At 62.4% G+C, this 112817-nt stretch carries 101 protein-coding genes and 3 pseudogenes (1 of these 104 running past the window's edge); 47 read left to right on the forward strand and 57 right to left on the reverse strand.

Going from position 1 to position 112817, the window contains the following annotated elements:
• Nucleotides 1-191, forward strand: a pseudogene (locus PM2_RS31375) (LysE family translocator); the annotation flags it as partial.
• Between the two features lie 78 nt (nucleotides 192-269).
• Here the strand turns inward: PM2_RS31375 and PM2_RS31865 are convergent.
• On the reverse strand, nucleotides 270-458 hold the full coding sequence (locus tag PM2_RS31865; protein WP_353511475.1) for a TetR family C-terminal domain-containing protein: 189 nt from the start codon (nucleotides 456-458) through the stop codon (nucleotides 270-272).
• Here PM2_RS31865 and PM2_RS03845 point away from each other — a divergent pair.
• Nucleotides 404-586, forward strand: a pseudogene (locus tag PM2_RS03845) (alpha/beta fold hydrolase); the annotation flags it as partial. The gene PM2_RS31865 and the pseudogene PM2_RS03845 overlap by 55 nt on opposite strands.
• A gap of 24 nt (nucleotides 587-610) precedes the next feature.
• Here the strand turns inward: PM2_RS03845 and PM2_RS03850 are convergent.
• Nucleotides 611-1009, reverse strand: a complete 399-nt coding sequence (locus PM2_RS03850; protein WP_016714326.1) for a tetratricopeptide repeat protein — start codon at nucleotides 1007-1009, stop codon at nucleotides 611-613.
• A 259-nt stretch (nucleotides 1010-1268) separates the two neighbouring features.
• On the opposite strand from PM2_RS03850, the gene PM2_RS03855 reads away from it, so the two are divergent.
• Nucleotides 1269-2894, forward strand: coding sequence for a methyl-accepting chemotaxis protein (locus PM2_RS03855; RefSeq protein ID WP_028698705.1), 1626 nt, complete (start codon nucleotides 1269-1271; stop codon nucleotides 2892-2894).
• Between the two features lie 77 nt (nucleotides 2895-2971).
• On the opposite strand, the gene PM2_RS03860 is transcribed toward PM2_RS03855, so the two are convergent.
• The 3 genes and pseudogenes from PM2_RS03860 to PM2_RS29715 form a co-directional block, all read right to left on the reverse strand.
• The gene (locus PM2_RS03860) at nucleotides 2972-4198 is read right to left on the reverse strand and encodes an MFS transporter (protein ID WP_016714324.1); all 1227 of its coding nucleotides are present in this window, start codon (nucleotides 4196-4198) and stop codon (nucleotides 2972-2974) included.
• Between the two features lie 247 nt (nucleotides 4199-4445).
• Entirely contained in the window at nucleotides 4446-5321 is an 876-nt protein-coding gene (locus tag PM2_RS03865) for a universal stress protein (RefSeq protein WP_016714323.1), read from the reverse strand.
• Between the two features lie 146 nt (nucleotides 5322-5467).
• A pseudogene (locus PM2_RS29715) lies at nucleotides 5468-5614 on the reverse strand (AzlD family protein); the annotation flags it as partial.
• 144 nt (nucleotides 5615-5758) lie between these two features.
• On the opposite strand from PM2_RS29715, the gene PM2_RS03870 reads away from it, so the two are divergent.
• From PM2_RS03870 to PM2_RS03920, 11 genes are all read left to right on the forward strand, one after another.
• Nucleotides 5759-6544, forward strand: a complete 786-nt coding sequence (locus tag PM2_RS03870; protein WP_016714322.1) for a 2-keto-4-pentenoate hydratase — start codon at nucleotides 5759-5761, stop codon at nucleotides 6542-6544.
• Between the two features lie 213 nt (nucleotides 6545-6757).
• Entirely contained in the window at nucleotides 6758-6991 is a 234-nt protein-coding gene (locus PM2_RS03875) for a hypothetical protein (protein ID WP_016714321.1), read from the forward strand.
• 140 nt (nucleotides 6992-7131) lie between these two features.
• Nucleotides 7132-8163, forward strand: a complete 1032-nt coding sequence (gene pstS / locus PM2_RS03880) for a phosphate ABC transporter substrate-binding protein PstS (RefSeq protein WP_016714320.1) — start codon at nucleotides 7132-7134, stop codon at nucleotides 8161-8163.
• A 70-nt stretch (nucleotides 8164-8233) separates the two neighbouring features.
• Nucleotides 8234-9199 carry a phosphate ABC transporter permease subunit PstC gene (pstC, locus tag PM2_RS03885; RefSeq protein WP_016714319.1) on the forward strand — a complete coding sequence of 322 codons (966 nt, stop codon included), beginning with the start codon at nucleotides 8234-8236 and terminating at the stop codon, nucleotides 9197-9199.
• Nucleotides 9199-10092, forward strand: a complete 894-nt coding sequence (gene pstA, locus PM2_RS03890) for a phosphate ABC transporter permease PstA (protein WP_016714318.1) — start codon at nucleotides 9199-9201, stop codon at nucleotides 10090-10092. Before pstC ends, pstA begins: the two co-directional genes overlap by 1 nt.
• A gap of 75 nt (nucleotides 10093-10167) precedes the next feature.
• Entirely contained in the window at nucleotides 10168-10929 is a 762-nt protein-coding gene (gene pstB / locus PM2_RS03895) for a phosphate ABC transporter ATP-binding protein PstB (protein ID WP_042131386.1), read from the forward strand.
• A gap of 90 nt (nucleotides 10930-11019) precedes the next feature.
• Nucleotides 11020-11718 (forward strand): hypothetical protein, encoded by a 699-nt coding sequence (locus tag PM2_RS03900; protein WP_016714316.1) that lies wholly within the window; start codon nucleotides 11020-11022, stop codon nucleotides 11716-11718.
• Complete coding sequence (locus PM2_RS03905) at nucleotides 11718-12317, forward strand: trehalose-phosphatase (protein ID WP_016714315.1); 600 nt, start codon at nucleotides 11718-11720, stop codon at nucleotides 12315-12317. Before PM2_RS03900 ends, PM2_RS03905 begins: the two co-directional genes overlap by 1 nt.
• A 239-nt stretch (nucleotides 12318-12556) precedes the next feature.
• Entirely contained in the window at nucleotides 12557-13744 is a 1188-nt protein-coding gene (locus PM2_RS03910) for a porin (protein ID WP_016714314.1), read from the forward strand.
• 130 nt (nucleotides 13745-13874) lie between these two features.
• Nucleotides 13875-15038, forward strand: a complete 1164-nt coding sequence (nosP, locus tag PM2_RS03915) for a nitric oxide-sensing protein NosP (protein WP_016714313.1) — start codon at nucleotides 13875-13877, stop codon at nucleotides 15036-15038.
• Complete coding sequence (locus PM2_RS03920) at nucleotides 14968-16905, forward strand: PAS domain-containing hybrid sensor histidine kinase/response regulator (RefSeq protein WP_371059008.1); 1938 nt, start codon at nucleotides 14968-14970, stop codon at nucleotides 16903-16905. Before nosP ends, PM2_RS03920 begins: the two co-directional genes overlap by 71 nt.
• A gap of 45 nt (nucleotides 16906-16950) precedes the next feature.
• Here the strand turns inward: PM2_RS03920 and PM2_RS03925 are convergent, their stop codons facing one another.
• From PM2_RS03925 to PM2_RS03950, 6 genes are all read right to left on the reverse strand, one after another.
• The gene (locus tag PM2_RS03925) at nucleotides 16951-17616 is read right to left on the reverse strand and encodes a response regulator transcription factor (RefSeq protein WP_016714311.1); all 666 of its coding nucleotides are present in this window, start codon (nucleotides 17614-17616) and stop codon (nucleotides 16951-16953) included.
• Between the two features lie 54 nt (nucleotides 17617-17670).
• Complete coding sequence (locus PM2_RS03930; RefSeq protein ID WP_016714310.1) at nucleotides 17671-18219, reverse strand: PQQ-dependent catabolism-associated CXXCW motif protein; 549 nt, start codon at nucleotides 18217-18219, stop codon at nucleotides 17671-17673.
• 142 nt (nucleotides 18220-18361) lie between these two features.
• Nucleotides 18362-19153, reverse strand: a complete 792-nt coding sequence (locus PM2_RS03935) for an ABC transporter permease (protein WP_016714309.1) — start codon at nucleotides 19151-19153, stop codon at nucleotides 18362-18364.
• Nucleotides 19150-19890 carry an ABC transporter ATP-binding protein gene (locus PM2_RS03940; protein WP_016714308.1) on the reverse strand — a complete coding sequence of 247 codons (741 nt, stop codon included), beginning with the start codon at nucleotides 19888-19890 and terminating at the stop codon, nucleotides 19150-19152. The genes PM2_RS03935 and PM2_RS03940 overlap by 4 nt, the downstream gene beginning before the upstream one ends.
• Entirely contained in the window at nucleotides 19887-20873 is a 987-nt protein-coding gene (locus PM2_RS03945) for a YVTN family beta-propeller repeat protein (protein ID WP_016714307.1), read from the reverse strand. Before PM2_RS03945 ends, PM2_RS03940 begins: the two co-directional genes overlap by 4 nt.
• A gap of 30 nt (nucleotides 20874-20903) precedes the next feature.
• Complete coding sequence (locus tag PM2_RS03950) at nucleotides 20904-22082, reverse strand: ABC transporter substrate-binding protein (RefSeq protein WP_016714306.1); 1179 nt, start codon at nucleotides 22080-22082, stop codon at nucleotides 20904-20906.
• 161 nt (nucleotides 22083-22243) lie between these two features.
• Here PM2_RS03950 and PM2_RS03955 point away from each other — a divergent pair, with 161 nt between their 5' ends.
• A complete protein-coding gene (locus PM2_RS03955; protein ID WP_028698706.1) occupies nucleotides 22244-23518 on the forward strand; it encodes a HAMP domain-containing sensor histidine kinase in 1275 nt (424 codons plus the stop codon).
• On the forward strand, nucleotides 23518-24156 hold the full coding sequence (locus tag PM2_RS03960; RefSeq protein WP_016714304.1) for a response regulator transcription factor: 639 nt from the start codon (nucleotides 23518-23520) through the stop codon (nucleotides 24154-24156). Before PM2_RS03955 ends, PM2_RS03960 begins: the two co-directional genes overlap by 1 nt.
• A 94-nt stretch (nucleotides 24157-24250) precedes the next feature.
• On the opposite strand, the gene PM2_RS03965 is transcribed toward PM2_RS03960, so the two are convergent.
• Nucleotides 24251-24910, reverse strand: a complete 660-nt coding sequence (locus tag PM2_RS03965; protein ID WP_028698707.1) for a pentapeptide repeat-containing protein — start codon at nucleotides 24908-24910, stop codon at nucleotides 24251-24253.
• Nucleotides 24911-24976: 66 nt separating this feature from the next.
• A complete protein-coding gene (gene exaA / locus PM2_RS03970) occupies nucleotides 24977-26872 on the reverse strand; it encodes a quinoprotein ethanol dehydrogenase (RefSeq protein WP_016714302.1) in 1896 nt (631 codons plus the stop codon).
• 253 nt (nucleotides 26873-27125) lie between these two features.
• Between exaA and pedF the strand changes: the two genes are divergently transcribed.
• The 10 genes from pedF to PM2_RS04015 all read left to right on the forward strand — a co-directional run bounded on the left by pedF (nucleotide 27126) and on the right by PM2_RS04015 (nucleotide 38268).
• Entirely contained in the window at nucleotides 27126-27587 is a 462-nt protein-coding gene (gene pedF / locus PM2_RS03975; protein WP_016714301.1) for a cytochrome c-550 PedF, read from the forward strand.
• 5 nt (nucleotides 27588-27592) lie between these two features.
• The gene (locus PM2_RS03980; RefSeq protein WP_016714300.1) at nucleotides 27593-28468 is read left to right on the forward strand and encodes a substrate-binding periplasmic protein; all 876 of its coding nucleotides are present in this window, start codon (nucleotides 27593-27595) and stop codon (nucleotides 28466-28468) included.
• Between the two features lie 9 nt (nucleotides 28469-28477).
• Complete coding sequence (locus PM2_RS03985; protein ID WP_016714299.1) at nucleotides 28478-29239, forward strand: quinoprotein dehydrogenase-associated SoxYZ-like carrier; 762 nt, start codon at nucleotides 28478-28480, stop codon at nucleotides 29237-29239.
• Nucleotides 29240-29278: 39 nt separating this feature from the next.
• Nucleotides 29279-30220: a quinoprotein relay system zinc metallohydrolase 1 gene (locus tag PM2_RS03990; RefSeq protein ID WP_016714298.1), complete on the forward strand. Its 942-nt coding sequence runs from the start codon at nucleotides 29279-29281 to the stop codon at nucleotides 30218-30220.
• 207 nt (nucleotides 30221-30427) lie between these two features.
• Nucleotides 30428-32215 carry a PQQ-dependent alcohol dehydrogenase PedH gene (gene pedH / locus PM2_RS03995; protein ID WP_016714297.1) on the forward strand — a complete coding sequence of 596 codons (1788 nt, stop codon included), beginning with the start codon at nucleotides 30428-30430 and terminating at the stop codon, nucleotides 32213-32215.
• A gap of 133 nt (nucleotides 32216-32348) precedes the next feature.
• Entirely contained in the window at nucleotides 32349-33869 is a 1521-nt protein-coding gene (gene exaC / locus PM2_RS04000) for an acetaldehyde dehydrogenase ExaC (RefSeq protein ID WP_016714296.1), read from the forward strand.
• 229 nt (nucleotides 33870-34098) lie between these two features.
• On the forward strand, nucleotides 34099-34170 hold the full coding sequence (gene pqqA, locus PM2_RS29720; RefSeq protein ID WP_010455123.1) for a pyrroloquinoline quinone precursor peptide PqqA: 72 nt from the start codon (nucleotides 34099-34101) through the stop codon (nucleotides 34168-34170).
• 144 nt (nucleotides 34171-34314) lie between these two features.
• Nucleotides 34315-35478 (forward strand): alcohol dehydrogenase-like regulatory protein ErcA, encoded by a 1164-nt coding sequence (ercA, locus tag PM2_RS04005; RefSeq protein WP_014591380.1) that lies wholly within the window; start codon nucleotides 34315-34317, stop codon nucleotides 35476-35478.
• A complete protein-coding gene (locus PM2_RS04010; RefSeq protein ID WP_028698708.1) occupies nucleotides 35462-37126 on the forward strand; it encodes a PAS domain-containing hybrid sensor histidine kinase/response regulator in 1665 nt (554 codons plus the stop codon). Before ercA ends, PM2_RS04010 begins: the two co-directional genes overlap by 17 nt.
• A gap of 527 nt (nucleotides 37127-37653) precedes the next feature.
• Nucleotides 37654-38268 (forward strand): hypothetical protein, encoded by a 615-nt coding sequence (locus tag PM2_RS04015; RefSeq protein WP_033740182.1) that lies wholly within the window; start codon nucleotides 37654-37656, stop codon nucleotides 38266-38268.
• Nucleotides 38269-38315: 47 nt separating this feature from the next.
• Here PM2_RS04015 and PM2_RS04020 read toward each other — a convergent pair whose 3' ends face one another.
• The 5 genes from PM2_RS04020 to PM2_RS04040 all read right to left on the reverse strand — a co-directional run bounded on the left by PM2_RS04020 (nucleotide 38316) and on the right by PM2_RS04040 (nucleotide 43783).
• Entirely contained in the window at nucleotides 38316-39539 is a 1224-nt protein-coding gene (locus PM2_RS04020; RefSeq protein ID WP_016714292.1) for an OprD family porin, read from the reverse strand.
• A gap of 103 nt (nucleotides 39540-39642) precedes the next feature.
• Nucleotides 39643-41025 carry a tripartite tricarboxylate transporter permease gene (locus PM2_RS04025; protein WP_028698710.1) on the reverse strand — a complete coding sequence of 461 codons (1383 nt, stop codon included), beginning with the start codon at nucleotides 41023-41025 and terminating at the stop codon, nucleotides 39643-39645.
• Nucleotides 41025-41477 (reverse strand): hypothetical protein, encoded by a 453-nt coding sequence (locus tag PM2_RS04030; protein WP_016714290.1) that lies wholly within the window; start codon nucleotides 41475-41477, stop codon nucleotides 41025-41027. Before PM2_RS04030 ends, PM2_RS04025 begins: the two co-directional genes overlap by 1 nt.
• A 102-nt stretch (nucleotides 41478-41579) precedes the next feature.
• Nucleotides 41580-42500: a hydroxymethylglutaryl-CoA lyase gene (locus PM2_RS04035; protein ID WP_016714289.1), complete on the reverse strand. Its 921-nt coding sequence runs from the start codon at nucleotides 42498-42500 to the stop codon at nucleotides 41580-41582.
• Nucleotides 42497-43783, reverse strand: a complete 1287-nt coding sequence (locus PM2_RS04040; protein WP_016714288.1) for a hydroxymethylglutaryl-CoA reductase, degradative — start codon at nucleotides 43781-43783, stop codon at nucleotides 42497-42499. The genes PM2_RS04035 and PM2_RS04040 overlap by 4 nt, the downstream gene beginning before the upstream one ends.
• A gap of 150 nt (nucleotides 43784-43933) precedes the next feature.
• On the opposite strand from PM2_RS04040, the gene PM2_RS04045 reads away from it, so the two are divergent.
• Entirely contained in the window at nucleotides 43934-45301 is a 1368-nt protein-coding gene (locus PM2_RS04045) for an aminotransferase-like domain-containing protein (RefSeq protein WP_028698711.1), read from the forward strand.
• A gap of 156 nt (nucleotides 45302-45457) precedes the next feature.
• Here the strand turns inward: PM2_RS04045 and dsdA are convergent, their stop codons facing one another.
• The 8 genes from dsdA to PM2_RS04085 form a co-directional block, all read right to left on the reverse strand.
• Nucleotides 45458-46795, reverse strand: coding sequence for a D-serine ammonia-lyase (gene dsdA / locus PM2_RS04050; protein WP_028698712.1), 1338 nt, complete (start codon nucleotides 46793-46795; stop codon nucleotides 45458-45460).
• Nucleotides 46796-46978: 183 nt separating this feature from the next.
• Nucleotides 46979-47701 (reverse strand): proteasome-type protease, encoded by a 723-nt coding sequence (locus PM2_RS04055; RefSeq protein ID WP_020371278.1) that lies wholly within the window; start codon nucleotides 47699-47701, stop codon nucleotides 46979-46981.
• A 73-nt stretch (nucleotides 47702-47774) separates the two neighbouring features.
• On the reverse strand, nucleotides 47775-48554 hold the full coding sequence (locus PM2_RS04060; protein ID WP_028698713.1) for a transglutaminase family protein: 780 nt from the start codon (nucleotides 48552-48554) through the stop codon (nucleotides 47775-47777).
• Complete coding sequence (locus PM2_RS04065) at nucleotides 48551-49501, reverse strand: alpha-E domain-containing protein (protein ID WP_025753165.1); 951 nt, start codon at nucleotides 49499-49501, stop codon at nucleotides 48551-48553. The genes PM2_RS04060 and PM2_RS04065 overlap by 4 nt, the downstream gene beginning before the upstream one ends.
• A gap of 3 nt (nucleotides 49502-49504) precedes the next feature.
• Nucleotides 49505-50914 carry a circularly permuted type 2 ATP-grasp protein gene (locus tag PM2_RS04070; RefSeq protein ID WP_016714282.1) on the reverse strand — a complete coding sequence of 470 codons (1410 nt, stop codon included), beginning with the start codon at nucleotides 50912-50914 and terminating at the stop codon, nucleotides 49505-49507.
• A 372-nt stretch (nucleotides 50915-51286) separates the two neighbouring features.
• Entirely contained in the window at nucleotides 51287-52216 is a 930-nt protein-coding gene (locus PM2_RS04075; RefSeq protein WP_016714281.1) for a LysR family transcriptional regulator, read from the reverse strand.
• Between the two features lie 48 nt (nucleotides 52217-52264).
• Nucleotides 52265-53299: a methionine synthase gene (locus PM2_RS04080; protein ID WP_025753160.1), complete on the reverse strand. Its 1035-nt coding sequence runs from the start codon at nucleotides 53297-53299 to the stop codon at nucleotides 52265-52267.
• A gap of 27 nt (nucleotides 53300-53326) precedes the next feature.
• Nucleotides 53327-54310 (reverse strand): DUF1852 domain-containing protein, encoded by a 984-nt coding sequence (locus PM2_RS04085; protein WP_016714278.1) that lies wholly within the window; start codon nucleotides 54308-54310, stop codon nucleotides 53327-53329.
• A 492-nt stretch (nucleotides 54311-54802) separates the two neighbouring features.
• Between PM2_RS04085 and PM2_RS31120 the strand changes: the two genes are divergently transcribed.
• From PM2_RS31120 to PM2_RS04100, 4 genes are all read left to right on the forward strand, one after another.
• Nucleotides 54803-54943, forward strand: a complete 141-nt coding sequence (locus PM2_RS31120) for a hypothetical protein (RefSeq protein ID WP_016714277.1) — start codon at nucleotides 54803-54805, stop codon at nucleotides 54941-54943.
• Between the two features lie 93 nt (nucleotides 54944-55036).
• A complete protein-coding gene (locus PM2_RS04090; RefSeq protein WP_016714276.1) occupies nucleotides 55037-55537 on the forward strand; it encodes a peroxiredoxin in 501 nt (166 codons plus the stop codon).
• A gap of 381 nt (nucleotides 55538-55918) precedes the next feature.
• Nucleotides 55919-56494 (forward strand): NAD(P)H-dependent oxidoreductase, encoded by a 576-nt coding sequence (locus PM2_RS04095; RefSeq protein ID WP_016714275.1) that lies wholly within the window; start codon nucleotides 55919-55921, stop codon nucleotides 56492-56494.
• 72 nt (nucleotides 56495-56566) lie between these two features.
• Nucleotides 56567-56947 (forward strand): MerR family transcriptional regulator, encoded by a 381-nt coding sequence (locus PM2_RS04100; RefSeq protein WP_016714274.1) that lies wholly within the window; start codon nucleotides 56567-56569, stop codon nucleotides 56945-56947.
• Between the two features lie 196 nt (nucleotides 56948-57143).
• Here the strand turns inward: PM2_RS04100 and PM2_RS04105 are convergent, their stop codons facing one another.
• The 4 genes from PM2_RS04105 to PM2_RS04120 form a co-directional block, all read right to left on the reverse strand.
• Nucleotides 57144-57503, reverse strand: coding sequence for a cupin domain-containing protein (locus PM2_RS04105; protein ID WP_028698715.1), 360 nt, complete (start codon nucleotides 57501-57503; stop codon nucleotides 57144-57146).
• Nucleotides 57500-58108 (reverse strand): GNAT family N-acetyltransferase, encoded by a 609-nt coding sequence (locus tag PM2_RS04110; RefSeq protein ID WP_028698716.1) that lies wholly within the window; start codon nucleotides 58106-58108, stop codon nucleotides 57500-57502. The genes PM2_RS04105 and PM2_RS04110 overlap by 4 nt, the downstream gene beginning before the upstream one ends.
• 239 nt (nucleotides 58109-58347) lie before the next feature.
• Nucleotides 58348-59931: a rhodanese-related sulfurtransferase gene (locus PM2_RS04115; protein WP_027609021.1), complete on the reverse strand. Its 1584-nt coding sequence runs from the start codon at nucleotides 59929-59931 to the stop codon at nucleotides 58348-58350.
• Complete coding sequence (locus PM2_RS04120) at nucleotides 59928-60530, reverse strand: cysteine dioxygenase family protein (RefSeq protein WP_016714270.1); 603 nt, start codon at nucleotides 60528-60530, stop codon at nucleotides 59928-59930. The genes PM2_RS04115 and PM2_RS04120 overlap by 4 nt, the downstream gene beginning before the upstream one ends.
• Nucleotides 60531-60829: 299 nt before the next feature.
• Here PM2_RS04120 and PM2_RS04125 point away from each other — a divergent pair, with 299 nt between their 5' ends.
• Nucleotides 60830-61783, forward strand: a complete 954-nt coding sequence (locus tag PM2_RS04125; RefSeq protein WP_025753153.1) for an ABC transporter substrate-binding protein — start codon at nucleotides 60830-60832, stop codon at nucleotides 61781-61783.
• A gap of 112 nt (nucleotides 61784-61895) precedes the next feature.
• Complete coding sequence (locus PM2_RS04130; RefSeq protein WP_016714268.1) at nucleotides 61896-63215, forward strand: LLM class flavin-dependent oxidoreductase; 1320 nt, start codon at nucleotides 61896-61898, stop codon at nucleotides 63213-63215.
• Between the two features lie 30 nt (nucleotides 63216-63245).
• Here PM2_RS04130 and PM2_RS04135 read toward each other — a convergent pair whose 3' ends face one another.
• The 13 genes from PM2_RS04135 to PM2_RS04195 all read right to left on the reverse strand — a co-directional run bounded on the left by PM2_RS04135 (nucleotide 63246) and on the right by PM2_RS04195 (nucleotide 80057).
• A complete protein-coding gene (locus tag PM2_RS04135) occupies nucleotides 63246-65657 on the reverse strand; it encodes a TonB-dependent receptor plug domain-containing protein (RefSeq protein ID WP_016714267.1) in 2412 nt (803 codons plus the stop codon).
• A gap of 33 nt (nucleotides 65658-65690) precedes the next feature.
• Nucleotides 65691-66185, reverse strand: coding sequence for a RidA family protein (locus tag PM2_RS04140; RefSeq protein WP_026020330.1), 495 nt, complete (start codon nucleotides 66183-66185; stop codon nucleotides 65691-65693).
• Between the two features lie 19 nt (nucleotides 66186-66204).
• Nucleotides 66205-67767: an NAD(P)/FAD-dependent oxidoreductase gene (locus PM2_RS04145; RefSeq protein WP_016714265.1), complete on the reverse strand. Its 1563-nt coding sequence runs from the start codon at nucleotides 67765-67767 to the stop codon at nucleotides 66205-66207.
• 359 nt (nucleotides 67768-68126) lie between these two features.
• Nucleotides 68127-69221: an LLM class flavin-dependent oxidoreductase gene (locus PM2_RS04150; RefSeq protein ID WP_028698717.1), complete on the reverse strand. Its 1095-nt coding sequence runs from the start codon at nucleotides 69219-69221 to the stop codon at nucleotides 68127-68129.
• A 62-nt stretch (nucleotides 69222-69283) separates the two neighbouring features.
• Complete coding sequence (locus tag PM2_RS04155) at nucleotides 69284-70618, reverse strand: LLM class flavin-dependent oxidoreductase (protein ID WP_028698718.1); 1335 nt, start codon at nucleotides 70616-70618, stop codon at nucleotides 69284-69286.
• Nucleotides 70619-70890: 272 nt separating this feature from the next.
• A complete protein-coding gene (locus PM2_RS04160; protein ID WP_028698719.1) occupies nucleotides 70891-72510 on the reverse strand; it encodes a dipeptide ABC transporter ATP-binding protein in 1620 nt (539 codons plus the stop codon).
• The gene (locus PM2_RS04165) at nucleotides 72507-73403 is read right to left on the reverse strand and encodes an ABC transporter permease (RefSeq protein WP_028698720.1); all 897 of its coding nucleotides are present in this window, start codon (nucleotides 73401-73403) and stop codon (nucleotides 72507-72509) included. The genes PM2_RS04160 and PM2_RS04165 overlap by 4 nt, the downstream gene beginning before the upstream one ends.
• Before the next feature lies 1 nt (nucleotide 73404).
• Nucleotides 73405-74355 carry an ABC transporter permease gene (locus PM2_RS04170; protein WP_019098635.1) on the reverse strand — a complete coding sequence of 317 codons (951 nt, stop codon included), beginning with the start codon at nucleotides 74353-74355 and terminating at the stop codon, nucleotides 73405-73407.
• The gene (locus PM2_RS04175) at nucleotides 74352-75971 is read right to left on the reverse strand and encodes an ABC transporter substrate-binding protein (protein ID WP_028698721.1); all 1620 of its coding nucleotides are present in this window, start codon (nucleotides 75969-75971) and stop codon (nucleotides 74352-74354) included. Before PM2_RS04175 ends, PM2_RS04170 begins: the two co-directional genes overlap by 4 nt.
• A 93-nt stretch (nucleotides 75972-76064) precedes the next feature.
• The gene (locus PM2_RS04180) at nucleotides 76065-76862 is read right to left on the reverse strand and encodes a class II aldolase/adducin family protein (protein WP_019098633.1); all 798 of its coding nucleotides are present in this window, start codon (nucleotides 76860-76862) and stop codon (nucleotides 76065-76067) included.
• A gap of 17 nt (nucleotides 76863-76879) precedes the next feature.
• On the reverse strand, nucleotides 76880-77824 hold the full coding sequence (locus tag PM2_RS04185; protein ID WP_016714257.1) for a D-isomer specific 2-hydroxyacid dehydrogenase family protein: 945 nt from the start codon (nucleotides 77822-77824) through the stop codon (nucleotides 76880-76882).
• Nucleotides 77821-78954 carry an acyl-CoA dehydrogenase family protein gene (locus tag PM2_RS04190; RefSeq protein ID WP_027609014.1) on the reverse strand — a complete coding sequence of 378 codons (1134 nt, stop codon included), beginning with the start codon at nucleotides 78952-78954 and terminating at the stop codon, nucleotides 77821-77823. The genes PM2_RS04185 and PM2_RS04190 overlap by 4 nt, the downstream gene beginning before the upstream one ends.
• 212 nt (nucleotides 78955-79166) lie before the next feature.
• Nucleotides 79167-80057, reverse strand: coding sequence for a LysR family transcriptional regulator (locus PM2_RS04195; protein WP_019097126.1), 891 nt, complete (start codon nucleotides 80055-80057; stop codon nucleotides 79167-79169).
• Nucleotides 80058-80414: 357 nt separating this feature from the next.
• Between PM2_RS04195 and PM2_RS04200 the strand changes: the two genes are divergently transcribed.
• Both PM2_RS04200 and PM2_RS04205 read left to right on the forward strand, forming a co-directional pair.
• Entirely contained in the window at nucleotides 80415-81380 is a 966-nt protein-coding gene (locus PM2_RS04200) for an ABC transporter substrate-binding protein (RefSeq protein WP_016714254.1), read from the forward strand.
• Nucleotides 81381-81396: 16 nt separating this feature from the next.
• Nucleotides 81397-82353 carry an aliphatic sulfonate ABC transporter substrate-binding protein gene (locus tag PM2_RS04205; RefSeq protein WP_016714253.1) on the forward strand — a complete coding sequence of 319 codons (957 nt, stop codon included), beginning with the start codon at nucleotides 81397-81399 and terminating at the stop codon, nucleotides 82351-82353.
• Nucleotides 82354-82425: 72 nt separating this feature from the next.
• Here the strand turns inward: PM2_RS04205 and PM2_RS04210 are convergent, their stop codons facing one another.
• Nucleotides 82426-84903: a TonB-dependent receptor plug domain-containing protein gene (locus PM2_RS04210; RefSeq protein WP_016714252.1), complete on the reverse strand. Its 2478-nt coding sequence runs from the start codon at nucleotides 84901-84903 to the stop codon at nucleotides 82426-82428.
• Nucleotides 84904-85371: 468 nt separating this feature from the next.
• Between PM2_RS04210 and PM2_RS04215 the strand changes: the two genes are divergently transcribed.
• Entirely contained in the window at nucleotides 85372-85932 is a 561-nt protein-coding gene (locus tag PM2_RS04215; protein ID WP_019096433.1) for a hydrolase, read from the forward strand.
• A 42-nt stretch (nucleotides 85933-85974) separates the two neighbouring features.
• On the opposite strand, the gene PM2_RS04220 is transcribed toward PM2_RS04215, so the two are convergent.
• Both PM2_RS04220 and PM2_RS04225 read right to left on the reverse strand, forming a co-directional pair.
• Entirely contained in the window at nucleotides 85975-86982 is a 1008-nt protein-coding gene (locus PM2_RS04220) for a zinc-binding alcohol dehydrogenase family protein (RefSeq protein ID WP_016714250.1), read from the reverse strand.
• A gap of 135 nt (nucleotides 86983-87117) precedes the next feature.
• Entirely contained in the window at nucleotides 87118-87912 is a 795-nt protein-coding gene (locus tag PM2_RS04225) for an SDR family NAD(P)-dependent oxidoreductase (RefSeq protein ID WP_016714249.1), read from the reverse strand.
• 106 nt (nucleotides 87913-88018) lie between these two features.
• On the opposite strand from PM2_RS04225, the gene PM2_RS04230 reads away from it, so the two are divergent.
• Nucleotides 88019-88969 (forward strand): GlxA family transcriptional regulator, encoded by a 951-nt coding sequence (locus PM2_RS04230; RefSeq protein WP_019096431.1) that lies wholly within the window; start codon nucleotides 88019-88021, stop codon nucleotides 88967-88969.
• Nucleotides 88970-89085: 116 nt separating this feature from the next.
• Here the strand turns inward: PM2_RS04230 and nhaA are convergent, their stop codons facing one another.
• The 6 genes from nhaA to PM2_RS04260 all read right to left on the reverse strand — a co-directional run bounded on the left by nhaA (nucleotide 89086) and on the right by PM2_RS04260 (nucleotide 95587).
• The gene (gene nhaA, locus PM2_RS04235; protein WP_028698723.1) at nucleotides 89086-90444 is read right to left on the reverse strand and encodes a Na+/H+ antiporter NhaA; all 1359 of its coding nucleotides are present in this window, start codon (nucleotides 90442-90444) and stop codon (nucleotides 89086-89088) included.
• A gap of 293 nt (nucleotides 90445-90737) precedes the next feature.
• Nucleotides 90738-91229 carry a DUF1543 domain-containing protein gene (locus PM2_RS04240; protein ID WP_016714246.1) on the reverse strand — a complete coding sequence of 164 codons (492 nt, stop codon included), beginning with the start codon at nucleotides 91227-91229 and terminating at the stop codon, nucleotides 90738-90740.
• A 98-nt stretch (nucleotides 91230-91327) separates the two neighbouring features.
• Nucleotides 91328-92851, reverse strand: a complete 1524-nt coding sequence (gene hutH / locus PM2_RS04245) for a histidine ammonia-lyase (RefSeq protein WP_016714245.1) — start codon at nucleotides 92849-92851, stop codon at nucleotides 91328-91330.
• A gap of 12 nt (nucleotides 92852-92863) precedes the next feature.
• Complete coding sequence (locus PM2_RS04250) at nucleotides 92864-93697, reverse strand: quaternary amine ABC transporter ATP-binding protein (RefSeq protein ID WP_051564690.1); 834 nt, start codon at nucleotides 93695-93697, stop codon at nucleotides 92864-92866.
• Nucleotides 93694-94545, reverse strand: coding sequence for an ABC transporter permease (locus PM2_RS04255; RefSeq protein ID WP_016714243.1), 852 nt, complete (start codon nucleotides 94543-94545; stop codon nucleotides 93694-93696). The genes PM2_RS04250 and PM2_RS04255 overlap by 4 nt, the downstream gene beginning before the upstream one ends.
• A gap of 73 nt (nucleotides 94546-94618) precedes the next feature.
• Complete coding sequence (locus PM2_RS04260) at nucleotides 94619-95587, reverse strand: ABC transporter substrate-binding protein (protein ID WP_028698724.1); 969 nt, start codon at nucleotides 95585-95587, stop codon at nucleotides 94619-94621.
• 197 nt (nucleotides 95588-95784) lie between these two features.
• Here PM2_RS04260 and PM2_RS04265 point away from each other — a divergent pair, with 197 nt between their 5' ends.
• Nucleotides 95785-96699 (forward strand): LysR family transcriptional regulator, encoded by a 915-nt coding sequence (locus PM2_RS04265; RefSeq protein WP_019096426.1) that lies wholly within the window; start codon nucleotides 95785-95787, stop codon nucleotides 96697-96699.
• Nucleotides 96700-96745: 46 nt separating this feature from the next.
• Here the strand turns inward: PM2_RS04265 and PM2_RS04270 are convergent, their stop codons facing one another.
• The gene (locus PM2_RS04270; RefSeq protein ID WP_028698725.1) at nucleotides 96746-97645 is read right to left on the reverse strand and encodes a DMT family transporter; all 900 of its coding nucleotides are present in this window, start codon (nucleotides 97643-97645) and stop codon (nucleotides 96746-96748) included.
• A 159-nt stretch (nucleotides 97646-97804) separates the two neighbouring features.
• The gene (locus PM2_RS04275; RefSeq protein WP_028698726.1) at nucleotides 97805-98905 is read right to left on the reverse strand and encodes an SDR family oxidoreductase; all 1101 of its coding nucleotides are present in this window, start codon (nucleotides 98903-98905) and stop codon (nucleotides 97805-97807) included.
• Between the two features lie 73 nt (nucleotides 98906-98978).
• Between PM2_RS04275 and PM2_RS04280 the strand changes: the two genes are divergently transcribed.
• From PM2_RS04280 to PM2_RS04300, 5 genes are all read left to right on the forward strand, one after another.
• Nucleotides 98979-99365 carry a MerR family transcriptional regulator gene (locus PM2_RS04280; protein WP_028698727.1) on the forward strand — a complete coding sequence of 129 codons (387 nt, stop codon included), beginning with the start codon at nucleotides 98979-98981 and terminating at the stop codon, nucleotides 99363-99365.
• Nucleotides 99366-99457: 92 nt separating this feature from the next.
• A complete protein-coding gene (locus PM2_RS04285) occupies nucleotides 99458-99982 on the forward strand; it encodes an RNA polymerase sigma factor (RefSeq protein WP_028698728.1) in 525 nt (174 codons plus the stop codon).
• The gene (locus PM2_RS04290; protein WP_028698729.1) at nucleotides 99979-100815 is read left to right on the forward strand and encodes a FecR family protein; all 837 of its coding nucleotides are present in this window, start codon (nucleotides 99979-99981) and stop codon (nucleotides 100813-100815) included. Before PM2_RS04285 ends, PM2_RS04290 begins: the two co-directional genes overlap by 4 nt.
• A gap of 78 nt (nucleotides 100816-100893) precedes the next feature.
• The gene (locus tag PM2_RS04295) at nucleotides 100894-103332 is read left to right on the forward strand and encodes a TonB-dependent receptor (protein ID WP_028698730.1); all 2439 of its coding nucleotides are present in this window, start codon (nucleotides 100894-100896) and stop codon (nucleotides 103330-103332) included.
• 211 nt (nucleotides 103333-103543) lie between these two features.
• Entirely contained in the window at nucleotides 103544-104059 is a 516-nt protein-coding gene (locus PM2_RS04300; protein ID WP_016714234.1) for an MgtC/SapB family protein, read from the forward strand.
• A gap of 39 nt (nucleotides 104060-104098) precedes the next feature.
• Here PM2_RS04300 and PM2_RS04305 read toward each other — a convergent pair whose 3' ends face one another.
• The 3 genes from PM2_RS04305 to PM2_RS04315 form a co-directional block, all read right to left on the reverse strand.
• On the reverse strand, nucleotides 104099-108208 hold the full coding sequence (locus PM2_RS04305) for a CheR family methyltransferase (protein WP_028698731.1): 4110 nt from the start codon (nucleotides 108206-108208) through the stop codon (nucleotides 104099-104101).
• 121 nt (nucleotides 108209-108329) lie between these two features.
• Nucleotides 108330-109427 (reverse strand): mechanosensitive ion channel family protein, encoded by a 1098-nt coding sequence (locus tag PM2_RS04310; protein WP_028698732.1) that lies wholly within the window; start codon nucleotides 109425-109427, stop codon nucleotides 108330-108332.
• Nucleotides 109428-109499: 72 nt separating this feature from the next.
• Complete coding sequence (locus PM2_RS04315) at nucleotides 109500-110000, reverse strand: DUF4142 domain-containing protein (protein ID WP_016714231.1); 501 nt, start codon at nucleotides 109998-110000, stop codon at nucleotides 109500-109502.
• Nucleotides 110001-110212: 212 nt separating this feature from the next.
• Between PM2_RS04315 and PM2_RS04320 the strand changes: the two genes are divergently transcribed.
• The 4 genes in view from PM2_RS04320 to PM2_RS04335 are tightly spaced (at most 14 nt apart) and all read left to right on the forward strand, a layout consistent with a single transcriptional unit that may run on beyond the window.
• Entirely contained in the window at nucleotides 110213-110398 is a 186-nt protein-coding gene (locus PM2_RS04320) for a hypothetical protein (protein ID WP_016714230.1), read from the forward strand.
• Nucleotides 110399-110412: 14 nt separating this feature from the next.
• Nucleotides 110413-111738, forward strand: a complete 1326-nt coding sequence (locus PM2_RS04325; protein WP_033740192.1) for an iron-containing redox enzyme family protein — start codon at nucleotides 110413-110415, stop codon at nucleotides 111736-111738.
• Nucleotides 111738-112691: a methyltransferase gene (locus PM2_RS04330; RefSeq protein WP_028698734.1), complete on the forward strand. Its 954-nt coding sequence runs from the start codon at nucleotides 111738-111740 to the stop codon at nucleotides 112689-112691. Before PM2_RS04325 ends, PM2_RS04330 begins: the two co-directional genes overlap by 1 nt.
• A 7-nt stretch (nucleotides 112692-112698) precedes the next feature.
• Nucleotides 112699-112817: the 5' portion of a carboxylate-amine ligase gene (locus tag PM2_RS04335; RefSeq protein ID WP_016714227.1), read on the forward strand. It continues 988 nt past the right edge of the window; 119 of the gene's 1107 nt are visible here — the first part of the coding sequence; the start codon lies at nucleotides 112699-112701; its stop codon lies off the right edge, out of view.

The raw sequence follows: 112817 nt of genomic DNA on the forward strand, positions 1-112817 counted from the left end.
GAGCCGTGTTCCCAATGGATGTGTGGTTTGCTGTACTCACAGCCTTTGGTTTTGCCTTGATGGGTATTTGCGCCACTGTGTTATCTCGCTACCTGTACCAGCGGCCACGGCTGGTAAATGGGCTAAACGTGGGCGCAGGCCTCACCTTCGTCGCATCTGGTGTTTCGATTGCGGCTTTGAGCCAGAGATAGTGGGTGGGGGAAAGCGGCGGGGCCTTGGATGAGCCCCGCGTTGTCCAGGCAATGAGCTTTCGCCACAATGCGCTCCGATCAAGTGCTAACCAGCAACCCACGTAGCAGCAACTTGAGCGCGTCAGTCGCACTCCTGAAACGTGCAGATGCTTGATCCCCGTCGGCGATCCAGAAGCTGGCTTCAGACAATCTGCCATAGATCAGCAATGCCAACCGTGTATGCCTATGATCCCCTGTATGGCATACCCGCGACCCGTGTTGATGCAACCTTCGCTGATGCCTATGCCGGCACGCGGGGCATCAGTTTCAAGCGGATCGACGGCAGCTTCCACTTCGTCATGCTGGATCAACCCCAGGCGTTCGCCGAGGCAGTGGTCGATTTCCTCGGTCGCTGAGTTTTGCTAGCGCTTGGCCGATCATCAATGCGCAGCCGTCGGCAGCATGCCTGAGCGTTGGGCGTTGTGTGCGGCTTCAATCAACTGCAGGTTGCGATTGCGCAGCGCGTGGTTGGCCCCGACACGCAGGTTGGAACGCAGCGCCAGCGTCTCTGCCTGTTCAAACTGCCCTTGCTGCAGGCGCAGAACGCCAAGGTAGTGCAAGGTTGCCGGGTTGTTCGGCTGGATGTGCAGCGCGCGCTCAAGCGTTGCCGCAGCCTGGTCCAGTTGGCCGTCGGCATACTGCTGCGAAGCCGTTTCGATCAGCACGGTCGATGCCGTATTGCTGCGTGCAGGCGCAGAGCGCTCGCCGGCCAGCGCGTGAGTTGTTGCCCCTACGCTCAACAACAAAAGCAAGGCTGGCAGGGCAGGTGTGCTGGGCATTGGCAGTGAACTCGACAGGTCTTTGGCAAGCCGCTCGCGGGTAAGGGGCGAGGGGTCGCTATAGACCGCGAACCCGGGATGAAGTTCAAGCGTGGGCGGCGCACTGCCGCCGCTCCCGCCCCTGGGCTGGGCAACATCTGTTCGGTTACCGCCCATAACCGCTTCCAGGCACCTCAAGCCTGCGCCGGCACCTCCGATAGCAGCACACCCACCGTCGAATCATCGACCAGAAGTGGTGCCAACCAGGAGTACTGCCCGCATGCTTGCCAACCTGAAGATACGTACCGGAATGTTCTGGGTATTGTCGCTGTTCAGCCTGACCTTGCTGTTTTCTACCGTGAGCGCCTGGTGGGCAGCTGTGGGCAGTGACCAGCAGATCACCGAACTGGACCAGACCGCACACCAGTCGGACCGGTTGAACAATGCGTTGCTCATGGCGATTCGTTCCAGTGCCAATGTGTCCTCGGGTTTCATCGAGCAGTTGGGTGGCCATGACGAGAGCGCAGGCAAGCGCATGGCGCTGTCGGTCGAGCTGAACGACAAGAGCCAGAAGCTGGTCGACGAATTTGTCGAAAGCGCGCGCGAGACCGCCCTTCGCACACTGGCTATCGAGCTGCAGGCTACCTTTGCCGAGTACGCCAAGGCAGTGGCGGGGCAGCGGGAAGCGACCCGCCAGCGTTCGCTGGAGCAGTACTTCAAGGTCAACAGCGACGCCGGCAATGCCATGGGCCGGTTGCAGGCGTTGCGTCAGCAACTGGTTAGCGCACTGAGTGAGCGGAGCCAGCAGATCATGCTTGAGTCCGACCGGCGCCTGGCCCGCGCGCAATGGTTGAGCCTGGGCCTGCTGGGTGTGACCTTGCTGTTGGCAGCGCTGTGCTGGGCCTTCATTGCCCAGCGGGTACTGCACCCGTTGCGTGAAGCCGGTCGGCATTTCCAGCGCATTGCCGGTGGCGACCTGAGCGTGCCGGTGCAAGGCCAGGGCACTAACGAGATCGGCCAGCTGTTCCATGAGCTGCAACGCATGCAGCAGAGCCAGCGCGATACCCTTGGGCAAATCGACCACTGCGCCCGGCAGCTGGACGCTGCTGCCACGGCTTTGAACGCAGTCACCGAGGAAAGCGCCAACAACCTGCGCCAGCAGGGGCAGGAGCTGGAGCAGGCCGCTACCGCCGTGACCGAAATGACCACGGCTGTGGAGGAGGTTGCACGTAATGCCATCACCACTTCGCAGACCACCAGTGAGTCCAACCAGCTGGCCGCACAAAGCCGTCGTCAGGTCAGCGACAACATCGACGGCACCGAGGCCATGACCCGCGAGATCCAGACCAGCAGTGCGCACCTTGAGCAGTTGGTCGGGCAGGTACGGGATATCGGCAAGGTGCTGGAGGTGATCCGCTCGGTGTCGGAGCAAACCAACCTGCTGGCGCTCAATGCCGCCATCGAGGCCGCCCGCGCAGGTGAGGCCGGCCGTGGCTTCGCGGTGGTGGCGGATGAAGTGCGCACATTGGCCTACCGCACACAACAGTCGACCCAGGAAATCGAGCAGATGATCGGCCGCGTGCAGGCCGGTACCGAGGCCGCGGTGGCTTCGATGCAAGCCAGTACCAACCGTGCCCAGTCGACGCTGGACGTGACCCTGGCCTCAGGGCAGGTGCTGGAGGGCATCTACAGTGCGATCGGTGAAATCAACGAGCGCAACCTGGTCATTGCCAGTGCGGCCGAAGAGCAGGCCCAAGTGGCGCGGGAGGTGGACCGTAACTTGCTGAACATTCGTGAGCTGTCGAACCACTCGGCGGCGGGCGCACAGCAAACCAGCGAAGCGAGCAAGGCGCTGTCGGGGTTGGTCGGGCAGATGACAGCGCTGGCGGGCAGGTTCAGGTTGTGACGTTCAGTGCAGGGTGCGCCTGTATGCAGACGCGGGCTTGCCTACAAGGGGCTGCACAGCAGCCCCGGCAATACAACTCAGCCTGGCTGCGCCACCAGGCTGTTGCTGACGTTGCGGCCCAGCACCAACACCGTGACAAAGCCGCAGCCTACCAGCGCCGTGGCCAGGCTCAGCAGCACCGCTGTGCCCATATGGTCGACCACCTGGCCGCCGAAGAACGAGCCCACGGCAATGATCACCTGGAACATGGCCACGAACAGCGGCATGCCACGCTCGACATCCTTGGGGGCTACGACAAACATCCAGATGTTGGCGCAGGCCGGGAACGCACCGAAGGCGAAGCCCCACAGTGCGATCAGCATCGCGGCGCCGGTCATGCCGGTGGCGAAGTGCGGGAACAGGGCAGTGCTGACGGCAATCATCAACGCGACCAGCATCAGGGTATGCCGCACGCTGCGGTTGGCTGCAAAGCCGGCGAAGATGTTACCCATGAAGCCGGCCACACCATACAGCAGCAACAAGGAGCCGATCGTAGGCCCGTCGAACCCGGCATTTTGCTTGAAGAACGGTGCGACATAGGTGTACGCGGCAAAGTGCGCCAGGCCAATCAGCAACACGGCGATCAAGCCGACCCGTGCTTGCGGGTTGATGAACAGCGCCGGCAGGTCGCTGATGCGAATGGCCTTTTCCGGCATCAGCCGCGGCAGCAGGAACACTTGGGCCAGCAGCACAGGCACACCCACCAGTGCGGTCACCAGGAAGGTCATGCGCCAGCCCATCAGGCCACTGAGCCAGGTGCCCACGGGTACACCCACGACGGTTGCCAGGGTTACGCCAGCCATGATGATGGAGTTGGCCTTGGCCACGCCCATGCCATCAGGTGCCAGTCGGCCGCTGAGGGCAATGGCGGTCGCCCAGAAACCACCAATGCTCACACCCAGCAGCACGCGGCCGACCAACAACAGGTTGAAGTCGCCGGCATAGGCCACGATCGCGTTGGCGATGATCATGATCAGTGTCAGGCCGATCAGCAGGTAGCGTCGGTCCAGCGCACCCACGCCGACGGAAATCAGGGGGGCGGCCAATGCGGCCATGATGCCGGGCAGGGTCACCATCAGGCCGGCAAGGCCGGCACTGATGCCCAGGTCGCTGGCCACATCGTTGAGCACCCCCACCGGGAGGAACTCACTGGTGACCAGGGCGAAGGCACCCACGGCGACCGAGAGGATTGCCAGCCATTGCTGCAGGACACTCTGTTGACTATGTTCGGGAAGGCCGCGAGGGGCCTGGCGGTTGCTTGGCATGGGTTTGGTTCCATGAGGGATATCGCCTGTAGCAGGCGCAGGAGCGGGGGGATTTGCAGGGGATTATAGGGACGGCCTTGTCAGGACGACAGGCAGGCCGCTTGATAGTAAACATCAGCGCAATCGATGAAACACCGTGAGCAGAGCGCTTGCAATGGCAGTGTCACTGTAGGCAGTTGTTGCGGAACCTGGGAATGCTGCGGGTAGGGCAGCATTCGGAAAAAGGCTGCCCGCCTGGTCCGGTGTGTTATGGCGACACCAGCACATCACACTGCGATTCGTTCAGTACATGCTTGGTGACGCTACCCACCAACAGCTCCTCCAGCGCGCTAGTACCCTGCTTGCCGACCACGATCAGGTCGCATTCCAGCTCCTGTTCCTGTTCGGCAATGCGCCAGCCAGGGTCGCCATGCACCACGATCTGCCGTGCATCGGGCATGCCGGCTGCCTGGCTCAGGGCGGCGAGCTGTGTCACAGCATCCTTGCGGATCACATTGCGGTAATGGGTGAGGGTGTCGTGGTCGATATGAGCGAAGCGCACGCTGCTTTCGAACGGTGCTTCGTACACATGTAACAGAATGATCTCGGCCTGTGGGGCAATACGCCTGGCCAACTCGATGGCGCGCAGCGATACGGGGGAAAAGTCGACGGGAACCAGCACGGTGCGGTAGGCATCACGAGGGGCAGGCTTGACCACCAGCAAAGGGCAGGGCATGCGGTTGAGCATTTTCTGCACGGTCGAGCCCAGCAGCAGGCGCCGGGCCACGCTTTGGCCCCTGGCGCCGCACACCAGCAGGCTGCTGTGCTTGTCCTGTACCACCCGGGTGATTTCCGTGGTCACCGAGCCGCTGGCAACCTGCACACCTGCAGAGATGTCGTAGCGCTGGAACAGCATGGCGGCCAGCGCATGGATTTTTTCTCCGGCGCTATCCAGTACGCGCTTCAACAGGTCGTCGTCAGGCACTACCAACTGCTTCAGGCGCTCGAAGGGCGCCGGGTTGGCAACGTAGAGCAGGTCAAGCGAGGCCTGTTGCGCCTTGCTCAGGTAGGCGGCGCGCTCCGCAGCGTTGCGGGCATAGGGGGACAGGTCGGTGGCAACCAGTATGTGTTTCAGCGGGTTCATGTGGGGCTCCTTGTCCAAGGTCGCGCACAAGGGTCAAGGGTGAACCTTGAGCACTGTGCGCCTGGCGGTGCTTGAGTCATTCCGTGCTTGCGACCATCGTCGCGCGAACCCGGCGTGAGGGCTTGATGTGTGTCAATGGAATGGAGAAGCCCCAGCGCAATGAGGTCGGCCGGGTGCCCGGAAACGAACTTCGGTGCGATCACGGCAATCAGCACGCAGCCAGGTGCAGCGTTCAGCACTTGGGTCAGTTGTGGCCCCAGGGTGCGGTTACGCAGCATTAGAAAACCCAGTGCCGATGGAGAAGATCAAGCTGACCACCGAGCTGCCGGTGTAGCCGAACAGTTTGTGATGCCAGGTATCACGACAATATATTTATCCTTATCAACTTCAGGCCCTAGCATCTGTCGTCCGCCATCACCCATCCTCATGAGGTCTTGATGAACAGTCCGCTCTTCGTACACCAACGTACCGCAGCCTTGCTTCTGCAGCACTGGCACAGCGGTGACCTGCTGACGGAGCTGCCCGCCAGCCTCAGGCCCGAGACGCTGACGCAAGGCTACGACAGCCAGGACCAGTTGTTTGCTGCCGCCGCTGGCCCGCGCGCCGGGTGGAAGCTGGGTGTCGGCAGCCCCGCGGGCATGCGTGCAGCCAATTTGTCCCGGCCCCTGATTGGCCAGCTGGAAGCCAAGCGCTGCCACGCAAGCGGTGCTCACATCGCACTGCCTGCTGTAACGCCCGTCACTGTCGAATGCGAGGTCGCCTTCGTGCTTGACCGTGATATCCCCCCGCAAGCCGGGCGGGTACCGGTCAGTGAAGATATCCGCGCCACCTGCGTCACGTTCGAAGTGGTGCGTTCGCGTTTCGTTGACCGCAAGGCTGTAGGCTGGCCGAGCTTTGTCGCGGACAACGTCGGGTTTGAAGCACTGGTGGTCAGCGACAGCCTGGGCGCAGGTATCGACATACCACTGTTGGCCGAACTGGCGCAGACCACCGAGGTTTACGTGGACGGCGAATGTCGGGCGCGGGGTTTGTCTGGCGATGCGGCAACCGATCCGCTGGTATCGCTGGCTCACCTTTATGCCCACGCCGCCGAGCGTGGGCAGACCTTGAAGGCGGGTGATGTGGTGACCACCGGGGCGATGTGCCAACCGTTCGACCTGAATGGAACCGGGCATCAGGTCAGTGCCAGGTTCCTTGGCCAGACGTTGTCGTTCACCCTGTAACGGCCGACCACTGTTCGAATGCCGCCTGCATCCGCTGCCGTTTCAAGCGAGCTGACCGGGGCCGACAGACCTTGCGAGCGCTCGATCAGTGGCGGTTCGTTGAATGAGGGTATTCAGCCTTTACCGTGCCTGATGAGCGCCCGCGCAATTTTGCATGAGTCAGCTTGATGCTTTCCTTTAGCAGTACTAATACTAAAGAACTGCCGAAGAGGGATGATCATGCAGACGCGCTTCGTTGTGGTTCCTGCCGTGCCGCTCCAGAAAGAAATCTACCCACGCCGCCTCGGCTTTCCTGCCGTGTTGGGGGAGGGCTACGACCTTTATGACACGCAAGACAAGATGCGCCTGAGCCTCAACTTCCCGACCCGGGCTGCGGCGGAGTTCGAGTGCCTATGCCGTAACCGCTGCCCAGAAACAGATGAGGGGGGTATTGCCGGCCTTGGTTGATGCCGGTGAGCCGCGCATGGCATCAATCTGCCGTGATGGCGCAACCAGAAAGCTCTAACGTGCGGCCTGCCATTCAATAGTCACAAAGCTGTAACACAGCTGATGCAAAGTGTGCCGGCCATCACACGGAGCACATTTTGATGAAACGCCTGATGAAGTCTGCTGCACTCGCTGTTGCCGTTTCCCTCTGCGCCACTTCGGCAGCCTTTGCTTCCGAAAACGTTCGCCTGACCGGTTCCGGTGCCAGCTTCCCTGCACCCATCTACCTGACCTGGTTCAAGGACTTCAGCAAGAACACCGCTGGCGTCACCGTTGATTACCAGTCCAAGGGGAGCGGGGCGGGTGTACAGGACTTCCTGAACAAGACCGTCGACTTCGCCGCCAGCGACTCGGCCATGAGCGAAGCAGACATTGCCAAGGTTGGCGAAGGCGTGCAGTTGCTGCCAATGACCGCCGGTGAAATCGTGCTGGCTTACAACCTGCCGGGCAACCCTAAAGGCCTGAAGCTGCCGCGCGATGTGTACTCCAACATCTTCCTCGGCAAGATCACCCAGTGGAACGACCCGCAAATCGCTGCGGCCAACCCTGAGCTGAAGCTGCCTGCCACCCCGATCACCGTGGTGGTACGTGCCGACTCCAGCGGTACCACCGCCGTCTTCACCAAGCACCTGTCGGCCATCAACGCTGACTTCAAGCAAGGGCTGGGTGAAGGCAACACCGTTAACTGGCCGGCCACTGACAAGTTCATCAAATCGCCGAAAAACGATGGCGTAACCGCCACCGTCCGCCAGACCCCAGGCGCCATCGGCTACATCGAGTACGGTTTTGCCAAGCTGGCCAAGGTCGACTTCGCCGTGCTGCAGAACAAGGCTGGCCAATACGTCGTGCCGAACGCCGAGAGCGGTGCCGAAGCACTGGCTGCGGTGAACATGCCGGAAAACCTGGTGGCCTGGCTGCCAGACCCGACCGGTGCCAAGTCCTACCCGATCACCTCCTACACCTGGATGATCTTCCGCAAGGACAACGGCAACCCGGCCAAGGCCAAAGCCATGCGTGAAATGGTCGAGTACAGCCTGACCAAAGGCCAGACCATCGCCGATTCGATGGGTTACATCCCGCTGCCACCGTCGGTTGTCGACCAGGTGCGCAAAGCGTCGGCCAACATCCAGTAATACCCAGGCGCTCCCGGTATGGCAGTGAAGCCGTGCCGGGCGTGTTTGTCCCTTGTCCCGGAATTTGCCCATGAACACACCCTTTGCCATACCGGATAACCCCGACTCCGCGTGCCAGCCACCGTCAGCGAAAGACTTCCTGGTTGATCGCACCTTCCGTGCGCTTGCACGCATTGGTGTGGTGCTGGTACTGGCGCTGGTCGTCGCGCTGGTCTACGAAGTGGGCCGCAAGGCACTGCCAGGCATTGAAAAACACGGTTTTGACGTGCTGTTCGGCAGCGTCTGGGATGTTAATCAAGGCAAGTACGGTATTCTGCCAGCGATCTGGGGCACGCTTTACAGCGCCTTCATCGCACTGTTGATCGCCGGTTTCTTCGGCGTCAGCATGGCCATTTTCCTCACCCAGGATTTCCTGCCGGCACGGCTGGCTGCCGTGTTCCGCACCATTGTCGAGTTGCTCGCCGCCATCCCCAGCGTGGTTTATGGCCTGTGGGGCATCTACGTCGTTATCCCGGCCATCCGCCCGTTGACCACCTGGTTGAACAGCGAGCTGGGCTGGATCCCGTTTTTCGGCACTTCCTTGAGTGGGCCTGGCCTGCTGCCTGCGGCGCTGGTGTTGGCCATCATGATCCTGCCGACCATTGCCGCCGTTTCCCAGGATGCGCTTACCAGCGTGCCGATGAAAACCAAGCAGGCGGCCTACGGCATGGGGACTACCCACTGGGAAGCCATCCTCAAGGTGATGGTGCCATCCGCCGCCACCGGCATTTTCGGTTCGCTGGTGCTGGGCCTGGGCCGTGCCCTGGGTGAAACCATGGCGCTGGCCATGCTGGTCGGCAACGCCAACACCATTTCCGTGTCCCTGTTCGCCCCGGCCAACACCCTGGCGGCGCTGTTGGCGCTGAACTTCCCGGAAGCCGGCCCGAACGAGGTCGAAGTACTGATGTACGCCGCACTGGTGCTGATGTTCATCACCCTGCTGGTGAACGTGCTCGGCTCGATGATCATGCTCTACGCCCAGCGGGGTAACAAATAATGACTGACCTCAGCACCCCAACAACTGCTTTGCCCAGCCTGCAGCGCAAGCTGGAAGGCCGTGCCCTGCGCAGCCTGATACTGACCACGCTGGCCTGGGTTGCGGCGCTGGTGGCCAGCGTACCGCTGATTTCCGTGCTTTACATGCTGGTTACCCGCGGCGGTGCACGCCTTAACCTGGAAGTGTTCACCGAGCTGCCGCCCACCGGCTTCGAGATGGGCGGTGGCTTCGGCAACGCCATGGCCGGTACCTTCGTCATGGTCGGTATCGCCGCAGCCATCGCGGTGCCGGTTGGCATCCTGGCAGCGGTATTCCTGGCCGAGCTCGGGCCGGACAGCAAGCTGGCCAACGCCGCGCGCTTTGCCGCCAAAATGCTCACCGGCCTGCCGTCGATCCTGGCCGGTGTATTCGCCTACGCCCTGGTGGTGATGACCACCGGTACCTATTCGGCGCCGGCAGGTGGCGTGGCACTGGCGGTACTGATGCTGCCGATCGTGGTGCTGACCGCCGAAGAGTCGATGAAGATGGTGCCCAAGATCATGAAAGATGCGGCCTACGGCATGGGTTGCACCCGTGCACAGGTGATCTGGAAGATCGTCTTGCCCACCGGCCTGCCTGCCATCCTGACCGGCGTCATGCTGGCCGTGGCCCGCGCCGCTGGCGAAACCGCGCCACTGCTGTTCACCGCGCTGTTCAGCAACTACTGGATTTATCACGACGGCAGCCTGGCGGTCATGAACCCCACGGCCTCGCTGGCCGTACTGATTTACAACTTCTCCGGCATGCCGTTCGACAACCAGCTGGAGCTCGCCTGGGCGGCCTCGCTGGTACTGGTGATGATCGTGCTGGTAATCAACATTCTTAGCCGTGTTTTCGGCAAGCCCAAGTATTGAGAAAGGGAGCATCCAAACTTGAACGTATCCACTGCGCAAAAGGCCGCTCCCGTGGTCAACGAAACCCCCATCGTCATGGACTGCAAGCTGGACAAGATCTTCTACGGCAACTTCATGGCCGTACGCGACAGCCATGTGCCGATCCGCAAGAACGAGATCACCGGCTTCATTGGGCCATCCGGCTGCGGCAAGAGTACCGTGCTGCGTAGCCTCAACCGCATGAACGACCTGGTAAAGGGCTTCCGCTTCGAAGGGCATGTGCACTTCCTGGGCCAGGATGTCTACGGCAAGGGCGTCGACCCGGTAGTCGTGCGCCGCTACATCGGCATGGTGTTCCAGCAGCCCAACCCGTTCTCGATGAGCATTTTTGACAACGTCGCGTTCGGCCTGCGCCTGAACCGCTACAAGGGCGACCTGGGTGACCGCGTGAAGCACGCCCTGCAAGGCGCCGCCCTGTGGGACGAAGTAAAGGACAAGCTCAAGGTCAGCGGCCTGTCCCTGTCCGGCGGCCAGCAGCAGCGCCTGTGCATCGCGCGCGCCATCGCCACCGAACCGGAGGTGCTGCTGCTGGACGAGCCGTGCTCGGCACTCGACCCGATCGCTACCCGCCGCGTGGAAGAGCTGATGGTCGAACTGAAGAAGGACTACACCATCGCGCTGGTAACCCACAACATGCAGCAGGCGATTCGTGTCGCCGACACCACCGCGTTCTTCTCGGTCGATATCTCCCAGGGTACCCGTACCGGTTACCTGGTCGAGATGGGCCCGACCACGCAGATTTTCCAGAACCCGCGTGAACAACTGACTGCCGACTACATCAGCGGCAAGTTCAGCTGATCACTTTTCAAGGTGGCCGGGCGTTGCAGCCAGGAAGGGTGCAACGCCCGGCCGCGTTACCTTCCGTTAAAGTGTTACCCGGGATTTCCAATGCCAGCGATGCGTCGTCTTGATCTGTCAGCGGTAGAGCGCGCACTGCGCGAGGTGCAAGGCCGCTTTGCCGAACTCAGCCAGCATTTCACCGAACCGAGGGACCCGTTCACCGACGAGGTGCTGCTGAATGTGCTTGAAGGCTATGCCCTGATTGACGACTATGTCGCTCGCGGTATCGACCTGTTCGACCTGCAACAGCTGAACCTGATGCTGGAAATCAATGCCACCGTGCTGTGCGGCAGCGACCCGGCCCGCCGCCTGGAGTTCGCCCCCCACCTGGCTGCAACCGAGGCGCACTTTTTCAACAACGTCGAAGGTGGCATCAAGGATTTGTACAACTGGTACTGCGCGTACCGCAGCGATTCGGTCTGGAAGCGGGCTGCCGGTGTGTATGTACGTATCCTCAGCAAGCCGCAGCTGTTCATCGAAGGCAACAACCGCACGGGCTCGCTCATTGTCAGCTATTTGCTGATGCGTGCCGGGCTGCCGCCATTCGTGCTGTCGCTGGATAACGCCGAGGGTTACTTCAACCCGTCCTCGGTCATTCGCAACTCCGCCAAACACGGTGTCAAGGCTTTGTACGAACTACCCAAAATCAAGAAAAAGTACGCCGCTTTCCTTGAAGCGAAGGCGCCTGAGCTCGGCAAATTCTTCCTGAGCGGTACGTCCGTGCATGCCTGCGAGAGGAGCCGCTGATGCTTCGTTCGTCCATGCTCCAGCGCGGGCGCCAAGCCATCGAGCGCAAGCTCAAACGTGGCCAGGTACGCATTTCCTTCGATATCGACGACACGCTCGCCTGCCTGCCTGAGCACGCTGACGCCGAGGACAGCAAGCTGCCGGGCTTCGTGCACCGCTGGTTGGGCGAACCCCTGCGCAGTGGCACGCGTTCGCTGATCCGCGACCTGCGCCGCCAGGGTTGCAGCATCTGGATCTATACCTCCTCGGGGCGCACCCCGGCCTACATTCGCCGCTGGCTGATGCTGTATGGCATCCATGTCGATGGCGTGGTCAACAGCGACCGGCACCAACACATCCTGGCCCAGAAAGGCCTGGAGAATTCCCCCTCGAAGTTACCCTCGGCGTTCGATATCGACCTGCATGTCGATGACTCCGAAGGTGTGCGGCTGGAAGGTGTCGACCATGGTTTTCGTGTGGTGGTGGTGTGCCCGAAGGATGAGCACTGGGCCCAGAAGGTGAAGGACGCGGTCGTCGATGTGCAGGCACGGCTGGCCTGGCAGCAACCGCACCGCTACCAAATGCCACTGCGCCAGCGTTCGCAGGCGCTTGCTTCCTGAGCACACGTTAATGGGGCCGCAAAGCGGCCCCAGTTCGTTCAGCCGTACTGATACCAGCCGGTTATTCTTGCGTACACCGTAAGTCTTGCATCCCGGTCCCATCAGGTTGCGCTTCCAAATCATCACGCCTCACGAGCCGATCTAAAGCATCCACCACCCCGCCCCAAAGCAGCGTATCTGGCAATTTGCCCTGTTCTGATAATCGCCTCCGACATCCAGTCCCCTGTTTGGAGCGCGCCATGTACAACAACAATAAGCACCTGCCGCCTCGTTTCCTCGCCGCCGCCATCGCCAGCTTTTCTGCCCTGGGCCTGAGTGGCGTCGCCGAAGCCGAGATCATGCTGTACGACAAAGACCAGACCACCTTTTCCACCGACGGCTACATCAATGCCTTCTACGTCAATAGCAAGGTCGACCGCGAAGGCGAGCAGTTCGATCGCCGCCAGTCGCGGGTGAAAATGGGCTTCTTGCCCAACTACCTGGGCTTCAACATGGGCAAGCAGGTGGATGACCTGAAGCTCGGCGCACGTGCCTCGTTCTGGGTCACCATCAACGACAGTGAAACCAACGGCACCGACACCGCCATCGACGTGCGCCAGTTCTACGGCACCGTGGCCAATCCCGAATGGGGCGAGGTGCTGATCGGCAAGGACTTCGGGCTGTTCGCCCGTTCCAACATCCTGCTCGACGAACTGCTGGCCGGCTACGGCCAGGTCAGTGACACCTTGGGGCTGGTGGACGGCGGCGGGGTGTCGTTCGGCAACATCGGCAGTGGCTACCCGTACCCGTTCCCCACCTCGCAGATCACCTACCGCACCCCGGTAATGGACGGCCTGCGCGTGGCGGTAGGCATCATGGACCCGGTGGACACCAACGACAGCAGCCCGACCGGCAAGGCCTACCAGGAAAACCCGCGTACCGAGAGCGAGATTACCTACCAGTTCGACCTGGGCGGGGCGCAGATCTACAGCTGGGTCAACGGCAGTTACCAGACCTCCGACAACACCGACTCGACGGTGGAGACGATCACGTCCAAAGGTGTTGGCTATGGCGTGCAGGCGAAGATGGGCGGGCTGTCGCTGACCGGCTCGGGGTTCCAGGCCAAGGGTATCAACCCGTTCTTTACCAACAATGCCGGCGAACCGGTCTTGCGTAACGTCGACAGTGACGGCTACCTGTTGCAGGGTTCGTACAAAGTCGGCAAGAACCGCATTGCCTTGTCGTATGGCAAGACCAAGGACGACGGCAACGGTGCGGTGGGCAGCGGGGCGGACTACGAGACCCGTGGCGTGGCACTGTTCCATGACGTCAACGACAACCTGAAGCTGGTGGCCGAGTACAACCAGTTTTCCATCGATGGGCATGACACCAGTGCGCAGAACGAAGACACCGATACCTTTGCAGTGGGTGCGGTGTTGACCTGGTAGGCACCCGGGGCCGCAAAGCGGCCCCAACATTTACGCCCATGGAACCGCCCACCCGCTACCCAAGTAGCATTCGTCCCCCGCAAACACCTTCGTACACTGACCCCTCAGCCACCCCGCGCCGGAGACCCCAATGCAGCAGGCTCAAAACGACGGTGTGGTCAGCGCCATGTCCCAGGCCACCGACGCCCGGTTGGCCGCCCAGGACCTGGCGCGGCAATTGCTGCACCCGCACCTGGGTTTCGTGCTGTTCTTCTGTTCCGCCGAATACGACTTGCAGGCCTTGGGCGAGGCCCTGGAGCAAGGTTTCGGCGGCATCCGCCTGGTCGGCTGCACCAGCGCCGGCGAAATCACGCCGCAGGGCTACGGCCGTAATTGCGTCACAGCCGTAGGCTTTGATCACCGGCACTTTTCTATCGCCACTGCGCTGATCGATGAAATGGAGCGCTTCAGCCTGATCGACGCCCAGCAGATGGTCGAGCGCCTGGTCGGCACCTGCCGCAGCAATACGTTAGCCCCCATCAAGGGCCACAGCTTTGCCCTGACCTTGCTCGACGGCCTGTCCAGCCGCGAGGAAATGGTGCTTGCCGCGCTCAGCGCGGCGTTAGGTGACATTCCGCACTTCGGGGGCTCTGCCGGTGACGACAACTACCTGACACGCACCCATGTGTACTACGGCGGCGCCTTTCACAACGGGGCGGCTGTGGTGGTGCTGGTCAACACCTGGCTCGATTTTGAAGTGTTCACCACGCACCACATTTTGCCGCGTCAGGAAAAACTGGTCGTAACCGGCGCTGATAGCGCCCAGCGCCGGGTCTTTGAACTGAATGCCGAGCCCGCAGCCGAAGAATACGCCCGCCACATCGGCGTACCAGTGGCTGCGCTCGACCATCGGGTGTTCGCCGCCCACCCGCTGGCTGTACGTATGCACGACCAGTACTACGTGCGAGCGATCCAGCAGGTGCACCAGGACCTGAGCCTGAGTTTTTACTGTGCAGTGGAAAACGGCATCGTGCTTACGGCCATGACCCCGGGCCCGCTGTTGCCTAACCTGCACCAGCTGTTCGACGGCCTGCGCCAGCGCCTCGGGCCGCTGTTGCTGACCATTGGTTGTGATTGCTTCCTGCGGCGGCTGGAACTGGAGGCCCGGCATGGCCTGGAACCGGTCGGCGCGTTTCTGCGTGAGCAGCGGGTGATCGGCTTCAACACCTACGGAGAACAGTTCAATGGCATGCACATCAACCAGACCTTCACCGGGGTCGCCATTGCCCGCAACCGGCCTCCTGTCGGGCGCTGAGCTGCAGGCCGAGGTCACCCGGCTGCAGCACGAAAACCACAAGCTGCAGCGGATCAACGGTGCGTTGATCGAACGCATCGAGTCTGGAGTAACGCGGGGCAACGACCCCTATGCGGCGTTCCAGCACTCGGTGGTGCTGGCCGAGCAGGTGCGTGAACGCACCGATGCCCTGAACCAGGCCATGGCCGAGCTCAAGGCCGTCAACCGCCTGCTCAGCGAGGCCCGACAGCGGGCCGAGACCGCCCATCAGCACCAGATTCGCCTGATTACCGATAATGTTCCGGCGCTGATCGCTTACCTGAACGCCGATCTGGTCTACGAGTTCACCAACAAGGTGTATGAAGAATGGTATTGCTGGCCCCACGGCGTAATGCTTGGCCAGAGCCTGCGCGAGGCCCACAGCGAACAGCATTACCAGCGCCTGGAAGCCTATGTGGCGCGGGCGTTGGCGGGGGAGAGCGTCACCTTCGAATTTGCCGAAACCAATATCAATGGCCAGGAACGCTACATGCTGCGCTCCTACGTGCCGAACCGCCTGGCCAGCGGCGAGGTGGTGGGCATCTTCGTGTTGATCCGCGACATTACCGAGCGGCGCAACACTGCCCAGGCGCTGCACCAGGCCTATCAGCACCTGGAGCAGCGGGTGCGCGAACGCACCGCCGAACTGACCAGCCTCAACGACCAGTTGCTGCGTGAAATCGAAGAGCGAAGCCAAGCCGAGGCTCGCCTGCGCGAGGCCAAGCGCGAGGCCGAACAGGCCAACTTGTCGAAAACCAAGTTCCTCGCAGCGGTCAGCCACGACCTGCTGCAACCGCTGAACGCGGCGCGGCTGTTCACCAGCGCATTGCTGGAGCGCCGCGACCCGCAAGACAGTGCCCACCTGGTACGTAACGTCAGCAACTCGCTGGAAGATGTGGAGAACCTGCTCGGCACCCTGGTGGACATTTCCAAGCTCGATGCCGGGGTGATCAAAGCCGATGTCGCCCCGTTTGCCCTGCGCGAACTGATGGACAACCTTGCTGCCGAATACGCACAGGTGGCGCGCAGTGAAGGCCTTGAACTGCATTTCGTGGGCTGTTCGGCGGTGGTGCGCAGTGACATCCAGCTGCTGGCGCGGATCCTGCGTAACCTGCTCAGCAATGCCATTCGCTACACCCGCAGCGGGCGTGTGGTGCTGGGCTGCCGGCGCCTGCGTGGCGGCCTGCGGATCGAAGTGTGGGACAGTGGCATCGGCATTGCCGAAGAGCACCTGGACGACATGTTCCAGGAGTTCAAGCGCGGTGATGTGCAGCGTCCGGACCAGGACCGCGGGTTAGGCCTGGGCCTGGCGATTGTAGAAAAGATCGCCGGCATCCTTGGGCATCGGATACGGGTACGTTCATGGCTTGGCAAAGGCTCGGTGTTCGCCGTCGAAGTGCCACTGAGCACCACTGCGCCCAAAACCCAGCCGAGCCAGGTGGTCAGCGAGCCAATGCTCGAACGCCTGCGCGGGGCGCGGGTGTGGGTGCTGGATAACGACGCGGCGATTTGCGCCGGCATGCGCACCTTGCTGGAGGGGTGGGGCTGCCGGGTGGTCACGGCGCTGTCGGAGGAAGACCTGGCACGCCAGGTGGACAACTACCATGCCGAAGCCGACCTGCTGATAGCCGATTACCATCTGGACAACGACTGCAACGGTGTCGACGCCGTGGCGCGGATCAATGCCCGGCGTACCCAGCCGTTACCGGCGCTGATGATTACCGCGAACTACAGCAACGACCTCAAGCAGCAGATTCGCGAGCTGGGCCACACCCTGATGCACAAGCCGGTGCGGCCGATGAAGCTCAAGACGGCGATGAGTCACCTGCTGGCCGGCAGCATGACATAGCCGCTGGCCTCTTCGCGGGCTCGCCCGCGAAGAGGCCAGAACAGGCTAACGCCGCAGGTAGTCGGCAAAATCGATATCCCCGGCACTGAGAATGGCCTGCACCCGGTTATGCACATTGAGCTTGCGCAAGATCGCCGAAACATGCGCCTTCACCGTGGTTTCGGCGATGTCCAGCGTATAGGCAATCTGCTTGTTCGACTCACCCTTGGTCATGCGCTCCAGTACCAGCAGCTGCTTGCGGGTCAGGGCCTGGAGCATTTCCGGCGGGAAGCTCGGCGCCTCGTTGTGGCGCCGGCTGGTGTTGCTTTTCTGGGCGCGGATGATGTCGGGCGGCAGGTAGACATTGCCGTTGAGGATCTGCTCGATCGCTTCGATCATCTGCGAACGGGGCGAAGACTTGGTAATGAAACCCACGGCACCGTAGGTGATGGCCTGCAGCACGATCTGCTTTTCCTGCTCGGCCGAAACGATCACCACCGGGGTGGTCGGCGCCTCGTTGCGCAGGGTAATCAGCCCGTTAAGGCCATGCATGCCGGGCATGTTCAGGTCGAGCAGGATCAGGTCGAGGTCGTCGTGCGCCTGGGTCAGGGCCAGGGCGCTGTCCAGGTCGGCGGTTTCCATGACCTCGCTGCCCTGGAAGCCATCGCTGATGACGTTGTGGATGGCTTCGCGAAACAGCGGGTGATCGTCGGCAATCAAAATTTTGTACATGGCCTTTTCACCTTGTTTTTATTGGAGGGGGCGGGGCACGCATTTACAGGCAGTTCAGGGAAAGGGTACAGGTTGCGCTGGCTGCAGCGGCAGGTTGGCCTGCTGCCAGGCGTCCAGGCCGTCGCGGTACCAGTACAGGTTGTTGTAGCCCAGGGCTTTAGCGCGTTTTACCGCGTTCCAGCTTAACCAGCAATCGGAGCGGCAATAAAAAACCAGGGGGTGCTCCGGGTGCCCGGCAGTGGCTTTTTGCAGGTTGCGCACGAAGTAGTCCTGCCAGGCCGGGCTCAGCTCGCCGTCGCCGGTGTTGGCCAGCCAAAGGCTACCCGGGAGGTTGGCGTGCGGTTCGTCTTCGATGAATTGGCCTTGCAGCCATTGGCGGCGATAGACGTCGATCAGTACTGGCCTGGGGCTTTGTGCCAGCAGGTTTTGCAGCGTGGCGGTGTCGATGACTTGGCCGCCCTCGACCTGTTGCGGGGTCGGGCTGCGGTAGAGGGTGGCGCGGTAGCCTTCGGCGGAAAACAGCGGGGTGGTGTCGGCCTGGGCGATACCCAGTGACAGACACAGCGAAAGGGCAGCCAGCAAAGGGCGCGGGGCACGTGGCATGGTTTTATCCTTTTTGTTATAGGCCCATTACATGCCAGTGGTGGTGTGTTGTGAATGCGACGATCAGACAGCAAAGGCAGTACTAAAGTAGTAGGCACTGCTCAGGAAGATGGGGCCATAAAGCAGCCCCAGGCAGGAGGCTTCAGCGCGGCTTGCGCAGCGCGGCATGCTGAGGGTTGAAAGTGAGTATCGCCAGCAGGGTGAACAGCACGGTCAAGCCAAGGCATACAGCCAGTGCCAGCAGGTTCAACCGCTCATACAGGGCGAACCGCACCAGCTCCACGGCATGGGTGAACGGGTTCACCGCACACAGCCAGTACAGCCACTGGCTGGCCTCGCGCATTTTCCACAGCGGGTACAAGGCCGACGACAGGAAAAACAGCGGGAAAATCACGAAGTTCATCACCCCGGCAAAGTTCTCCAGCTGGCGGATCGCGTTCGACAGCAGCAGCCCCAGGGCACTGAGCATCAACGCTACCAGCAGCATTGCCGGCAGCGCCAGCAGCAGGCCCGCCGCTGGCGGCTGTACGCCGTACAGCCAGGCGATGGCGAGGAAGGCATACACCTGCAGCAGGGAAATCAACGCGGTCGCCAACAGCTTGCTGCCCAGCAGGAACGGCCGTGGCAACGGGCTGGTCAGCAGCACGCGCATGCTGCCCATCTCCCGGTCATACACCATCGACAGCGAGCCCTGCATGCCATTGAACAGCAAGATCATGCAGGCCAGGCCCGGGATGATGTACACCTCATAGGGAATGTAGGTGTCGTAGGGCTCGATGATGGCAATGCCCAGGGCCGCACGAAACCCGGCGGCGAACACCAGCAACCACAGCAGCGGACGCACCAGCGCACTGAGCAGGCGCGTGCGCTGCATCACGAAGCGTAGCCATTCGCGCAGCATGATGCCGTTGAAACATTGCCAGTAAGCGTTCATTGGGCATTGGCTCCTGAGGGCGCGCTGGTCAGCCGGGCAAAGGCATTGTCGAGGTCGCCACCGTGCTCCAGGCTCAGGGCGTCGGCGGTACCGCGTGCTACCAGGCGGCCTTGATGCAGAATCAGCAGGTCATCGCTGGGCTGGACCTCGTCCAGCAGGTGGGTGGTCCACAGCACGCTGAGCTGCTGCTCGCGGCACAGCCGCCGCACGTGCTGGTTGAGGGCCAGGCGGCTGGCCGGGTCGAGGCCGACACTGGCTTCGTCAAGCAGTAGCAGGCGTGGTTCGTGCAGCAGGGCGCGTGCAATCTCCACCCGGCGCCGATGGCCGATATTCAGCGCACGAACACGCTCATGCCGACGTTCGCCCAGGCCTTGACGGGCCAGTTCGGCGTCGACCCGTTGGCTGCCCTGGCGCCGCGACAGGCCATGCAGCGCCGCGTGGTAGCGCAGGTTCTGTTCAACGGTCAGGTCCAGGTCGAGGGTGCTTTGCTGAAACACCACGCCCATCTGGCGCAAAGCCGGGCGTGCGGCGTTGCGCAGCGAGCAGCCGCCTACGCGGATGTCGCCGTGCTGCAGGTCGTACAGGCGTGTAAGCAGGGCGATAAGTGTCGATTTGCCGGCCCCGTTGGGGCCCAGCAATGCGGCGAATCGCCCTGGCGCCAGGCTGAACCCGACCTGTTTGAGTGCCGCGCGCTGGCCGTAGGCAAAGCTTACGTCGCTGACGTCGAGGGCGTTCATGGTGTGACCACCACACCCCAGGGGTAGCGCCCGACCTTCACCGACTTGAGCACTTTGAGGTTTTTCGCATCGATGACCGAAACATCGCCGCTGACGCCGTTGGTGGCCAGCAACTGGCTCTGGTCCGGGGTGAACGCCAGCTGCCAGACACGCCGCCCGACCAGCAGGTAGTCGAGCACCTCGTAGGTGTTGGCATCGATCACCGCCACATGGTTGGCCGGGCCCAGGGCGACGAAGGCGTACTTGCCATCGGCGCTGAGCTTGATGCCCACCGGCTGGACCTTGTCCGGGTGTACGCCCTTGATCTGGAAGTTAAGGGTTTTGAGTACCTGGCGCGTGGCCACGTCGAGAATGGTCACCGTGCCGCCGATTTCCGCCGATGCCCACAGCCGCGAGCCGTCCTTGTTGAACTCGACGAAGCGTGGCCGCTGATCGACCAGGGTGCTGTCGGCCAGGGTCTGGGTGCTGGTGTCGATCCAGTGCAGCATGTTGGTGGTTTCGCTGGTGTTGACTGCCCATTTGCCGTCAGGGCTGACCGCCATGCCTTCGGGTTCGATGCCAACGTCGATCTGCCCCAGCACCTTGTCGGTGACGGTGTCGATCACTGTCACCAGCGCGTCGTCCTCGTTGGACACGTACAGCCAGCGGTCGTTGGGGTGCAAGGCGAACTGCTCGGGGTCCTTGCCGGAGGGCAGCTCCTTGATGATCGTGCGGGTGGCCACGTCCATCACCTGCACCCGGTCCGAATCGCTGGCGCAGATGTACAGCAGTTTGTTGTCGTGGGACAGCAGCAGGCCGCGCGGGCGCTGGCCGACCGGCAAGGTGTCGGTGACTTCAAGCGTTTGCATGTCGATCAGGCTGAGGCTGTTGTCTTTCTCGTTGGAGACCCAGGCAGTGGCAGCCATGGTGTGCCCGCTGGCCAGTGCCAAGGCGGCCGATAGCAGGCTGGGGCAAAGCAGGGCCCTGTGAAAGAGGCGGCGCATGGCGAATTCCTTATTGTTGTGGTGATCGGGTCAGGGGTAGCTGCAGGTCACTTCGGGCCTGTCGTAGCCCAGGCTGTCCATTTCGTTGAAGGGGTGCAGGAAACCTTCCTGCGGTGAGGTGCTGACCAGGGCGCGCGGCTGTACCAGCGGTATTGGCTGGCGCAGTTCGCCGTTCCACGGGCGGTAGCTGAGCTTGCGGCCCTTGAACCCGTCCAGCGGCCACTGTTCGCTGAGCAGCAGTTGCTGCAACGCACGTGCTTCGGTCTGGCGCAGTTTGCTGACTGCACTGGCGACGCTGCGCACGGCCATCCAGGCGGCGAAATCGCGGTCGTTCATCCAGCGCCCGGCCTGGGCTTCGAAGCGTTTTTGCAGCTGCGCGGCGCCGAAGGTTTCCACGGTCTTGTGCCAGCCGGTGGGGGTCAGCCCCTGGGTGCCTGCCACCGGGCGCGGGTACCAGGTCTGGTAGGGCAGGTACTCGCCGAAGTCGCCGCGTTCGTCCGCCACAAGCACCACGTCGTATTCGGCGGTTTGCGTGAACAGCGGCATGTCGGCCTGGGCGCTGCGGCGCTGGTCGTTGTCGAAGGTCCAGGCTTTTTCTGCAACCAGCTGCATACCAAAGCGCTTCATCGCCCTGCGCAGGGCGGCGGCGTACGCCTGGTCGTCTTCGGTCTGGCCGACCACCAACAGTGCCCGCTGCCATTTGCGCAATACCATGAACTGCACCAGGGCGTCGGCCAGCATGGCCCGGCTCGGCAGGCTGTGCAGCACATTGCCCAGGCACTGGCTGCTGCGCAAGCTGTCGTCGGGGCTGCCGGCGTTGAACAGCAGGCTGTCGGGCAGGGCGGCAGACAAGGCGCGCAGGCTGGCGGCCGGGGCATTCACCACGAACAGCCGCAGGCCTTGGTCGTGCTGGGCCTTGGCCGCCTGCAGCAAGGCTTCGGGGCTGTCTGCCGTGGCCTTGGCCAGCTGGAATTGCTGCTTCAGGAAGCGCCCCGTGCTGTTGCTGTCGACAATCGCCAGCTCCGCGCCTTGCAGCCCGGCATCGGCAGGCTCGGGGATGATGTTGGACAACAAAGGGCCTGGGTCGGGGCGATAGCTCAGGTAGCCGATGCGTACCTGCAAGGGTTCTTCGGCGGGTACCAGCGGTGCGCACAGCGCTGCGGCCAGGGCCAGCAGGCAGGTCAGGGCAAGAGGGGCAGGCTGGCGCATAACTTACTCCACGGCAGATGGCGCCAGCATAGGAAGCCCACCGGGAGGGGGAAATATGCAGAAAGTAGCGCCCGGCCGGTACCAAGGTAGTAATTCGGCGTAGGTGCTGCGGCTTTACGATGGGAAACACGATGGGCTACAACGCCCAAGGAGAATCGCCTGTGCGCCCTGTCAACCTGTCGGCCCTGTGGCGGATCAACCTCTGGGTCAAGTGCTGCTTCGCACTGGTGACGCTGGCCTGTGCCGGCGTGCTGTTGCACCAGGCGGTGGCTGATGTCGAGCGTGAGTTGCAGTCTGCCGAAGCCGTGGTGGCTTACCTCGGCGACACCGCCGAACGTGACCCGGCAAGCCTGCAACCACGGCTGACCCAAAGCCTGCGCCATGTGCGGGTACACTGGCTGGCGGCGGGGGAAGCACCGCAGCTACCGCCGCAGAGCGGCCTGGATGCCTGGCTGGGCCGCCAGCTGTTGGGTGAGCGGCACAGTAGCAGCAGGCTGCTGGACCTGAATGGCGGGGCCCGGGTGCTGATCGCTGTAGATGCGCGGGATGAGATCGACGAAGTCTGGGATGCCTTGCAGCAACTGCTCGGCTTGTTCGGCCTGGCGTTGCTATTGAGCCTGTTGACCATCCGCTGGGCGGTACGGCGGGGCATGGGTTTGCTGGATGAGCTGCTGCAAGCCTTGCGTCAGGTCTCGGGCGGGCAGTTGACGGCCCGCCTGCGCGAGGCCGGCCTGCCGGAGGCCCGTCAGCTGGCGGAACACTTCAACCGCATGGCCGCCACCCTGGAGCAGACTCAGGCCGACAATACGCAACTGACGCAGGCCCTGCTGGCGGTGCAGGAGCAGGAACGCACCCACCTGGCGCAGACGCTGCACGACGACCTTGGCCAATACCTGGCAGGTATCCGTGCCCAGGTGTGCCTGTTGCGCATGGTGGCCGACCAGCCGACCGTGGTGGAGCAGACGGCGCAAGCCCTGGCACTCAATTGCGAGCGCCTGCAACAGGGGTTTCGTGCGTTGGTGCGCGACCTGTATCCGGTGGCGTTGCAGCACATGCCGCTGGCCGAAGCCTTCGACCTGCTGGTCAACCAGTGGCAGGCCAGCCAGGGCATCGATTGCCGCCTGCGGGTTGGCGAACACCTGCCAACGCTGCCCGGGGCGAGCCGCACGCACCTGTACCGGTTGCTGCAAGAGGCGCTGACCAATGTCGCCCGGCATGCCGGTGCCAGCCAGGTACGGGTACGCCTGCAACGCAGTACCAAGGGTCTGCGCCTGCTGATTCGCGACAATGGCTGCGGAGCCCGTCAGCCGCAACGGCCCGGCGTAGGCTTGCATTCGATGGCCGAACGCGCCCGTAGCCTGGGGGGCGAACTGCGCATTTTCAGCCGCCCCGGGGTTGGCTGGGCACTGGCTCTGAACATTCCCTTGGAGGTGTGATGAATATTGTATTGGTCGATGACCATGCCGTGGTCCGCCAGGGCTATGCCAGCCTGCTGCGGGCGGTGTTGCCCACGATGGAAGTACGAGAGGCTGCCAGTGGCGAAGAGGCCTTGGCCCGGGTTCAGGAGCAAGTGCCTAATCTGGTGATCATGGATTTTGGCCTGCCTGGCATTAGCGGCCTTGAAACCACCCGCCGCCTGCGCCAGCGCCTGCCCCAGTTGCGGGTGCTGTTTTTCAGCATGCATGATGAGCTGCCGCTGGTGCGCCAGGCGCTTGAAGCCGGGGCCTTGGGTTACCTGACCAAAAACTCGGCGCCCGAGGTGTTGATCGAGGCGGTGCAGCGGGTGTTGGCCGGGCATGCCTACATCGAGCAGCCTTTGGCTACCCAGTTGGCTTGCACTTCACCACAAAACGCCAATGACCCGCGTTTGCAGCGCATGACCCAGCGTGAGTTGGAGATTTTCACGATGTTGGCCAAAGGCACTCCGGCGCGGGTGATTGCCGAGCAGTTGTGTATCAGCGCCAAGACCGTGTCCAATCATTTGACCTTGCTCAAGAGCAAGTTGCAGGTCAGCTCGCATGCCGAGCTGGTGCATCTGGGGATTGACCTGGGGGTGGTGCGGGTGGCGGGGTGATTCGACGTGCGGGATGCGGCGCCTGTGAGATCGAGCGCCGCCCGCGCGGCGCTGGATCTCACAGGCGCTGAAGATGCCACGGCGAACCCTTCGCTCATTTATCCCAGGTCTCAGGGCACCCCTTGCACCCCTCCATGTTGGCCTCCTGAAAATTCCCGTAATGCTGCCGCGCCCCGCGCAAATCGGCGCGTTCCAGGTTGCTCTGGCCAAATTTGGCTTCTTGCAGATTAGCGTCCCCCAGGTTGGCCTGTTGCAGGTCCGTCTTGCTCAGCCAGGCCATTTCCAGGTCTGCGGCCTGCAGGTTGGCCTGATGCATCTTTGCCCCTGACAGTCGGGCGAACTGCAAGTAGGCCGCGCCGAGGTCGGCTTTCTTGAACTGCGCGCCTTGGGCGAACATGCCCCAGCCCTGGATGGCGACCAACTTGCTATTGCTCAGGTCAGCCAGGCGCAGGTTGCTTTGCTGCAGGCTGGCGCGGGTCAGGTTGGCGCCTTGCAGGCGGGCCTTTTCCAGATTGGCCAGGTCCAGCCGGGCATGGCGCAGGTCGGCCTCACGCAAGTCGGCGCCGGCCAGGTTCATCTTGCGCAGGTCCTGGTTGGCCAGGTTGGCGCCGCGAAGGTTGGCCCCCGGGCACTGGCTGGCTTCGGCAATCACGCAACCGTTGACGGTCAGGGGGGCATCGTTGCCATCGTCGTCGGCACTAACCGCCATGGCGGGTGACAGTACCAACAGCAAGGCAAATGGCAGGTAGTTCATGGTGAAAGGCTCCTGGCGGAAGATGAGCAAAAGCGGGGAGGGGGTTGGCCCGCTCCCCGCTGGCGATCAACGCTGCGCGGTCTTGTTGTCCCAGCTCGGGATCTTGAACACCCAGAACGAACCACCCTGGGCCACCGGCTTGGTCAGCTCAGCCATATCTCCGCCCCACAACGGCACGGCGCCGCCGTAGCCCACGGTCACGCCGATGTACTGTTCGCCGTCCTGCTCCCAGGTGATGGGCGGCGAAACGATGCCGCTGCCGGTCTGGAACTTCCACAGCTCTTTGCCCGTCTTGGCGTCAAAGGCCTTGAAGAAGCCGTCACCGGTGCCGGTGAACACCAGGTTGCCCTTGGTGGCCAGTACGCCGGCCCATAGCGGCAGGTGCTCCTTGTGTTCCCACACCAGCTTGCCGGTGGTCGGGTCCATCGCCCGCAGGGTGCCGACATGGTCGTCGTACATGCGCTTGATGCGGAAGCCCATGCCCAGGTACGCCGAGCCTTTCTTGTAGTTCACTTCCTCAGTCCAGTACTCCTCCTTCCACTGGTTGCCGGGGATGTAGAACAGGCCGGTGTCCTGGCTGTAGGCCATGGGGTTCCAGTTCTTGCCACCGAGGAACGGCGGTGACACTTCCACCGGTTTTCCCTTGGTTTCACCCGGCAGCGGCTTGGCCGGGCGCTGGCCAGGGTTTTCTACCGGGCGACCGGTTTTCAGGTCGATGTGGCTGGCCCAGGTGATGTTGTCCACGAACGGGAAGGCATTCTGCAGCTTGCCGTTGTTGCGGTCGACCACGTAGAAGAAGCCGTTGCGGTCGGCGTGGGCGGTGGCCTTGACCACCTTGCCGTCCTTGTCCTTGTAGTCGAACAGCACCAGCTCGTTGTTGCCAGAGAAGTCCCAGGCATCGTTCGGCGTGTGCTGGTAGAACCACTTCACCTCGCCGGTGCTCGGGTCGACGCCGACCTGGCCCGAGGTATAGAGGCTGTCGTAGTCGTGGGGGTTGCCATCCTTGGAGGTGCGTGCCCAAGTGTTCCAGGGGCCGGGGTTACCAGCGCCGACGATGATGGTGTTGGTCTCGGCATCGAAGCTTGCACTTTGCCAAGGGGCGCCGCCGCCGTGGCTCCAGGCTTCGACCTTGCCGGTTTCGGTGGTTGGGTCATCTGGCCAGGACGGCGCCTTGACATCGCCGGTCGGGGTACTGTCCTTGCCGTTCAGGCGGCCTATATGGCCTTCGACGAAGGGCCGCATCCACACTTCTTCACCCGTTTCCGGGTCGCGGGCGAACAGCTGGCCAACCACGCCGAACTCATCGCCGGAGCTGCCATGGATCAGCAGCACCTTGCCGCTGGTCTTGTCCTTGATCAGCACCGGGGCGCCGGTCATGGTGTAGCCGGCGCTGTGGTCGCCGAACTTCTTGTTCCACACCACCTTGCCGGTGTGCTTGTCCAGGGCGATGACCCGCGCGTCCAGGGTGCCGAAGTAGATCTTGTCGCCGTAGATCGCCGCCCCGCGGTTGACCACGTCGCAGCACGGGCGAATGTTGTCGGGCAGGCGGTGGTTGTAGGTCCACAGGCGTTTGCCGGTCTTGGCATCCAGGGCGAATACCCGCGAGTAAGAGCCGGTGACGTAGACCACGCCGTCACTGACGATGGCCTGGGATTCCTGGCCGCGCTGCTTCTCGTCACCGAAGGAATAGGACCAGGCCGGGGTGAGCTTGAATACGTTCTTGTCGTTGACCTGGGCCAACGGGCTCCAGCGTTGGGCGTTGGTGCCCATGCCGTATTGCAGCACGTCCTTGGTGGTCAGGTGGTCGTTGGCGATGTCTTCCCAGGTCACGTTCTTGCCGGCAGGCGCTGCCGGGGCGGTGGCCGCGAGGGCCGCGTTGCTCAGGGCCAGGCTACCGGCCAGCAGCAGAGCCCGTACGCTGAGGGCCAGAGGGGAAAGGGCGGGTAGCGATCTTATTGTCATGGTTGCAGTTCCCTGTGGAGTTTTGGCCTGCACAGGGTGCGGCGAGGCAGCCGTGGCCGGATACGGAAAATATCCCGCCCTTGCCGGGAATAGTTCCCGAGCGGCACCTCAATTAGCCCTTCACCACAAGCCCTACTACCAAGGGAGTAAGGCCCGGCCACCAAAGCAGCATTCGGCCGCCTGCGGGCTGTTTTTAAGATGGCGGCACGGCCTCTGTGGTTGAGGCTTTGCGTGCAATGGTGAGGGCATAACAATGACAACAAAACGCAATGTGTTGCTGGCTACGGGGCTGCTGGCTGCGGCTGTGCTGAGCGGTACGGCCTGGGCTCATGGCAACGTGGTGCCCCAGGCGGTAGAGACCAAGGGCCTGACCCCGATCAAGGACGCTGGCGTAAGCCTGGATGGCGACGGCTGGGCGGCGGTCAACCCGTACCGTACTTCGCCGGAGCACGACAAGGCCGTGGAAATCGGTGCCTCTGCCTACAACCAGAACTGCGCCGCCTGCCATGGCCTTGAAGCCAAATCCGGGGGGATTGCGCCCGACCTGCGCATGCTCGATGCGGGTGAGGCGGGCGATGAGTGGTTCGTCGAGCGGGTACGCCATGGCGCGGTTCGCGACGGCCGCGTGTATATGCCGAAAATGGCCGACTACCTGAGCCAGGAAGCCTTGTGGGCGGTACGTACCTATCTGGACAGTGTGCACGTCGAGGAGTGACGGCTATGCGTCTGTGGGCGGTGCTGTTGAGTGGCCTACTGCTGTGTTGCGCAGCGGCCCAGGCGCAGGTGCGCAACTATGACGCGATCATCGCTGCCGGCGAGTTGAAGGTGGCGGTGTACAAGGATTTTGCCCCCTACAGTTTCGAGGACCACGGCAAGCCCCGCGGTGTCGATGTGGAGCTGGCGCAGGCTCTGGCCACGGCCATGGGGGTGCGCCTGCATCTTATCTGGGCGCCGCCCGGGGAAAAGCTCGACGATGACCTGCGCGACTATATCTGGCGCGGCAGCCCGCTGCGCCACCAGCAGTTGGCCGACCTGATGATGCGGGTGCCTTATGACCACGACTATGCGCAGAAACGCAACGAGGTGGGCGAGCTGGAAAACGGCCAGGTGGTGATGTTCGGCCCGTATCAGGCAGAGCGCTGGCAAGTCGCGTACGACCGCCGTCGACTGGCCTCGGTGGCCAGTGTGGCAGTGTTCCAGCAGCACCCCATCGGGGTCGAAGTGGACAGCGTGCCGTCGTTCTACCTGACGTCGGTATTCAACGGCATGCTCAGTGCCAAAACCCATCATTACCCCGGTGTGCAACAGGCGTTCGCCGCGATGCAGGCCGGGCAGGTGGACGCGGTGATGGCCATGCGCGGCGAGGTTGACTGGCAACTGCACCAGGCTGCCGACGCGCAACTGGCCCTGGCGGAAAACGCCTACCCCAACCTGGGCAAGCAGGCCTGGGAGATTGGCATGGCGGTGCATGAAAGCAACCGCCAGTTGGCCTATGCCGTGGAAGAAGGCCTCGAAGCGATGATCCGTGATGGCCGGCTCAAGGCCATATATGCCGCTTACGGCCTGCGTTACGAGGTCCCGGAGATGTATCAATAGGAGCAGGCCATGAACTGGCGAGCGACTTTTTTGCTGGCCTGTTGGATGCCTTGTGCAGCCCTGGCGGCCACGCAAGGTACCCAGACAGACCCGGTACCCTCGGTAATGTGGGACTTCTACCACAAGCAGCTACTGGGCCAGGCCGCATTCGTCTTCGACGACCGGGTCAAGCTGCTGGCGCCGCCGTTTGCCGAGGACGCGCGCCAGGTGCCGCTGGAGATCGATGCCCGGGCGTTTTCTGGCGATGTGGTACGTATCATCGCCTGGGCGGAGCTGAACCCCTTGCCGCGTATTGTCGATTTCCAGCCCGGCGAGCGCGTGCTGCCCTGGTTGTCGATCCGCATCCGCATCGAACAGGCCACACCACTGCGCGCTGCGGTGCAGACGCGCGACGGCCTGTGGCATGTCGGCTCGACCCTGATCGATGCGGCGGGTGGTGGCTGCACCGCACCCAGTGTGGTGCGCACGCAACCTGGCTGGGAGGAGCACCTCGGCGAAGTGCTGGGCGGGCGCTACCCGCGTGGCGACAGCAGCCGCTTGCGCCTGCAGGTGGCTCACCCGATGGACAATGGCCTGGTTAGCGGCATTCCCGAATTCTTCCTCAACCAGGCTGAGTTGCAAGATGCGAACGGCCAGCGCCTGGCCCACCTCGAGCTGTACCCGGCCGTTAGCGAAAACCCCAACCTCGGGTTCGACATCCAGGGCCCCGGGCCGACCCGGCTGGTGCTGCAGGACAACAGTGGCAACCAGTTCGAGGCGGCGGTGCCCTGACCCTGTTGCCCGACTTCACCTGTGAACAGAGGCGCCTGTATGCGTTGGATACCCTTGTTGCTGCTGTGCCTGGGCCTGCCGACCTGGGCTGACCTTGACTATCGGCTTTCACCTCGGCAAATAGCCGCAGATACCTGGCTGCTGGAAGGCAGCACCGACAATTTCGCCAGGAGCAACGGCGGCAATATCGTCAATACCGCGTTCATCGTCACCGACAGCGGTGTGGTGGTGATCGACAGCGGCCCCTCGAAACGCTACGGCGAAGCGCTGCGTCAGGCCATCGCCGCCACCACCGACAAGCCGGTGCTGGAGGTGCTGCTGACCCATCATCACCCCGATCATGTGCTGGGCAACCAGGCCTTCACCGATGTGCCTATCGGGGCCTTGGCGGGTACCGGTGATTTGTTGCGCCAGCAGGGCGATGCCATGGCCGAGAACATGTACCGCCTGGTCGGCGACTGGATGCGCGGCACCGAAGTCGTGCTGCCAACCCGTGTACTGGAGGCGGGTATCCACGAGGTCGGCGGGCACCGGTTGCGTTTGCTGGCCCTGGGCGGGCATACCGGTGCCGACCTGGCGATTCTGGATGAAAAGACCGGCGTGCTATTCGCCGGCGACCTGGTGTTCTACGAACGTGCCCTGACCACGCCCAACAGCCCGGGGCTGGAGGTGTGGCTGAAGGACCTGGACACCCTGCAAGCGCTGCCCTGGAAGCAGCTGGTAGCCGGGCATGGTCCGGTTGCCAGCGATGCCCGGCCCTTTGTGCAGATGCGCGACTACCTGGGCTGGCTGGATGGGTTGATGCGTGACGGCGCGGCGCGTGGCGATGACATGGCCGAGATGATTCGCAGCCCGATACCCGAGCGGTTTGCCGGTATCAGCCTGACGCGGTACGAGTTGATTCGTAGCGTCAGCCACCTGTATCCGCGTTATGAGCGTCAACAGCTGCGGCGCGTCGATCGGGACAGCGGGGATTTTTAGGGCTTGCCACGACATTTTTTGCGCGTGTGAGATCGAGCGCCGCCCGCGCGGCGCTCGATGCGCGCGTCCACACAAATCCCAAGCCTATACCAAGGAACTAGAAATCTCCGCACTGCGGGCAATTGTTGGCAACCGGGTCGGGACCAAGAATTCCCGGCACACCGGGAAATTTTCCCGGATACAACAAAAAAACCAAAGGTAGCCGTCATGACCCGATCCCCGCGTCGCCCCTTGTTCGCCGTGAGCCTGGTGTTCAGCGCCATGCTGCTTGCTGGCGTGGCCCACGCCGCTGTCAGCAACGAAGAAATCCTTCAGGACCCGAAGAACCCGCAGCAGATCGTGACCAATGGCCTAGGCGTGCAGGGCCAGCGCTACAGCCCGCTGGACCTGCTGAACGCCAACAACGTCAAGGAACTGCGGCCAGTCTGGGCGTTTTCCTTTGGTGGTGAGAAGCAGCGCGGCCAGCAGGCCCAGCCGCTGATCAAGGACGGGGTGATGTACCTGACCGGCTCCTACTCGCGGGTGTTCGCCGTGGACGCCCGCACTGGCAAGAAACTGTGGCAATACGATGCGCGCCTGCCGGATGACATTCGCCCGTGCTGCGACGTGATCAACCGGGGCGTGGCACTGTACGGCGACCTGGTGTTCTTCGGCACGCTGGACGCCAAGCTGGTGGCCTTGAACAAGGACACCGGCAAGGTGGTGTGGAGCAAGAAGGTGGCCGACCACAAGGAAGGCTATTCCATCAGTGCCGCGCCCATGATCGTCAACGGCAAGTTGATCACTGGCGTGGCCGGTGGCGAGTTTGGCGTTGTGGGCAAGATCCAGGCCTACAACCCGGAGAACGGCGAGCTGCTGTGGATGCGCCCTACCGTGGAAGGGCACATGGGCTACGTGTACAAAGACGGCAAGGCCATCGAAAACGGTATCTCCGGCGGCGAGGCGGGCAAGACCTGGCCAGGCGACCTGTGGAAGACCGGCGGCGCTGCGCCCTGGCTGGGCGGTTACTACGACCCGGAAACCAACCTCATCCTGTTCGGCACCGGCAACCCGGCGCCATGGAACTCGCACCTACGCCCTGGCGACAACCTGTATTCCTCGTCGCGCCTGGCGCTGAACCCGGACGACGGCACCATCAAGTGGCACTTCCAGAGCACGCCGCATGACGGCTGGGACTTCGACGGCGTCAACGAGCTGATCTCGTTCAACTACAAGGACGGCGGCAAAGAGATCAAGGCCGCCGCCACCGCCGACCGCAACGGCTTCTTCTACGTGCTGGACCGCACCAACGGCAAATTCATCCGTGGCTTCCCCTTCGTCGACAAGATCACCTGGGCCACCGGCCTGGACAAGGACGGGCGTCCTATCTACAACGAAGCCAGCCGCCCAGGCGCACCGGGTAGCGAGGCCAAGGGCAGCTCGGTGTTCGTCGCGCCGGCCTTCCTCGGTGCCAAGAACTGGATGCCGATGGCCTACAACAAGGACACCGGGTTGTTCTACGTGCCGTCCAACGAGTGGGGCATGGACATCTGGAACGAAGGCATTGCCTACAAGAAGGGCGCGGCGTTCCTCGGTGCTGGCTTCACCATCAAGCCGCTCAATGAAGACTACATCGGCGTGCTGCGTGCCATCGACCCGATCAGCGGCAAGGAGGTGTGGCGCCACAAGAACTACGCGCCGCTGTGGGGCGGGGTGCTGACCACCAAGGGCAACCTGGTGTTTACCGGTACGCCAGAAGGCTTCCTGCAGGCCTTCAACGCCAAGACCGGTGACAAGGTCTGGGAATTCCAGACCGGCTCCGGCGTGCTCGGCTCGCCCGTGACCTGGGAAATGGACGGCGAGCAATATGTGTCAGTGGTTTCCGGGTGGGGCGGCGCCGTACCGCTGTGGGGCGGCGAAGTGGCCAAGCGGGTCAAGGACTTCAACCAGGGCGGCATGCTCTGGACCTTCAAGCTGCCCAAGCAGTTGCAGCAAACCGCCAGCGCCAAGCCGTAACGCTGCGGCCCTGCCGCCTACTACCAAATGAGGAGAGCCCCGCTGCCAACGATGCATTCGCCTGGCACGCGGGGCTTTTTACCATCGCTGCATCGCCTGTCGCTGGACAGGCATCGACCCACAGAGGCTCAGCATGATCTACGCACAACCCGGAACTCCAGGCGCCGTCGTGTCCTTCAAGCCACGCTATGGCAACTTCATCAATGGCGCGTTCGTGCCGCCATTGGCTGGCCAGTACTTCACCAACAGCTCGCCGGTCAATGGCCAGCCGATCGCCGAATTCCCGCGTTCCACCGCCCAGGACATCGATCGGGCGCTGGACGCTGCGCATGCCGCCGCCGAAGCCTGGGGCAAGACCTCGGTGCAGGACCGCGCTCTGGTGCTGCTGAAGATTGCCGACCGTATCGAGCAGAACCTGGAGGTGCTGGCCGTTACCGAAAGCTGGGACAACGGCAAGGCCGTGCGCGAAACGCTCAATGCCGACGTGCCGCTGGCGGCCGACCACTTCCGCTATTTCGCCGGCTGCATTCGTGCCCAGGAAGGCGGCGCAGCCGAGATCAACGAAGGCACCGTGGCCTATCACTTTCACGAGCCGCTGGGTGTGGTCGGGCAGATCATCCCGTGGAACTTCCCGCTGCTGATGGCGGCCTGGAAGCTCGCCCCGGCCCTGGCTGCCGGCAACTGTGTAGTGCTGAAGCCGGCTGAACAGACGCCGCTTTCGATCACCATTTTTGCCGAGCTGATTGCCGACCTGCTGCCCGCCGGCGTGCTGAACATCGTCCAGGGCTTTGGCCGTGAGGCTGGCGAGGCGTTGGCCACCAGCAAGCGCATTGCCAAGATTGCCTTCACCGGCTCTACCCCGGTGGGCTCGCACATCATGAAATGCGCCGCCGAGAACATCATCCCGTCTACTGTCGAACTGGGCGGCAAGTCGCCGAACATCTTCTTCGAAGACATCATGCAGGCGGAGCCCGCGTTCATCGAAAAGGCCGCCGAAGGCCTGGTACTGGCGTTCTTCAACCAGGGCGAAGTGTGCACCTGCCCGTCGCGGGCGCTGATCCAGGAGTCGATCTACGAGCCGTTCATGGCCGAGGTGATGAAGAAAATTGCCAAGATCACCCGGGGCAACCCGCTGGACACCGAGACCATGGTGGGCGCCCAGGCCTCGGAACAGCAATACGACAAGATCCTCTCTTATCTGGATATCGCCCGGGAAGAGGGTGCCCAGTTGCTCACCGGTGGTGCTGCCGAGCGGCTGCAAGGCGACCTGGCCACGGGTTACTACATCCAGCCGACCCTGCTCAGGGGCACCAATGCGATGCGCGTGTTCCAGGAGGAAATCTTCGGGCCGGTGGTGGGCGTGACCACCTTCAAGGACGAAGCCGAAGCGCTGGCGATTGCCAACGACACTGAGTTTGGCCTGGGTGCCGGCCTGTGGACCCGCGATATCAACCGTGCTTATCGCATGGGCCGTGGGATCAAGGCTGGCCGCGTGTGGACCAACTGCTATCACCTGTACCCGGCGCATGCGGCGTTTGGCGGGTACAAGAAGTCGGGGGTGGGGCGTGAGACCCACAAGATGATGCTTGACCACTATCAGCAGACCAAGAACTTGCTGGTGAGCTACGACATCAATCCGTTGGGCTTCTTCTAAACCGCATCGCGTTCTTCACGGGTAAACCCGCTCCCACAGGGATTGCACAATTTTCAAGACTTGTGCGGTACCTGGGGGAGCGGGTTTACCCGCGAATAGGCCGGCACAGGTATCTTCTCCCTCCTACCAACGCACCCTGCAACTTCCTTCCAAAGTAGCATTCGGCTCAGTCCGTCCCCGTGCATTAATGCCTCTACCGGAATCCCCCGGCATAAGAAGAGGATTGCCCATGTGGAATAAACCCGCCTTTACCGACCTGCGCATCGGCTTTGAAGTGACGATGTATTTCGCCAATCGCTGATGTGCCGCCCGGCCATCGCCACGGTGGCCGGTTCCCCCTGATTACCTGTGGTGGAGCCAGTGCCACGCTTTGGTCTGGTTGCTTTCGCTGCGGGATGCTTTACGCTGGCAGTTACCTTCCAGAACAATAAGAACAGGCTTCACGATGAGCCAGAGTTTCAGCCCGCTTCGCAAGTTTGTATCGCCTGAAATCATCTTCGGTGCCGGTTGCCGGCATAACGTTGCCAATTACGCCAAAACCTTCGGCGCCCGCAAGGTGCTGGTGGTCAGCGACCCCGGCGTGATTGCCGCCGGCTGGGTGGCGGATGTGGAAGCCAGCCTGCAGGCGCAGGGCATCGACTACTGCCTGTACACGGCTGTATCGCCCAACCCACGGGTGGAAGAGGTGATGCTCGGCGCCGAGATCTACCGGCAAAACCACTGCGACGTGATCGTCGCCGTGGGTGGCGGCAGCCCGATGGATTGCGGCAAGGCCATCGGCATCGTGGTTGCCCATGGGCGCAGCATCCTCGAATTCGAAGGCGTGGACATGATCCGCGTGCCAAGCCCGCCGCTGATCCTGATCCCCACCACCGCCGGCACCTCGGCGGACGTGTCGCAGTTCGTGATCATTTCCAACCAGCAGGAACGCATGAAGTTCTCCATCGTCAGCAAGGCGGTGGTGCCGGATGTGTCGCTGATCGACCCGCAAACCACCCTGAGCATGGACCCGTTCCTGTCGGCCTGTACCGGTATCGATGCGCTGGTGCATGCCATCGAGGCCTTCGTGTCCACCGGCCATGGCCCGCTGACCGACCCCCACGCGCTGGAAGCCATGCGCCTGATCAATGGCAACCTGGTGGAGATGATCGCCAACCCCACCGATATCGCCCTGCGCGAGAAGATCATGCTGGGCAGCATGCAGGCGGGGCTTGCGTTCTCCAACGCGATCCTGGGTGCAGTGCACGCGATGTCGCACAGCCTTGGCGGGTTTCTGGACCTGCCCCATGGCTTGTGCAACGCGGTGCTGGTGGAGCACGTGGTGGCGTTCAACTACAGCTCGGCGCCGGAGCGCTTCAAGGTGATTGCCGAGGTGTTCGGCATTGATTGCCGTGGCCTCAACCACCGGCAGATTTGCGGGCGCCTGGTGGAACACCTGATCGCCCTGAAGCACGCCATCGGCTTCCATGAAACCCTGGGCCTGCACGGCGTGCGCACGTCCGATATTCCGTTCCTGTCGCAGCATGCGATGGATGATCCGTGCATTCTCACCAACCCCCGTGCGTCGAGCCAGCGTGATGTCGAGGTGGTCTATGGCGAGGCCCTCTGACGAGCAGCAGCGGGCGTTGGCCGGGTTGCTGGGTCTCGGCGACCACTCCGCGCGCAAAAGCCACTATCCGGAGCTTTCTGCCCGCCTGGACGAACTGGAGGCCGAACGCAACCGCTATAAATGGCTGTTCGAAAACGCCGTGCACGGCATTTTCCAGGCCAGCCTGCAAGACGGCATGCGTGCCGCCAACCCGGCGTTGGCGCGCATGCTTGGCTACGACGATCCGCAAGCGGTGCTGTTTTCCCTGACTGACCTGGCCACTCACCTGTTTGACGGCGGCGCCGAAGAACTGCAGGCGATTACCGCGATCCTCGCCCGTGACCGCAGCCTGCACGGCTACGAAACCCGTCTGCGCCGCAAGGATGGCAGCCATCTGGATGTGCTGATGAACCTGCTGCTAAAGCCCGGGCAGGAAGGGCTGGTGGAAGGTTTTGTCGCCGACATCACCGAACGCAAGCAGGCCCAGCAGCGTTTGCAACAGCTCAACGACGAACTGGAGCAACGGGTTGCTGCGCGTACCGATGAATTGCTGGAGGCCCGGGATGCCGCGCAAGCCGCCAATCGCAGCAAGGACAAATACCTCGCCGCCGCCAGCCATGACTTGCTGCAACCGCTGAACGCCGCCCGCCTGCTGATCTCCACCTTGCGCGAGCGGCCATTGCCAGAGGCGGAGCATGTGCTGGTGGAGCGTACGCACCAGGCCCTGGAAGGTGCCGAAGACCTGCTGACCGACCTGCTGGATATTTCCCGGCTCGACCAGGCAGCGGTCAAACCCGACGTGGCCGTGTACCGTCTCGACGAAGTTTTCGCGCCGCTGGTCTCGGAGTTCTGCACAGTGGCTGACGCGGCAGGCCTGAAGCTGCACGCGCGCATCGCTGACCATGCCATTAGCACCGACCTGCGGTTGCTGACGCGCATTTTGCGCAACTTCCTCAGCAACGCCTGCCGCTACACCGACGAAGGCCGGATTCTGCTTGGGGCCAGGCGCCGTGGCGAGCATCTGCGGCTTGAGGTGTGGGACACCGGCCGGGGCATTGCGGCGGATCGGCTGGATGCCATTTTCCTCGAATTCAACCAATTGGACGTCGGCCGCGCTGCGGATCGCAAAGGGGTGGGGCTGGGGCTGGCTATCGTTGAACGGATTGCCAAGATTCTGGGTTACCGGATCGAGGTGCGTTCATGGCCGGGGCGCGGCTCGATGTTCAGTATCGAGGTACCGATTGGCAAAGAAGTGCCACTGGCCGTTCACCAGGCTGTGCCGCTGCCAAGTGCCGGAAACCCGCTGCCGGGCCGTCGCTTGCTGGTGCTGGACAACGAAGTGAGCATCCTCGAGAGCATGGGCGCGTTGCTGGGGCAGTGGGGCTGTGAAGTGGTCACTGCAACCGATCAGGAGGCAGCTTTGCTGGCGTTGAAGGGGCGGGCTCCGGAATTGATCCTGGCCGATTACCACCTCGACCATGGTGTGGTGGGCTGCGAGGTGGTCAAGCACTTGCGTGAGCATTTTGCGGTTGCGATACCGGCGGTGATCATTACCGCAGACCGCAGCGACCAGTGCCGTCGGGGCTTGCAGAAATTGGGTGCACCGCTGCTGAACAAACCGGTCAAGCCCGGGAAGCTGCGGGCGGTTTTGAGCCAGTTGTTGGCGTAATTCATCATCGCCCGTTAACGACGCGCAGCGAACTAGAGCAATCAGGGCTCGCCATGAAGTTTGGATCCAGTTGTGAGTAAAAACTTCCTCTTCGGTCAACATTGTAGAATGTTAGTCTACTAACTAACGTGACTTTAAATACCGCTGGTCGGTAGTTGTGTTCAGGCAGTGAACGTTTTTGCTGTTGACGGCTCCTATTTGCCAGCAGGTGTATTTCTCATGAACTGCACCTCGCGCCCCTCTCAGGAAGTCATACACCAACCTCATGCGCATCACGGGATGCACATGGGGATTTTTATTACCTCTGATCATGGAGTAACGCCTATGCCCGACCGAGGCTTAACGGTTGAGCTGCTGTGTATCTAAGTATCAATCCGCTGTTTCAATTAACGATATGAATTGGGTCTTGCCGTTGCGGCCACGCTGTTCGCACGCCTGTAGCAAGGCCATCTAGCGCTAATGCATTACGTGGAGAAGACGTCGTGGAGATTAATACAATTATTAGCCTGTTCGGGCAGAAAGAATCCATGGAGCTGGTGCGGTTGTCGGTTATTTATGTTCACTTGCTGGCCTGCTGTATCGCCATCGGGCTGGTGTTTGCCAGTGATGCCGAGATGGTCAGGGACTTGCTCAAAGGTCATAAACAGGCCGGGCATGACGGTCAACATATGGCGCGTTTGCAAACGTCTGTGGCCAATGCCTTGATATTCTTGTGGCTCACAGGCGCTGCTGTTATTGGTATTGATTATCTTGAGAAGGGCATGAGCTATTTTGCCAATCCCAAACTTCATGCCAAGATTATTATTGTCCTGTTGTTGACGTTCAATGGCATGTTGTTGCATCGCTATGTATTGCCGGCCTTGCTCAAGGCAGGTTCTTTGCTCGACCTGAATATCGGCGTGCGCATGTTCGCGTTGTTTTCCGGCGCACTGTCGGGCGTCTCCTGGTTGTATGCGGCGATGTTGGGTGTCGGTCGGCCGCTGGCGTGGAAATATTCGCTGACCGAGTTGCTGTTGGCCTACCCGGTCATGATCCTGCTGGGCTTTGCCTTGATGGCCGCCCTCACCCAGTGGGCGCGAAAACGCAGCCAGGCCAAAGAGACGCAAGCGCCTGTGTGGCCGCTGGCGGGTATACCTTGCTGATCGTCTGAGCAACGCCGCGAACCGCAAGCCCGGTTCGCGGCGTTTTGCTACAAGATCGATAGCGGATAACTCACGATTACCCGGTGTTCATCGAACTCATTGCTGCTGAAGTCCCGGCGCAAGGTAGAGCTTCGCCATCTGACTGTCAGGTCTCGCAAACTGCCGCTCTGGACGGTGTAGGCCAGCTCGGTCTCCCGACCCCACTCCTTTCCATCGCGCACACTACCGACTTGCACGTTGTCACCGCTGATGTAACGCGTCATGAACTGCAATCCTGGCAGCCCGTCGACCGCGAAGTTATGGTCGTAGCGCAACTGCCAGGAGCGCTCATGGGCGTTGTCATAGCTGGAGTTGTAGCTGTCGTTGGCCAGGCTGGTGCCGGCAGTGCCGTTGACCCGCATCCAGCCGGTATCGCCGCTGACCCGTTGCAGCCCCACGTAGAAAGTATGGCCGCCGGTACGGGCCGAGAGCAGCAGCGACGTGGTGCGGTTATCCATTTCGCCTGCCAGTGAGCGGCCACTGTCGTTGCCCACGAAGTACCCGAGGTTGGCACCCAGGGTCCAGTTGCCCACGGCCTGGCTGTGGATCAGGTTGTAGTACTGCTGGCGGTAGATGTCTTGCAGGTCCGACTGCCAGATGGCGAGCTGGGTGGCCTTGTCGTTGAACAGGTACTCGGCGCCGAGGATGTCCAGGCGGTCCGCCGTGGCGGCAGGCCGACCAGACATGAACAGGTCTTCCATGCTGGCGTCGTTGCGTGGGCTGTTGCCGCGAAAACGTGCGCCGTAAAGGGTGAGGTTGTCGATCTCGCGTGAGGTGAGCTGGGCGCCCTGGAAGGTCTGCGGCAGCGAGCGGCCGTCGTCCGAGCGCAGCACCGGCAGCATCGGCGACCACTCGCCAACCTTCAACTCGGTGGCCGAAACACGCGCCTTGAGCGCCACGCCCAGGCGGCCGAAGTCATCCGCCGGGTGGCCGTCATCGTGCACCGGCAGCAACTGGGTGCCGGCAGTGCCGCGCCCGCCGTCGAGCTTGACCGAGTACAGCCCCAGTACATCCACACCGAAGCCGACCACGCCCTGGGTAAAGCCCGAACGGGCGTCGAGGATAAAGCTCTGCGTCCATTCTTCGGCCTTGCCTTGCGGATAGGCCGGGTCGACGAAATTGCGGTTGATGTAGAAGTTGCGCAAGGTCAGGCCGACCTTGGCGTCGTCGCTGAAGCCTTCGGCCTGGGCGCTGGCGGCGCCAAGCAACAGGCAAGCGCAAGCCGCCGTCATGCGGCAAGGGGGGCAAAGGATATTCATTGTTGTTGTTCCTTTCTTGCAGGCGAGTGAAGCCACGCAACCGCAGGGGTTGCGTGGCAGAGTGAGGAGGGTCAGTTCAAGCGAACAGGGCGACGATGGCCGGCACGCTGAGCACGGCGGTGTAGTAGCCCATGAATTGCACGCCGATGTTGAAGCCGATGAAGCGGTACAGGAAACCGCCCAGCAGGCCTACCGTGAGGATGACCAGCAGGCCCAGCAGGCCGCCTTCCCACAGGCCGATTACCAGGATCAGGCCGACGAAGGTGGCGATCACCGCCTCGTGGCTGATGCGCCGGGACACGAACGAAGCAGCACGGTGGGCGAAGTTCATCGAGAAGGGGTAGGCGATCAGGATGGCGATCACGACCGCCAGCATGCCGTAGGCAAGAAACTCGCTGGCACTTAGCAGGTTGTGCAGGTTGTTCACCTGGCCGCTGGCACTGTCGACGGTGAAGCGTGGCGGGGCGTTGAACAGCGGAGCGGCCGGCCCGGCAGCTACCGGGCTGAGCGGCAGGCCAAAGGCGATCAGCGGGATCAGCGCCTCGGCAATGTAGGTGGACTCGGTAACACCGTTGCGCACGCTGATGACCGAGGTCAGGCGGTGATAGGCGTGTTTGATGCGTGAACCTACCACTTCACCGAGAATCACCGTCATGGCCACCGGGCTGAACACGAAGGTGGCACTGGACACCGTGGCGGTGGCCAAGGTCCAGCCGGCCTGGCGGCGGTCCAGCACCTTCAGCGGGTTGGGGAACCAGCCGCCCCAGCCCTTGACGTCGGGTGACAGCGCAAAGGTGCGCGGTTCGCTGCGTTTCATCCGCGCCCGCTCTGCCGGGGCGAGCATGGCGAACAGGGCGGCGATCAGTGGGCCGATGGCAATGCCCAAGAAGTAGCTGACGCTGAGCTTGACGCCGTGCTGGCCGGTCAGGGTCTGCAAGGCGATGATCACCAGCACGAAGGGCAGCAGCGCCAGCACCGAGGCCCAGCGGCCAGCCGAGAAATAGGCAATGGTGGTGGCGGCGGCGAGGAACACCCAGGGCGCTGCCCGTTTGATCGCATCACCAAAAGGTGCCAGCAGCACGGCGAACAGCACTGCCAGCGGCACTGCCACCAGGGCAGCGATGACCGCACCGGAGATCATCTTGCGCAGGGCGATATGCGGTACGCCCAGGTTGCGCAGGAAGTTGGCTTCGCGCATCAGGGGTGTGGCCATGGTGTCGCCGGGGATGCCGAGCAACGCCGTGGGGACGGCGTGGGTCATGTGCTTGGCCACCGCACCGGCGAGGAAGAAGGTGAACACCCCGGCAGCGGGCACGCCCAACAGCACGACCAGCAAGGTCAGGGGGGCGAGGGTGGTGGTTTCGTCGCTGCCGGAGATCAGGCCGATGGCGGCAAACACCACGGCGCCAATCACGCCCATCAGCACGGCTATCAGAACCTGGTCGAACAGGGCGTCCATCAGGCGGTACCTCGCTTCAGGGTTGCGGTGCTTGTGCAGGCCACGGCTGCGCTTGCGGGTTCGGCTTCATCGAACAGGCGCTCCAGGCCCAGCTCACGCAACTCGTTGCGCACCTCCTGCGGCAGGTCACCGAGCTGGCCGATGCCGCCGTATTCGCTGCGCAGCTCTTCGATTACTTGCTGGCGCCAGGCCGGGTCGGCTACATGCTCGACCACATGGCGCTTGGGCTTGAACAGGCAGGCGCTGACCCCGCCACCCAGCAGCGAGCCGAGAATGCCCAGCAGCATGGCGTAGGCCCGAGCCATCTGGCTGGACTCGACCCAGCCGGTCAACAGGTGCTCGGCCAGGAAAAAGGTACCCAGGCTGCAAGCGGCGCCGATGGCGATGGCGGCGAGCAGGTGGCGACTGTCCACGGTGTCGCCCCACACTTCATAGAGGTTGTCGTCAGCCATGGTCCACCTCCGGGGGGAGGGGGTGCAGGCGGCATTCAAAGGTCATTGGCATTCTCCTGCCCTTGCGGGCTTGTTGTTTTTGTTCGGGAGCCAGAGGCGCTATCAGTGTTCGCGGGCGCTCCTTGCTGCCAGGGCAAGGCCGGCACGGGAGCGGTTGGCGGTGCCCAGCTGCGCGCTGATGCGCACACCAACCTGTGCCACCGCCTCCAGGTCGACACCGGTGCTGTAGCCCAGGCCGTGCAGCAGGTACAACAGATCTTCCGTGGCCACGTTACCGCTGGCACCCGGCGAGTAGGGGCAGCCGCCGAGGCCCGCGACCGAGCTGTCGAAGGTGCGTACACCCTGCGCGAGTGCGGCATGCACATTGGCGATGGCCATGCCCCAGGTATCGTGGAAGTGGCCGGCCAGTGCCGCGACCGGCAGTTGCCGTGCGCAGAGCTCGAACAATTGAGCCGTTTCATCCGGGCGGCCGGCGCCAATGGTGTCACCCAGGCTGATTTCGTAGCAGCCCAGTTCGTACAGGCGGCGTGCGACCTTGGCCACAGCCTCCGGCGCAACGGCCCCACTGAACGGGCAACCGAGCACGCAGGATACATAACCGCGCACCCGGATAGAGGCTTCGTTGGCGGCGCGCAACACCGGGGTGAAGCGCTCGAAGCTTTCATCGATGGAGCAATTGATGTTGTTGCGCGAAAACGCCTCGGAGGCGGCGGCGAACACCGCTACCTCGCGGCAGCCAGCCCGTTGCGCGGCCTCGAAGCCTTGCCGGTTGGGCACCAGGGCCGTGTAACTGACCCCGTCGTTGCTGGGCAACTGGCGCAACACCTCGTCGCTGCCGGCCATCTGCGGCACCCAGCGCGGCGACACGAAGGCGCCGGCTTCGATATGCCGCAGGCCGGTGCCAGCCAGTTCGCCGATCAAGCCCACACGGGCGGCCACCGACAGCGGCTGGCGTTCGTTCTGCAGGCCGTCACGGGGGCCGACTTCAAAGACCTTTACCGCTTGCATCGGGACCACGCTCATTGGCCGCGCTTTTGTTTCAGCAGTGCTACGGCGCGGTCGGCGCGCACGTCGTGGTATTCCACCAACTGCCGGGCAACCCAGTCCACCTCATCGCCTCGGGCGCCCGCCACCACGGCAATATTGCGCGCATGCAGGGCCATGTGGCCGCGCTGGATGCCTTCGGTGGCCAGGGCGCGCATGGCCCCGAGGTTTTGCGCCAGGCCTACGGCCACGGCAATCTCAGCGAGCGCCTGGGCTGTTTTCACGCCGAGGATGCGCAGCGACAGTTGCGCCAGCGGATGGGTTTTGGTGGCGCCGCCGACCAGGCCTACGGGCATCGGCATTTCCAGGGTGCCGACCAAATGGCCGTTGTTGTCCTTTTCCCAGGTGGTCAGCGAGCCGTAGTGACCACTGCGGCAGGCATACGCATGGGCGCCGGCTTCCACTGCACGCCAGTCGTTGCCAGTGGCGACGATCAGTGGGTCGATGCCATTCATGATGCCCTTGTTGTGGGTGGCCGCGCGGTAAGGGTCGACCGCAGCGAAGGCGTAGGCGTCGAGGATGCCTTCGATCACTGCCTCGCCACTGAATTCGGCCGTTTCCAGTTGCTGCGGAGTAATCCGCACCTGGGCCCTGGCCAGGCGCAGGTCGGCCAGGTTGGACAGAATGCGCAGGCGTACCTGGCCCCCGGTGATGGCTTCCATCAGCGGCGCAACGGCCTCGGCCATGGTATTGACGGTGTTGGCGCCCATGGCATCGCGTACATCGACGATCAGGTGCGCCACCAGCATCGGGCCACGCGGGGTATCGGCGAAGGTGTGCACTTCGATGTCGCGGCAGCCGCCGCCGAGGCTGTTGAGCAACTGGTCCTTGCGGTTGGCCAGTTCAATGATTTCGTCTTTGCGGCGCAGCAGGCTCAGGCGTGCATTGAGCGGGTCCTGTATGCCGACGATCTGTACCTGGGCATGCATCAGCGGGGCGCTGCTGGAGGTGGTGAAGCCGCCGTTGGCACGGGCCAGCTTGGCCATGTACGAAGCAGCGGCGACGATCGAGGGCTCTTCCACCACCAGCGGCACCAGCACATCACGGCCATTGATCTGGAAGTTGCTGGCCACGGCATAGGGCAGCTCGAAGGTGCCGATGACGTTTTCGATCATGCCGTTGGCGATGTCCATCGGCAGGGCACCGGCGTTGGCCAGCAGGCTGACATCGTCGTGGCTCAGGCCGAGCAACTGGCCGATGTGGTCCAGGCGCGCGGCAGGGGACAGGTTACGGAAAGCGGGCAGGCGGGAATCGAGGCTCATGAGGGTACCGTTGGCGTCATTGTTGTTGGGCGGCGGCTTGAGCGCGTCGCCGGCGTGGTGCTAAATGTGCAGCCACTGTGCCCTTGATTGAAGGTACAGTTTTGCCCAACAGTACCCAGACTGTACCCATGACAGCACAGGAGCCAGCCGATGCCTCGTGTCACCCTTGCCCAGCAAGTCGCCGATGCGGTCGAGCAGCAGATCCGCACAGGCGTGCTGAAGGTTGGCGACCGCCTGCCGTCGTTACGCGAGTACATGCGTTTGCACGGACACTCGAAAAATACGGTGATCACCGCGTACGAGATTCTCGCCTCTCAAGGGTTGGTGGAGGCGCGCCACGGGCAGGGGTTTTTTGTCGGTGCGCAGGTGCAGGCCGCCGAGCTGGATGAAACACCGCCGTACACCCGGGCCATGGACACCATCTGGATGATGCGGCAGCAGTTCGTTCGCGAACCCGGGCTGGCGCCGTTGGGTGAAGGTTTTGCGCCGGTGGCCTGGCTGCAGGACATGCGCCTCGACAAATTCACCCGGCAAGCGATGCGCAGTGGTGCAGGGAACCTGTTTCGTTATGGCAATCGCCTGGGCAACCCCGGCCTGCGCCAGAGCCTGGTGCGCAAGCTGGCCAGCTACGCCATCAGTGCCACCCCCCGGCAAATCGTGACCACCCACGGCGCCAACCATGCACTGGACCTGATCATTCGCCGCTTCGTGGTACCGGGCGATGCGGTGCTGGTGGAAAACCCGGGTTACTACCCGCTGTTCGGCAAGCTGCAACTGCACGGCGCACGGCTGCTGAGCGTGCCGCGCCTGGCGGACGGCCCGGACATGGATGCGCTGGAAGCCATGCTGCGCGTCGAACGGCCCCGGCTGTTCTTCATCCAGTCGGTGTGCCACAACCCTACCGGCTCGGATATCTCCCCGGCCAAGGCCCATCGCTTGCTGCAACTGGCCGAGCGGCACGACTTGCTGCTGGTCGAAGACGACGCACTGGCAGACTTCAAGCCCAGCTCGGCGCTCAAGGTGGCGGCGCTCGACCAACTGAGGCGTTCGCTGTACATCGGCAGTTTCTCGAAATCAGTGTCGGCGGCCTTGCGGGTGGGTTACATCGCAGGGAGCAAGGAGGTCATCGACGAGTTGGCCGACCTGCAGATGATGTTGCACACCAGTTGTTCGGAACTGTGCGAACGCACGGCGGATGTGATCCTCAGCGAAGGGCATTTCCTACGGCACCTGATGCGCCTTCAGGACCGGGTGCGGGAAGCCACCGCCGGTGGGCTGCGGGTGCTGGACGAACTAGGTGCCGAGGTGTTCTGTCGGCCGGAACAAAGCCTGTACCTGTGGGCGCGTTTTCCGGGGATCGAAGACACCGCGTTGCTGACCCGCGAAGTGCAGGGCAGGGGGGTAATGCTGGCACCGGGGGCGATCTTCCAGACCAACCAGAAGGCCGTGACGCCCTGGACCCGGTTGAATGTGGCCTATTTGCAGGAACCGGTGTTTGCGCAGTGCATTCGCGGTTGAGCAAGTGATGTGTCGCCTGTACCGGCCTTTTCGCGGGTAAACCCGCTCCCACAAGGATCGCACCGTTTTCGAAACCTGCGCTGTACCTGTGGGAGCGGGTTTACCCGCGAAAAGGCCAGTACAGGCAACCCATTCAGGGGCTTTGATAAGCGCAGCCTACAGGCTGCGGCCTTTCGCCAGATAAGCCTCAAACTCGGTTTCTGGAACCATGCTGCCGCCCGTACCCCACACAAGGTGAGTGGCATTTTGCAGATGCGTTGGGGTAAAGCCCTGGCGAGCCAGATACTCGTCTGCCTGTAACACCCGTGCCATGCCAGGTACGCCAGCAAGCGCAGAAGGCTCCAGCTTGACCCTGTCCTGCTCGTGGGCGATGACCATCAAGCGGTACAGTTCTTCGTCGGTCACGGTGTAGTAACCATCAATCAGCCGTTGCATGGCTTTGCCGACAAACCCGGATGGGCGCCCGACCGCCAGGCCGTCGGCGGCGGTGATATTGTCGATGCCGAAGTCCTGCACACGGGTTTCATCGTGCAAGCCGGTGTACACCCCCAGCAGCATGCACGGGGAGTGGGTGGGTTCGGCAAAGATGCAATGCACCGCATCGCCGAACACCAGCTTCAGCCCGAATGCGACACCGCCGGGGCCGCCCCCTACGCCGCACGGCAGGTACACGAACAATGGATGATCAGCGTTCACCTGGATGCCGGCCTCGTCGAACTGCCGTGCCAGCCGTTCGGCTGCTACGGCATAGCCGAGGAACAGCTGCGGGGAGTTTTCATCGTCGACAAAATAACAGCTGGGGTCTGAAGCTGCCTGCTGGCGACCTTGCTCGACTGCCACGCTGTAATCGCAGGCGTGCTCTACCACCGTTACGCCGTTGGCGCGCAGCTTGTCCTTCTTCCATTGCCTGGCGTCAGACGACATGTGCACGCTCACCTGGAAGCCCAGCTTGGCACTCATGATGCCAATCGACAGGCCCAGGTTGCCGGTCGAGCCCACGGCGATCTTGTACTGGCTGAAGAATGCGCGGGCCTCATCGTTGGCCAGTCTGGTGTAGTCATCCGACGGGGTGATCAAACCGGCCGCCAAGGCCAGGTCTTCGGCGTGCTTGAGCACTTCATGAATGCCGCCCCGGGCCTTGATGGATCCGGAGATAGGCAAGTCGCTGTCAGCCTTGAGCCACAGGCTGCCCACGTTTTGCAGTGAGCCTTCCTCGATAAGCCGTTGGCGAAGCTGCGGCAGCGGGGTGATGTGCGACTCGATCACCCCGCCGGCAGCTGCCGTTTCAGGGAACACAGTGGCCAGGTAGGGTGCGAAACGCTGCAATCGCGCGCTTGTCGCTTGCACGTCGTCAGCCGTCAGACCTACGTCGTGCAGGGCTTCGGCAGCCTTGGCGATACCAGGGTTGAACCAGCTGGTTTCTTTCAGGGCAACCAGGTCGGCGATGATCGGGTGGCTTTTTTGCCAGGCTTCCAGGGTTTTTCCGTGAATCATGGTTTCACCAGTAGCGCAGTATTCGCCCAATTAGAGCTCAGTGGCCGGTGAGACTCAAACGATGACTCCTCACAGCATGCACAAGATCATCGCAGCCTTCAGGTTATGCGCAGTACTTGTGGGAGCGGGCTTGCCCGCGAAGAGGCCTGCACAGGCAGCAGATGTTTCGAGCCGTGTGTTCATTCAGCCATAAGGCGGTGCAGGCAGCTCCGCCAACAACCGCTTCAACCCATCACTCCACTGCCTGCGAATCTGCTGATAATAGGCATCCTCGTTGGTGATGCGCTTGCGCGTCATGCTTTCGAGGCTGCCTTTGCGATACACCAGCAAGTCCAGCGGCATGCCCACCGACAGGTTGCTGCGGATGGTGGAATCGAACGAAATCAGGCCGCAACGCAACGCTTCATCCAGTGGCGTCTGGTATTGCAGGTTGCGGTCGAGAATAGGCCGCCCGTACTTGCTTTCGCCCAGTTGCAGGAACGGGGTGTCTGGCGTGGCCTGGAAGAAATTGCCCTGCGCGTAGACGTTGTAGATGGCCATGGGGGCGCCGGCTATCTGGCCGCCGACAATGAATGAACTGCTCAGGTCGATGTCGCCAGTAAGCTTGCTGCGGTCACGGTTGACCACTTCGCGCAGGGTGTCGGCGACCAGCACCGTTGCATCGTAAAGCGTGGCAACGTTCAGCAGGTGAGGGCCGCTGCCCTGGCTGCGTTGCTGCAGCAGGTTCACCACCGACTGCGAGGTTGCCAGGTTGCCGGCGGTCTGCAGCACGATCAGCCGCTCGCCCGGCACGCTGAACACGAACAACTTGGCAAAGGTGGAGATCTGGTCAATGCCGGCGTTGGTGCGTGAATCGCTGATGAAGACAAGCCCGTCCTCAAGGTGCATGGCAACACAATAAGTCATGCGGTTTCCCTTGTATTGGGTATGGAGTGGTCTTGCCGCACCTGCGCGGCAAGACCGGCCTGCAGCAAACGTGTCACTGGCGGTGTACGTGAACGCTGGCCTGCATCGATTCGATACCGCCGCCGCGGCGCACGCCCCGGACCGGGCAGGCATCGAGGTAGTCCAGGCCAACCGCCAGCTTCAGGTGACGGTCTGGCAGCGTCAGGCGGTTGGTGATGTCGAAGCTGTACCAGGCGTCGTCGATCCAGGCTTCTGCCCAGGCGTGGCTGGCCAGGTGCTGCTCGTCCTCGGTGCACAGGTAGCCCGAAACGTAGCGTGCCGGCACCCCCAAGCTGCGGGCGCAGGCCAGGAAGGCGTGGGTGTGGTCCTGGCACACCCCGGCGCCGCCGTTGAATGCTTCGATCGCGGTGGTACCCACCGAAGTGGCCCCGGGGCTGTAGGGCATGTGCTCGGCCAAGCCTTGCATCAGCCCCGTCAGTGCCGCCCGGTCGCGGTGCTGGCCACATTGCCGGGTGGCGAACGCCTTGAGTGTGTCATCGGCCTGGGTCAGGCGGCTGACACGCAGGAATGGCAGGGGAGACTGGCTTTCGGCCTCCTGCTCGCAGTCCGGGTCGATCTCTACCTGCCCGCTGGCAGTCAGCGCCAGGTGGCCGTGGGGTTTGTCCAGGGTCAGCACATGCAGGATGTTGCCGTACGGGTCGATCTGGCTCTTGACCTTGCAGGGCAGGCCCAGTTGCCATTCATTGATACGCTGGCGTGCGCTGCTGCGCGGCGTCAGGCGCAGGAACTGGATGCTGTTGCTGACATCGCTGGCATAGCTGTAGGTGGTGTCGTGGCGAATGGACAGTTTCATACAACCTCCAGGTAGGAGTGATGGACCGCCTGGCCCAGTTGGTTGACGCGGCCGATGAAGTCGCTCAGCCAGGGGTGTAACCCTGCATCGAGGATTTCATCGATGGCGGTGTAGCGCAGGCGCGCGTTGAGTTCGGCGGCCATGCGCTGGGCGGCGCGCCCGCTACTGCCCGGCAGACCGGCCAGGATCAGGTCCAGTTCCTCGATGCAGGCATGCAGCGAGCGTGGAACATCCACCCGCAACAGCAGCAGCTCGGACACCGGCCGCGCGCTGGGGGCGGCGCGATAGATCTCGTTGAAGGCTTCATACGAGGTCAGCGCACGCAGCAAGGCGCTCCACTGGTAATAACCACGGGCGGAATCGTCGCTCACCTCTTCGGAGGTTTCGCCGAACATTTCATAGCGCGCATCGAGCAGGCGCAGGGTGTTGTCCGCCCGCTCCAGGAAGGTGCCCAGGCGAATGAAGCTGTAGGCATCGTTACGCATGATGGTGCCGGAGGTGGCGCCACGGAACAGGTGCGAGCGCTCCTTGACCCAGTCGCAGAACTGGCTGATGCCATAGCGGCCAAGGCCATTGCTGGCGATATTGCGCATCTCGATCCAGGTGGCGTTGATGTTTTCCCACATGTCGGCGGTGATGCGGCCACGCACCGCATGGGCATTGGTGCGGGCGGCCTGCAGGCAGCAATAGATGCTGCTGGGGTTGGTCGCGTCGAGGGCGAAGAAGTGCAGCATGCGCTCGGTGTCGAGCTCGGTGTGCCGGCGGATGTAGTCGTCCAGCGTGCCGGATGCTAGCAGCGACATCGCCAGCTCGGCATGGCCATCGCTGCGCCCGGCCTGGGGCATCAACGACAGCGAATAGCTGACCTCAAGCATGCGCGCGAGGTTTTCTGCACGCTCCAGGTAGCGTGACATCCAGTACAGGTCGGAAGCGGTTCGCGAAAGCATGGTTCAGTCCTCCACCACCCAGGTGTCCTTGGTACCGCCGCCCTGCGACGAGTTGACCACCAGCGAGCCCTCCTTCAGCGCCACGCGGGTCAGGCCGCCGGGCACCAGGCGGGTTTCACTGCCCGAAAGCACAAACGGGCGCAGGTCGATGTGGCGTGGTGCGATGCCGCTGTCGACAAAGGTCGGGCAGGTGGACAGGCACAAGGTGGGTTGGGCGATATAGGCGTGCGGGCGGGCTTTGATGCGCGCGCGGAAGTCTTCGATCTGGGCACGGGTCGATGCCGGCCCAACCAGCATGCCATAGCCGCCGGAGCCCTGGGTTTCCTTGACCACCAGTTCGGGCAGGTGGGCCAGGACGTGGGACAGGTCCGCAGGCTTGCGGCACTGCCAGGTGGGCACGTTGTTCAGGATCGGCTCTTCGCCCAGGTAGTAGCGGATCATGTCGTCGACATAGGGGTAGATCGACTTGTCGTCGGCCACGCCGGTGCCGACGGCGTTGGCCAGTACCACATTGCCGGCGCGGTACACCGAGATCAGCCCCGGCACACCGAGCATCGAGTCCGGGTTGAACGACAGCGGGTCGAGGTAGTCGTCGTCCAGGCGGCGGTAGATCACATCGACCTGCTGCGGGCCGGCGGTGGTGCGCATGTAGACATGCTCGTCACGCACGAACAGGTCTGCGCCTTCCACAAGCTCGATGCCCATTTCCCGGGCCAGGAACGCATGCTCGAAATAGGCGCTGTTGAAGCGGCCGGGGGTGAGCAGCACGGCCGTGGGGTTGTCCAGCGGGCTGGCGCTCTTAAGTGTGTCCAGCAGCAGGTTGGGGTAGTGGTCGATGGGGGCGATACGCTGGGCGGCAAACAGCTCAGGGAACAGGCGCATCATCATCTTGCGGTCTTCGAGCATGTAGCTGACGCCGCTGGGGGTGCGCAGGTTGTCTTCCAGCACGAAGTAGCTGCCATCGCCATCGCGCACCAGGTCGACACCGGCGATGTGGGCATACAGCCCTCGGTGCAGGTCCAGGCCCTGCATGGCGATCTGGTAGCCCTCGTTGGCCAGCACCTGCTCGGGCGGGATGATACCGGCCTTGAGGATGCGCTGGTCGTGGTAGATGTCCTGCAGGAACAGGTTAAGCGCCTGCACACGCTGTATGCAGCCACGCTCGACCGTGCGCCACTCGCTGGCGCGGATGCTGCGCGGGATGATATCGAAGGGGATCAGGCGTTCGGTGTCCTGGCTGTCGCCGTACAGGGTGAAGGTGATGCCGGCACGGTGGAACAACAGGTCCGCTTCACGTCGGCGCTGCTCCAGCAGCTCCAGCGGTGTGTTCGCCAGCCAGCGGGCGAACTCCTGGTAATGCGGGCGGCAACTGCCGTTCGCTTCGTACATTTCATTGAAAAAAGCCCGGGACATACCCACTCCTTGCCGCCGTTGCCGGCAGCTTCATTGCGGTTCATCTGCGTTTTTCAGGGTGCTGCCTTGCTGGGGTCGGTGGGTGCCGTGTCTCGCGTGAGCCTCGGTTGCGATTGATCACCTGTGCGGTGACCACAACAAGCATTGCAATGAAGGTGCCGAAAACGCAGTGCAGCGGGGATGTTTAGGGGGAAGCGCCGCGAAACACGGGATTTGGGCGGGTAGTCCGTGGCAGTACGGGACGGTGTTTGCTCTAGCTACGAGTGAGCAACGCCGGGCCGACAGCCAGGCGTGCATCAAAAAAGGGCGCTTTGAACCCCGTTACCGATTTTGACCCGAACTGGGGCGTGGTCCGCCAAGGCCGCGCAGTTGTCAGCGTACGGGCCCTGACGCCACGCTGACACCTGCCAGCGTGGTGAAGGAGATGTCCTTGGCGGTGAGCAGAAAATCACTCACGTATGGCACTTCCAGCATGTCACTGCGCAGTGCAGCGTAGAGCCTGGCCTGCAAGCCATGTTCGCCAAGGCGCTTGGCGGTTACATAGCCACGCGAGCTGTACTCATGCACTGCCCAGTTGGGCAGGCTGCAGACGCCGCGCCCGGACGCCACCAGCTGCATCATCATCACGGTCAGTTCCGAGGTGCGTACCTGTGCCGGCTCGATGTCGGCCGGGTCGAGAAAGCGGGTGAAAATATCCAGACGAGTGCGTTCGATCGGGTAGGTGATCAGCGTCTGGTGGGCGATATCGGAAGGTTCCAGGTAAGGCTTGTCGCGCAGGGCGTGGTGGTTGTCGATGGCCAGCAGTGCCTCATAAGCGAATAACGGCACATAGCTGATGCCCGGCAGTGTTACCGGGTCGGAAGTGACTACCAGGTCCAGGTCGCCGCGCTCCAGGGCTGGCAGTGGTGCGAAGGAAAAACCGGAGGCGAGGTCCAGTTCCACCTCTGGCCAGGCGCTGCGAAATTCATCCACGCAAGGCATCAGCCACTGGTAGCAGCTGTGGCATTCGATGGCGATGTGCAGCCGCCCGGCCGAGCCCCCGGCCAGCTTGCCAAGGTCCCGTTCGGTACTGCGGATTTGCGGCAACACCTGGTCGGCCAGCTGCAACAGTTTCAGCCCCGCACTGGTGAAGCGCACCGGCCTGGATTTGCGCACGAACAGCGGCATGCCGATACGCTCTTCCATGTCGCGGAACTGGTGCGACAGGGCTGATTGGGTCAGGTGCAGGCGCTCGGCGGCCTCGTGCAGGCTGTCGGTTTCACGCAGTGCGTGGAGGGTTCGCAGGTGGCGTAAATCGATCATGGGTAAAATACGGGTCAGCTCAATATGGGGCTTTTGTCTGCACAGGCTTCAGCGTGCGTTGACGAGTTCCTGGCGCACGATTGCTGCGCCTGCACTCAACGCCTTGAGCTTGCCGCTGGCTACCTGACGAGGCAGCGGTGCCATACCGCAATTGGTACACGGGTAGAGTTTGTCGGCATCGACGAACTGCAATGCCTTGCGCAGGGTGTCGGCAACCTGCTCCGGTGTTTCAATGGCATGGCTGGCCACATCAATGGCGCCGACCATGACTTTCTTGCCGCGAATCAGCTCGATCAGGTCCATTGGAACATGCGAGTTATGGCATTCCAGCGAGATGATATCGATGCCGGACTGTTGCAGTTTGGGGAAGGCTTGCTCATAGTGCCGCCATTCCGAACCCAGTGTCTTTTTCCAGTCAGTATTGGCTTTGATGCCATAGCCATAGCAGATATGGACGGCTGTTTCGCACTTGAGGCCTTCAATGGCCCTTTCCAGGGTGGCCACGCCCCAGTCATTCACTTCGTCGAAGAAGACATTGAATGCCGGTTCGTCGAACTGAATGATGTCAACACCGGCCGCTTCCAGTTCCCGGGCTTCCTGATTGAGAATCCTGGCGAATTCCCAGGCCAGTTTCTCGCGGCTTTTATAGTGGGTGTCGTACAAGGTATCGATCATGGTCATGGGGCCAGGCAGCGCCCACTTTATCGGCTGCGTGGTGTGTTGGCGCAAGAACTTGGCATCTTCGACAAATACGGGTTTCTGTCGAGCGACAGCACCCACCACGGTTGGCACGCTCGCGTCGTAGCGATCGCGGATTCTAACGGTTTCCCGCTGTTCGAAATCAACACCACTCAGGTGCTCGATAAAGGTGGTGACGAAGTGCTGACGTGTTTGTTCGCCATCACTGACAATGTCGATACCGGCGTGTTGTTGTTCTTGCAAGGCCAGGCGCAGGGCATCCTGTTTGCCTTCGATAAGCTGCGCGTCTTGTAACTTCCACGGTGACCAGAGTGTTTCAGGTTGGGCAAGCCAGGACGGTTTAGGCAGGCTGCCGGCAGTGGACGTGGGGAGTAGCGTGTTCATGAGCGATGACCTTGTACTTTGAATGATTCAACGGGTGTATTGAGCGGACCATTGCTCAAGCGTGGCCTGGTAGGGTTTGACAAAGTTCGCCTCGGCAAATTTCCCCTGTTCGATCGCCAGCCGGCTGCGTTCATCCCGATCGTAGACAATACGCGTGAGCGAGTAGTCCTGGTGCTTCAGGCTGGGCTGGTAGGCCTTGCCGGCTGCAGAGTTGGCATTGTAGATTTCGGGGCGGTAGATCTTCTGGAAGGTATCCATGGTGCTGATGGTGCTGATCAGCTCAAGGTTGGTGTAATCCGCGAGCAAGTCACCGGCAAAATAGAATGCCAACGGGGCAACACTGTCCGGTGGCATGAAATAGCGAACCTTCAAACCCATTTTTTTGAAGTATTCGTCCGTCAGCGAGTATTCATCCTGCTGGTATTCAGCGCCCAGTACAGGGTGCTGGTTTTCGGTGCGGTAGTAGGTTTTGCTGCTCGACACACTCAGGCAGATAACCGGCGGTTTTTTGAAGTGCTGCTGGTAGGTTGGCGAATTTACGAAACACTTGAACAGGTTGCCGTGAAGCGTGCCAAAGTGCTCGGGCGTGCTGAAGGTTGCCCGATGCTTGTTGTGCTCCAGCAACAGGACACTGAAGTCGTAGTCGCGAACGTACGAGGAAAGGTTATTGCCTACCATGCCCTCGATGCGGGTATTGGTCGTGCGGTCGACAATATGGGTTTTCAGTATTTCTATCAACGGCAGGGTAGTGCCGTGCTGTTCGGCTTCCATGTTCATTTCCACCGAGATGATTTCCAGCTCGACGTGGTAGCGGTCATTGTCGGGATTATCCCAATGCGCCAGGGCGTTGAAGCGGTTGTTTATCATCGTCAAGGTGTTGCGCAGGTTTTCCTGGCGGTTCGCCCCCCGCGCCAAATTGGCGAAATTGGTGGTAAGGCGGGTGTTATCGGCAGGGTGATAATGTTCGTCGAAGGCAATGCGTTTGAGGCTGAATGTAGGTGCTGTATTCATGGTGCGCGGTGTCCTGATGTTTGAGGTCGAGCACTTCCAGTGCTGTCCAGTTGCACCTTCTGGGGCCTTCGCTCAACAAACTTTATGCTGATGCATGATCAGGACGTAGTTTAAGCAGGGCGTCTACATGAAAGGTATTGAAGATAATTCACAGGTTTTTTAGCGTTGCTCATGATGGGTGTCATGGCCAGTAGCAGGCGTGTGCCTGATGGACGCGCCGAGCGAGCCCTTGGATGACAGCCTGTTCAGTTGATGAACGCTCCTCGGGCCATGCCTGGTTCTCAAGCGCGCTGAAGGTATTTCTGGACTTGGCACGAAAATCTCATGTCAATCCAAAGCCATACTATTCTTTTGCCTTTGCAACCACCCTTCATGGAAGAACAATAAAAGGGGGCTTACATGAGTTGTCTGATCTGCGCAGGGCAGGCTGAAACTGTCGAATGCGCCCACGGATGGGAAGCGCGGTGTTGTTCCCGATGTGGATGTTACCGAATGTCCCAAACGCTCATCCTGACCATGATGGAGGAGGGGCAGATTTTCGATACTGCGCGAATGCGCGAATGGCTGACGGCTCGGCGCGTTCAGGACGCTGTGCCTTCGATCGACCATCATCAGGCGATACTGGCCCGCTGACAGGGTAATCAATCCGGTACGGCAACCCCGGACATTTCGACCAGACTGCGGCATCATGATTTGCTCAATCATCACCTGATGCCGGAGACAACGATGATCAAGACTGGCGATGAACTGCCCGACGTTACCCTTTACGAATACAACAACGATGCTGGCGTCTGCGCGATCGGCCCGAATGCCTTTTCTGTTCGCGACCGGTGCAAGCAGAAAAAAGTGGTTATTTTCGGCTTGCCTGGCGCGTTCACGCCCACATGCTCCGAACGCCACGTTCCGGGTTACGTAGCGCAGGCGCAAGCGTTGTTCGCGGCTGGCATTGACGAAATTTTCTGTGTTTCGGTAAACGATGCCTTTGTCATGAATGCCTGGGGTAACAGCCTGCAGGTGGGCGATGCGGTGAAGATGATCGGCGATGGCAATGGCGAGTTCAGCGACGCACTGGGCTTGATCCAGGACCTGTCGGCCCGCGGGCTGGGACGTCGTTCGCTGCGTTATGCCATGGTGGTCGACGACTTGATCGTCCAGCACGTAGCGGTGGAAGCGCCTGGCAAGTTCGAGGTCAGCGACGCGGGGAGCGTTTTGGCTGCGCTGCGCTAGGTTTACCCGCCCCCAAATCTGACACCCTTGATGAAGCATCCGATGATGACCGCCTTGGGCGGGCCATAGGACGTTGCGCGCGTAAATCCTGACGTAACCCTAAGCCCCGCCACTAATGGGGCGGGGCTTTTTCAGGCTCCGGTCATGATCACCCGTGACAAGGAGCGTGAGCATGTACCCAATGCCACTACGTTCTACCGTCGATGTGGTTATCAGCGGGAGGCTGAAGGAATCTACACCTCGCCTTCAGGGCTTGAGCTGGCCTGCACACCCATGCACAAGCGATTGACTGGATACGCATGGCAGGGATAAAGCCTGAGCAGTTGACTCTCCCGTTAGGGGCAGACTTTACCCTGCACGCTTTCTGTTCAGGATGAAGTGATGATGAGCAAACGAGTACTCGTGGTGCTGGGGCACCCGTCAGGCGAGAGTTTCTGCGCAGCGCTGACCGAGAGTTATGTCGAGGCGGCCAGAACCTCCGGCCATGATGTAAGGGTGTTACGGCTTGATACCTTGAGCTTCGACCCGGTGCTGCGCAGCGGCTACCGGCAAGCGCAGCCATTGGAGCCCGACCTGCTCAGGGCTCAGGCCGACATCACCTGGGCCGAGCACCTAGCCTTTATCTACCCCATTTGGTGGGGCGGTATCCCTGCATTGATGAAAGGCTTTTTCGACCGCGTGTTCTTGCCCGGTTTCGCGTTCCGGTATAGGGCAGGCAAGGCTTTCCCCGAGCAACTGCTCAAGGGCCGTACGGCGCATTTGCTGGTGACGATGGATACACCGCCGTGGTACTACCGTTGGGTGTATCGCATGCCTGGCCTTCACCAAGTCCGCAAGACCACGTTACAGTTTTGCGGTATCAGACCGCTGCGTACCCTGATGTTCGGTCCGCTGCTCGGCTCCAGCGCGCGGCGGCGCGAAACCTGGCTCCAACAGGCACGAAGCATCGCCGGCTGACCTGCGCCTATGAGGTTCCCGAACCGCTGGCGCCGTGCAATGATGCGCCGCCCACTTATGAAAAGGACGTTCATGTACATCGGCAAAGCCGCCCAACTGTCGGGCACCACGGTCAAGACCATCCGCCACTATGAAGCGATTGGCCTGTTGCCGCCGCCCGAGCGCCAGGGGCAGTACCGCGTTTACAACCAGCAGAGTGTCGAGCTGCTTACGTTCATCAAATGCGCGCAGCAGTTGGGTTTCAAACTGAAGGAACTGCAGGCGATTCTGCCGAGGCATCAGGGTGCTGATTTGCCGTGGGAGTTGGCGGGCAAGGCCATTGCCGACAAGAAACGCGAAGTGCTGGGGCAAATCACTGGGCTACAACAGATATACGCAGGGCTCCAGGCGTTTGAAGCACGCCTTGAAGGTACCAGGTATCAGTGCGGGCTTGACCCGCAAGTACGGGCGTAACCCGTGCCAGGCAACCCTATTTCCTGGACTGGCAGCATCAGCGTGAAAGGTGCGGCTCGCAAGTGACCGCTCCCAACCCAAGCGGACACTGAGAGTTAGAGGGCTGTTGTGGCCTGCCGAAAAACATTCGAGCGCCGCCAGCAGGCAAGCATGCAAACTGTCCTTACGCTGCGCTCGATGAAACGTGACCCTGTGCTCAGTTCGCGGGCAAGAGGATCACGAAGTTCTTTTTCATGTCTTCCAGCACGGTCCATTTGCCCTTGGCGCCCGGTTCGATAATGAACGTGTCGCCAGCGGCCAATGTGGTGGGGGCGCAACCCTCGAGCTCGATGACACAGCGTCCACTCAGGACATGGCAGAACTCCCAAACTTTGTAGTCGATGCGCCACGCTCCGGTACTGGCTTCCCACTCTCCGGAAATACGACCTTGCTGTTCATCGTGATAGTACTTGGACGTCAGCGTATGAGGGGCGCCCTCCACGACCTCTTCAAAAAAGGGAAGGTCGCGCACCGGTTGAATGTCCAGTTCGCGGAACACGGTCAGTTTCTTGTTCATGGTTTTTTCTCGAGCACGTTGTGGTTGGGGCGATACATCAAATAGGCTTCACCGGTTACGCCCAGCATCGGGTGCGGAACGATCTGGCAGGTTTTAACAATTTGAAAACCGTGACGTTCATAGAAACGGCGTGCACCGTGGTTTTCTGCATAATCGATCAGGCATAGCCCATCCAGGCCAGCGTCCTCAGCGCGCTGCTGGGCGTGGCGAAGAAACTGGACGCCCAGCCCCTGGCTGCGCCAGGCCTCATCCAGGGCCAGGCTGGATATGTACAAGGTGTCGGGTATTTCCATGTCGGAATACGGCGCGAGGACCGGGTCTGTCTCGACCTGCCTGTCAGAGGTCTCGCGCAAGGCATAGCTGTGCATCATGCCGATGACGTGCCCTTCGTAAGTGGCCATCAGGCAGTTTTTGTAGGAAAAGTCGCCCTGTTCCCTGGCATAGCGAGACGCACCGACACTCAGCAATGCTTCTCCAGGTGCGGCAAGCTTGCTCCAGATGTAATCGGCCATGCCTTCCGATGTCAGTTGAAAGAAGCGCGCAATATCGTGCGCGTCCGAGGCTTGAGCGGGTCTGAAGTCGATAGGCACGTACGGTGCTCCCATGGGATCGGGTGGTTAGTTTTCAAGGATTACGCCTTAGACAGGGAGGCAGGGTAGGCGGGTTGAGCGGTTCCCATCATGCTCTGGGCGAACACCGTCCGTACCGCGTGCGACTACCGACCGGAAACTACCGGTCAGTAGCGATGAAGTCGCAGCGCGCCACGAGGTTGGTGACGGCGTAGCCGCCCTGCGTAAAGGTGTGCAGGGCGGCACCGGTTTGCCGTGAACCCCTGCGTTCAGGTTCAGAGCACCTTGAACCCATGGGTGCCATCGCGCTCGAGTTGCGCGATCAGACCAAACTCCCAGTCCAGATACCCCTGCATCGCCTCGCGAGGATTGTCCGTACCCTCGTAGGGGCGCCGGTAGCGGTCGCTGCGTGGTACGGCAAGCTGCGTTTCGCCGGTTTCCAGCGGTTTCCCGGCAGCGATCCAGCGCGTGGTGCCGCCTTCGAGCAGGTAAACGGGAGTGCGGGTGAGGGCCTGCAGGTCACGCGCGGCGAAGCGTGCCAGCAGGCTGCTGCCGCACGTCAGTACGTAGCGACTGGCCTGTGGCACCCGTTCCAGGGTTTCGGCCAGTTGCGCGCGAATCGCCCAGTGCGCACCGGGGATATGTCGCTTGACGTAGTTGGCGCTGGTGGTGAAATCCAGCACCACGGTGCCGTCTTCCTGCAGCCAGCCTTGCAACTGTTCGACACCGATCTCATTGGCCTTGGGTAGCTCCGGCAGCGGCGCCTGCCAATCGCCGACGGCGCTGAAATCTGCCGCCGACAGCCCGTCCAGCACCGCCACCTGCCAGCCCATCTGCGCCAGCCACGACGCGCTCATGTTGGCGCGCACGCCATCGTCGTCCACCAGCACGATGCGCGCGCCGCGCACGCTGGCGACGTGGTCGGTTTCCTGCACCAGCTGCCCGCCGGGCACGCTGCGGCTGCCGGGCAGATGGCCTGCAACGTATTCTTCGGGCGTGCGCACATCGAACAGGTAAGTGGTACGGCTGGCGTCGGCCTGCCAGGCATCAAGCCCGGCGCGCTCCAGGCGCAGCACGCCGGCGCGGTCGGCCACAGCACGAGCCTGGCGGGCGGCGTTGGCACGGGTGCCGGCGCTCACCTGGGCGAAGGTCTTGTCCTGGCCGTGAGCCAACTGCTGCCCGGCCAAGGTCCAGCCGATGGTGCCGTTGCGCAGGGCGGCCACCGGGTTGGGGATGCCGGCGTTGACCAGCGACTGGGTGCCGATGATGCTGCGGGTGCGGCCGGCGCAGTTGACGATCACCTGGGTGGCCGGGTTCGGCGCCAGCTCGGCCACCCGCAGCACCAATTCGGCGCCGGGCACGCTGATGCCACCGGGAATGCTCATGGTCTGGTATTCGTCGAAGCGCCGGGCGTCGAGCACCACCACGTCTGCCTTGTCATCGAGCAGCGCCTGCACCTGCTCGGCGGCCAGCGAGGGGGTGTGGCGCACGCTCTCGACCAACTCGCCGAAGGCTTTGCTGGGGACGTTGACGTCACGGAACAGCTCACCGCCTGCCGCGCGCCAGCCGGCCAGGCCGCCGTCGAGCACGGCCACGTCGCTGTAGCCTAGCGCGAGCAGGCGTTGCGCCGCCACGCCGGCCAGGCCTTCGCCATCGTCGTAGACGGTGATGGCGGTGTCACGTCGCGGCACACGGGCGAAGATTTCCAGCTCCAGTTTCGACAGCGCCAAGTTGGCGGCGAACAGCGGGTGCTCCTGGGCGAACGGGTCCTCTTCGCGCACATCGATCAGGGCCAGTTCCTCGCGGGCCAGCAGGGCGCGGCGGATGTCTTGGTAACGGCGGGTGGTGACTGTGCTCATGGGGCAGGGTTCTCTTTGGACAGGTCCCAGATGTTGGGCAGGCGGGTATTGGAATAGCCGGAAATGAACGCTTTTTCGCTGCCGTCCTCGGCGTAGACCGCGCGCTTGACCGCGCCGATGTTGCCGCCGTAGACGTGGATGCTGATCGACACCTGATCACTGAAGGCATTGCTGACCTGGTGAATGTCACCAATGCGCGGCGACACGGCCTCCACCTGACCTGGCGCCAGGCGCACCGGTGCGCCGCTGGGCTGCAGTGCGCCCTGGGCGTCGCGGGTGAAGTTTTGGGAGTATTCGGCGCCGCGCAGCATCCCGATCAGCCCCCACACCCGGTGATCGTGGATGGGTGTGCGCTGCCCTGGCCCCCAGACGAAGCTCACCACCGAAAAGCGTTGGCGCGAGTCGCAGTGCAACAGGTACTGCTGGTAGCGCTGCGGGTCGGGCTGGGCGAGGTCGTCTGGTAGCCAGTCGTCCTGCGCCACCAGGCTGGCCAGAAGGCCCCGGCCGCGATCGAGAAGGGTGGCTTCGTCGGGCTGCTGTTCGAGCAACTCGGCCAGGCTGTCGATGAAGTGGCGCAGGCGCTCCGGGTTATGGCTCATGGTTCAGGCTCGATGTTCAGGTTTCATATCACCCTAGCAAAGCCTGTTTCTATTCTCAAAATGCAAAATAATCATAAGATAATATGCAAATAATGCATTTACAGCAGAGCGTTTCTGCTTTCAAATCGCATTACGCCGAAGGCATGAGGTTATGCCCAAAGCGCATTTCACAGCGGCTTGATTGATCTATAGATTATAAAAATCGATCGAGTAAGACTTAAAAGATATAAAACCGTTGCCACGAGACCGCACCTGCGGATCGGCCCTGACATGCCCCAAGCGGGCATCTGGAGACCCCCGTGCGTTACTTCAAGCAACTGGCCGTCACTGTGCTGGCCACCACCTTCAGCCTTGCCGCCGCCGCCCAGACCTTGGTCGTAGGCGACCAGAGTTACAACGCCCGCGCGGTGATGGAAGCGGCCGGCGTACTCGACAACCTGCCTTATGAGCTGGAGTGGAAGCAGTTCACCGCAGGCTCCCCCGTGGCCGAGGCGCTCAACGTCGGCAGCCTTGACATTGGCCTTCTGGGCGATGCACCGCCCTTGTTTTTGGGCGCCTTGGGCGCGCCGATCAAGGTGATCGCGGTCAGCCGCCAGAACCTCGAAGGGGTGGCGATTCTGGCGCGCAAGGATTCGTCGATACACAGCCTGCAAGACCTGCGTGGCAAGCGCGCGGCGATCTGGAAGGGTTCGTGGAGCCAGCAACTGTTGTTCAGTGCCTTGGACAAGGCCGGCGTACCGCGTGATGCATTGGAGCTGCGTTACCTCAGCGCGCTGGACGCTTCCCACGCCCTGGATGGCGGCTCGGTGGACGTGATCGCCACCTGGGAGCCCTACGTTACCCAGCAAGAACGCCAGGGCGCCCGCGTACTGGCCACTGCCGAAGGCGTGATACCGGCGCAGAGTTTCGTGGTGGCCAACGCCAAAGCGGTGGACGCCAAGCGCACGCAGATCGCCGACTTTCTGCAACGGCTGAAAAAAGCCCGCGACTGGACCCTGAGCGACCCGGCCCACACCGAGGCCTACGCCGACGCCTGGGCCAAGCGCACCCGCGCCGACCGCGACATCGCCCGCGCCTGGTTCGCCCGTGCGCGCACTGACCTTGCGCCGCTGAACCCGCAGGTGATCGTCGACGCGCAGAAAACCGTGGACTTCTTCGCCGGGCTCGGGCTGATCCAGACGTATCCGGCCAGCAGCTTGTTCGATACCTCGTTTGGTGCGGCTATCGAGCAGCCGGCTGTCAGCCAGCACTGAAGCTCTGCGCTGGCTTCTTCGCGGGCAAGCCCGCTCCCATAGGCAAGCGCAGATCCCTGTGGGAGCGGGCTTGCCCGCGAAGGCCTCCCCTTGATTGCAAAGGACTCCCCCCATGACCCAACGCAAAATCAAACTCGGCGCCCTGACCATGGGCTGCGGCGGCCCCGGCCGGCACAACCTGTGGCTGGACCCCGAACTGCCGGCGGACGCCAGCGTCAACATCGACTGGTACATCGACATCGCCCGCCAGGCCGAGGCTGCGCTGTTCGACCTGATGTTCATCGTCGACAGCCAGTTCATCACCCCTGGCTCCCCCTCGCACTACCTCAACCGCCTGGAGCCGCTGACCCTGCTGTCGGCCCTGGCCGTGAGCACCCGCCATATCGGCCTGGTCGGCACCCTCACCACCTCCTACAACGCCCCGTACAACGTCGCCCGCCGGCTCGCTTCGCTGGACCTGATCAGCAAGGGCCGCGCCGGCTGGAACGTGGTCACCAGTGGTGATGCCGGCACCGCCGGCAACTACGGGCTGGACGAACACTACGACTACGACACCCGCTACGCCCGGGCTCAGGAGCATGTGCAAGTGGTACAGGGGCTATGGCACTCCTACGAGGACGACGCCTTCCCCCGTGACCGCGCTAGCGGCCGCTTTCTCGACCCCGCCAAGCTGCATGGGCTGAACCACAAGGGCGAGCACTTTTCGGTGGTGGGGCCGCTGAACATCCAGCGCTCGCCCCAGGGCCAGCCTGTGATCTTCCAGGCCGGCGACTCCGAGCAGGGTCGCGACCTGGGTGCGGCCACCGCCGATGTGGTGTTCACGCATGCCGCCAGCATCGAGCAGGGCCAGGCGTTCTACCGTGACGTCAAGGGCCGCGCGGCACGCCTGGGGCGTGATCCGGAGCAGTTGCTTGTGCTGCCGGGCGCGGAGATCTACGTGGGGGATACTGACGAGCACGCCCGTGAGATCGAACGGCACTATCACCAGGCCGATCACAGCTTCGAGCTGGCGCTCAAGGAGTTCGGGCGCAATTTCGGCTGGCACGACTTCAGCCAGTACGAGCTTGACGCCCCATTCCCGCAAGAGAGCCTGGAGTATGCCCGCAGCAGCTTCTTCACCAATGCCAAGCGCATCGCCGACCAGGCGCGGGACAAAGGCTTTAGCCTGCGCCAGGCGGTGGAATTCGGTCGCCAGTTGCGTCCCGGCGCGTTCGTAGGTTCCGCGCAGACGGTAGCGGCGAAGATGGCCGAATGGTTCGAGGCGCGGGCTTTGGATGGGTTCAACATTTATATAGGGCATCCGGGGCAGTTCCGTCGCTTTACCGAGGAGGTGGTGCCGCTGTTGCAGGAGCGTGGGGTGTATCGCACGGCGTATGAAGGCAGCACCTTGCGCGAGAGCCTGGGGCTGTCGATTCCGCGTTTTAGCCGGTAGATCGCCGGGGCTGCAACGCAGCCCCCCTTTTCAGAAGTTGTATGTCACCCGCCCAAAGTAATACCCCCCGGTAAACCCATACGGCGAGTACACCCCATACCCCTTGACCATGGTCTTGCTGCTCGGTGCCTGGCGCTCGGGGTACACATCGAACAGGTTACGTGCGCCCACCGCCAGCTCCAGGTCCTTGGTCAGCTGGTAGCCCACGTCCAGGTCGGTGATCCAGCGCGCTTTGTACTCGCGGTCCAGCGAGCGATCATTGGCGGCGTTGACCTCGCGCCACGAGCCATAGCGCGTCAGCCCCAGGTTGACCCGGTAGCGGTCCAGCCGCCAGTTGCCGCCCAGGATCAGCTTGGTGTGCGGCTGCACCTTGGTGAGCAGGTTGCGGGCCTGGCGGTCCATCAGCGTGTAGGGGGCGCCGAGAATGTTCACGCTTTGCTTGTAATCGAGGATCTCGGTGTCGTTCCAGTTGAACGCTGCGGTCCACTTCACGGTGCCGGCGCTGCCTAGATCCTGGTCGTAGCTGCCCACCAGGTCCAGGCCCTTGGTGCGGGTGTCGGCGCCGTTGGTGAAGTACTGCCCGCCGGAGGTCGAGTCGATGCCGTTGTCCAGCAATGCCTGAGTGACTTCCGGGCCGAGCAGGGTGCCGGTGAGGGTGATGCGGTCGCGCACGTTGACCAGGTAGGCATCGGCGGTGAAGGCCAGGCGGTCGCTGGGTTGCCAGGTCAGGCCGAGGCTGTAGTTGGTGGATTTTTCAGGTTTGAGCGCTTCGGCTCCTAACGCCTTGGCCGCCGCCGAGTCCACCGGCAGTACGCCGTAGTTGATCGACTGATACACGCCATTGACCACACCATAGGTGGTGGAGCGCGCGCTGAACAGGCTGTTGGCCAGTGATGGTGCACGGAAGCCGTTGCTCACCGTAGCCCGCAGTGCCAGTTCCGGGGTGAACTCGTAGCGGGTGGTGAGCTTGCCGCTGCGGGTGGCGCCGATGCCACGGTCGTAGTGCTCGTAGCGCACCGCTGCGCCCCAGTACCACTGCGGCAACGGGTTGAAGCCCACATCCAGGAAGCCGGCGTAGCTGTTGCGGCTCGCGCTGGTAGCCTCGGCCGGTGAGATGCCGTTGGTCACCTGGGCGCCGGAGGCGGCGCAGTTGCCTGGGGTGGGGCAGTAACCGCCGTCGGCCCAACTGGCCCAGTCGCCGGCTTGCACCTGATACGTGTCGCGGCGCTGTTCAAGGCCCCACGAGAAGTCCAGCGGCTTGCTCAGCCCCACCTCGAAGCTGCGGTGCAGGTCGAGGTTGCTGGTCAGTTGCGAGCTGACCCAGGTGCCGGACTCGAAGTGGTTGGGCGTCGCCTCGCCCAGCGAAGGGTTTTGGTTATTCCAGGTGCCTTGGGCGGCTTCGTTGCGCCCGTAGGTGCTCGACAGGTCCCAGTCCCATTCGCCGGCCAGGCCCTTGGCACCGAACGCTGCCTGGTAGTCGTGCTCTTCGATGTACCAGGTGGGCGTGTAGCCGGACGGGCGCCCATTGGGCCCGGTGGTGATGGTGTTGGCGATGGTCGGCAGACGGAAATTCTGGCCCTGCTCGGCCTTGCGGTACGACCAGGTGCTGAACGAATACAGGGTCAGGTCGTCTTGCAGGGGCAGTTCGGCGTTGTAGCCCAGGGTCAGCAGGTTGATCTTCGGCGTGCCGTAGCCGCCGTAGGTGACCTTGCCGGCGCGGTCCAGCGCTTCGGCCTGGCTGTAGCCGTTGGCACTGGCCTTGTTGTCGTCGTTCTGGCTGCGCGCATCCATCGCCAGCTGCAGGATGCCGTCACGGCCGATCTCGAAACCCTTGTTCAGGCTTTGCTGCACGGTCTGCTTCTTGCCGTCGTAGCCCTGGCCGGCAGTCGTCACAGCGGTACCGCTGGTATCGGCCTTGAGGATCACGTTGATCACCCCGGCGATGGCGTCCGAGCCATACTGCGCGGCGGCGCCGTCGCGCAGCACCTCCACATGGTCGATGGCGCTGATGGGGATCAGGTCCAGGTCGCTGGGCGCAGCACCGGCGTTGATGCCGCTGATGTTCAGGGTGGCGCTGGTGTGGCGGCGCTTGCCGTTGACCAGCACCAGCACCTGGGCGGCATTGAGCCCGCGCAGGTTTGGCGCGCGGGCCATGCCGCTGGCGTCCCAGCCGGTCTTTTCCGGCAGGGTGAGCGAGGGCACGCTGGCGCTCAGGGCTTCCATCAGGCCGGGCTTGCCGGTCTCCTGCAATTGCTTGGCGCTGATCACGTCGATCGGCACGGGGCTTGTGGTGACGGTGCGCTTCTCGGCGCCACGGTTGCCGGTGACGATCACCGTGCCCAGGGCCTGGGCACTGGGTTCATCGGCCAGTGTCGGGGTAGTTTGCAGCCCCGCGGCGAGGGCCATGGGGAGTAACGAGGCAGAGGTAAAGACTTGCTTCATGCACGCAGTTCCTTGTTGGGCGGGGTGGCGCGCTCAGGGCGCCTTGGCCGCGATCGCGTCGATTTCCACCAGCGCGCCCGGCAACGGCAGGGCCACCACCTGCAAGGCGGTGCGGGTCGGGGTGCGGGGTTGATCGGCGGTGGCGAAGAACTCGGTGTAGGCCGCTTGCAGTCCGGCGAAATCGAGGTTGCCGCCATTGGCCGGATCGCCCACCAGGAACACCCGCAACTGGACGATGTCGCCCAGGTCCAGGCCTTGGCTCTGCAAGGCTGCGCGCAGTTTCTTCAGCACCGACCGGGCCTGTGTTTCGGTATTACCCAAGGCCGCGACGCTGCCCTTGGGCGCCTTGGGGTCTGCTACATCTGGCAGGGTGCCGCTGATGAAGGTCAGCTGACTGCCGGCCGGCACCGTGACCAGTTGCGAGATGGGGAAGTTCGAGCCAGGTGGCGCGACGCGCTTGATGCCGTCGGCGTGGGCGTTGAGGGTCAGGGACATGAGCACTCCGGCAAGTAGAAGAAGACGAGGCATGGGTAGAATTCCTGCAGGGTCAGGCGGCAGCGCCGCGGGTGGTCTGGCTGGCGTGTCGGGCGATCAGGCTGACCACGCGGCGGGCGGATTCGGCGGCGCTGTTCTGCCAGATGCCCACCCCGCCATGGGCCAGGGCGTCACTGGCCAGCCAGGTGCGGCCCTGGGGCTGGTTGAGCCGGTCGTAGCCGGGCTGGGCGACTTCGTCGTGGACGATCCACGGCGCCTCGCTGAAGGGGATCTTCGACCAGTTCACCACCACCGGCCGGCCGAGTTTCTGGCTGTGACCGGGGTGCAGCGATTCCACCGCCTGGCGCGACGAGGCAATCTGCGCGGCCAATGGCTTGGCGGCGAACTGCTGGGCCACGCCACCGGTGTTGTAGGTGGCCACCAGCACGCCTTGGGCGCTGTTGAGACGATCACTGGGGTACCACAGGGTGCGCGCCTCGTGGTTGATGTAGCTGAGGCCGCCGTAGATCTGAAAATCCGTTTCCCAGAACCGCGGCGACTGCCAGGCCACCTTGTTGGCCTTGTCGCCTTCGGCGCTGGCGATGGCTTGCTTGAACGGCGCGTCGAAGTTGTTCGGCAACTTGGCCAGCAGCGGCAAGGGCAGGGTGACGATGGCGTAGTCGGCCTGTTCGACGTGCTGCTGGCCGCTCTTGCGATCACGCCACACTACCTTGGCGCCGGTGTCGCCGGTTTCGACCCCGAGCACCTCGGCGCCCAGGCGTACGCTGTCCTGGACCTGGCGGTAGAAGGCCTTGGGGATCTGGTCCATGCCGCCCACTGGCTGGAACATGGTCGAGGAAAACTCGGGGATTTCGTCGAACACCAGCGGCAGTAGCAGGTTGCTGTCCAGCAACTGATCGAGCGGCACGGGTTGGCGCTGGATCGGCGTCTGGTCGCCGGCGCCAGCGAAGCGGGTGTAGCCGGCGCGCACCGAGCCGCGGTACTGCTGTTGGCTGTCGAGGTCACCGTAGACCTTGAGGAAGTCCAGCAGCGCCTTGCGCTGGCCACTGCTGAGTTCGGCATCCAGGCTGTTGCGGCTGACGCTGCGCGCCAGCAGTTCGCTGAAATGCCCACGGGTGTCGTTGACCGCCTGGCGCAGCAGCAGCGGTGGACGGGCAAGGTCGGGTTGGGCCAGGGCGTTGCGGCTGCTGTTGACCAGCACCTGCAACTCTACGCCCAGTTCGCGGCAGTAACCCAGGATGGTCAGGTGATGGCTGGGCAGGCGCGCGGCGCCGGCGTTGAAGAACTGGCCCTGGTCGAACTCCACGCGCTGCGTGGTGCCGTCGTTGTGTTCGATACGGTCGCCCTGGCGCAGGGTCCAGACCCGGCCGCCGACCCGCTCGCGGGCCTCCAGCACGGTCACATTGAAGCCTGCCTTGCGCAGCTCGTAGGCCGACACCAGTCCGGAAATACCGGCGCCGACAATCAGCACGCGCTTGCCGTTGCCACCGTTGGCGGCCAGTTGCAGGGGTTCGAAGGTGGCGGCCAGGGCGTTCTGCCCCAGCGCGCCCAGTGCCGCCGAATAGCCGCCGATGGCGGCGAGGCGGGCGATCAGATCTCTACGGGACAATCCCATGTCGCGGTCTCCGAGAAGTTGGGTTCGGATGTGCGCAACAGGGCAGGCGGACGCAGGCGAGGCCCGACGACGGTTGGCACGAATCCATTTGCCTCCGCCAGGTCGGGGTCGGTTTACAGAACTTAATGATCTTTGCGTGGGTTGGGAAAGGCTTTTTTGTTCTAAGTTAATTATGTAATTTCATGATTATGTTTGTTTTACTAAATGCGTGATTTGTATTTTGTGATGTATTGTTCATTCATTTGGCGGCAACATGAAAAGGCCCCTTCGCGGGGCAAACCCGCTCCCACGATGCACAACGGTCGTGCTTTCGTGGAAGCGGGTTTGCCCCGCGAAGGGGCCGTTGCCGTTATGAAGATCTAAGCCGTACGCGCGCTACGCTCACCTTCCCGCAGCGCAACCAGCGCCTTGATCCGCGGAATCAACGCCTGCCCATACTCCACCGCATCGCGCAACTGATCGAACCCCCGGAACAAGAAGGTACTCACCCCCAGCTCGTAATACGCGTGCGCAGCCTCGGCCACCTGGTCCGGCGTGCCCACCAGCGAGGTGGAGTTGCCCGCACCGCCGCCGAGCGCGGCGATCTCGGTCCACAGCCGGGTGTCGTGCACCTTGCCGGCCAGCTGCACCAGCCGTTCGGAACCCACGTTGCTCTTGCCGAAGTTCTTCTCGCGGCGGTTGCCCTGGCGGATGCCGATACGCTGCTTGGCGTCGGCCAGAATGCGCTCGGCGCGGGCCCAGGCTTCGTCCTCGGTGGCGCCGAGGATCGGGCGCAGCGACAGGCTGAAGCGGATGTGCTTCTCGCGCCCGTAGCGGGCGGCGGCCTTGCGGACCTTGGCAATCCGCTCGCGCACCTGCTCCAGCGGCTCGCCCCACATCATGCACACGTCGGCGTGCTTGGCGGCGACCTCCACGGCGGCGTCGGAGGCGCCGGAGAAGTAGATCGGCAGCTTGCCCACCGGTTTGACCAGGGTCAGGTTGTCTTCCACCCGGTAATGTTCACCCTGGTGGTCGAAGGGTTCGGTGCGGGTCCAGGTGTTGCGCAGCACCTCCAGGTACTCGTCGGTGCGTGCGTAGCGGGCGTCCTTGTCGAGAAAGTCGCCATCGCGCTGCAGGTCGCCGCTGTCGCCGCCGGTGATGACGTTGATCGAGGCGCGGCCACGGCTGAGCTGGTCGAGGGTGGCGAACTGGCGGGCGGCGAAGGTCGGTGCCTGGAAGCCTGGGCGGTGGGCCACCAGCAGGCCGATGCGCTCGGTCAGCGCGGCCACGTAGCTGGCCAGGATCATCGAGTCCGGCGCGCTGGTGTTGACTGCCAGCAGCGCCTTGTCGAAACCGCCGTATTCCTGGGCCTGGGAGAACGCCTTGATGAATTCCAGGTCTACCAGCGGGCCGCGCGGGGCCTGGGATTCGCTGCCTTCCTGGGGGCCGATGAGGCCGACGAATTCGAGAGTCATGGAGCAAAATTCCTTTTCTGGGGGTATGGGCGGGCTGGGGCCGCAAAGCAGCCCTGGCGGTCTCAAGCCACTGCGCTTTGTTCGCGGCGCAAGGTATTGCGGTTGGCCGGCACATCCAGCCCGAAGTTGGCGCGCAGGGTGTCGCCTGCGTACTCGCCGCGTACCAGCCCGCGCGCCTGCAACAGCGGTACCACCAGCTCGGTGAAGTACTGCAGGCCATCGGGCAGCAGCTGGTTGATGATGAAACCGTCGGCGGCGCCGTGCTCGAACCAGTCCTGCAGGGCGTTGGCCACTTGCTCGGGGGTACCGACGAAGTCGCGGCGCGGGCGCGAGAAGCGCAGGGCCAGTTCGCGCAGGGTCAGTTGCTCGTCCTGGGCCAACTGCTTGAGCTGGTCGGCGGTGCCTTTGTGGCTGTTGTCGCCCAGGGTGCCCAGGTCGGGGAAGGGCGCGTCCAGCGCGTGCTGGCTGAAGTCGTAGTCGTTGAACGGGCGGCCCAGGGCGACGATGGCATCCTCGATGCTCACCAGCTCCACGGCCTGCTGGTAGCGGTGTTGCACTTCCTCCTCGTCACGCCCGACGATGGGGCGGATGCCCGGCAGGATAAACAGCTGCTCAGGGTCGCGGCCATGCTTGGCAGCGCGCTGCTTGAGGTCCTGGTAGTAGGCGCGGGCGTCACTGAACGACTCGGGGCTGACGAAGATCGCATCGGCGTTCTGGGCGGCGAAGTTACGTCCGTCCTCGGACACTCCGGCCTGGAAGATCAGCGGCTGGCCCTGGGGCGAGCGCTGGATGTTCAGCGGGCCTTTGACCTTGAAGAACTCGCCCTGGTGGCCGAGGGTGTGCAGTTTGTCCGGGGCGAAAAACTCGCCGGTGTGTTTGTTGCGGGTGAAGGCATCATCCTCCCACGAATCCCACAGGCCCTTGACCACCTCGACGTGCTCGCGGGCGATGCGGTAGCGCACGGCATGCGGCGGGTGCTCGGCCTTACCGAAGTTGTCGGCAGTGCCTGATAACCACGAGGTGACAACGTTCCAGCCGGCGCGCCCGCCGCTGATCTGGTCCAGCGAGGCGAACTGGCGTGCGACCTGGAACGGCTCGGTGTAGCTGACCGTGACCGTGGCCACCAGACCGATGTGCGAGGTGACTGCGGCCAGGGCCGAAAGAATGGTCAACGGCTCGAAGCGGTTGAGGTAGTGGGGGCTGGAGCGGGCGTGGATGTGCAGGCTGTCGGCGATGAAGGCGAAGTCGAATTTGGCGGCCTCGGCCAGCTGCGCCTGCTGCTTGTAGAAGCCGAAGTTGACACTGGCATCGGCCAGCGCCTCGGGGTGTCGCCATTCGCCCCAGCCGTGGCCGACACCGTGGATCATCGCGCCGAGTTTGATTTGTCGCTTGCTCATAGGGAGTCCTTCTGCAATCAGGTGATGGAGGCCTCCGCCGGGTGTGGGGTCGGACTGGTAAAGGGGACGTTAGCGTGGAGGGGAGGGGGTTGTGAAAGGCTTTGTGGTTCTAAGCTAATTATGCATAAGTATTATTTGAGTAATTAAACAATATGCATTGTTTTTTGTTTCCGCCTGATCCTGTCGCAGGCTTCGCCAGCTCCCATAGTGTCCGGTGTGAACCTTGTGGGAGCTTGCGACAGGGCCGTCAGGGCAAATCAGGGGATCCGCCTTTACACCGCCACCGGCAACACACTGCGCGAATGCCCCGGGATCGCCGCAATCAACTCCCGGGTATAGGCACTGGCCGACCGGCTGAACACCTCCAGCGCCGGCCCTTGCTCCACCACCTGCCCGCGCCGCAGCACCAGCACCTGATCGGCCATGCTGGCCACCACCGCCAGATCATGGGACACCAGCACATAGGCGATCCCCAGCTCGCGCTGCAACTCATCGAGCAGCGCGAGGATCTGCGCCTGCACCGACACATCCAGCGCGCTCACCGGCTCGTCCAGCAGCAACACGTGCGGCTCCAGCGCCAGGGCCCGGGCGATCGCCACCCGTTGGCGTTGGCCACCGGACAACTCCCGCGGCAGGCGGTCGAGAAAGTGCACTGGCAACTGCACCCGGGCGATCAATTCACGCGCCTTGCGCTCCAGGGCCTGGCCCTTGAGCACACCAAACGCCACCAGCGGCTCGACGATGCTGTCGAACACCGTGAAGCGCGGATCGAGCGCGGCGAAGGGGTTTTGCTGCACCAGCTGGATACGCCGGCGCAGTGGCCTGAACTGGCGCCAGCTGTAGTGGGTAACGTCCTGGCCTGCAAACTCAACACGGCCCTGGCTGGGCGTCTCCAGCCCCAGGGCGATGCGCAGCGCGGTGCTCTTGCCCGAGCCCGATTCACCGACGATGGCCAGGGTTTGGCCTGCTTTGACCTCCAGGCTCAGGTCGTGCAGGGCAGTGAAGTTGGCGTCCTTGCCCGGCAGCGCAAAGCGCTTGCCGACATTGCTCAGACGCAGCAGCGGCGTTTCTCCCAGGGCCGTGTTCGGCCGCTGGCGCGGCACGAAGGCGGGCGCAGCGGCGAGCAGGTCGCGGGTGTAGGGCTGTGGCGTGCCCCACAGCACCTGACGCGGCGAGGCGTGCTCCACCAACTCGCCGTGCTTCATCACCAGCAGGCGGTCGGCGCGGTCGCAGGCCATACCCAGGTCGTGGGTGATGATCAGCAGCGAGATGCCGCGCTCGGCCACTAGCCGTTGCAGGTGGTCGAGAATGCGCCGTTGCACGGTCACATCCAGCGCGCTGGTGGGCTCGTCTGCGATGATCAGGCGCGGATCGCCGGCCAGGGCGATGGCGATCAGCACCCGCTGGCGCATGCCGCCGGACAGCTCGTGGGGGTATTGGCGGGCGCGCAGGGCCGGGTCGTCCAGGCCCACTTGGATCAGCAGCTCCAGCACATCGGTGTCCAGCCCCGGATAACGCCGGCCGCGGGCCAGCAGCAGGGCTTCGGCGATCTGCCGGCCAATGCGCAGGGTGGGGTTGAGGCTGACCATCGGGTCCTGTGGTACCAGGCCGACGGTACGCCCGCGCAACTGGCGGCGGGCCGGCTCGCTGGCCGTGGCCACATCGACCCCGGCGACCAGCAACTGGCCCTGGTCGATCCGTGCGTTGCCCGGCAGCAGGCCCAGCAGGGCGTTGGCCAGGGTCGACTTGCCCGAGCCAGACTCGCCGACGATGGCCAGGGTTTCGCCCTGGTTCAGGCTGAACGACAGTTGGCGTACGGCTTCGGTACGCTGCCCGGCGAAGTGGTAGCTGACACTGAGGTCGCGGACCTCGATCAACGCAGGCTGGCTCATCGGGCATGCTCCTCGACGCTGCGCGCCAGGTGGTTGAGGCTGAACACCACGGCTACCACGAATAATCCCGGCAACAGGGACACCCACGGGGCGGTGATGAGGAAGTGGCGGCCATTGGCGATCAGTGTGCCCCATTCGGCCGCCGGTGGCGCAGCGCCAAAGCCGAGAAAGCTCAGGCCCGCGGTGGCGAGGATGGCCGCGCCGAAGTCCAGGGTGGCGAGCACCGCCACTGGCCCCCAGGCATTGGGCAGCACATGGCGCAGGAGCGTGCGCGCCCAGCTGGCGCCGCCCAAACGCGCGGCCTCGACATAGGGCAGGGTCTTGATGCGCAGCACCTCGGCGCGGGTGGTGCGGGCAAAGCCGGGGATGATGCCGACGCCCACGGCAATCGCTACCGGCACCGTGCCAAAGCCGATGGCGGTGACGATCGCCAGGGCCAGCAACAGACCGGGCAGGGCCAGCAGCACGTCGATCAGGCGCATCAACGCGGCGTCCACGCGCCCGCCGGCAAAGCCGGCCAGCACGCCCAGGCCCAGGCCGCCGGCCAGGGCGATGGCCACCGCCAGCAGCGCGGCCTGCACGCTCAAGCGCGCGCCGTAGACCACCCGGGTGTACAGGTCGCGGCCCAGCTCGTCGGTGCCGAACCAGTGCACAAGGTTCGGCGCGCTGAGTTTGTCGGCGGGGGAGGTGGCGTAGGGGGCGAAGCTGGTCAGCAGTTGTGGAGCCAGCGCGCTCAGCAGAGCGAACAGCACTACCAGCAAGGCCAGGCTGAAACCGGGGCGGCGCAGCAGCGGGGCCACGGCCTCGTGCAGGCGTTGCCAGCGCGTGCGGCGTTGCCATTGCTGTGCAGCCGTTGAGGGGACTGGATGATAGAGGCGAGTATCGGAAGTCATATCAGCTCACCTTGGCGGTATGGGTGATGCGTGGGTCGAGGTACGGGTACAGCAGATCGACAATCAGGTTCACCACCACGAAGGCCGCCGCCGACACCGCGACGATGGCCAGCACCACCGGAATGTCCTGGCGTAGCACGGCTTCCTGGGCCAGGCGGCCGACGCCGTTGCGCGAGAAGATGGTCTCCACCAGCACCGCACCGGACACCGTGTTGCCCACCTGCAGGCCAACCAGCGTGAGCAGAGGCAGCGCCGCGTTGCGCAAACCATGCCGGGCCTGCACCTGCGCCCGGCTCAGGCCCTTGGCGAAGGCGGTGGCGATGTACGGCTCCTGCCACACGCCTTGGAAGCCTCGTTGCAGCACCTGGGCGTACACCGCAGCGCTGGGAATGGCCAGTGTCACGGCTGGCAGCACCAGGCTGGCAAAGCCCTGGCTGCCGGTGGCCGGGAACCAGCCCAGACCAAAGGCGAACACCTGGATCAGCAGCAGCCCCATCCAGAACACCGGCACCGAAAAGCCCAGCGACGGCAGGCGGGTCAGCGCGGTCTTGAGCGGGCGCCATTGCAGGTAGGCGGTCAGGTAGGCAAGGCCCACGCCACCCAGCAACGACAGCACGATCGCCAGGCCGGCCAGCGACAGGGTCTGCGGCAGGCGCTCGGCCAGCAGCGCGGTGACCGGCCGGCCCAGCGAAAGTGACTGGCCCAGGTCGCCGTGCACGGCGCGCCAGAGCAGGTCGAAATACTGCTCGAACAGACCCTTGTCCAACCCGTAGTAGGCGCGGGCCTTGGCCAGGTCTTCGGGCGACAGGCCGTCGGCTTCCATGCCGGAGGCGCTGAGCATGATTGCCAGGGTGTCGCCCGGCAGCAGGTAGAGGATGAAATAGCTGATGGTGTAGGCACCCCACAGCACCAGCAGCGCCTGGCCGATGCGGCCGATCAGGTAGCGCTTCATGGCTGGCCGACCTGGATGTCACTGAGGAAGGCGAAGCCTTCGGCGGTCCAGCGGAAGTCCTTGACCCGTGGCGCGGTGGCCGCCTGCCAGACCCGTTCGTACAGCGGGAAGGCTGCCGCCTCGTCCACCAGCAGGTCCTGCAACTGGCCGTAGGCGGCGGCACGCTGCGGGTCGGCGGTGGCGGTGATGCCGCTGTCGAACAGCGCCTGGACCTTGGGCAGGGTGTGCGGCTCGTAGCTGTTGGTGGCCAGCGTTGCGCTGTTGGCGGCGCGCGGGTCGAGGATGGTCTGCAGGATGATCGGGTCGGCGCGGGTCATGTAGGTGGACGTCAGGTCGTAGTTGCCGGAAGTGTTGCCGGCCACCCACTCGGCGCGGGTCAGCACATTGAGCTTGAGGTCGATGCCTACTTTGCGCAGTTGGTCCTGCACCAGCACATCGCCTGCGCTTTCGGCGGGGGTGAGGTTGTAGCGCAGGGTCAGGCGCTGGCCGTTCTTCTGCCGGTAGCCGTCCTCGCCCTTGTGCCAGCCGGCGGCTTCGAGCAGTTGCTCGGCGCCCTTGGGGTCGTAGGCCAGCTTGTCGGCCTGGGCCTTGAAGTACGGCGTGGTCACGTCGTACACCCCGCTGACCACCGGGAACTCGGCGTTGTACACGGTGTGCGCGTAGCTGGTGCGGTCGATGGCTTTCTGCAGGGCAAGACGCACCTGGCGGTCGCCCAGCAGGCGGTTGTTGCGGGTATTGGGGTAGAGGTTGAGCGCAGGCCCCGGCAGCGACCGGCTCTGGATGGTCGCGCCCTTGGACTGGAACAGCTTGAGGTCGACCTCCGAGAACGGGTTGCGCGGCCACAGGATGTCGGCTTTGCCTTGCAGGAACAGGCCGTTGCGCACGCTTTCTTCGGGAATGTAGCTGACCTCGACGGTGTCCAGGTGGGCAGCGCCCTGGTTGCGCACGTTGGCCGAAGCCCAGGCGTAGTCCGCGCGTTTGACCAGCTTGGCGCCGACTTCCGGCGTGTAGTGTTCGAGCACGAACGGGCCGGTGCCGATGATCTTGCCCAGCGAGCGCTCCTGGGCGGTCAGCTTGTACGAGGCCGGGGCGAGGATCGCCAGGTTGGTGGTCGAGGTGGCTTGCAGGAAGCCTGCATTGGGCTTGGACAGCACCAGGCGCACGGTGAAGTCGTCAATCACTTCGGCGTGATCGTAACCGGCCAGGTAGGTGGCGCCGAAGGTGGCGGGGAGTTGCGTGGCGAAGGCCTTGTTGCTGTCGAAGGCTGTCTTCACGGCGTGTGCGTCGAAGCGCTCGCCGTTGCTGAACGTGACGTCCTGGCGCAGGTGGAAGGTGTAGCTCAGTGCATCGCTGCCGATCTCCCAGCTTTTGGCCAGCCACGGGATGATGCGTCCGGTGTCCGGGTCCTGGTCGGTGAGCGACTCGGCGACGTTGCGCAGCAGCACGCGGTGTTCCAGCCAGTAGACCTGGAACGGGTCGACGCTGACCAGGGTGGTGTTGTCGCCCCAGAAGGCGATGTTGAGGGTCTTGCTGGCGGCGGTGTTGTCGGCGGGGGAGCAGCCGGACAAGACCAGGGCCAGGGAACTGATGGCGAAAAGGCGGTGCAGTGAGGGCATGGGGTGATCCTTGATCAAGATGGAGTTCGCCAGTACCGGCCCTTTCGCGGGCTTGCCCGCGAAAGGGCCGGTACTGGCAGCAGATGCCTTCAGTCAGTCCTGATAGTCCCGCCCCTCCCGATCCAGCTGGCGAATCAGCGCATCCCAATGCCGCTGGATCCCCTCACCCTGGCCGTCGGAAAACCGCTTGGACTGCTCATGCACCTTGGCAATCGCCGCCGGCGCCGCATGCAGCAGCTGATCATTGCCCCCAGCCTGGGCCGCCACCTGGATATTGCACGCCCGCTCCAGCCCGTGCAGCTCGCGGAAGGCATGCTCCACGCTGACACCGCCCGTGAGCAGCCCGTGGTTGCGCAGAATCAGGATGTTGCTCGCGCCCAGGTTGGCCACCAACCGCTCTTGCTCGTCCAGGTCCAGCGCCACGCCTTCGTAGTCGTGGTACACCACGCGGCTGTAGTAGGCCAGGGCGTGCTGGGAGATCGGCAGCAGGCCATCGCGCTGGGCCGACACCGCCGCGCCGTCGCGGGTGTGGGTGTGCAGTACCGCCTTGAGGTCGGGGCGGGCACGGTGGATGGCGCTGTGGATCACGTAGCCGGCCTGGTTGATGCCCAGCCCCAGCGGGTCGTCGATGATCGTGCCGTCGACATCCACCTTGACCAGGTTGGAGGCGGTGATTTCATCGAACAGCAAGCCGAAGGCGTTGATCAGAAAATGCTCCTCCGGCCCCGGTACGCGGGCCGAGAAGTGCGTGTAGATATGGTCAGTCCAGCGAAACAGCGCGGCCAGGCGGTAGGCGGCGGCCAGCTTGACGCGTACTTCCCATTCCTCGGCGCTGACCCGTTGGCGAACGCTCTGGGCGGTATTGCTGGTGACGGCAGACAGTGAAGTCATGGTGTGTTCTCCGGTGGTCAGTAGCCGCGCGCGGTATCGACCAGGTTGGCCAGGGGCGCCTGCTCGCGGTAGCGGTGGAAGTTGGCGATGAAGGCGTCGAGGAAGGCCGGGTAACCGTCCTCGGAAATAGCCGAGGTGTGGGGTGACAGGAACACCCGTGGGTGGTGGTACAGCGCATGGCCCGCCGGCAGCGGCTCGGGCTCGGTGACATCGAGACTGGCGCGGGCGATCAGGCCGCTGTCCAGCGCGTCGAGCAGCGCCTCCTGATCGAGCAAGCCGCCCCGGGCGATGTTGATCAGGTGCAACCCGGGGCGGGCATGGGCCAGCACCTGGCGGTCGATCAGCCCGCGGGTGGCGGGGGTCAGCGGGGCGGCCAGCACCAGGTGGTCGCTGCCAGCGAACAGCTCACGCAGATCGGCGGCACGCTCCACGCCGGGAATCTCGGCGATGGGTTGGCCGGGGCGGCTCAGGGCCAGCACTCGCAGGCCGAGGGCCTGCGCCTTGCGCGCCAGGCTCTGGCCGATGCTGCCAAAGCCGAGAATGCCCAGGGTGCGGCCACGTACCGGGGCCAGTGGGGTCAGGCGCCAGTCGGCGTCCTTGACCCACAGCTCCGGCAGTTGCTTGGCGGCGGCGAACACCAGGGCCAGGGCGAACTCGGCCACGTGCTCGGCGTTGGCGCCCTTGCCGCTGGTGACCGGCGGGCCCTGGAACACCCAGTCGGGGTAGAAGTCGATGCCTGAGGACACCAGTTGTACCCACTTCAGGTTCCACGGCCAGCCCGGCGGCGGGGTGTCGACCCGCTGTCCGCGGATGTTCACCGGGCGCAGAATGAAAACATCGGCGGGTACATCGACGTGTAACTGGCCGAAGGGGATATCGATTACCTCATGGTCCACCAGTCGCTCGCGCAAGACTTGGTTGGCCTGGGTGTCCAACTGGCTGGCGATGATCGAACGGCTCATGCTGCGACCTCCGTCAGCGCGTTGCGGCCGACCTGGCCGAACACCACATCGTCCTGGGGCGTGTGAATGCGGCTGCACAGCACGTCGCGGTAATGCCGCTCCAGTGGGTTGCGCCGCGACAGCCCTGGGTTGCCGGCGGCCTCGATGGCCAGCTCGACGGCCTGGATGGCGTTGGCGCTGACCAGGTGCTTGATCTGCCCGGCATGACTTGGGGCGATGTGCCCGGCAGCGGCCGAATCGAGCAGGCTCTGATTGGCGAACAGCAGGGTGTCGATACGCCCGAGCACGTCCTGGAAGCGCGGTAGGCTGGCCAGTGGCGCGCCGAGGTTGGACGGCGTGCGCTCGTTGAGAAAGCGCGCCAGCCAGTCCCGCGCGGCGCGGGCCACGCCGTCGTACACCGCCGGCAGCAGCACGGCCATCCACAGCAGCCCCTCGCCATCAAGTTCGGCGCGCGGTGCGCTGGCGGGACTGACACTGACGGCGTGGTCGAGGGGGATCAGGACGTCGTCGAAACGCACTTCGTGGCTGCACGTGGCGCGCATGCCCAGGTGGTCCCAGTCGTCGATGATGCGGATGCCGGGGGTATCGCGGTGGACCAGAAAACCACCGACCAGCGGGTCGCTGTCATCGCTGCGGCCCCACACCAGGTACCAGCTCAGGCCATGGCTGCCGGTGGAGTAGATCTTGCGCCCGCTCAGGCGCCAGCCTTCGGCGGTGCGCCTTGCCACGGTGGCCGGCAGCCCGCCACGGGCCGGGGTACCCAGCTCGGGCTCGACACGCAGGGCATTGATCAGGGCTCCGTGGCGCACGGCGTCGTCGGCCACGCGCTGGCGCAGGTGGGCGGGCCAGCGGGTGTCGTCTTGCAGGCGAAAGTGTTGCAGGTACTGCATCACCAGGATCAGCGCGGTGGCCGGGTCACCCTTGCCGACCGCGCCGATCACCCGGCGCGCGGTGGCCAGGTCCGCGCCGCCGCCGCCGAGGGCGCGGGGCACGGTGAGGCCCAGCAGGCCGTGGCGCTGGAGCAGGTCGAAGTTGTCTTTGGGAAACTGCGCGCTGCGATCGTAGCGCTCGGCGTTGGCCGCTAGGGCCTCGGTGAGTTCGGCCAGGGCGCTGTCGGAAGGGTGACTCATGGGGGTTCATCCCTGAATGACGGTGTGTGACTAAGACCGTATTCGTATGAATGAGCTCTGTAAAAGTCTTTTTTGTTCTATGCTAATTATCAGTTTATGGAATTTATATTTTTACTAATTATGCGTAATTTGCATTTAGAGGGGCGTGGCGGGCTTCCCCGCGATGGCGATGTCAGCGTTGTACCGCTATCGCGGGGCAAGGCGTCACGCTTTCACCCTAACAACCGATGTCCCGCCACCTCACCAAACAGCTCCACCGGCTCCTGCAAGTTCCCCAGATAGCGCGGATGGAACAGCCACAGATCCACCTGCGGCTTGAAGTCGCTCACATTCAGGACCTCCAGGGCATCGCGGTGCCGGCTGGCCATCAGCAAGGGCTCGGGCACCAACCCCAGGCCTTGTCCGTTGGCCACCAGCCCCAGTTGCAGCTCGGTGCCGAAGGTCTCCAGGTTGATCGACAGGCTCAGTCCCTGTTCGCTCAGCGCTCGCTGCAAGCCTGCGCGGAAACCGCAGCCATCGGGGTTGAGCACCCAGCCACGGGTGTAGCAGTCGCGCAACTTGTAGTTGCGTTTGCCGGCGCTGCCCTTGGCAGCCACCACCTTGAGCGGCATGCGCGCGATAGACTGGCTGGCGATGCCCTCGGGGAAGATCTTGCCCGGCGGGAACAGCGCGGCAGCGGCGTCCAGCTCGCCGTTTTCCATGCGCGCGATCAGGCTGCTGCCCCAGCCGCTGCTGACCTGGGTGCGCAGTTGCGGGTAGGCCTCGCGGATCTGCGCCAGAGCGTCGAGCAGCACCACATCGCCCAGGGTTTGCGGCACGCCCAGGCGCAGGGTGCCGGAGGGGGCGCCGTCGTTGGCCACCAACTCGCGCAGTGAATCGATCTCGCGCAGGATCGCCTTGCACTGCTCGTACACCCGCAGGCCCATGGGGGTTGGCTTGAGCGGCTTGGTGTTGCGGTCGAGCAGGGTCGCGCCGAGGTCTTCCTCGAAGTTCTGCACCCGGCGGGTGATGGCCGGTTGGGTGAGTTGCAGGGCCTCGGCGGCGAGGTTGGTCGATTGGCAACGAATGACCGCCACGAAGGCGTCCATGTCATCGATTTTCATGTTCGGTGCTCACGCAAGAGAACGGAAAAAATAAGGTATTAGCATAATCCTGGTTCTATGTAATGCCATATATTCTTGCAGGAGAGCACCCAGCCCCGCTGGGCTGAGCTATCGCGCAGAGAACTGATTTCGCCATCGCGCCGCGTACCCTTGGGGAGCGGTTTTAGCCGCGAAGCAGACAACGCGGTGTATGGCACCGGCTACGCCGGTGTTCGCGGCTAAAGCCGCTTCTGCAGGTTTTCTGTAAATTTGCATATTAGGTTATTCCTAAAATCACTTTTTGTAATTAAGCACTTCTCGCTACAGTCGCAGCTCCCGGGCCGCAAGACGCCGCCCGCCACGACACCGAGGAGCGCCATGTCCATTCGTTCGAAGTTGCTGACCCTTGCCGCCGCTGCGCTGCTGGCCAGCCAGGCTGCCGCCAGCGAGCGCCTGACCCTGCGTATCGGCGACCAGAAAGGCAATATGCGCGCCCAACTGGAGGCCGCCGACGCCCTGCGCGATTTGCCCTATGACATTCACTGGGCTGAGTTTCCCGCCGCCGCACCGCTGGCCGAGGCGCTCAATGCCGGCGCCATCGACGCCGGCATCATCGGCGATGCGCCGCTGTTGTTCGTGCTGGCCTCGGGGGCGCCGGTCAAGGCCATCGCGGTGGACAAATCCGACCCCTATGGCACCGCGCTGCTGGTGCGCCCGGACGCTCAACTGCACAGCGCCGCCGACCTCAAGGGCAAGCGCATCGCCACCGGTCGCGGTTCGATCGGGCATCACCTGGCGCTCAAGGCGCTGGATCAGGTCGGCTTGAGCGAAAAGGACGTGGAGTTTCGCTTTCTTGGCCCGGTGGACGCCAAGATCGCCCTGGCCAACGGTTCGGTGGACGCCTGGTCGACCTGGGAGCCCTACACCGCGCTGGCCGAACTGAGCGGGCAGGGCAGGGTACTGGTGAACGGCCGCGGCCTATCCAGCGGCAACAGCTTCCTCGCCGCCACCGACAAGGCCCTGGACGAACCTGCCCGACGCGCTGCGCTGCAGGACTACCTCAACCGTCTGGCCGGCGCCCAGGTGTGGGCCAACCAGCACCTGGACACCTACGCCAAGAACCTGGCCGCGATCATCGGCTTCCCCGAGGACGCCGCGCGCCTGCAATTCGAGCGACGCCAGTTGCGCTGGCAGGTGATTGACCCACGCACCGTGGCCGAACAACAGGAAACCGCCGACTTCTACCAGGCCCACGGCCTGATGAACCAACGCCTTGATGTGGCGCCGACCTTCGCCACCGGCTTTACCGTGCCGACCAACGCCAAGCTGGCCGCACAACCCTGACCCGGAGACCCGCCCCATGACCTTCAAACCCCTGCGCCGTGTGGCCCTGGTGCTGCTGGCCAGCGCCTTGCTGCCGAGCTTTGCCAGTGCCGAGCAGACCCTGCGCATCGGCTACCAGAAATCCTCGACCCTGCTGACCCTGCTCAAGGCCCGCGGCACCCTCGAACAACGCCTGCAAGCCGAGGGCATCCGCATTAGCTGGCACGAATTCCCCAGCGGCCTGCCGCTGCTGGAGGCACTGAACCTGGGTAATGTCGACCTGTCGGCGGACGTCGCAGATACCGTGCCGGTGTTCACCCAGGCCGCCGGCGCCAAGCTTACCTACTTTGCCCGGGAAACCCCTTCACCCACGGCCCAGGCGATCCTGGTGCCGGCAGACTCACCGCTCAAGACCCTGGCCGGCCTCAAGGGCAAGCGCGTTGCGGTGACCAAGGCCGCAGGCAGCCACTACCTGCTGATCCAGGCCCTGGCCAAGGCCGGGCTGACCTTCAAGGACATCACCCCGGCCTACCTGATTCCCGCCGACGGCCGAGCCGCCTTCGAGAACCACAAGGTCGATGCCTGGGTGACCTGGGACCCGTACGTGGCCAGTGCCCAGCGCCAGCAGAACGCGCGTATCCTGGCCGATGGCAGCGAGCTGGCCAGCTACCAGCGGTACTACCTGGCCGGGAGCGACTATGCCAAGACCCATCCCGAGGTGCTGCAGCAGGTGTACCTGGCTCTGCGCGAGGCAGGTGCCTGGACCAAGGCCAATCCGGCGGAGGCTGCGCGTATTCTCGGCCCATTGTGGGGCAACCTGGACAGCGCCACGGTGCAGCAGGCCAACGCGCGGCGCAGTTATGACGTGCAGCCGGTAAAGCTGGACAACCTGGCTGAGCAGCAGCGTATCGCCGATGCGTTCTATCGCGAGGGGCTGCTGCCAAAGGCGGTGGATGCCAGCTCGGTGAGCCTTTATGAGCCGGCACAGGACTAGCCATTGTTCTTAGGTCAAGCGTCACCGAACTGAAGACTGTGCGTGGAATTGTTGGGCAGCCTGCGCCTGTGGTCAGAAGTCGTAGGCGATTTTGCTGTACCAGAATCCGCCGCCAGGATGGAAAGGGGGGGATCCGTAGTTGTACTTGTAGGCAGCCTGGGTAATGCCGTTGTTGTCGGGGCGCACGTTGAACAGGTTGGTGCCGCCGATGCTGAGCGTCAGGCTGTCGAAAAACACGTAGGACAGGTCGAGGTCGGTGATCCACTTGGCGCCAAATGAACGGTCATTGGCCGCATTCTGTTGCCAGGTCTCGACCTTGCCGTAGCGGGTGGTTTGCAGGTTGGCGGCGAAGTTTCCAAGTGTCCAGTTCGCGCCCAGTATCCATTTGCTGCGCGGGGTGGCCGCCACCAGCAAACCCTCTGCGGCGTGACCAACGACACTGATGCCCGCATTCTGCAGTGCGGCCGGCGTACCGCGGCTGCCTTCGACGGTCGTCTTGTTGTAGTTGAAGGCCGCGCTCCAGCGCACATCGCCCCAGGCGCCGAACTGGCTGCTGTGATCGGCTACCAGGTCGATGCCACGCGTACGGGTATCGAAGGCGTTGGTGTAGTAACTGACCCAGGTATTGCGTGCCACGCCGACGGATTCGAGGATGTCGCCGATCGCGCCGTTGCCGTTGCTGCGGTCATACAGGTTTTCACTGAGCAGGATGCGGTCGTCGATGTCGATCACATAGGCGTCGGCGGTGAAGCTGGTACGCGCAGCTGGCTGCCAGGTGATACCAAGCCCTGCGTTACGCGATTTCTCTGGTTTCAGATCCGCTGCGCCCAAGGCTTGAGCTACCTGGCTGTCCGGCGTTGCGGTGTAACGCAGGGCGGGTACTGCGTTGCCATTGGCATCAGCCGCCGTACGGTTGTCCGTTACGGTGTAGCCGAGCTGGGTCAGAGAGGGCGCTCGGAAGCCGGAACCCAGGGTACCGCGGACGGCAACCTGGTCAGTAAGCGCGTAGCGGGAGTTCAGCTTGAAGCTGTAGGTGTTTTCCTTGATGTCATCATAATGTTCGGCGCGCCCGGCGAGGCCGATGTACCAACGTTGGGTGAGATCGAAGCCAAGATCCAGGTAGGCTGCAAAGTTGTTGCGTTTCAGATCGGCCTCGTCTTGCGGGCGGATGGCCAGCACGCCTTGGGCGCCCGTTGAAGGTTGGGAACCATTGGCGACATACAGCTGACTGCCCACCGGGAAGGTGTAGGGGCCGACGCTGTAGGCGCGTGGGTCATTCCCGGCAAATGTCCTGAAGCGCTCCCAGCGGTGCTCCAGTCCAACGGACACTTGGGTGGGGACGGACACACCGAAAAGCCCATCGAAGTGGCGCGTGATATCCAGGTTGTTGACCCACTGTTCGAACTGCAAGGTCGCCAGGTCATCCCACTTGGTCGGGGACTGGGGGCCATAGGTCGGGTTGGCAGTCAGGTCGCTGGCATGCTCGATCTTGTTCCGGCCATAGCTGGTGGACAGGTCCCAGTCCCACTCGGCCGCGTTGCCTTTACCCCCGAACAGGATCTGATAGTCGGTGTCCTTGAGGTTGTTCAAGGGGTAGTAGCCATCCGGAAACAGCTCCGGGATCGATGCCCCGCCGTTGGCCGCGCGCAACTGGTTGTTCGCTTCGGTCTTGCGCTCGCCATAGGTGGCATAGGAGTAGAGCTTGAGGTCGTCGGCCAATGGCAGCTCGGCATTGTAGGCCAGATTGAATGCTTTCAGATCCGGGTCGCCGTTCTTGGTGCTCACATGATCCCAGGCGGCTTGGCGATCATCCTCGAAAAACGCACGGACGCTGTCCGGTGACTTCCCAACCCACGTAGCGGTACCGCGTTTGCGGGCATCTGCAGACAGGTGCAGGAAGCCCCCGTCACCCAGCTCGAAACCATGATCGGCAGCGCTCTTGATGGTTTCACCCTGGCCCGAGAACAATTGACCGTAGCTGGCCTCGGCATGACCACCAGAAGCACTGCTCTTGAGGATGATATTGATGACCCCGGCTACTGCGTCCGAGCCGTATTGGGCTGCAGCGCTGTCCTTGAGCACCTCGATATGGTCGACGGCACTGATCGGGATCATGTCGATGTCGACAGCGTTGGCGCCACTGGTATCGATGCTGCCATTGGCGGGGGCAGCGCCGTTATGCCGACGTTTGCCGTTGACCAGTACCAGCGTGTAGGCCGGCCCAAGGCCGCGATTGCTGAGCGGGCGTACTTGCGAGTTGACCCCGGCGATGTTGGTGCCGAAGTTGAACGATGGCAGCAATTTCGATATGGCTTCCGACAGTTCCGCCCGACCGGTCTTGAGCAGTTGCTCGCTGTTGATGATGTCGATGGGCGCTGGGCTGTCGGCGACCGTACGTTGTTGCCCACGCAGGCCAGTGGAAATTACCGAGACGGTGTCGAGCCGAGTCTCCTCCTGCTCGGCTGCCTGCACTGAGAGTTGCGGCAGCGCCAGGCATGCGACGAGTGCTGTCAGCCCTGATCGCAGTGGAAAGGGCGGGCGTTGGTTCATGTTGAGCTTTCCTTGTGTTGGCAAGCGGCAATCAGGGGCCGCGTTTTGTTAAGCCAGCACTGGCCCTTGGTGCGGGTACAGGATGCTTAGTCCCGATACAGTGGGACGTGTTGTATGGTGGGTGGGTTGGCCTGAGCGTGGGGGTGTTGGCATGCAGCGTTGGTCCCTCATCACGGGTGTAGGGGGGCAGATCGCTGCGCCGCTCGCTTTAGCGCCCCAGCGTGATGAGGTGGCCGTGTAAGACCGTATTCTTATATTTTTCCTCTGTAAAAGGCTTTTTCGTTATAAGCTAATTATTACTACTACTGATTTATCGTTGTTTGAAATATGCAAAATTAGAATTTTAAACTTCTGGATGGCTAGCCTTCCTTGACCCGCACGATTCAGGGCTGCATCGATATGAATGTAACCCGGCTACGTTGACGGCGCATGGATGGGGACAGACAACAACAAATGGAAAGGTGCGTTATGAGTGGTGTTCTGATTGATGCAAGCCAGGCGACGTTGCTGGTTGTCGATGTGCAGGAAAAGCTGATAGGTGCCATGCATGAGGCCGAGCGCCTCACCGCACGGGTCGAGTGGCTGGTGGCTGCCTGCGCGCGGCTGGCCTTGCCGGTGGTGTTTTCCGAGCAGTATCCCAAGGGCCTCGGCCCGACCCTGGCACGGCTGAGGGAAGCCTGCGCTTCGGCGCCGGTGGTGGAGAAGCTGCATTTTTCGTGCGTACCCGCCGAATGCCTGCCGCAGGCGATGATGCAGCGTGAGCAGGTCATTCTCTGTGGCATCGAATGCCATGTGTGCGTGCTGCAGACCGCACTCGACCTGCTGGCCAGCGGCAAGCAGGTGTTCGTGGTCGCCGACGCCACGTCGAGCCGCACAGCGGAAAACCACCTCGCGGCGCTCCAGCGCATGGCGGCGGCTGGCGTTCAGGTCGTCACCCGCGAAATGGTCGTGTTCGAACTACTGCGCAGTGCAAGCCACGAACAGTTCCGTGAAATCAGCAAAGCCTTCCTGGCGGGCGAGCAGCCTTAGCTGACCCATGCAGGGTAGCCTGGGTAGTTGTGCTGGCGGCAATCAGAAGCCTTCCAGCACAATCTTGCCGCGCGCTTTTCCACTTTCGATCATGGCGTGGGCGCGCTTGAGGTGCTCGGCGTTGATCGTACCGTAGTGCTCGCCGAGGGTGGTTTTGAGCACACCACTGTCGACCAGTTGCGCAACGCGATCGAGCAGTTGGTGCTGCTTGATCATGTCTTCGGTCTTGTACAAAGAACGCGTGAACATGAGTTCCCAGTGCAGCGACAGTGACTTGCGCTTGAGCGGCATGACATCCAGCTGCGCCGGGTCGTCGATCAACGCAAGCTTGCCTTGTGGGCGAAGCACTTCTACCAGTTGCGGCAGGTAGGTGTCGGTGTGGGTAAGGCTGATCACGTAATCGACCGGGCCCAGCTTGAGCGCCTCCAGCTGAAGCGGGAGCGACTCGGTGTGATCGATCACATGATGGGCGCCCAGTGCCTTTACCCACGCCTGGGTTTCGGGCCTTGACGCTGTGCCGATGACGGTCAGCCGAGTGAGTTTGCTGGCAAGCTGGACCAGGATGGAGCCAACCCCGCCACCGGCACCGACCACCAGAAGGCGCTGGCCTTCGCCACCGTTTTCTTCAACGCCCAGGCGGTCGAACAGCAGCTCCCAGGCGGTAATGGAAGTGAGGGGCAGGGCGGCGGCACTGGCATTGTCCAGGCTGCGAGGCTTGTGCCCGACGATGCGTTCATCCACCACATGCAGCTCGCTGTAGCTACCCGGGCGGTCAATGGCGCCGGCGTAGAAAACTTCATCGCCCGGACGGAACAATGTGACCTCAGGCCCGACCTCGCGGACAACGCCGACAGCGTCCCAGCCCAGCACCTGCGGCTGGTCACCGCCGCGGCTTGCACGGATTTTAGTATCAACCGGGTTGACGGCAATGGCCCTGACTTCGACAAGCAGGTCCCGGGCACCGGGTTTGGGGGTGGGCAGTTCCGCGTCGTACAGCGATTGTGGGGCGTGGATCGGCAAACCGGGTTGGGTGTAAACGACGGCCTTCATTGGCGCTACCTCCAGGGTGGTCGAAAAGTGCATTCAGGCTATTCGATTCGATTTGCTCAAAAAACAGCCTGAATGCAGTAAGACTTTCTCGTTTTCAATGAAAATGAACGGTGCGGCTTGGTTTCATCTTGATCACTAGGCCCTGTAGCGGGGCGCGAGCTGGTTGCTGGACAGTTGGCCGAACAAGGCCTGGCGGCTGGCTTCGTAATGCTCGAACGCTTGCAGGTCGTGTACCGAAGGCAGGGAGATCAGCACACCCTTGTCGAAGTCCTGCAGGGCGCCGTCCACCAGGTCCTCGGCCGACATCACGATGGCAGGGTCGAGGTTTTCGAGCGGCAACCCACCTGTCTGCCAGAGGTCAGTCGCCGTGGCCCCGGGCAGGACAGCCTGGACCTGGACGCCTTTGCCGGCCAGTTCCTTGTCAAGCGCCTGGGTGAACGCGGTGACATAGGCCTTGCTGCCGCCGTAGACGCCGTTAAGCAGTTCCGGTGCCAGGCTGACGATGGACGAAATGTTGATGACCGCGCCTTGTTTGCGCGCCACGAAGCCAGGCACAGCCGCGTAGGTGAGGCGGGTGAGGGCGGTCACGTTGAGGCTGATCATTTCGGCCATGCGCTCGACGTCACTTTCCAGCAGGCCGGTATGGGTACCGATACCCGCGTTGTTCACCAGCAGGCTGATGCTGGCGTCTTCGCGCAGTTTGCGTTCGACCTTGGCGAGGTCGGCTGCGTTGGCCAGGTCGGCTGGGAACACTTCCACGTTCTGGCGGGTTTCGCTGGTTAGCCGGGCGGCCAGTGCGTTAAGGCGTTCGCGGTTGCGTGCTACCAGCACCAGGTCATAGCCACGTCGGGCCAGATGGTCTGCGTAGATCGAGCCGATGCCGGTGGAGGCGCCGGTGATGAGCGCGGTGCCTTTGAATTGCTGCGTCATGGTGATGCTCCTGTGTTTGGGTGTGGAGCCATCATGCAAAATGTATTTTGTGACTTAAATGACGTATATGATACGTTTTCAGGACATCGCAAAGAGGGCTTCAATCATGCACCGGGTTGGCTACCTGATACCCGAAGGCTTCCAGGTCATGTCCCTGGCAACACAAACCGTATTCGAATTCGCCAATATCGTGGCGGGCGAAGCGGTTTACAGGATCGAGAATTTTTCCATCGGGGGTGGCACGGTGCGTTCTTCCCTGGGGATGCATATCGACACGTTGCCATTGAGCGCACCGGGCCTGGCCGACACCTGGATGGTCGCCGGTACGCTGACCCCGCTCACGCCCCCCAGTGAAGAGGTACTCGCCAGCGTGCGTGGATTCGTCGACGGTGCGCGCCGCACCGCAGGCCTTTGTACCGGCTGCTTCATGCTGGCGCAGGCCGGTGTGCTGGATGGCCGGCGCGCCACCACCCACTGGGCTTATGCAAACAAGCTGCGCGAGTTGCACCCGAAGATCGACGTCGAGGAAGACCGGATTTTCATTGTCGATGGGCCGGTATGGACGTCCGCCGGCATGACCGCCGCCCTGGACATGGCGCTGGGCATGGTCGAAAAAGACCTGGGCACCGAGCTGGCAAGGTCGGTGGCGCACAAGATGGTCATGCACCAACGCCGCTCTGGTGGGCAATCCCAGCATTCCGAACTGTTATCGCTTTCGCCCAAGTCGGACCGTATCCAGAGCGCGCTGGATTACGCCCGCAAACACCTCAGCCGCCCGCTAAGTGTGGAGGAACTTGCCGATGTGGTGCACCTGAGCCCGAGGCAATTCACCCGTGTATTCACCGCTGAGACCGGTGAGTCACCCGCCAAGGCCGTTGAGCGCCTGCGGCTGGAGGCAGCCCGTTTGATGATAGAGCAGAGCCGGCATAGCCTGGATGTTGTAGCCAGGGAGACCGGGTTCAGGGACCGCCGGCACCTGCGAGAAGTGTTCATGCGTGGGTTTGGTGTGCCTCCACAGGCTGTGCGCAGGGATGCCAGGAGGTTAGTGTCCATTTGATAGTGGGCGCTAGGGTGGCGGGGTGTTAACACCCTGATGCCGCAAGATAAAAATAGGTGCGTGCCTCACTTGCGGGCCGCCAGGACTCGGCGCACCCGCAGGAGGTGACTGGCAGGCTAACCGGCGTTCAAAGGCTTGGCGTTAGCGGCCTTTCTCATGCTTATGGCCCCCCACAACAGCCCGACTGTTGCTGCAATGAGCGAGCCGGTAAGGATGCCGAGCTTGGCTGCACCCAGTGAACCTGGGTCAACAAAGGCGAGGTTGGCGATAAAGATCGACATGGTGAAACCGATGCCTGCCAGCAAGCCGATCAAGGTAATGCCACGCCAGGTGACACCCTTGGGCAGTGCACACCAACCCAGGCGAACCATCAGCCAGCTGATACCGACGATGCCCAGGGGTTTGCCCAGGACAAGTGCCAGGGTGACAGCGAGCATGACGTGGTATGGCCCTTCGGAGGACAGGTCGACCCCAGACAGCCCGACCCCGGCATTGGCCAGCGCGAACAGGGGCATTATCACGAAGGCGACCCAGGGGTGCAGTGCACTCTGTACCCGCACCACAGGCGGTACCAGGTCACGCTGGGCAAGCCGCAGGCGTTTCAGCGGGTCGATCAGGCTGCTGCTGTCCTGCTCTGGCGCTTTTGCACTGCCGAGCAAATCGTTGGAGAACTGCTTGACGGCGTCCACAGGGCGCTCACCCATGGGGGCTGAGCGCACGGGTGTCATGAGCCCAAGCACCACACCCGCCAGTGTGGGGTGGGCGCCGGTCATCAGCACGCCGAGCCAGGTAATGGCGCCCGGAATAACGTACGCATAGGCCGAACCAACGCCGATCTTCTGCAACCCGACAACCAGCAGGATGCCAATGATGGCAACGCCAAAGCCTGTATAGTCCAGGCCGCCGGAATAGAAAATGGCAATGATCAGCACCGCGATGATGTCGTCGATGATCGCAAGTGCCAGCAAGAAGATACGCACGTTGGACGGGATCGATTTACCGAGCAAGGCGAGCACGCCAACCGCGAAGGCGATGTCGGTGGCCGTGGGGACAGCCCAGCCGTTCTGTTCTTGCGGGGCATGCGCGAACGCTAGGTAAATCAGGGCGGGTACAACCACGCCGCCAACGGCTGCCGCCATGGGCAAGGTGGCCTGGCGCAGGCTCGCCAGCGCGCCTTCGTGAATTTCTCGACGGATCTCCATGCCGACCACCAGGAAGAAGATGGTCATGAGGCCGTCATTGATCCAGAAGTGCAGGGATTGCGAGAAGACCATCGACCCCACACCGAACGTTAGCGATGTGTGCCAGAGCGTATCGTAGCTATCCGCGAGGGAAGAGTTTGCCCAGGCGAGTGCAGCCAGGGCGGCTATGAGCAGTACGACACCACTCACGGCCTCGACATGCAGGAAGCGTTCAAGCGTGGCGAACGCGCGACGGGCCAGTTGTTGGGCAAGGGGAATTCGAATTTTTTGCATAGGCACAAGCAACCTCGCAAGGCGGCCCGACCTGCGCTGTTCTTTAACCTGCGTCGCTGCCTCATGCAGCTAGCACCCAGGGGAAAGTCTATCATTCAAAACGCGGTTTTGCGGTGATAGATTGTGACGCTCCTTTTCCGCAGCTCAGGAGCAAGTGGCGTGCGTTGTGGAAGACGGCGGAAGAACAACTGTCACTCAGCCCCGCGCTAACTGAAGCAGAAGCAAAGGTTAACGCTTGCCAGGGTTGTCAGGCCAAAAAGAGCGGGGCTGGCATCGACCTCGGCCCACGCCCTTCAGAGCAGAATGTAGTCGCTGAACTGTCGGACACCCGCATGCTCGCCCTTGACCAGATGCACATAGCGGCCTGCCACCAAGTCGACCGGCAGGCAATCGTCGACATCCAGCACAGCGTCGATATGCGGCTTGAGCCAATCTTCTGCCATGCGTTGCTTGCCCAGGCGCTTGGCCTCGGCCTTGTCGACAGCCGCCACCAGCAGGTACCGGTGAGCTTCGCCGAATACCTGCCGTTCATAACCGCCCAGGTTCAGGAAAAACAAGCGCATGGCGCCGGGGCCGGGGGCTACTTGGCTCAGTTCGACACGGTAGCCATCGACCCCGCCGACTTCCAGCCAGGAGTCGATGTGCAGGCCTTGTGCGCTGCCGAACCAGGCTTCGCGCAATTGGGGATGGAGCTGTTCCAGGGTGTCGGCCTGGGCGAAGACCACATCGTGAACTTCGATACGGGCTCGAGGGTGGCGACCGCCGAGCATGACGATGTAGAGCATGAGTAATCCTTTGGGGCAGCATCAAGCGCTGTAGTGTGAACACCCTAGCGCTGTTCGCCAAGCGCACAATCCGTCGGCACGGCGCCGTTCAGCACGCGTCATAGCAGCCAAGGAAAGGCAGCGCCTGGCAGGCCGGGATCCTTCAGGATCGATGCACTGCTGGCAATGTCCGGCGCCAGCCAACGGTCCTGGGCATAGGCCGGCACCCGTTCGCGCAACAACCGCCAGGCTACGTGGGTCCCTGCGCCAAAGCGCTGCTCCTTGAGGAACTCGAATGCCTGGGCCGCCAACAGGTATTCGATGGCAAGGATCTGTGTACAGTTTTCCAGGGCGCGGTGCAGCTTCAAGCCGGCGTTGGTGCCCATGCTCAGGTGATCCTCCTGCAGACCAGAGGTGACGTAGTTGTCGACGACTGCCGGTTGTGCGAGCTGACGGTTTTCTGCACACAGTGAAGCAGCCACGTACTGGACAATCATCATGCCCGAGTTCACACCCGGTTGGCTGACCAGGAAAGCCGGCAAGCCGCTGACCAACGGGTTGATCAGGCGATCGAGTCGGCGCTCGGCAATCGCCCCGATTTCGGCCACCGCGATGGCCAGCAAGTCGGCCGCCATGGCCACCGACTGGCCGTGCGGATTCGCCTGGGACACCACCCGATACGACTCGGGTGTACCGAGCAACATGGGGTTGTCGGTCGTGGAGTTGAGTTCGGTTTCGATCTGCCGCGCAGCGTGATCCAGCTGATCGCGCGCGGCGCCATGAACCTGCGGAATCGAGCGAATGCTCAAGGCGTCCTGGGTGCGAATGCCATGGCTATTGGCAATGATTTCGCTGCCGTCGAGCAGGCGACGCAAGTTACTGCCCACGCGCTGCATGCCGGGGTGCGGTTTCATCGCGATAATTTCGGGGTCGAAGGCGTCGAGTTGACCCCGCAGGGCCTCGAAGCTCATGGCGCCGATAACGTCCGCCCATTGGCTCAGGCGCGTGGCGTCGTCCAAAGACAGGCAGCTCAGGCCCGTCATGCAAGGGGTACCGTTGACCAGGCACAGGCCATCCTTGGCGCCCAGTTTGACCGGCGCCAGGCCGACCTCGGCCAAGGCTTGCCGGGCCGGCACGATCTGGCCGCGATAACTGACCTGGCCGACGCCCAGCAAGCTGATGCTGATATGTGCCATGTGGGTCAGATACCCCACAGACCCCTGTTTCGGAACCTGCGGGGTGATGTGCTGGTTAAGCAAGGTCAGCAGCGCCTCGACCACCTTGCGCTGAAGGCCGGAACGGCCCTGGCAGAAATTGATGATCGCTGCGCACATGATCGCGCGGGTCTGTTCGTCTGACAGCGCTGTGCCCACGCCACAGGCATGGCTGAGCAAGGTGTTGTGCGACAGCTGGCTGAGTTGTTCGTCCTGCAACGAGACATTGCACAAGGCGCCAAGCCCGGTGTTGACGCCATAGGCGCGTTCACCGCTGGACACGATGCGCCGGACAATCGCCTGGGCGTTGTCGATCCGCGCCCAGGCCGATGGAGCCAGCTCAAGCTTCGCCCCGTGTCGGGCCACTGCCACCACGTCCTGCCAGCGAACTGGCGCGTCGGCGATGATGATCTTTTCGGCAAGTGACATACACGCGGTTCCTTAAAGCGAAGCTACACGGCGCTGCACGAAACGGTCTACGTATTCGTCCGCAGGCTGGTAGAGGATTTCTTTCGGCGTGCCGACCTGGATCAGGCGACCGTCCTTGAGAATGGCAATCCGGTTGCCGATACGCACCGCCTCGTCCAGGTCGTGCGTGATGAAGACGATGGTCTTGTGCAGGGTCTTTTGCAGTTCCAGCAACTGGTCTTGCATCTCGGCGCGAATGAGCGGGTCAAGGGCACTGAAGGCTTCGTCCATCAGGATGATGTCGGTGTCGGCGGCCAACGCACGGGCCAGGCCGACGCGCTGACGCATGCCGCCTGATAACTGGTGCGGGTACGATTTTTCGTAACCCTTCAGGCCCACGGTGTTGATCCAGTGCAGGGCACGCTCGGTGCACAAGGGCTTGCTCTCGCCACGGACTTTCAGCCCGTAAGCGACGTTGTCCAGCACAGTGCGGTGCGGCAACAGGCCGAAGCTCTGGAACACCATGCTGATCTTGTGCCGGCGGAATTCGCGCAGGGCTTGCAGGTCGTATTGCAGAATGTCTTCGCCATCGACCAGGATCTCACCGCTGGTCGGGTCGATCAGACGGTTGAAGTGACGCACCAGGGTTGACTTGCCCGAGCCCGACAGCCCCATGATCACGAAGATTTCACCGCTGCCGATGGACAACGACAGATCGTTGACCCCGACCACGCAGCCGGTTTCGGCCAGGACCTGATCTTTGGTTTTTTTCTGGCGGATCAGTTGCAGGGCATCTTCGGCGCGGGCACCGAATACCTTGAAGACATTTTTGACTTCGATCTTGTTCATAGTCTGCTTGGCGCTCATTTGCCCACCCCATGCCGTGGCCGGCCATAGGCCTGGGTAATGCGGTCGATCACAACCGCCAGAATCACAATGGCCAGGCCCGCTTCAAGGCCGCGGCCCACGTTCAGGGTCTGGATGCCGACCAGGACGTCTTCACCCAGGCCACGGGCACCGATCATCGACGCGATGACCACCATCGACAGGGCCATCATGGTGGTCTGGTTGATACCGGCCATGATGCTCGGCAACGCCAGTGGCAGCTGCACGCCGAACAGTTGTTGCATGCGATTGGCACCGAATGCATTGATCGCCTCCATGACCTCGCCATCCACCTGGCGAATGCCCAGGTCGGTCAGGCGAATCAGCGGCGGGGCGGCATAGATGACGGTGGCAAAGATCGCCGGCACCTTGCCCAGGCCGAACAGCATCAATACCGGAATCAGGTACACGAAGCTGGGCATGGTTTGCATGATGTCGAGCAGCGGCATCAACACCGCCCGCAGGCGATCGTTGCGCGCCGACAGGATACCCAGCGGAATGCCGACCAGGACCGATATCAGCGTTGCCACCAGCATCAGCGCCAGGGTCTGCATCAGCTTGTCCCAGAGCCCGACCGCACCGACCAGAAAGAGCAAGCCGACGATCACGGCAGTGGGCACGACCTTGCGGGTGGCGTGCCAGGCAATACCGGCGACGATGGCCAGCATCAGCCACCAGGGTGTTGCGCGCAGCAGGCCTTCGAGGTTGACGATGGCCCACAACAAGGTGTCGGAGATGTGCCGGAACACGTCACCGTAGTTGGTTACAAGCGCATCGACCCAGCCATTGACCCAGTCGGCAATGGAAAACGTGAAGTTTTTGGGAAACATGGAATTCTCTCGAGCAAGTGTATGAAGCGGACTGTCGTGTCTTACCCGGCAGGCGCCGGAGGAGCCCACACGCTCAGAGTGCCGCGTCTACCTTTTTGGCAGCGTCTTCGCTGACCCAGCTGTGCCAGACTTCGGGGTGTTCCTTGAGGAACAACCTGGCCAGTTCCGGCGACTCGATACGTTCCTTGGTCATGCGCCCCAGGTTCTGGTTAAGCAGATCGACCGGCAAATTGACCTTTTCCAGCACCGCCACCAGTTCAGGCGCCTGCTCGTGGAAGGCCTTCGATACACCCACCTTGATGGTCAGGGCTTTAGTCACGCCCGGCTTTTCGTCCAGCTTGACCAGGTTCAGCTGGCCCATCAGCGGCGTCGGCGACCAGTAGTAGAACAGGATGGGCTCGCCACGCTTGTAGCTCGACAGTACGGCAGCATCCAGTGCCGGGCCGGTGCCAGGGCGGAAGTTGGTATAGGTGCTTTCCAGGCCGTAGCTTTTCAGCATCTCGCTGTTGTCCAGCTCGCAGGTCCAGCCGGCCGGGCAATTGTAGAAGCGTCCCTTGTCCGGCTCTTCGGGGTCCTTGAATACCTGGGCGTATTGCCCCAGGTCGGCGATGTTCTTGAGGTTCGGTGCCTTGGCTTCAAGTTTGCGCTTGGCATCGCCCTCAATCACATAACGCGGCACATACCAGCCTTCGACCGCGCCAACGACCGGCGAACCGATGCCAACCACCTTGCCGGCAGCCGCAGCCTTGTTCCACACCTCGCTGCGCCCCACCCACTCTTCGGCAAATACCTGAATATCGTTGCTGCTCAGTGCGTTTTCCATGGAGATAGAGTTACCTGGCAGGCTATCGGTATCGCAGCCATAACCATGCTTCAGCACGAACTGCATCACGTCAGTGAGCAGCATCCCGCTTTCCCAGTTCAAACCGGCGAACTTCACCGGTTTGCCAGACTCGCACCAACCCGCTGCCTGGCTGGTGACAGCCGCTGCCAGCAGCCCGAAAGATAGTGTCGTGGTCAACAGAGCCTTTGTAATTTTCATTGTGACGCTCCCAAACAAGAATGGAGTGCGGCAGTTGAGGGCATCCGGCCCAAAGAGGGTCGCCAAACTGGCTGATAAGCCTTGTAATCGGCGTTGGCGTGGCACTTCTGATCGGTGGCCACTGCGTAGGAGAAATATTTCACAACCTCAAAAAAGGATAAAATAATATGTGCTGATGTATCACAACGGAAAAAACTATGAAGTTCACACTGCGTCAGCTTCGCTATGCGCTAGCAGCTGCCAAGCACGGTAACCTGACGACCGCTGCCATGGAGCTTCATGTTTCACAGCCTTCCATCTCGGCGGCCATCACCGAACTGGAAGAGGTGTTGGGCCAATCCATTTTCGTTCGCCAACGTGGCCTCGGCATATCGCTGACCCCATTCGGTCGTACCGTCATGGTCCAGGCTCGTCGCGTTCTGGCAGAGGCTCGGACCTTTGCCGAGATCAATGCCAATGCAGGGGAGTGCGTCGGCGAACTGGTGGTCGGATGTTTTGAAGACCTGGCGCCCTATTGCCTGCCACAAATTGTGCGGCGGATGCAGGAGTCCTGCCCAAGGGTCACTGTCGATATGCGCGAAGGCAGCTTCGATTATGTTGGCAAGCGGCTGGGCGAAGGGGCGATAGAGTTGGCAATCACCTACGATCTGGGTTTGCCGCCGAATACGCAATGCACCCAGTTGTGTGAACTGACTGCTCAGGTACTGCTGTCGGCCGATCACCCGTTGGCCAAGGAGTCGCGTGTCAGTCTCAAGGCGTTATCCGAACATACGCTGGTCGTTACCGATCAGGTCCACAGTTGGCAGCATGTGTTGGACCTGTTCAGCTTTTACGATCTTTCACCCGCCGTTGTGCACCGTGTGCGCACGTTCGAGTTGCAGCGTAGCCTCGTCGCCAATGGGTTTGGCGTGGCGCTGATTTATACCCGGCCGTTTGGTGACCGCAGTTATGATGGCCAAGCGCTGGTCTGCAGGCCGACTGAGGAGAAATTGCCAACGCATAGCATTGTGCTGGCGCATGATCAGCGCTATCCGCTGACGCCTTCGGCCGAGGCGTTCAAGGAGCTGGCGGTGGCATGGTTTGCGGAACGACCGTCGTTTGCATCCGAGTGAACAGCGGGTGGGGCGAGTGAATTGCAGTCATCGGGAGGCACGCGTTTCATGCTTTGGACGGCTGTGGCGCTTTCTTGCCCAGTCGGATCAGCTCGTTGGAGAAGCACAGGCCGAAGAGAATCAGCCCGGCCCCCAGGTACAACGTGTCCCGCAGTACTTCATTGAGCACCACGAACGCCAGCAGTGTGGCAAACAGCGGTTCGGTCAGCTCCAGTGCCTGGACTTGCGAGGGTTTCAGGTACTCGATGGCCTTGGTGGTACAGAAGAAGCCGAGGATGGTCGGCAACGCGGCCAGCGCCAGCAGTGCCATGACTGCCACCAGCGACAGCTCTCCCACGATGAACCCATCGCTCGCAGCTGGCATCAGCAGGTAGAGGCTGCCGAAAAACAAGAGTTGCCGAGTAAAATGCAGCCCCCCGGAAACGCCCATACGCTTCATGGCAACCGAAAATGCGCCATAACCGCAGCCTCCGATCGCAGCGAGCACTGCACCTTGCAGCGTGAAGCCTTGTTCCAGGTCGGCGCCAAAAATCACGGCAATGCCGGCGATGGTCAAACCGGCGCCCACCGTCGCGTTGGCGGTGATCGGGTCCTTGAGGATTAGTCGTCCCAGTAATATCGAAGAAATGGAGGCGCTCGCCATCAGGATCACCACGACGCCTGCCGCAGCGTAATGGCCATACGCCGAGGTTTCAAAGTGGAACAACACAAAAATGCCTAGAAAAGCGCAAACGGCGGCATGTATCCACTTGGCCGTATGCAGGGGCCGCTTGAGAAACAGTAGTAATGCTGACAGCAACAGGCAGCCGAGGACTGTTTTTATCAGGGCGATGGTGCTGGCGGTGAATCCACTGTTCATCAACACTTTGCTGAGTACGCCGATCGTTGCATTCAGTGCCGCAGCGCACAGTGCAAAGAGTACGCCTTTGCCGAAATGAGATTGCATTTGTACATTCCTTGTTATTGGCTTCATGCCTTCGTCCGGTCGACACGCTTTAATTAACCAGGCGGTCAAAAATTAATCAGTCGGTTTATGCGCAATAATATAACATCGAAGTTGCTGGAGTGTCCGGCAGAATTACGCGTTCTTTCAGCCCCCCGTTTGTTATCTTCCAGCAAGTTTTTCAGAACTGTGAGCCTGACGATTGGGCATGTAGCCCTGGACGTAGCGCACGGTCTTTTCCAACGTTCGCGCCATGTCGGGATGTGCCAACTGATACTTGAGTTCAAGTTGTTGACTGTCACTCATGTCGAAGCGCTGCGTCTGGACAAAGTTCAGTGACTCGGCGCTGATCGATAATCGGGTGGCCAGTCCGGGAATCGTCAATAGCCACTTCAGCAATCCTATAGGTACATGGCGGCGGGGAGCTTTTATATTCAGCGTTTGTGCCAATTGTTCGAGCATACCCTGCAGGTTCGGCGTGTGCTCATACAGCGCCAGCACCTGCCGGTTGGCCATTGACGGGTCGAACGCCACGCAGGTCATCATCTTTACCAGGTAATCGACGCTGACCAATGGCAACCAGTGCCTGGCGGAACCAGGAACAGCCTTGAACCGGCCCAGTGCCAGATTTCGAATGAGATCTACCAGAGGTTGTCCTTCAGGGATGTGCCCACTCTCGCTGTGACCACACACCGTAGCGGGATGAACGATCGCATAATCTGCGCCTACCTCCTGCATGTAACGGATGACGGCGAAATGGGACTCCAGCTTGCTGCCTTCGTAGCCACCCACACGGCCGTAGACTGCAGGCCAATGGGTGTTTTCAGAGTGCTCGTTATCAACCCCTATACTTGCAAGATGGCTAAGGTTCTGCAGCATATAACCGCCCACCATCAGCAAGCGCATGCGCTGGCTCGCCGCGAGCCTGGCGACGTTCAGCGCCCCTTGTACATTGACTGCGCGGGCCTGCTCCATTGTCAGGCCCCAGGTAAACTGTGCTGCGAGGTGGAAGACCATAGCCGCCGAAGATACGCATTGCCTGTCTGCTTCGCTGAGTCCAAGCCCATCCCTGCTGATATCTCCCCCGACTGCATGGATATACGCAGGGTTACCTCCCAGTTGCCCTACTTGCTCTTTGAGGCGTCCGATATTTTCAGGGTTGCGCATGAGCACCCAGGTCTTATGCCCTGTCGCGGTAAGATGGGCCAGCAGATGTTGACCCACAAACCCACTGCCGCCGGTGACGAAGCATTCCACGCTCATATCTTAATCCTTGTCTGGATGATCGGCGCAGGCTAAGGTGTAGAGCGTACTCTACAGTCAAGGAGTTTTTACTGTGAAGGTTGGAGAGTTGGAGCGCCGGAGTGGAGTGGGCCGCCATACATTGCGCTATTACGAGCAACTCGGGCTTATCGTGGCCCATCGTCAGGCCAACAACTACCGCAGCTACAGCGACCAGACCGTTGTTGATCTGGCCTTTATTCAAAGTGCCCAGAGCGGCGGTTTTTCGCTCGCCGAGATCGGTGAAATCCTTGCGGCCAAGCGGGGCAATACGCTCGATTGTGCGCAAGGCGCGATGTTGGTAGCCAGCAAGATGGCCGACATTCAAGCGAAGATCACCACGCTGCAAGCCGCCTATGCCCTTCTGGGCGCGGAGCGCGCAAAGCTTGAAGCCAGTGCCGTTGCCAACGGGCTGACCATTGCTCACCTTCCTGCGATTTAGCATACCGCAACGCTGCAGCTGGTTTATTCGCAATTATTTCTCATTTACACTTGTGTCTTGTTTCGGAGCCTACCTCTTATCCAGGATGCATCGTGCCGTTCGATCCCGCCAAACCGACGCTGCTGTCTACCTTGGTACGTCACTATGACGATCTGGTGGACCACATTCGCCGACGCTTCGGCGACAGAAGCATGGCGCGTGATGTTGTGCATGACGTGTGCGTGCAGTTGCTTGAGCGCGGTGAGAAAGAAGACGTTCGAACCCCATTGGCCTTGCTACGAAAAATCTCCCACGACACCGCCATGAGTCGCTATCGTAGCGATCGCCGCCGAGGCGCCTGGGTAGAGGCAATCTCCGAGCTGCCTGAGGTGGCCTGCCCGGCAGCCACCCCGATGACCAGGTATGACAGCGAGCGCGAGTTTCAATTGCTCGTCGACGCGATCACAGACCTCCCACCTCGCTGCCAAGCTGTTTTCGTCATGCACAAGATTCACCAAATCCCCCAGGCAGAAGTAGCCACTCGCCTCGGTATTTCAATCAAAACTGTGGAAAAGCACCTGCGCCTGGGGCTGGCGGCATGCAGGCAACGGCTTGGGCGCGATGAGGTGCACCCATGACGAAGCAACCCGAACAGGTGCCACTGGACGAGGCTCTTGGGCGACATCGTGAAGAGCTCAAGCAGCTGTTCCCCATGCCGCCGTCCAGGCCTGCGCCCTCGAAGGCAGCAAAGTCGGCAGGTATCACGCTGGCGGTTGCGATCGCCTGTGCAGGCTTGGCCTGGCTGAACCCTGCCTACAAGAGCGAGCGTTTCGCTACCGCCATTGGTGAGCGGCGTGCTGTGCTGCTGAACGATGGAAGCGAGCTGCTGCTCGACAGTGCCACGCATGTCGATATCAGCTGGCGTCTGCTCAGCCGCGACGTCGACCTGCGCGCAGGGCAAGCGCTCTTCGATGTATCCTCGGCCGTGTATCGCCCCTTTGTAGTGTCCGCTGGTCTGGCGAAGGTCGAGGTGCTCGGTACGCTGTTCAATGTCCGCCGCCTGGATAACGACGCGGTGCGTGTGACCCTGGCCCGTGGACGCGTGGACGTCACCGTGGCAGCTGCAGCACAAGAGTCTGTCACCCTCAGGCCAGGGCAACAGGTCGACTCGATTGGCGGGCAACTGATGCCGGTTGCGAAGGTCGACGCCTTGAAGGCGATGGCCTGGAAAGATGATCGCATCGTGTTCGAACAGACGCCGCTGGATGAAGCGGTGTCGTTGCTGCGTCACTATCGCAAGGCATCCATTGAGCTGAGCGACCCAAGCTTGGCTGCACTCAAGGTGACAGGGGTCTTCGAAGCGCACAATGTCGACCTGCTGCTGGATCTGCTCCCGAGCATCCTGCCCGTTGCCGTGTTGAAAACAGAGGATGGCAGCGTCCGGATTCAACGTAAATCGGCACGAAAATAATTCTCAAGCGCAGGTAGGGTTTCTCGATTCCCATGGCGGCTATTGAAAAAAGCCCAACCAGAAAAAGGAACTCGAGACGTGCATTTTCCCCTCCGCAGTCCCCAACTACGCCTGTCATTGCTCGCCAGCAGCCTGCTCATCGCAATGTCGGCCCAGGGCCGGGAAAAGGTGAACGTGGATCTCCCCGCCGCGCCGCTGGGGGAGGCCATCAACGCCCTTGCGCAGCAGTCTTCGGTACAGGTCATCTTTGCCAGCGATCTCGGTGCAGGCCGAAACGCGCCTGCGGTGAAAGGGCGGTTCACACCTGAGGAAGCACTTCAAACGCTGCTCAAGGACAGTGGCTTGCAGGTACAGGCCAAGGATGAGCGTACGTTCGTTATCGTCGCGCAGGGTGCCCCTGCATCCAGCCCCGTGACCCAGAGCGTGCCTGTGGAAATGGCGCAGATGGAAATCACCGCCTCGCGCACCAGCAGCAGCCTGGTTTCCGCAACGCGGCAATCCACCGTGCTTGAGCATGAACAACTGCAGGAGCTGCGCCAGGGTTCAGAGAGCTTGGCCACGGTACTGGCCAAGGCGATTCCGGGCATGTCCGACTCCAGCCGCACCATCACCGAGTATGGCCAGACCCTGCGCGGGCGCAGCATGTTGGTCATGGTCGACGGGGTGCCGCTCAATACCAACCGCGACTCTTCGCGCAACCTGGCCAACATCGACCCCGCGCTGATCGAACGGGTCGAAGTCATCCGTGGCAGCAGCGCCATCTACGGCAGCGGCGCCACGGGGGGCGTCATCTCCATCACTACACGGCCTGCCGGTGGTGAAAACCGTGCTGAAACCAGCCTGAGCGCCACCTCGCCACTTACCCGCCTGGGCAGCGATGGCCTTGGGGGGCAGTTCCAGCAGTATTTCGCGGGCTCTCAGGGAGCGGTGGACTACGCGTTCGACTTCGGCACCCGCCACATCGGTGCCTCGTACGATGCGCATGGCGACCGGATCGCCCCGGAGCCCAGTCAAGGTGACCTGTTCGATTCGAACATCTACAACATCGGCGGCAAGCTGGGGCTGCACATCGACGAGAACCAGCGAATCCAGCTTGCAGTCAGCCACTACGATGCACGCCAGGACAGCGACTACGCTACAGATCCAAGCGTCGCGAAACTCCCAGCAGGCTCTGTGCCGGCCAATGCGATCAAGGGCCTGGATCTTGACGAACAGAACCGCATTCGCAACACGTTGGTGAACCTGGAGTACGAGAATCTCGACATTCTCGGCAGCCGGCTTTCTGCCCAGATGTACTACCGGGACTACTTCACCCGCTTCACGCCGTTCGACGCCCGGGCCGTTGCTACTCGCGGCGGCAACGTGGACCAGATCATGCAGAACAGCGAAGTGTTCGGCAGCCGGCTGACCTTGCGCACGCCACTTGGCGACAGCGGCAGTACCGAGCTGGTGTGGGGTGGCGACTATAACCAAGAGCGCAGCGACATGCCGCTCGATGTCTTCGACCCTGCGGTTTATGACGCCAGTGGCGGCCTGGTCTTCGACAAGAGCGGCAAGCTCACCTACATGCCCCCGCTGAGGACGCGAAGCGCCGGTGCGTTCGCCCAGCTACAGCATCGTTTTGATGAGCATTGGTCTGTCGACGGCGGCCTGCGCTACGAATACTCCACTGCCGAATTCGATGACTTCGTTCCCTTGTCCGAATCCACGGCTGCCTCCCCGGTGGCGGTGAAGGGGGGCGAAGTTCATTACGATGCGCTGCTGTCGAACCTGGGCATCGTCTACTCACCGGTACTCGGCCAGGAGATCTACGCCTCTTTCAGCCAAGGCTTCCAATTGCCCGACGTGGGCATTCAATTGCGCAATGCGCGCCGTGGTTTCGACATCGGCGCATCGAACCTGGAACCGGTCAAAACCAACAACTATGAGCTTGGCTGGCGAGGAGAGCTGAGCAGCAACACCCTCGGCACCTTGGCGCTGTTCTACACCACCTCCAAACTGGGGGATGTGCAGAGTTTCAACAATGGCCTGATTCTGACCCGCACCAAGGAGCGCATCTACGGAGCTGAAGCCAGTGCAGATTGGCTATCGGACGATGCGGTGTGGGGCGCAGGGGGGAGTGCGACCTGGATGCGCGGACGAGAAAAACCGGACGGCAAAGGCTGGCAAGACATGACCGGCTATCGCGTTCCACCCCTGAAACTGACCGCCTACGTCCAGTACAAGCCGACACTGGAGTGGAGCAACCGCTTGCAAGCTACGTTCTTCGACGCCAAGGACTATAGGCTCGATGGCGTGGACAGCTTTGGTCGGCATCAAGTGAGTAGCTATACAACAGTGGACCTGGTCAGCCAGTACCAGATATCCGCTGACGACAAGGTAAGCGTCGGCATCCAGAACCTGTTCAATCGCGACTACTACCCGCTCTACAGTCAATTGCTGCGCAATAACAACAACACCAGCCACTTGCCAGCACCCGGCACTGTGTTGACTGCCAGTTATACGCACAATTGGTAAGGTGGTGAACATCACCGGGCCGGTATCGAGCCCGGTGGTCGTTTACAGGGCGAGACGCTTGGTGGAACGTGATGCAGTAACCTTGCAGTGCTCGCAGTCATACGCTTTAACCGGCCTCGGAAAACGCTACCATGCCCATCGAGATCGAACGAACGCGAGCCTGTGAAGAGCGCTGCACCGGCAGAGAATCTCATCACGGCGGAACCTGTCCATGGATATGATCTGGCAAACAATCCAGGCCGAATTTGCCGACATCGGCGACGAACGCGAGATCGTGCGGATTCTGGTGCGGCTGGTGATGGCTGCCGTACTGGGCGCTGTTCTGGGTTTCGAGCGCGAGCACAAGGGCAAGTCTGCCGGGGTGCGCACGCACATGCTGGTTTCGTTGGGCGCGGCGCTGTTCGTGCTGGCACCGAGCATGGCAGGTGCCGATGCGCAGGCGCTCAGCCGGGTGATTCAGGGCATCGTTGCCGGTATCGGCTTTCTGGGGGCGGGCACCATTCTCAAAGGCAATGGCCATGACACCAGTCATGTCAAAGGCCTGACGACAGCTGCGGGGCTATGGATGACGGCGGCCATCGGTACGGCAGCGGGGATGGGGCGCGAAGCCACGGCGCTGGTCAGCACGGTGCTGGCGCTATTGGTGCTGGGCACGATGCCCTTGCTGGTGGACAAGGTCGAAGGGCAGAACGAAGAAAAACAGAAGGAGGAGGGCAGGAAGCACTGAGGGGCGTGGGTCGCCCCCGCAAAGCCTGCCTGCCCTTGTTCAGACTGACGCTGAGCCGTTCAGGCGCTCGATTGCGTCGATCAGGTCGTCATAACCCACTGGCTTGTTCAGGTGGCGGTCGAACCCGGACTGGCGAGACTTGTATTGGTCAGCGCTTGCACCATAGCCTGTCAACGCGATGGCAGGGATGTAACGCAGATGCTCCAGGCCGCGCAGCGCCTGGATCAGTGCATGGCCGTCCATGCCAGGCATGCCGATGTCGGAAATGATCACATCGTAACGCGCGTCCGCCGCCGATTGCAGCGCCAGTTTCGGGTCGCTGTAGGCATCGACGTCGGCATCCTCCATCAACAGCAATTGTTCCATCACTTCCAGCACATCGAGCGAATCATCCACCAACAGGATGCGAACGCCTTTCAGGCGACCTTCTGGTGGCAGCACGTCGCCCTGATCCTGGGGTTGCTGGGTATACACGCGCAAAGGCAGGGTGATGATGAACGTACAACCCTGGCCTATTCCAGGAGACTCTACGCTGACCGCTCCGCCATGGGCCTCTACCAATTGACGGACCAGGGAAAGGCCAATGCCCAGCCCCTCACGCCCATGGCCGGTTGATGCCGCCTGGTTGAATAGCTCAAAAATATCTTCCAGCGAGTTTTCGGCGAGGCCTATGCCCTGATCGATGACTTCAAGGCGTGCCTGCTCATCCTGCCGAGTCAGTTTCAACAGAATTTCGCCATCGGCAGGGCTGAACTTCAGAGCGTTGTTCAACAGGTTCCAGATGATCTGCTCGACACGTGTGCTGTCGGCCTCCACATAGACCGGTTCGCCATCGGCCGGGAGCGCCAGCCGAACATTGCGGCCGCGTTGCTCGTTGCAGGCTACAGAACAGATACCTTGTAGCACGGCACACAAATCGACAGGCTGTGTCTTCAGTTTGAGCTTGCCCGTGCGGATGCGCGCTACATCGAGCAAGTCATCGATGATCCGCGCCTGGCTGGTGACCGCTTCGCGAATGACGTTGACCGCTTTGCTCGCCATGTCGGTACTTGTGACCGACGGTATACGTCGCAAGATATCCGCATTGAGCTGAATCAGGTTCAATGGGTGCTTGAGCTCGTGGGACATCACCGCGAAGAACTCATCCTTCATGTGGCTTGAACTCTGCGACTCGGCCAGGCGCTTGCTTTGTTCGTCCTGCAGGCGCTTGTGGCCGGTCAGGTCACGGGCGATCTTGACGTAACCGCGCAAGCTGCTGCCCTTGAGGCGCGAGACTTCGCCACTGCAGTAGAAGCGGCTGCCGTCCTTGCGCACATGCCAGCGTTCGTCCTGGCCACGGCCATGCAGACGGGCGGCGCGCAGCTCACGCGCCGGCTCGCCATTTTCGCGGTCCTGCTCGGTGAAGATCAGGGAATAGTGCTGGCCAATGACTTCGTCCTTGGCGTAGCCGAAGATCAGCGCAGCGCCGGTGTTCCAGTCGATAATCAGGCCTTGTTCGTCAAGCAGGATGATGGCGAAGTCATGGGTACTTTCGGCAACCAGACGCATGCGCTCTTCACCCTGGCGCAAACGTTCTTCGGCGGCGCGACTCTTGGTGATGTCGATAAAGGTCAGTACGCTGCCATCGACATTCTGCTCGCTGGCCCGATATGGCAGCAGGCGCGCCAGGTACCAATGCTGGTCCTGCCCGATCACTTCACGCTCGATCGTGGTTTCGCGCTCGATCACCGCACGCGCATCGTCCGCCAGGCCTGGGTACTCCAGGCGGTGGGTGATGTCCAGTAGCGAGCGGCCGGTGTCGACCGGCAGCATGCTGAAAATATCGGTGGCCCTGGGGGTGAACCAGCGAATGTGCAGGTTGCGGTCGACGAACACGGTGGCGATCTGGGTGGAGGCGATCAGGTTGCTCAGGTAGTCGTTGACCTTGTCGGTTTCATCGACCTTGGTCTTGAGCTCGTAGTTGACCGTCAGCAATTCTTCGTTAATTGATTGCAGCTCTTCCTTGCTGGTTTCCAGCTCTTCGCTGGCCAGGCGCAACTCCTCGTTGATCGCCTGCATTTCTTCGTTGGAGGCGGTCAGCTCCTGGCTGGAGATTTCCGACTGTTCGATGGTTTCCTGCAACTGTTGGCGGGTGCGCTGAAGCTCGCGCTCCAGCGTGTTCAACACCATGCCGTCGGTTTGCTGGATGACCGGCTGGCTGTGTTGTTCGGCTTCGCGGACATGTAAAACCACCAGCAGGCATTCACTGCCGCTGGGTTCATCCTGGTGCGGCTGGACCTCGACCTGTACCTCGACGCGATGATCGTCGACGGTGATGATCGCCGCGCCAGAGGTCACCGGCTGGCCCGTGTTCTGTGCCTGCAGCAGGCTACTGCGCAGGACAGGGCGCAGTGGTGCCAGCACCAGGTTCAGCAAGCTGGGGCTGAGTTCGCCCCCGGCATGGCGCAGGAAGCGCCCGACACCGTCGCTCATGTGCAGGATGTTGCCATCAAGGTCGACGATCAGGCTGGGCGGCGTATGCCTGGCCAATGCACGGTGGTGAACTTCGGCGTAGGACAATTTGCGCATGGGCTTGGGCTTGGCGCGCGCCGCCAGTGTGTCGGGCGTCAGCAGGCGCCCCGGGCGTCGCGCCGGCTCCACCTCGCGTGCACGGAAAATACGATGGCGCTTGTCCACGGCAATGAACAGGTCGGCCGCCACGTCTGCCGACTCCGAGCTGCCCAGGAACAGGTAGCCGCCCTTTCGCAAGGCGAAGTGGAACAGACGCAGGATTTCCCGTTGCACCTCCCGGTCCAGATAAATGAGCAGGTTGCGACATACCACCAGGTCCAACTGGGAGAACGGTGGATCGGACAAGAGGTTGTGCCGGGCAAACAGCACCTTTTCGCGGATGTCCTTGCGTACCCGGTAATGCTGGTCCTCCTTGATGAAAAACTGACGCAGCCTGGCCGTGGGTACATCGGTGGCGATGGCATCGGGATAAACGCCTAGCCGGCCGAGATTGATCGCACGTTCGTCGAGGTCGGTGGCGAACACCTGTACCTTGGCACTGCGCTGCCCCATCGCCAGCTGTTCGGTCGCAATCATCGCCAGGCTGTAGGCTTCCTCTCCCGAAGAGCAGCCTGCCGACCAGATGCGCACTTCGCGTTGCAGGACTTCGCTGTCGTCATTGGCCAGGCCCGGCATCACCTGTTGTTGCAGGGCTTCGAAGGCGTCCCGGTCACGGAAGAAGTTGGTCACGCCGATCAGCATGTCAGCCAACAGGGCGCGACATTCCTCCGGATGACCCTCCAGGTAATCGCGATAGCTGGCCAGGTCGGTCTGCGCAGTGATATGCAAGCGCCGCTCAAGCCGGCGCAGGACCGTTGCCCGCTTGTAGTGCTGGAAGTCATGGCCGGTGCTGGCATGCAGGCGGGTGAGGATGTCGTCGAGCAGCGGGTCGCTCTGCGCCGGGTCGCCTGAGCGCTCGCCAAGGGGAGGCGGCAGGCTGTCGTCTTCGATCGCCGGCAGTTTGACCTTGCGCGCCGTGCGCCACAGTTCCAGAAGCTTGCCGGGAATCTCGGCCACCGGCAGGATCAGGTCGACCATGCCGGTAGCGATGGCTGCCTTGGGCATGTCGGAGTATTGGGCGTCATCGGGCGATTGCACCAAGGTCACGCCACCCTGCTCCTTGATGCGCGACAGGCCCACGGCGCCATCGCTGCCGCAGCCTGAAAGAATCACGCAGAACGCATGGTCCTTGTGTACGTCCGCCAGGTCCCGGAAGAACAGATCGATGGCGACATGGTCGCCACGGCTACGCCTGGCCGGGCTGACCCGCAGGTAACCATCGTTGGTGGAAAGGCGGTTGGCCGGCGAAATCACATAGACGTGGTCACGCTCGATCGGTACCGGCTCGCTCACCTGGTACACCGGCATGCGCGTGACGCGCTGGATCAGGCGATCGGCCTGGCTCTGGTGGTCCGGCGACAAATGCAGTACCACGACGAACGCCATGCCACTATGCTCCGGGGCGTGCTGGAAAAACGTCTGGACCGCCTCCAGCCCGCCGGCCGATGCGCCGATGCCCACCACTGGGAAATCCAGGTGGCTGGGGCTCAGCGCAGGGTTGTGCGGCGACGCGAGGGTAGTCTTGCTGGACGATTTCATGGGCACGAGCCTTGTGCGAACCGGGAATGAGCAGTGGCAGCGATTATAGGCCCGACACCGATCAATCGACGAGCGGGTTCAAGGTTAGGACTGGCTACGCTGGCCAAAGTGCCGCTGTCGGTCAAAGGGCCTGGGGCTGCTCGCGGTGTTGCGGCAGTGCGGTGACCTTGATGGCACGGACCGGCACGGCAAACTTGGCACCGATTCTGTTGAAGCGCTCGAGCAGGTGGAAATTGATTGCCTGCTGGATATCCATATAGAGGTTGTAGCCCGGGTCCTTCACGATATAGACGCATTCGAACTCCAGGGCCTCTTTGCCAAAACCCCGCAGGTGGGCGCGGTCGAAACGCACCTGCTGCTGGGCCTTGATCGCTTCCTCGACGATGGCGGGCGCCTGTTTTACCGCCTCGGTGGGCGTGTCGTAGGACAAGCCGAACTCGAATACGATGCGGCGCTCCTGCAAGCGCTTGTAGTTCTGGATGGTGCTGCTGATCATGCTGGCATTGGCCATGACGATCTGCTCGCCACCCAGGCTGCGGATGCGCGTGGTCTTCAGCCCCACATGCTCCACCGTACCGGCCAGCGGCCCGATGACGATGAAGTCACCGACCTCGAACGGCTTGTCGACGGCGATCGACAACGAGGCGAACAGGTCACCCAGGATGTTCTGCACAGCCAGGGCGACGGCAATCCCGCCCACACCCAGGCTGGCCACGAAGGCGGTGATATTGACGCCCAGATTGGACAGCATGGCCAGCAACACCACCGACCACAGCAGCACCCGTGCGCCCCAGGCCGAAAGCGTGGCCAGCGCACTGCCTTGGTAAAGGCCGTCGGCGCTGTGCCGGCTGAAGTAGCGGGTCAGGCCCAGCGCGATGGCGCGATTGACCCAGAGGCCGATCTGCAGGGCAGCGACCACGAACCACAAGCTACTGACCCGGCCCAACCAGCGCTCGGGCAGGTCCAGCATGCTCAAACCCACCAGCAGCGAAGCAAGCAGCAGCAGGCTGTTGCTGGTGCCGGCCAATACCTTGGCCAGCACCTGGCTCATTGCCCCGTCATGTTCGGACCAGCGCTGCACCCGGCGCATCAACAGGCCGATGACAGCTCTGGCAACCACGAACGTCAGCACGGCAACGCACAGCGCTACCAGCAAGTTGAGAATGGAAATGCCAAAGAATGTGGTGTCGGTGAACAGTTCAATGATTCGATCATCCATGGGGAGCCCACCTCCAGATGGCTCATGGCAGGGCCGCAGGGCGGCCCCTGGGATTGCGCGGTGACGTGTGGGTTACTTGCCGTGGGTGGCTTGCAGCGCCTTGGCCTGTTCCAGATGGTGTTGCAGCGTTGGCAGCTTGTCGCTGGCGAAGGCCTTGAGCTCCGGCTTGTCGGAGGAGGCGGCCTCTTTCTTGAACAGTTCCACGGCCTTCTCGTGCGCGTCGACCTGGTTATTGACGTATGACCGGTCGAACGACTCGTCGCGCCATTCGAGGATCATCTTCTTGACCTTGTCGGTCAGCGCCGCTTCGTCGGGCACGCTGATGTCCAGCTTGCGGGCGATATCACCGAGTTCCTGGTTGGCTTTGGTATGGTCTGTGACCATTTGCTGGGCGAATTGCTTGATGTCTGCGCTCTGGCTCTTTTCCTGCGCCAGGTTGGCGGTGACCACTTCGGCGATACCGGCTTCAGTGGCCGCATCGACGAAATCGTCCGAAGACGCTGCCTGTACCTGCAGCGAAGCCAGGCCCATCAACAGGGTAACTCCGGCGATTTTCAAGAATGGTGTGCTCATGTCTCACTCCTTCGTTCTGTTGGCGCGACCTCAATGTCGCACTCGGTTGAACCGCAGGAGTGGGTGAAGGTTTAGTTTTTCTGAAAAACAGGGCTGCCGTGGCGCAATCTGCGTTTCGGGGCACCGCTCATCCGCTATGTCGTAATCAGAACGAATTCAGGGGGACAGGTGGGACTCGTTGGTTTAGGTCTTCACAAAAACGAGTAGCCATCATGAAAAACAACCTGTTCGCCATGTTGCTGTTGACTGCCAGTTTCTCGCTGCTCGGAGGTTGCTTCGACCGCGATAGTGATCATCCAGCGAAGGATGCCGACCCAAGCAAACCGTCACTTCAGATGCAGCAACCCAGTGACCCTGTAACTAACCCTCCAGCTGACACCAAACCGCAGAATCAATGAGTGAGGTACAGGGCATGGTGGCGACGACAAAGGCAGGTATAAGGCCTCACAATGCCAACTTAGGGCTGGAGCATCGCTATCGAGCGCTACTTGAGGGCCCGGAGCCCACCACCGAGGCCTGGCTGGAGGAGCAACTGCGTCTGGCCCGTGCGCTTTCCGACGACCTGCCAGATGATCCTGGGCTAATCCCGCAATGGGCCGATAACCATGCGGGCCGTGTCGCCAGCGAGCATGCGGCCTATCTGGAACAACGGCGTCAGGGCGGCCCCCGTCGTTTTTTTGCCAATCGTGCCCATGCCTTGTGGTTTTTGCAGCAAGTCGCGCCGACCAAAGCGGTCGACGGCGCATGGCTACACGGAGCCCTATGGCATTGGCAGGACCCGCGCTTCCATGGGCTGATCCGCACCTTCCTCGAAGAACTCGGCGACGGCGACCCACGCTGCAATCACGTGCTGATCTACCAGCGCTTGCTCAGCCGTCTGGGTTGCTCACAGGAGCGGCCGCTTGACCCCGCTCGTTACCTGCAGGGCGCGCTGCAACTGGCCTTGGGGCAGCACTGCCAGCGATTCTTGCCGGAAGTGGTCGGTTACAACCTGGGTTACGAGCAACCGCCCTTGCACCTGCTGATCACCACCCACGAGCTGGCCGAGCTAGGTATCGACGCCCATTACTTCCAGTTGCACGTGACCATCGACAATGCCGCCAGCGGCCACGCGAGGCGTGCCGTGGAGTGCTTCACCGAGCTGGCACGGGATCAGGGGCCGGCGTTCTATGAACGCGTGAGACACGGCTACCGGCTTAATGACCTGGGTATAGACACGCCCTCGTTGATCGCCTCGTTCGACCTGCATGCGGAGTTGCTAAGTACATTGGAACGCAAGCGCATCTACGGGCAGTGCATGCATTCAGACCGCTGTCGCCTGCAAGGACGCACCATCAACCAGTGGCTTGCTGAGCCCGGCGCGATGCCCGGGTTTCTTGAAGCATTACAGGCTCAAGGCTGGATCAAGCGTGACAGCGATCCTGGGCAAAGCCGCTTCTGGTCGCTGATCGAGGGCCCGACCGCAGCCATGTTCGGTGTGTTCGATGCCTATGAAAAGCAACTCTGGCATGACTGGATCGCCGGCTCCTGGCAAGGCACCGGAATCCGTCGGGTGCCGCCAGGGCAATGGGAACATGCCTTGCAACTGGACGATAAAGTCCCCATCGCATCCCAGGTACCGGACATACCTGCGCTAATCGATGCAATGGCCGGCAATCGGCACGCCACCCCTCAGGGCCTGCACGCCACTCATGCGTTCATCCAGGCCACCGGTTTGATGAACGGAGGGCTTCATTGATGCTGCTCGACCAAGACCAGATCCGTGCCGATGAGGCCTTGCTGCAGTTGGGGAAACGCTTGCGTGCCGACGGCTATCGTTTTATCTGCGTGACGCCGGCGACCCAAGCCAGGGTCAATGCCCGGGACGATGCGCAGCAGGCGCGTACCTTGCGTGATGTGTTCGGCTGGAGTAGGCCATTCGCCGCGTCACTGCTAAGCCCCGACGAACTGGAGCAGCTGCGCCTCGCTGGCGTGCTGGAGGCCCAAGGTGCACTGTGGCGCAGCACTGTGCGCTGGTCCAGCCTGGACGATCTGTTGCTGGTACATGCTGCCTGGCCAACGGACAGCCGCGACGCGGTGTTCTTTGGCCCGGACAGCTACCGTTTCGCCCAGCTGATACACGATCATTTGAGAAGCACGCCCGAGCGCGTGCAGCATGCCGTAGACATCGGCTGTGGCAGCGGTGTAGGGGCGTTGCTGATCGCTCGCGCCGCCCAACACGCGCAGGTTTGCGCAGTGGACATTAACCCTATGGCATTGCGCTACACCGCCATCAATGCCGCCTTGGCCGGTGTGGCCAATGTTTCGGTCGAGCGCAGTGACCTGCTCAATGACATCGCGGGTACGTTCGACCTGATCGTCGCCAACCCGCCGTACATGCTCGACGCCGGCCAGCGCGCCTACCGCCACGGCGGCGGCGCACTGGGTGCCGAGCTGTCGCTGCGCATCGTCGAGCAAGCCCTTGAGCGCCTGTCGCCCGGGGGGACGCTGCTGCTCTACACCGGTGTCGCCATCGTCGAGGGGCGCGACGCGCTGCTCGAAGCCATGCGGTTACGCCTGGCGGGGCCTGCGTTCAGTTGGTTCTATCGCGAGCTGGACCCAGATGTATTCGGTGAGCAATTGCTTGAACCCGGTTACGAGCAGGTCGAGCGCATTGCCGCCGTGGCCCTGACCGTCACCCGTCGCGGCTGATAGCGTCGTGGCGCGGCAATGTACGTTTGGCATCGAGGAAGAATACCTGCTGGTGAAGCTGGCCACCGGGCAGGTCATGGCTGCTCCGTCAGCCGCCGTGGCCCGCTGTTGTCGGGATGCGCTGGG

The organism is Pseudomonas monteilii NBRC 103158 = DSM 14164, from assembly GCF_000730605.1.
Lineage (GTDB): Bacteria > Pseudomonadota > Gammaproteobacteria > Pseudomonadales > Pseudomonadaceae > Aquipseudomonas > Aquipseudomonas monteilii.

What these genes read in the sequence shown, in the direction of transcription:
- PM2_RS03850 (WP_016714326.1), bottom strand. Translation starts at nt 1,009, where the DNA reads ATGCCCAGCACACCTGCCCTGCCAGCCTTGCTTTTGTTGTTGAGCGTA.
- PM2_RS03855 (WP_028698705.1), top strand. Translation starts at nt 1,269, where the DNA reads ATGCTTGCCAACCTGAAGATACGTACCGGAATGTTCTGGGTATTGTCG.
- PM2_RS03860 (WP_016714324.1), bottom strand. Translation starts at nt 4,198, where the DNA reads ATGCCAAGCAACCGCCAGGCCCCTCGCGGCCTTCCCGAACATAGTCAA.
- PM2_RS03865 (WP_016714323.1), bottom strand. Translation starts at nt 5,321, where the DNA reads ATGAACCCGCTGAAACACATACTGGTTGCCACCGACCTGTCCCCCTAT.
- PM2_RS03870 (WP_016714322.1), top strand. Translation starts at nt 5,759, where the DNA reads ATGAACAGTCCGCTCTTCGTACACCAACGTACCGCAGCCTTGCTTCTG.
- PM2_RS03875 (WP_016714321.1), top strand. Translation starts at nt 6,758, where the DNA reads ATGATCATGCAGACGCGCTTCGTTGTGGTTCCTGCCGTGCCGCTCCAG.
- pstS (WP_016714320.1), top strand. Translation starts at nt 7,132, where the DNA reads ATGAAACGCCTGATGAAGTCTGCTGCACTCGCTGTTGCCGTTTCCCTC.
- pstC (WP_016714319.1), top strand. Translation starts at nt 8,234, where the DNA reads ATGAACACACCCTTTGCCATACCGGATAACCCCGACTCCGCGTGCCAG.
- pstA (WP_016714318.1), top strand. Translation starts at nt 9,199, where the DNA reads ATGACTGACCTCAGCACCCCAACAACTGCTTTGCCCAGCCTGCAGCGC.
- pstB (WP_042131386.1), top strand. Translation starts at nt 10,168, where the DNA reads ATGGACTGCAAGCTGGACAAGATCTTCTACGGCAACTTCATGGCCGTA.
- PM2_RS03900 (WP_016714316.1), top strand. Translation starts at nt 11,020, where the DNA reads ATGCCAGCGATGCGTCGTCTTGATCTGTCAGCGGTAGAGCGCGCACTG.
- PM2_RS03905 (WP_016714315.1), top strand. Translation starts at nt 11,718, where the DNA reads ATGCTTCGTTCGTCCATGCTCCAGCGCGGGCGCCAAGCCATCGAGCGC.
- PM2_RS03910 (WP_016714314.1), top strand. Translation starts at nt 12,557, where the DNA reads ATGTACAACAACAATAAGCACCTGCCGCCTCGTTTCCTCGCCGCCGCC.
- nosP (WP_016714313.1), top strand. Translation starts at nt 13,875, where the DNA reads ATGCAGCAGGCTCAAAACGACGGTGTGGTCAGCGCCATGTCCCAGGCC.
- PM2_RS03920 (WP_371059008.1), top strand. Translation starts at nt 14,968, where the DNA reads ATGGCATGCACATCAACCAGACCTTCACCGGGGTCGCCATTGCCCGCA.
- PM2_RS03925 (WP_016714311.1), bottom strand. Translation starts at nt 17,616, where the DNA reads ATGTACAAAATTTTGATTGCCGACGATCACCCGCTGTTTCGCGAAGCC.
- PM2_RS03930 (WP_016714310.1), bottom strand. Translation starts at nt 18,219, where the DNA reads ATGCCACGTGCCCCGCGCCCTTTGCTGGCTGCCCTTTCGCTGTGTCTG.
- PM2_RS03935 (WP_016714309.1), bottom strand. Translation starts at nt 19,153, where the DNA reads ATGAACGCTTACTGGCAATGTTTCAACGGCATCATGCTGCGCGAATGG.
- PM2_RS03940 (WP_016714308.1), bottom strand. Translation starts at nt 19,890, where the DNA reads ATGAACGCCCTCGACGTCAGCGACGTAAGCTTTGCCTACGGCCAGCGC.
- PM2_RS03945 (WP_016714307.1), bottom strand. Translation starts at nt 20,873, where the DNA reads ATGCGCCGCCTCTTTCACAGGGCCCTGCTTTGCCCCAGCCTGCTATCG.
- PM2_RS03950 (WP_016714306.1), bottom strand. Translation starts at nt 22,082, where the DNA reads ATGCGCCAGCCTGCCCCTCTTGCCCTGACCTGCCTGCTGGCCCTGGCC.
- PM2_RS03960 (WP_016714304.1), top strand. Translation starts at nt 23,518, where the DNA reads ATGAATATTGTATTGGTCGATGACCATGCCGTGGTCCGCCAGGGCTAT.
- PM2_RS03965 (WP_028698707.1), bottom strand. Translation starts at nt 24,910, where the DNA reads ATGAACTACCTGCCATTTGCCTTGCTGTTGGTACTGTCACCCGCCATG.
- exaA (WP_016714302.1), bottom strand. Translation starts at nt 26,872, where the DNA reads ATGACAATAAGATCGCTACCCGCCCTTTCCCCTCTGGCCCTCAGCGTA.
- pedF (WP_016714301.1), top strand. Translation starts at nt 27,126, where the DNA reads ATGACAACAAAACGCAATGTGTTGCTGGCTACGGGGCTGCTGGCTGCG.
- PM2_RS03980 (WP_016714300.1), top strand. Translation starts at nt 27,593, where the DNA reads ATGCGTCTGTGGGCGGTGCTGTTGAGTGGCCTACTGCTGTGTTGCGCA.
- PM2_RS03985 (WP_016714299.1), top strand. Translation starts at nt 28,478, where the DNA reads ATGAACTGGCGAGCGACTTTTTTGCTGGCCTGTTGGATGCCTTGTGCA.
- PM2_RS03990 (WP_016714298.1), top strand. Translation starts at nt 29,279, where the DNA reads ATGCGTTGGATACCCTTGTTGCTGCTGTGCCTGGGCCTGCCGACCTGG.
- pedH (WP_016714297.1), top strand. Translation starts at nt 30,428, where the DNA reads ATGACCCGATCCCCGCGTCGCCCCTTGTTCGCCGTGAGCCTGGTGTTC.
- exaC (WP_016714296.1), top strand. Translation starts at nt 32,349, where the DNA reads ATGATCTACGCACAACCCGGAACTCCAGGCGCCGTCGTGTCCTTCAAG.
- ercA (WP_014591380.1), top strand. Translation starts at nt 34,315, where the DNA reads ATGAGCCAGAGTTTCAGCCCGCTTCGCAAGTTTGTATCGCCTGAAATC.
- PM2_RS04010 (WP_028698708.1), top strand. Translation starts at nt 35,462, where the DNA reads ATGGCGAGGCCCTCTGACGAGCAGCAGCGGGCGTTGGCCGGGTTGCTG.
- PM2_RS04015 (WP_033740182.1), top strand. Translation starts at nt 37,654, where the DNA reads ATGGAGCTGGTGCGGTTGTCGGTTATTTATGTTCACTTGCTGGCCTGC.
- PM2_RS04020 (WP_016714292.1), bottom strand. Translation starts at nt 39,539, where the DNA reads ATGACGGCGGCTTGCGCTTGCCTGTTGCTTGGCGCCGCCAGCGCCCAG.
- PM2_RS04025 (WP_028698710.1), bottom strand. Translation starts at nt 41,025, where the DNA reads ATGGACGCCCTGTTCGACCAGGTTCTGATAGCCGTGCTGATGGGCGTG.
- PM2_RS04030 (WP_016714290.1), bottom strand. Translation starts at nt 41,477, where the DNA reads ATGGCTGACGACAACCTCTATGAAGTGTGGGGCGACACCGTGGACAGT.
- PM2_RS04035 (WP_016714289.1), bottom strand. Translation starts at nt 42,500, where the DNA reads ATGAGCGTGGTCCCGATGCAAGCGGTAAAGGTCTTTGAAGTCGGCCCC.
- PM2_RS04040 (WP_016714288.1), bottom strand. Translation starts at nt 43,783, where the DNA reads ATGAGCCTCGATTCCCGCCTGCCCGCTTTCCGTAACCTGTCCCCTGCC.
- PM2_RS04045 (WP_028698711.1), top strand. Translation starts at nt 43,934, where the DNA reads ATGCCTCGTGTCACCCTTGCCCAGCAAGTCGCCGATGCGGTCGAGCAG.
- dsdA (WP_028698712.1), bottom strand. Translation starts at nt 46,795, where the DNA reads ATGATTCACGGAAAAACCCTGGAAGCCTGGCAAAAAAGCCACCCGATC.
- PM2_RS04055 (WP_020371278.1), bottom strand. Translation starts at nt 47,701, where the DNA reads ATGACTTATTGTGTTGCCATGCACCTTGAGGACGGGCTTGTCTTCATC.
- PM2_RS04060 (WP_028698713.1), bottom strand. Translation starts at nt 48,554, where the DNA reads ATGAAACTGTCCATTCGCCACGACACCACCTACAGCTATGCCAGCGAT.
- PM2_RS04065 (WP_025753165.1), bottom strand. Translation starts at nt 49,501, where the DNA reads ATGCTTTCGCGAACCGCTTCCGACCTGTACTGGATGTCACGCTACCTG.
- PM2_RS04070 (WP_016714282.1), bottom strand. Translation starts at nt 50,914, where the DNA reads ATGTCCCGGGCTTTTTTCAATGAAATGTACGAAGCGAACGGCAGTTGC.
- PM2_RS04075 (WP_016714281.1), bottom strand. Translation starts at nt 52,216, where the DNA reads ATGATCGATTTACGCCACCTGCGAACCCTCCACGCACTGCGTGAAACC.
- PM2_RS04080 (WP_025753160.1), bottom strand. Translation starts at nt 53,299, where the DNA reads ATGAACACGCTACTCCCCACGTCCACTGCCGGCAGCCTGCCTAAACCG.
- PM2_RS04085 (WP_016714278.1), bottom strand. Translation starts at nt 54,310, where the DNA reads ATGAATACAGCACCTACATTCAGCCTCAAACGCATTGCCTTCGACGAA.
- PM2_RS31120 (WP_016714277.1), top strand. Translation starts at nt 54,803, where the DNA reads ATGTCCCAAACGCTCATCCTGACCATGATGGAGGAGGGGCAGATTTTC.
- PM2_RS04090 (WP_016714276.1), top strand. Translation starts at nt 55,037, where the DNA reads ATGATCAAGACTGGCGATGAACTGCCCGACGTTACCCTTTACGAATAC.
- PM2_RS04095 (WP_016714275.1), top strand. Translation starts at nt 55,919, where the DNA reads ATGATGAGCAAACGAGTACTCGTGGTGCTGGGGCACCCGTCAGGCGAG.
- PM2_RS04100 (WP_016714274.1), top strand. Translation starts at nt 56,567, where the DNA reads ATGTACATCGGCAAAGCCGCCCAACTGTCGGGCACCACGGTCAAGACC.
- PM2_RS04105 (WP_028698715.1), bottom strand. Translation starts at nt 57,503, where the DNA reads ATGAACAAGAAACTGACCGTGTTCCGCGAACTGGACATTCAACCGGTG.
- PM2_RS04110 (WP_028698716.1), bottom strand. Translation starts at nt 58,108, where the DNA reads ATGGGAGCACCGTACGTGCCTATCGACTTCAGACCCGCTCAAGCCTCG.
- PM2_RS04115 (WP_027609021.1), bottom strand. Translation starts at nt 59,931, where the DNA reads ATGAGCACAGTCACCACCCGCCGTTACCAAGACATCCGCCGCGCCCTG.
- PM2_RS04120 (WP_016714270.1), bottom strand. Translation starts at nt 60,530, where the DNA reads ATGAGCCATAACCCGGAGCGCCTGCGCCACTTCATCGACAGCCTGGCC.
- PM2_RS04130 (WP_016714268.1), top strand. Translation starts at nt 61,896, where the DNA reads ATGACCCAACGCAAAATCAAACTCGGCGCCCTGACCATGGGCTGCGGC.
- PM2_RS04135 (WP_016714267.1), bottom strand. Translation starts at nt 65,657, where the DNA reads ATGAAGCAAGTCTTTACCTCTGCCTCGTTACTCCCCATGGCCCTCGCC.
- PM2_RS04140 (WP_026020330.1), bottom strand. Translation starts at nt 66,185, where the DNA reads ATGCCTCGTCTTCTTCTACTTGCCGGAGTGCTCATGTCCCTGACCCTC.
- PM2_RS04145 (WP_016714265.1), bottom strand. Translation starts at nt 67,767, where the DNA reads ATGGGATTGTCCCGTAGAGATCTGATCGCCCGCCTCGCCGCCATCGGC.
- PM2_RS04150 (WP_028698717.1), bottom strand. Translation starts at nt 69,221, where the DNA reads ATGACTCTCGAATTCGTCGGCCTCATCGGCCCCCAGGAAGGCAGCGAA.
- PM2_RS04155 (WP_028698718.1), bottom strand. Translation starts at nt 70,618, where the DNA reads ATGAGCAAGCGACAAATCAAACTCGGCGCGATGATCCACGGTGTCGGC.
- PM2_RS04160 (WP_028698719.1), bottom strand. Translation starts at nt 72,510, where the DNA reads ATGAGCCAGCCTGCGTTGATCGAGGTCCGCGACCTCAGTGTCAGCTAC.
- PM2_RS04165 (WP_028698720.1), bottom strand. Translation starts at nt 73,403, where the DNA reads ATGACTTCCGATACTCGCCTCTATCATCCAGTCCCCTCAACGGCTGCA.
- PM2_RS04170 (WP_019098635.1), bottom strand. Translation starts at nt 74,355, where the DNA reads ATGAAGCGCTACCTGATCGGCCGCATCGGCCAGGCGCTGCTGGTGCTG.
- PM2_RS04175 (WP_028698721.1), bottom strand. Translation starts at nt 75,971, where the DNA reads ATGCCCTCACTGCACCGCCTTTTCGCCATCAGTTCCCTGGCCCTGGTC.
- PM2_RS04180 (WP_019098633.1), bottom strand. Translation starts at nt 76,862, where the DNA reads ATGACTTCACTGTCTGCCGTCACCAGCAATACCGCCCAGAGCGTTCGC.
- PM2_RS04185 (WP_016714257.1), bottom strand. Translation starts at nt 77,824, where the DNA reads ATGAGCCGTTCGATCATCGCCAGCCAGTTGGACACCCAGGCCAACCAA.
- PM2_RS04190 (WP_027609014.1), bottom strand. Translation starts at nt 78,954, where the DNA reads ATGAGTCACCCTTCCGACAGCGCCCTGGCCGAACTCACCGAGGCCCTA.
- PM2_RS04195 (WP_019097126.1), bottom strand. Translation starts at nt 80,057, where the DNA reads ATGAAAATCGATGACATGGACGCCTTCGTGGCGGTCATTCGTTGCCAA.
- PM2_RS04200 (WP_016714254.1), top strand. Translation starts at nt 80,415, where the DNA reads ATGTCCATTCGTTCGAAGTTGCTGACCCTTGCCGCCGCTGCGCTGCTG.
- PM2_RS04205 (WP_016714253.1), top strand. Translation starts at nt 81,397, where the DNA reads ATGACCTTCAAACCCCTGCGCCGTGTGGCCCTGGTGCTGCTGGCCAGC.
- PM2_RS04210 (WP_016714252.1), bottom strand. Translation starts at nt 84,903, where the DNA reads ATGAACCAACGCCCGCCCTTTCCACTGCGATCAGGGCTGACAGCACTC.
- PM2_RS04215 (WP_019096433.1), top strand. Translation starts at nt 85,372, where the DNA reads ATGAGTGGTGTTCTGATTGATGCAAGCCAGGCGACGTTGCTGGTTGTC.
- PM2_RS04220 (WP_016714250.1), bottom strand. Translation starts at nt 86,982, where the DNA reads ATGAAGGCCGTCGTTTACACCCAACCCGGTTTGCCGATCCACGCCCCA.
- PM2_RS04225 (WP_016714249.1), bottom strand. Translation starts at nt 87,912, where the DNA reads ATGACGCAGCAATTCAAAGGCACCGCGCTCATCACCGGCGCCTCCACC.
- PM2_RS04230 (WP_019096431.1), top strand. Translation starts at nt 88,019, where the DNA reads ATGCACCGGGTTGGCTACCTGATACCCGAAGGCTTCCAGGTCATGTCC.
- nhaA (WP_028698723.1), bottom strand. Translation starts at nt 90,444, where the DNA reads ATGCAAAAAATTCGAATTCCCCTTGCCCAACAACTGGCCCGTCGCGCG.
- PM2_RS04240 (WP_016714246.1), bottom strand. Translation starts at nt 91,229, where the DNA reads ATGCTCTACATCGTCATGCTCGGCGGTCGCCACCCTCGAGCCCGTATC.
- hutH (WP_016714245.1), bottom strand. Translation starts at nt 92,851, where the DNA reads ATGTCACTTGCCGAAAAGATCATCATCGCCGACGCGCCAGTTCGCTGG.
- PM2_RS04250 (WP_051564690.1), bottom strand. Translation starts at nt 93,697, where the DNA reads ATGAGCGCCAAGCAGACTATGAACAAGATCGAAGTCAAAAATGTCTTC.
- PM2_RS04255 (WP_016714243.1), bottom strand. Translation starts at nt 94,545, where the DNA reads ATGTTTCCCAAAAACTTCACGTTTTCCATTGCCGACTGGGTCAATGGC.
- PM2_RS04260 (WP_028698724.1), bottom strand. Translation starts at nt 95,587, where the DNA reads ATGAAAATTACAAAGGCTCTGTTGACCACGACACTATCTTTCGGGCTG.
- PM2_RS04265 (WP_019096426.1), top strand. Translation starts at nt 95,785, where the DNA reads ATGAAGTTCACACTGCGTCAGCTTCGCTATGCGCTAGCAGCTGCCAAG.
- PM2_RS04270 (WP_028698725.1), bottom strand. Translation starts at nt 97,645, where the DNA reads ATGCAATCTCATTTCGGCAAAGGCGTACTCTTTGCACTGTGCGCTGCG.
- PM2_RS04275 (WP_028698726.1), bottom strand. Translation starts at nt 98,905, where the DNA reads ATGAGCGTGGAATGCTTCGTCACCGGCGGCAGTGGGTTTGTGGGTCAA.
- PM2_RS04290 (WP_028698729.1), top strand. Translation starts at nt 99,979, where the DNA reads ATGACGAAGCAACCCGAACAGGTGCCACTGGACGAGGCTCTTGGGCGA.
- PM2_RS04300 (WP_016714234.1), top strand. Translation starts at nt 103,544, where the DNA reads ATGGATATGATCTGGCAAACAATCCAGGCCGAATTTGCCGACATCGGC.
- PM2_RS04305 (WP_028698731.1), bottom strand. Translation starts at nt 108,208, where the DNA reads ATGAAATCGTCCAGCAAGACTACCCTCGCGTCGCCGCACAACCCTGCG.
- PM2_RS04310 (WP_028698732.1), bottom strand. Translation starts at nt 109,427, where the DNA reads ATGGATGATCGAATCATTGAACTGTTCACCGACACCACATTCTTTGGC.
- PM2_RS04315 (WP_016714231.1), bottom strand. Translation starts at nt 110,000, where the DNA reads ATGAGCACACCATTCTTGAAAATCGCCGGAGTTACCCTGTTGATGGGC.
- PM2_RS04320 (WP_016714230.1), top strand. Translation starts at nt 110,213, where the DNA reads ATGAAAAACAACCTGTTCGCCATGTTGCTGTTGACTGCCAGTTTCTCG.
- PM2_RS04325 (WP_033740192.1), top strand. Translation starts at nt 110,413, where the DNA reads ATGGTGGCGACGACAAAGGCAGGTATAAGGCCTCACAATGCCAACTTA.
- PM2_RS04330 (WP_028698734.1), top strand. Translation starts at nt 111,738, where the DNA reads ATGCTGCTCGACCAAGACCAGATCCGTGCCGATGAGGCCTTGCTGCAG.